The organism is Streptomyces sp. NPDC001544 (assembly GCF_042894285.1).
Classification (GTDB): Bacteria; Actinomycetota; Actinomycetes; order Streptomycetales; family Streptomycetaceae; genus Streptomyces.
Window position 1 is genome coordinate 1 of record NZ_JBIAVN010000023.1, and the last position, 109,297, is coordinate 109,297.

Below are 109,297 nucleotides of genomic sequence, written 5' to 3' on the forward strand. Positions count from 1 at the left end.
GGTGGGGGCACCGCCCGCTCGAGCGAAGCCGAGAGTGGGGGAGGGCGTGCCAAGCCCCGCGTCTGCGGCATGATCCGCCGGACAGGCCCTAGGCGAACACCACCGTGCGCCGCCCGTTCAGCAGGATCCTGCGCTCGGCATGCCACTTGACCGCCCGCGCCAGCGCCTGACACTCCACGTCCCGCCCGATGGCGACGAGTTGGTCCGGTGTCACGTCGTGGCCGACCCGCTCGACCTCCTGCTCGATGATCGGGCCCTCGTCGAGGTCCGCGGTGACGTAGTGCGCGGTCGCCCCGATCAGCTTCACGCCCCGCGCGTGCGCCTGGTGGTACGGCTTCGCGCCCTTGAAGCTCGGCAGGAAGGAGTGGTGGATGTTGATGATCCGCCCGCTGAGCTCCTTGCACATGTCGTCGGAGAGGACCTGCATGTAGCGGGCGAGCACCACCAGCTCGACGTTCTCCTCCCGCACGAGCTCCAGCAGCCGTGCCTCGGCCTGCGGCTTGGTGTCCCTCGTCACCGGAATGTGGTGGAAGGGGATGTTGTAGGACCCCACCAGCTCCTGGAACTCGGTGTGGTTGGACACCACCGCCGCGATGTCCACCGGCAGCGCACCGATCCGCGCCCGGAAGAGCAGGTCGTTCAGGCAGTGCCCGAACTTGCTGACCATGAGGACGATGCGCATCCGCTCGTCGGCCCGGTTGATCTGCCACTCCATGTGGAAGGAGTCGCCGATCGCCGCGAAGCTGGCCCGCAGCTTGTCCACCGAGACCGGGGCCTCCGCCGAGAAGTGCACCCGCATGAAGAACAGCCCCGTGTCGTGGTCACCGAACTGCTGGCTGTCCTCGATGTTGCAGCCGGTCATGAACAGGTAGCTCGACACGGCGTGCACGATGCCCTGCTTGTCCGGGCAGGAGAGGGTGAGGACGTACTGGTCGGCGGGGGCCGCCGCGGCTCGGTTGGACTGCTCGTTCATGCCCCACAGGTTCCCATACCGCCCTGTCTCCCGGGGGCGCGGTCCGCCTGCCGGGACAGCACGCCTAGGCGGTCCTGGTCATGATCCGCAGCACCTCGAGGGTCCGGGGCGGGCTGTCCGGGTCCTCGCCGTCGCTGGCCGCCATCCGGACATGCGCGTCCCGCGCCGCCCGCACCGCCTCCGGCCACCCGTGGTGCTCGAGGTAGGCGGACACCGGTGCGTCCGGCCCCACCTGGTGCATGATCCGCAGCACCCGCAGCACGGCCGTGTCGACCAGCGCCGCCTCCTGCGAGTCCCGGAAGATCGTCCCGACGTACTTCTCGGCCGACCAGTTGTCCAGCCAGGTGTCCTCGACCAGCCGGTACACGGCGTCGGTGACGTCGCCGTACCCGTCGACACCCGCCAGCCAGACGTCCCGCTGGAACACCGGATCGGAGAGCATGTGCAGCGCCGAGCGCACATTGCTGCGCCAGCGCCACCACGGCATGTCGTTCAGGGGCATACCGCCCATGGTGGACGAGCGGCGGCCGCGACGGGAAGAGTTCTCCGAACCTTGCACAGTCGTCGATCGTACGTTCCCCGCACCAGAAGCCTCACAGGCCCCCGTAATTCACCTGTAGGTCACCGCCCGTTGACCGGTGGTCACTTCCGGGTTAGCCGTGTGAGGGAATCGTGCGGGGACATGACCGGTAGGCGACGCACCCGAAGCACCCTTCTCCGCTTCCTTCCTCGGTCCGCCAGGGCGACCGCGCTGTCCGCGGGCGCCCTGGCCGCCTGTGCGTCGCTCACCGCCGGATGCGGGATCGTCCCCGGGACCGCGGGGGGCTCCGGGGACGACTCGATCAAGGTGATGACGTGGGCGCCGGACGGGACCGACGCCACCAACAAGCCGGGCATGCCCGCCATGGCCCGCGCCTACGCCCGCTGGCTCAACTCCCGCGGCGGCATCGACGGCCGCAAGCTGGAGGTCCTCACCTGCAACGACCACAACGATCCCGTGAACGCCGCGCGGTGCGCCCGGCGCGCGGCCGACGAGGACGTGGTGGCGGTCGTCGGCTCCTACAGCCAGTTCGGGGACTCCTACTTCGCCCCGCTGGAGGGCGCCGGCATCCCCTACATCGGCGGCTACGGCGTGACGAACGAGGAGCTCACCCGCGCCTACTCCTACCCGGTCAACGGCGGCCAGCCCGCACTGCTGGCCGGCCTCGGCAAGGCGCTCGCCCGGAACTGCGGCCCCGTCGCCCTGGTCCGGCCCGACAGCATCGCCGGTGACGAACTGCCGACCGTGCTGGACGCGGGCCTGAAGGCCGGCGGCCACAAGGAGGCGCACGATTTACTCGCGGCCGAGGACGCCACCGAGTACGGCACCATGGCGGACCGGGCCCTGAACGCGGCGACCGCCGACCCGTCGCAGCAGGGCTGCGTGGTGCCGGCGCTCGGGGACCGCAACGACACCTTCATGGACTCCTTCCGGCGTAGCCGGGAGGGCCGCCCGGCGGTGCGGACCGCGACCGTCATGGGCAGCGTCGACCAGACGACGATCAACGCGACGGGCGGTGCGTCGGGACCGTACGAGGGGGCGTACATCACCGGCTGGTATCCGGTGGCCTCCGACCAGCGCTGGGACCGGATGAAGAAGGTGATCAACGAGGAGGCCTTCGGCGACAACCGCATCGACCCCGCGGACGCCGGAGTGCAGACCACCTGGATCGCCTACACCGTCCTGAAGGCCGTCCTGGAGCGGATCGGCACCGGCGAGGTCACCGCCGACACCGTGCGGCGCACCCTCGACAACGGCCTCCAGGTCGGCACGGGCGGCCTCACCCCCACGCTCCGGTGGCCCCGCAACTCCACGCTCGCCGCCGTCGGCCTCACCCGGCTGGTCAACACGGACGTGAACCTCCAGGTCGTCAAGGACGGCCGGCTGGTCCCGGCCGCCAGGAACGCCGTGAACGTGACCAGCACGCTGGAGAAGGCCGACATCGGCTGAGGGTCCTTTCACCCGGCGGACCGGGCGGTGCATCAGACGCCGAAGAGGGGGAAGCGTGCATGGCGCGCACGTGCCCTTCATCCCGTGGAACTAACTCCTCTTTTGTGTGCTTGTAGGGGCGATGTAAGGGCATCCGGTGGTCAGGAGGTTGATAACGATGGTTCCCCTGCTTCTGGTTCTTCTTCTGGCCCTGATCCTCTTCGGGGCGGGCTTTGCGCTGAAGGCGCTGTGGTGGATCGCGGTGGTCGTGCTGATCGTGTGGCTGTTGGGCTTCGTGGTCCGGTCCGCGGACGGTGCGGGCGGCAAGGGCCGCTGGTACCGCTGGTAGACGCCGCACCAGCTCCCGCCCTGTGGACCGACCCCGGGGCGGGAGTTTTCCCTATCCGGCGGCGATGCCGCTGCCGTCGATCGGATCGTCGGATCGCAGCAGCCGCAGGAACGCCTTCACCCCCGTGATGATCTCCTGGTTGTCCGTGAGGCGGTTCACCGTGGACTCGAACTCACGGCCCAGCGCGGCGATGCGGCGGTCCGTTTCCTTCGCCCCGTCGTAGGTGCTCAAGGCCAGCGCGTCCACGGTGCGGCGGAGTTCGGCGAGGGCTTTGTACTGTTCCTCCGCCTTCTCCTCCAGGACCCGCGTTCCGGACTCGGCGCGGTCCAGTCGGGCACGGAGTTCCACGACGTCGTCCCGCGGGTACCTGACTTCCTTCATGAGGGTGCCCAGGCGGCGGCGGAGCCGGCCGAAGTAGGCGCCGGCCGGGCGGAAGAACGTGCTCAGGAGGAAGAACGCGGCGAACCAGTAGCCCGTGAACCCACCCGTCGCCCAGGTGACCGCCACGACGACCCCCGCCGTCAGGACATGGCCCGCTACCGCCGCCCGGAGCATCACACGGGCTATCCGCGCCGCTTCCGTGTCCCGGGCCCTGGAGATCTCCATCCCCCTCTCCCGGCTCACCGCGATCTCGGAGAGCACCGCATGCGCGCGGAAGTAGAGGTTCCAGGGCAGGGTCAGCAGGAGCATCAGCCACAGCAGGCTCAGTACGCCGGCTCCCACGGCGAACACCACGGCCGGTGGCGCGCCCGCCACGTAGGCGAAGATCAGCGCTCCGGCCGCCGCCACCACGGCCAGCAGCGCCCCCAGAAATCTGCCCATGCCCCGGCTCCCGTCCGCACGCCCCCTCGACACGGCCCATCGTTCCTGCCCAGGTGCTCCTTGGCATGAGTAGGCGTACTCAGCCCGCGGCCGGCCCCCGCGCTCAGAGCTGGGTCGGCTGGCGCTGGGTGAGGCCGTACGTCTTCGCGATCGCGTTCCACAGCGCGGCGGCCCTGACCTTCTGCGTGCTGGCGGCGCCGCTGGCGCGGTTGCCCGCCGCGGTCTGGCCGGTGCTGCGGGCCTGGCCCTTCTTGCAGCCCTTCTTGCCGGAGACCTGGTCCGCCCACGCCGCGTAGTGGCTGTCGGCCGCCGCGGAGGCCTGCCAGGCCTTGGTCAGCGCGCTGGTCAGGTCGGCGTGGTTCGGCAGCTTGTCGACGGCCAGCTTCGACAGGCTGGTGACCAGGCCGCTGCGCTGCTTGGCGGCGTCACGCAGGTCGGAGGCGGCACCGTCCAGGTTGTTGCAGGCCCGTACGTCGGCCACCGCGTTGATCACCGAGGAGCGGCTGTTGCCGCTGTCGGCGAGCAGCTTGTCCAGGGCGACGGCCTGCTGCCGGGCCGGGTCGGCGGCGGACTTGGAGTCCTCGGTGGCGGGCGCCGACGCGGCGACGTTCTTGTTGCGGTCGCCGCCGCCACCACCGCCGCCACCGCCGCCGAGCAGTGCGCCGGCGCCGATCCCGAGGACGGCGATGCCGACGCCGACGGCCGCGATCAGCGGCACCCGCGACCGGGTCCGTCCTCCACGGCCGCCGCCCTGGTCCTGCGGGGCGTACGCGGGCTGCGGCTGCCCGGGGTGGGCGCCGGGCGGCTCCTGGAAGCGCGGCATCTGCTGCGTGGCCCCGGCCGGCCCCTCGCCGCCCGGGCCGCCGCGGAAGAGGTTGTCGAACTCGGAGGGCGGCTGCCGGTCCCCGCCGAAGGCGCCGGTGTACGGCGGTATGTACTGCGTGGCCTCGGCGTCCGCGCCCGCCGCGGCGGGCTGCTGCACCGGCCCGCCCAGGTACCGCGTCTGCTCGCCCGCCTCGGGCGGCAGCGCCCCCGAGGTCACCGGAGGCATGTACTGCGTCGCGCCCTCGTCGGCCGGCGCGGGCCCGGCGGTGACCGGCGGCAGGTACTGGGTGGCGCCCTCGTCGGCGGGGGCGGCCGGGGGGACCGGCGGCAGGTACTGGGTGGCGGCCTCGGCGACGGGCGGCATCGGGGCGCCCTGCGGTCCCGGGCCGGCCTGGCCGTACGACGGCTGGGACGCGGGGGCGCCGAAACCGTACGCCGGGTTCTGCGCGGCCGGGCCGCCGGGGCCGTACCCCTGGTGGTCCGGCGTCTGCCCCCCGTACGCCGGCGCCGGGGCGCCCTCCGGGGGAAGCGGGCCCGCGCCCGCGCTGCCCGGGGTCTGGTCGGTCCAGGCGCCGGGCTGCTCCGGCGCCGACCACTGCTGGGCCTGCTGGGCGGGCGCCTCGGGCCAGGCCGGGTCGTACTGGGGCGCCTGCTGGTGCTCCGGGCCCCACTGCCGGTCCCACGCCTGGCCGCCGGACGGGCCGGCCGGGGGCTGCGGCGCCGGCTGGGGGACGGGCCCGCCCGTCATGCCCGGCAGCAGCGGCTCGCCACCGTCGGAGGGCAGCACGATGCCTTCGCGCGCGGGCCGCGCCGAGGGCTCCTCGCCCTGTCCACTCTGCGTCACCAGGACTCCTACGATCGGGGGACCTTCGAGAACGTCGGCTCACGCTACCGGGTACCCCGAGCCTGGTGCCACGCAGCCGAAGGCGTGACCTCCTGCCCTGTGACAGCCGTAACAAAACCACCCCGCGGTGCGCCGGTTCAGCCGGCTCCCGACCGCCACCGGATCGTTCGCCGTCCGTTCACACGCCCGCGGGGCATCCGTTCACGCCGCCTGCTGCAACTCCAGCCGCGCACCGAACTCCCTCACCACCGCCTCCTCCCGGTACGGCTCCAGGCGCTGCTGGAAGTCCTCCAGATACTCGGCGCCGCGGTTGGAGCGGAGTGTCTCCAGCAGCTCGACCGCCTTCATGCCGGTGCTGCAGGCCTGTTCGATCTCCCGCTGCTGCACCTGGGCCGTGGCGAGCAGCACATAGCCGATCGCGCGCCGGCGCGCCCGGGTCTCGGGGTGCCCGGCGAGGGACTCCTCCGCGCACCGGGCCGCCGCGTCCGCCTGCCCCAGGTCGCGGTGGCAGTGCGCCAGTTCGTCGGCGAGGTAGGCCTCGTCGAAGTGCGCGATCCACGGCGGGTCGTCCCCGGAGTCGGAGTCGGCCCGGTCCATGGCCGCCACCGCCCGCCCGGTCGCCACCTGGGCGGCGCGCGCGTCACCCAGCAGGGCGTGCCCGCGCGCCTCCGCCGCATGGAACATGGCCTCCGCGCGCGGGGTCACGCGACCACGCGCCCCCTCCTGCGCCGCCCGCGCCAACTGGGCGATCTCCCGGGGGTTCCCGAGCTGGGCCGCGAGGTGGCTCATGGAGGCCGCGAGGACGTAGCCGCCGTAGCCGCGGTCGCCCGCCGCCTGCGCCAGCCGCAGGGACTGGATGTAGTAGCGCTGGGCCAGCCCCGGCTGCCCGGTGTCCACGGCCATGTATCCGGCGAGCTCGGTCAGGCGGGCGACCGCGGCGAACAGGTCGCGGCCGACGGCCTCCCGGTAGGAGCCGGCGAGCAGCCCGGACACGACGCTGTTGAGGTAGTGCACGACCACGGGCCGCACGTGCCCGCTGCCGTACTGGTGGTCGAGGTCGGTCAGCGCCTGGGTCATCGCGGTCACCGCGGCCACGTCGGACTGCCCGACCCGCGGCCCGGCCGAGCGCGCCACCTGCGCGTCCGGCGCCGAGATCAGCCAGTCGCGGCTGGGCTCGACCAGCGCGGACGCGGCGACCGAGGAACCGGACAGGAAGTCCCGGCGGCCCACGTCGCTGCGCCACAACTCGCAGACCTGCTCGATGGCCCCCAGCACCGTCGGCGAGAACTGCAGACCCACGCCCGAGGCGAGGTTCTTGCCGTTGGCCATGCCGATCTCGTCGATCGTGACCGTACGGCCGAGCTTGCGTCCGATGGCCTCGGCGATGATCGCCGGTGCGCGTCCGCGGGGTTGCTGTCCGCGGAGCCAGCGGGCCACGGACGTTTTGTCGTACCGCAGGTCGAGACCGTGCTCGGCGCCGCACATGTTGACCCGGCGGGCGAGCCCGGCGTTCGAGCACCCCGCCTCCTGGATGAGCGCCTGCAACCGTTCGTTCGGCTGCCGCGCGACAAGCGGCCTGGCGGCCATGGATACCCCCTGGCGAAGCGAAAAGATCCGGCCGGGAAGATCAATGCCCAGCGGACATACCGAAAATGCCAGGCATAAGAGGATTGCCGGGACTCTTGCCCCGGTGACGACCCCACCCCTGGCTACCCCGCCGGAGCCCCTGCCCCTACCACGCGCCCCCGGACATGCACCCATGCGCCCCGGCCGGGGAAGCGGTGCTCCTCCCCCGCGCGCGAAGTCCGCCCGAGGACGGGGCCCGCCCGTAACCACGGATGGGTGCGGGAGTTGAGTGGAGCGTGGAAGAGACGATCGCGCGTACCGAAACCGTCCAGAGTGCCGGTCAGATCCCCCAGCAGCGCGGGGAATCGCTGCTGGAGACCGCCGTTCGCTATGTCGAGGAGCGCCACTGGGAAGTGGTCGCGGGCACCTGGCTGGAAGCCGTCGACGGGGTGCAGCGCTGCTCCTGCGGGGACGCCGCGTGCCCCGCGCCGGGGGCGCATCCGGCACGGCCGGACTGGGTGGCGCAGGCGACCGGCAGCACGACCGTCGCCCGCCGGATGTGGCAGAAGCAGCCGACGGCGTCGATCCTGCTGCCGACCGGGCGGACGTTCGACACACTGTCCGTCCCGGAGACCGCGGGCTTCCTGGCCCTCGCCCGGATGGAGCGGATGGAGCTCACCCTCGGTCCGGTGACCCTCGCCCCGGACCGGCGGATGCACTTCTTCGTACTGCCGGGGGCCACGGTGAAGATCCCGGAACTGGTGCGGGGGCTCGGCTGGTCGCCGGGCTCGCTGAACCTGGTGGCCCTCGGCGAGGGCGGCTACGTCGCCGCGCCTCCGACCCGCTTCGGCTCCCGGGGAGCGGTCCAGTGGGCGTGCCGGCCCACCGCGGCGAACCGGTGGCTGCCCGACGCGGAGGAGCTGGTCTCCTCCCTCGCCTACGCCTGCGGACGCGACCGCTGATCCGTTGCCCCGTAGGGTTCTGGCATGGCCGAGGATGCAGATGCAGGTGCGGTTGCCGTCCGTTCACGGGGGCTGTGGAAGCGGTTCGGGCAGCAGGTCGCCGTGGGCGGGGTCGATCTGGACCTGCCCGCCGGCAGGTTCATCGGGTTGGTCGGGCCGAACGGGGCCGGGAAGACCACGACGCTGTCCATGGTGACCGGGCTGCTGCGGCCCGACGAGGGGTCCGTCGAGGTCGTGGGGCACGACGTGTGGCGGGACCCGGTGGCCGTCAAGGCCCGGATCGGCGTGCTGCCCGAGGGACTACGGCTGTTCGAACGGCTGTCGGGAGCGGAACTGCTCGGCTACGCGGGCCGGTTGCGGGGCCTTCCCGGCGCCGAGGTGGACCGGCGGGCGGACCAGCTGCTGGACGTACTCGACCTCGCCGGAGCCCGGCACAAACTCGTCGTCGACTACTCGACCGGCATGCGCAAGAAGATAGGCCTCGCCGCGGCCCTCCTCCACAACCCCGAAGTCCTCTTCCTCGACGAGCCGTTCGAGGGCGTCGACCCGGTGTCCGCGCAGACCATCCGCGGCGTCCTGGAGCGCTACACCGCCTCCGGCGCCACCGTCGTCTTCTCCTCCCACGTCATGGAGCTCGTCGAGTCGCTGTGCGACTGGGTCGCCGTCATGGCCGCGGGCCGCATCCGGGCGCACGGCCCGCTCGCCGAGGTGCGCGGCGAACACCCCACCCTGCAGCAGGCGTTCCTCGAACTGGTCGGCGCGCAGGGGCGCGACGCCGGGTCCGGTCTGGACTGGCTGGGCGGCGCCCGATGACCGGCGTCACCTCCACCGTCGTACGGCTGAAACTGTCCCTGCTGCGCGGCGGGCTCCGGCAGTCCGGCGGCCGGCGGGCCGCGTTCGTCGCGTCGGCCGTGGTCGCCGTCCTGTTCGGCGCGTTGCAACTGCTCGGCCTGCTCGCACTGCGCGGCCACGCGCACGTCGACGCCGTGGCCGTCCTGGGCACCGCCGTACTGGCCCTGGGCTGGGCGGTCATGCCGCTGTTCTTCCCCAGCGGCGACGAGACCCTGGACCCGACCCGGCTGGTACTGCTCCCGCTGCGCCCGCGCCCGCTGGTACGGGCCCTGCTGGCCGCCTCCCTGGTCGGCATCGGGCCGCTGTTCACGCTGCTGGTGCTGGTGGGCTGCGCGCTGTCGGTCGCCGACGGACCGGCCGGCTACGGGGTCGCCGTCGTCGCCGTGGGCCTCGCGCTGCTGGTGTGCGTGGCACTGGCGCGGGCCGTCGCCGCCGCCAACGTCCGTCTGCTGACCAGCCGCAGGGGCCGCGACCTGGCCGTGCTCAGCGGACTGGTCATCGCGGTCGGCGCCCAATTGGTCAACTTCGGCGCCCAGCACCTGGGTTCGGCCGGACTGGGGCGGCTCGCCCCGGTGGCCGACGTACTGGGCTGGCTGCCGCCGGCGTCGGCGGTGGCCGCGGTGCGGGCGGCGAGCGAGGGGGCGTACGGCAGGGCGGTCGCCCAACTGCTGCTGAGCGCCGGGGCACTGGTGCTGCTGCTCGCGGGCTGGGCACGCAGTCTGACCCGGCTGATGGTGTCGCCCGACGGTTCCACCCTGCCGGCCGCCGACGCCCGGACCCGCCGTCAGCGGTCGGGGGGCGGGCTGGGACGCCTCCTGCCCGGCGGGCGTACCGGCACGGTCATGGAACGCAGCCTGCGCTATGTCTGGCGTGATCCGAAGACCAAGGCCGCCTGGGTGACCTCGCTCGCCATCGGGCTGATCGTGCCGGTGTTCAACGCGGCGCAGGGCACCGGGTCGATCTACTTCGCGTGCTTCGCCGCCGGGATGCTCGGCATCCAGATGTACAACCAGTTCGGCCAGGACACCTCCGCGTTCTGGATGGTGGCGCTGACCATCTCCGCGCCCAGGGACGCCTACGTGGAGCTGCGCGGGCGGGCCCTGGCGCTGCTGGCGATCACCCTGCCGTACGCCACCCTCGTCACCGTGCTGACCACGGCGGTCCTGGACGACTGGCCCCGGCTGCCCGAGGCGCTCGGCCTCTCCTTGGCACTGCTCGGGGCGATGCTGGCGACCGGTGCGTGGACCTCGGCCCGCTTCCCGTACTCCATCCCCCAGGAGGGCTACAAGAACGTGGCCCCCGGCCAGACGGGCCTCGCCTGGATCTCGATCTTCGGCGGCATGGTCGGCGCGGCCCTGCTGTGCGCGCCCGTCATCGGCCTGACGATCTGGCTGAACGTCACCGCGAACGGCGCCGCCTGGACCTGGCTGCTGCTCCCCCTGGGAGCGGCCTACGGCACGGGCATCACCTGGGCAGGCCTGCACCTGGCGGCCCCACGAACAGCGGCCCGCCTACCGGAGATCCTGACGGCGGTGAGCAAGGGCTGACGGCACACGTCGCCCCCGAAGGGGCGCGGGGCTGCAACCGACCGGGGGCGCGGGGAACCGCGCGACAAGCCACAACGCACCGGCACTCGCCGTACGGCAGAACCCGGCAGACGAGAACGCGCTCACACCCCGAGCACGGATTCAAGGAACGGCTCCACCGCCCCCCGCCAAGCCTCCGGCTGGTCATAGTGGACAAGGTGCCCCGCGTCCGCCACCTCCGCGTACTCGCCGCGGGGCAGCACACGGACCATCTCCTGGGCCTCCGCCCGCCCCAGCTCCCCGTCGAGGCCGCGTACGACCAGCGCGGGGCACTCGACCAGGGCGAGCTCCTCCCAGTGCGCGTCGTACACCCAGGTCTCGCGGGACTTGAGCATCTGGTCGGGCTCGAAGACGGGGCGCCAGCCGTCCGGGGTCTCCTGCATGACCTCGGCGTAGAAGGCCCCCCGGCGGGGGTTCGGGCGCTCCACCCAGGGATCGTCCTCGCCGAACCACTTGCGTACGTCGGCGAGCGTGGCGAAGGGGACGGGCCAGGACCGGAACCAGTCGGCCCACTCGCGCTGCGAGGCCGCGCCGAGCGCGGAGGCCCGCATGTCGCAGATGATCAGGCCGCGGACCAGGTCGGGGCGCTTGGCGGCGAGCTGCCAGGCGGTCAGCGCCCCCATGGCGTGGCCGATGACGACGGCGGGCGCGAGGCCGAGCTGTTCCAGTGCGGCCTCGGCGTCCTCGATGTACGCGTCCCGGGTGTAGGCGGCCTTCGGGGGCTTGTCGCTCTGGCCGTGACCCCGCTGGTCCAGCGCGACGGCGTGGTACCGCTCGGAGAGCCAGCGGGCGGTGGACGCCCAGTGCGCGGCACGGCCCATCAGACCGTGCAGTAACAGCACGCCGGCCCGCGTCCGGCCGGAACCCGCAGCGGCCGGATCGCCCTTGGGAGGGTCCGCGTACTCCCAGGCGGCGAGTCGCACGCCACCCGCCCCCGTCACATCGATGCGCCGTGCCATGGGTCAGGCCCCCCTACCTCCGGTCGGACACCCGCACACTATCGAATGGCTATTCGAAAATTCCGGATCTGCGATCAACACCCCTCGTTCGAGTGACACCCCTCAAGGAATGATCGCCGCCGCCCAGGGGATCTCTACAGCGGGGGGCGGACCGCTCGGGGAAACCGGTCCGCGGGGAATGACCCTGAGAGCTCGGGGCTCCGGGTCACACAGGGGAGGACAGGCCCCGGCGCCGGACGGCGCCGGGGCCTTCCACCTGTCCGCGGCCGGCGGCGGATCAGGGCTTCGCCACGAACACGTGGGAGGCCACGTCCGCCTCCAGCTCGGCCGCCTCGCCCCCGCTGCCGACCAGCACACCCCCCGCCGCCTCCGTCACGCTCACCACCGAACCCGGCTGCACACCGGCCCGGCGCAGCGTGTACATCAGCTGCGCGTCCGTCTGGATGGGCTCACCGATCCGGCGGACCACGACCGTCTTGCCGTCCCCCGGGTCCAGGTCGGCCAGCGACACCATGCCCTCGTCCAGGAACGGATTCGCACCGTCCTTCTCGCCCAGCTCCTCCAACCCCGGGATGGGATTGCCGTACGGCGACTCGGTCGGGTGACGCAGCAGCTCCAGCACGCGACGCTCCACGGCCTCGCTCATCACGTGCTCCCAGCGACACGCCTCCGCGTGCACCTGCTCCCACTCCAGGCCGATCACGTCGACCAGCAGACACTCCGCCAGACGGTGCTTGCGCATCACACGCGTGGCCAGCCGGCGGCCCTCGTCGGTGAGCTCCAGATGCCGGTCACTGGCCACCGACACCAGACCGTCGCGCTCCATCCGCGCCACCGTCTGGCTCACCGTCGGCCCGCTCTGGTCGAGACGCTCGGCGATGCGGGCGCGCATGGGGACCACGCCTTCCTCCTCGAGCTCGAGGATGGTGCGGAGATACATCTCCGTGGTGTCGATCAGTCCGGACATACGTGCCCCTCGATTGCTTCTGCCGGAAAGCTCGCCGCTCCCCGGCGCGTGCGCTGGCCCTGACCCAATTCTGACGCATACCACCGACAACCGTGCCGCGCCGCCGAAACCCACCCGGCGGCGAACACCCGCCCGCGGGGCCCGTCCCAGGCCACCGCCACCGTATTGACAGCACACTGGTCCAGACCGCACGGTGATCCGCGACACGGACGCTGCGGACACAGACGCCTGCGAAGGGGCAACGCATGAGCGACGGCACGCCGGCCGACCAGTTCCTCGACGCCGCCATCGGCCTGCTGCGCCGGGTCAAGGAGGAGGAGTCGCAGACCGTCACGGCCGCCGCGACACTCCTCGCCGACACCGTCGAGGCCGGCGGCCGGCTGTTCGCCTTCGGCGCCGGCCACTCCTCACTCGCCGCACAGGACGTCGTCTACCGCGCGGGCGGCCTCGCCCTGATGAACCTGCTCGCCGTCCCCGGAGCCGTCGGCGTCGACGTCGTCCCAGCCACCCTCGGCTCCGCCCTCGAACGCGTCGACGGCCTGGCCACCGCCGTCCTCGGCACCTCACCGCTCCGCGCCGGCGACACCCTCGTGATCATCTCGCTCTCCGGCCGCAACGCCCTCCCCGTCGAGATGGCGGCGGGCGCCCGCGCCCTCGGCGCGAAGGTCGTCGGCGTGACATCGGTCGCCTACGCCACCGAGACCACGTCCCGGCACTCCTCCGGAACCTTCCTCAAGGACCACTGCGACATCGTCCTCGACTCCAAGATCGCCGTCGGCGACGCCGAACTCGCCCTCGACACCGTCCCCGCGCCCTTCGCCCCCGCCTCCACGGTCGTCACCACCGCCCTCCTCCAGGCGGTCATGGCCACGGCAGCCGCCCTCCTCGCCGACCGCGGCATCGAACCCCCGCTGCTGCGCTCCGGCAACGTGGACGGCGGCCACGACTGGAACCGCCACGTCTTCGAGCAGTACCGGGACCGGATCTTCTACCAGCACTGAGCACGCCGAGCGGGCTTCAACCCTGCGCGGACGCCTCCCCGACCGCCCCCGCCAGATCCAGCGCCACCGCGATCCGCACGGCGACGTCCTCCGCGTACGCCGCGTCGAACCGCTCGAACCGGCTCCGCCCACGCCCCCGCAGGAACGTCACCACACCCAGCGTCCGCCCCCGGCTGCGCAGCACCGCGCACAGGGCATGCACGCTGTCGGCGGGCCACTGCCGTGCCAGAGCCCACTCCCGGGCCCGCTCGGCCGGCACATCACCGGCGTCCGCTCGCACGGCACCCACCCGCTCCACGCACTGCAGCGCGGGATGCCCCTGCTCGTACAACACCGGCAGACCGGCCGCCCCCGTCACCGGACTCGGCCCGGGCGCCCCGGAGGGCGTCGCCGCGATCCGCACCAGCCGCACCGGCCCGGACGCCTCCGCCACCACCGGAACGGCACCCGCCACCCGGTCGATCAGCGCATGGTCGGCGAACCCGGCCAACGCGAAGTCCAGGTGGATCGTGGCCGCCTCCGCCGGATCCTCGCACTCCGCCGCCGCCCGCGCCGCCCGGTGCAGCTGCTGGCTGCGGAAACGCAGCAGCGCCGCCTCCTGCTCCCCCTGCTTCGCCTCGGTGACGTCCTGGAACATCCAGCTCACCCCGAGCGGCACCGGCTCCTCCGCCAGCGGCGAGGCCAGCCGCAGGAACCAGCTGCGCCAGCACCGCCGCCGCTCGCCCTCCGACGTGCGCACACTCACCCACATCTCGGCCGGCGCGGGCGGCGCGCCCTCGGCCAGCACATGCGTGAGCGCGCCCTCCAGCTCCTCCACTCCCTGGGACAGCAACTCCCCGAGCGGCCGCCCGAGCCCGGACGTGCGCCCCACCCCCAACGCCCGCGCCGCGTGCGCGTTCACCACGGCGGGCCTGAGGTCGGCGTCGACGAGCACCACCCCCCACGAGGCGTCCTCGAACAACGCCTCGCTCAAAGCGATGGACCGCTCCAGATCGATCTGCGCGTGCACCTCGCTGAACGCGCAGTACACGCCCGCCGGCTTGCCGTCGGGCCCGCGCACGGCCGCGGACTGCGTCCGCACGAGAACCCGCCCGCCGTCCTTCGTCACCAACGCGAACTCGTGCACCTGCCGGCCGGGCGCGTGCATCGCGGACAGCAGCCGCTCCTCGACCTCCCCCGCGTCGGCGGTACGCACCGCCCAGCCCGCGAACCCCTTGCGCCCCACCGCCTCCGCCGCCGTCCAGCCCAGGATCCGCTCCGCCTCACGGTTCCAGTGCGTGACGACCCCGTCCGCGTCGAAGGCGCACAGAGCCGCGTCCATACCGTCGAGCAGGGCGGCGAGCAGATCGGCTCCGTCCCGCTCGGGGCCGTCGGGCCCCAGCTCATCGGTGGTCCCACTACGCCGGGAAGCACTCACCTGGACCCCCTGCAGGCTGTGTCCGCGGTTACGGCACGAAGGTTCGCTCACTCACCTTCATTCAACTCGAACGTGACGCAGCGCACACTCGGTTCCCACAAGATTGAAGGAATCGTTGTAGATCAGCCGCTACCAGTGAGAGTGCCCAGCCGGAGGTCGATCCACTCGTCGCCCTCCCCCTCCAGCACATACCGCTCGACCTCGACGAAGCCACACTTCCCGGCGAACCTCAGCCCGCTCTCGTTGACCGCCGGCACACACGTCCCGACCGCCTCCGCCCCCAGCACGCGCGCGTGGGCGAGCCCGTCCTCGTACAGCGCCCTGCCGTACCCGTGCCCCCGGTACTCGGGCAGCACCCGCGCGATCACCGTGGCAACGCCGTCCTGCGGGGGCCGCACGGTGGAACACCCGACGAGCACGTCATCCACGTACGCGTTCACCAGCCGATTGCGCCGCAACCGCCCCCGCGCGTCCTCCGACGACATGGCCGCCGGCGGCACGACCACGTGGTGCACATGCCGCCACTGCTCCAGCGCCGACTCGCCTTCCACGGGCCGGATCTCCAACCCCGGTCGCGGCTCAGCCGCGTCATGTCCCTCCGTCATGCCCCGAACGCTAGGTGACCAGCGCGAACATGCTCAACGAAAAAAGCGGTTGATCGGGCGGCGAGCGGTTCTTAGGGTGTGGAGCACACGAGAAGGGAGGTGGTTCGGCAGATGTATGACAACCGGACGCGTGAGGTGGCTGCGGGCTAGCGGCCCGTCACCACATGAAGTGCGGTGCCGGACCGGCACGTGATACGCGTGCAGCCGGCCAATCCCAAGCAGTCACCCGACCCGCGAGCTCGCCGGTACGTCCGGCCGGCTCCCCCGCCGCAAGGTGGAGGGACCCGAGCTCGCGGGTCGTCTGCGTTCTCCGGGGCGGTCGTACCGAGGGCGGACGCAGTACGCTGTGCGCATGCTTCCGATGCTCGTCCGACGCCGGCACGTGGACTACGTGCGCGTCACGAGCATGGGCTGTCGGCGTTCTGCCTGATCCAGCCCCCTGAGCCACCTTCACCCTTCACGCGGCACCGGGCCCCGCCCCACCTCGGCGGCCTCCCGTGCCCCAGTACACCCTGCGGACGCATCTCATGACGCTCAACGTGACGAGCACGGCGGCGACCCCGTCGTCCTACGCCCAGCTGCCCATCATCGACCTCTCGGCCGCCGACCGCGGCCCCCGGGCCCGTGCCCTGCTCCACGCCCAGCTGCACAGCGCCGCGCACGACGTGGGCTTCTTCCAGCTCGTCGGGCACGGAGTGACCGAGGCCGAGACCAACGCCCTGACCAGTGCCATGCGGGCCTTCTTCGCGCTGCCCGAAGCCGAGCGGCTCGCCCTGGACAACGTGCGCTCCCCGCACTTCCGGGGCTACACGCGCACCGGCGACGAGCGCACCGGCGGTGCCCGGGACTGGCGCGACCAGCTCGACATCGGGGCGGAGCGGCCCGCGCGGATCCCCGGGCCCGGCGAGCCCGCGTACTGGTGGCTCCAAGGGCCCAACCAGTGGCCCGCCGCCCTGCCCGGGCTGCGTACCGCCGCGCTCGCCTGGATGGACAGGCTGAGCGATGTCGCGCGCCGGCTGCTGCACGAGCTGCTGACCGCCATCGGCGCCCCCGCCGGGTTCTACGACCCGGTCTTCGGAGAGCACGCTCATCCGCACCTGAAGCTGGTGCGCTACCCGGGCAGCGCCGGTGACGGCGCCGACCAGGGCGTGGGCGCGCACAAGGACTACGGGTTCCTGACCCTGCTGCTCCAGGACGATGTCGGCGGGCTGCAGGTGCAGCGGGAGGACGGGCTGTTCCACGACGTGCCGCCGCTCGAGGGTGCCTTCGTCGTGAACCTCGGGGAGCTGCTGGAGGTCGCCACCAACGGCTATCTGATCGCCACCAACCACCGCGTGGTCAGCCCACCCGGCGCCACCGAGCGCTTCTCGGTCCCGTTCTTCTACAACCCGCGCCTGGACGCGCGCGTGGAGCCACTGCCCTTCCCGTACGCCTCCACTGCACCCGGCGCCACCGACGACCCGGCGAACCCCCTGTTCGCCGAGTACGGGTACAACGAGCTGAAGGGCAAGCTGCGGGCCCACCCGCTGGTCGCCGAGCGGCATCACGCGGAGCTGCTCAGCCCCGCGTGACGCCGCCCGGGCGGCCTCAGTGGGCGATGTCCCCGTAGCCCTCGATCTCCCGGGGGCTGCGGGAGCCGGGGCCCACGTAGCGGGCGGAGGGGCGGACGAGGCGGCCCGTGCGCTTCTGTTCCAGGATGTGCGCCGACCAGCCGGCCGTGCGGGCGCAGGTGAACATGGACGTGAACATGTGCGCGGGGACCTCGGCGAAGTCCAGGACGATCGCCGCCCAGAACTCCACGTTGGTGGCGAGGACGCGGTCCGGGCGCCGGTTGTGGAGCTCCTCCAGGGCCGCCTTCTCCAGGGCTTCGGCGATCTCGTAGCGGGGGGCGCCCAGCTCTCGGGCGGTACGGCGCAGGACACGCGCGCGGGGGTCCTCGGCCCGGTACACGCGGTGCCCGAAGCCCATCAGGCGCTCGCCCCGGTCGAGGGCGTGCCGGACGTACGCTTCCGCGTCCCCGGTCCGCTCGATCTCCTCGATCATGTGGAGCACGCGGGAGGGGGCGCCACCGTGCAGCGGACCGGACATGGCGCCGACGGCGCCGGAGAGGGCGGCGGCCACGTCGGCGCCGGTGGAGGCGATGACGCGGGCGGTGAAGGTGGAGGCGTTCATGCCGTGCTCGGCGGCGGAGGTCCAGTAGGCGTCGACGGCGGCGACGTGCTTGGGGTCGGGTTCGCCGCGCCAGCGGATCATGAACCGTTCGACGACGGACTGCGCCCTGTCGATCTCCCGCTGCGGCACCATCGGCAGCCCCTGGCCGCGCGCGGACTGGGCGACGTACGACAGGGCCATCACGGCGGCGCGGGCGAGGTCCTCGCGGGCCTGCTCGGCGTCGATGTCCAGGAGCGGCTTCAGCCCCCAGACCGGGGCCAGCATGGCGAGTGCGGACTGCACGTCGACGCGGATGTCCCCGGAGTGGACGGGGATCGGGAAGGGTTCGGCGGGCGGCAGGCCGGGGTTGAAGGCGCCGTCGACGAGCAGGCCCCAGACGTTGCCGAACGAGACGTGGCCGACCAGGTCCTCGATGTCGACGCCCCGGTACCGCAGGGCGCCGCCCTCCTTGTCCGGTTCGGCGATCTCCGTTTCGAACGCGACGACTCCTTCGAGCCCGGGTACGAAGTCGGACATCAGGCGGCTCCTAGCGAGGTGTGAGTGGGGTGGGCGGCGCACGAGCCGCGAAGGTCCTCGGTCCCACCGGCACGATATCCCTGAGTGCCACCTTTGGGGAGACCGTACGGCACTGAGTGCCACACAACACGGTAGGTGGATACGGCAGGATGACCGCGTGACCGACCGTGACGTGACCGACCGCGACACCTTCCGCGACCCCGCCGACATGCGCCAGCAGTACCGCACGGAGGGCCTGGACGAGCACGAGCTGGCGCCGCATCCGATGGACCAGTTCACCCGCTGGTTCGAGGACGCCGCACAGGCGACGCTCCAGGGCACGCTGCACGAGCCGAACGCCATGGTCGTCTCGACCGCGGACGCCGCCGGCCGTCCCAGCTCACGCACGGTCCTGATGAAGCAGTACGACACCGACGGCTTCGTCTTCTTCACCAACTACGACTCCCGCAAGGCCCGCGACCTCGCGGAGAACCCGCACGTGTCGCTGCTCTTCCCCTGGCATCCGATCGCCCGCCAGGTCATCGTCACCGGCACCGCCCGGCGCACGGGCAGCGACGAGACGGCCCGCTACTTCCGCACCCGTCCGCACGGCTCCCAGCTCGGTGCCTGGGCCAGCGCCCAGTCCTCGGTGATCGCCTCCCGCGCCGAGCTGGACGCGTCGTACGCCGAGCTCAGTGACCGCTATCCGGAGGGCGAGCAGGTGCCCGTTCCGTCGCACTGGGGCGGCTTCCGGGTCGCTCCGCGGTCGGTGGAGTTCTGGCAGGGGCGGGCGAACCGCCTGCACGACCGGCTGCGGTACGTGGCGGAGCCGGACGGTGGCTGGCGGGTGGAGCGGCTCAGTCCCTGAGGACGCTCAGTCCCTGAGGACCCCGTCCAGGATCAGCGCCCACTGCGCCACCACCCGCTCGCGGCGGCCCCGGTCGTCGGTGAGGAGGTTGGCGAGGCCGAGGCCCCGGGCCATGTCCAGGAGGCCCTGGACGGTCTCGCGGACGCCCGGCCGGGACTCGTCGGCGCCGAGCAGGTCCACCGCGATGCGATGGGTCTCGCGGCCGACGCGGGCCTCGAGCTCGGTGACGCGGGGCCGGAGCTGGTCCTCGTCCGAGGCGGCGACCCAGAGGTGCAGGGCGGCGCGGAAGAGGGGGCCGGTGTAGAGGTCGACGAGGGCGGAGACGACGGAGCGGCGGTCGGTGGCGCCCTCGGGGAAGAGGGCGCGCAGGGCGGTGGAGCGTTCCTCGGCGACGTATTCGACGGCCGCGGTGAAGAGGTCCTCGCGGGTGCGGAAGTGGTGCTGGGCGGCGCCGCGGGAGACGCCGGCGCGTTCGGCGACGACGGCGACCGTGGAGCCCGCCCAGCCGTGTTCGGCGAGGCAGGCCACGGCGGCCTGGAGGAGCCGCTGCCGGGTGGCCCGGCTGCGGTCCTGCTTGGGGACGCGCTCGGTCGATTGTTCGTCTGTGCTCACAGCACCCATGAAGGTTCCCGTCGTTCCAGGAAGGCCGTCATCCCCTCGCGGGCCTGCGGGGAGGCGAACAGCCGGGCCGAGAGCGCGGTGAGGTCGGCCGCGTCCCGGTCGAATGCCTCCAGCACCCTAGCCGTGAGCAGTCGTTTCGTCTCGGCCAGCCCCTGGGGGGAGGAGCGGCGCAGGCCGTCGAGGACGGGCTGCAGTACGGCGTCCACGTCGTCCCCGGCCGCCGTCAGCAAGCCGGTGCGTACCGCCTCCGCCGCGTCGAGGCGTTCCCCGGTGAGGTAGTAGCGGGCGAGCGCGCGCGGGTCCGTGCGGGGCAGGACGGGCAGGGAGATCACGGCCGGGGCCACACCGATCCGTACCTCGGTGAAGGCGAAGGTGGACTCGGTGGAGGCGGCGGCGATGTCGCAGGCGGCCAGCAGGCCGAGGCCCCCGGCCCGGACGTGTCCGGTCACCCGCGCGAGGACGGGTTTGCGCAGCTCGACGATCTGCCTGAGCAGGGCGACCAGCGCGTCGGGGAGCGGAGGGTCGCGCAGGTCGGCGCCGGCGCAGAAGGTGTTGCCGGTGTGGGTGAGGACGACGGCCCGTACGCCGGTGTCCTTCGCGCAGTCGGTGAGGGCGTCGGCGAGTTCGCCGACGAGCGCGGCGGACAGGGCGTTGCGGGTGTCCGCCGCGTCGAGGCTGAGTGTCTCGATGCCACGCGCGCGGGTACGGCCGATCGACGTCACGATCCCTCCTTGAGTTCCCTTGGTTGCCGCAGCTGCCGACGCAGGATCCGTGCCCGGTTCAGTACGACTTGGGCAGGCCCAGGGTCTGGTGGGAGACGTAGTTGAGAATCATCTCCCGGCTCACCGGGGCGATACGAGCCACGCGCGCGGCCGTTATCAGCGAGGCGAGCCCGAACTCCCGGGTGAGGCCGTTCCCGCCGAGGGTGTGCACGGCCTGGTCGACGGCCTTCACACAGGCCTCCCCGGCCGCGTACTTGGCCATGTTGGCGGCCTCGCCCGCACCGGCGTCGTCCCCGGTGTCGTAGAGGTGGGCGGCCTTCCGCATCATCAGGCGGGCCAGTTCGAGGTCGATGTGCGCCTGTGCGAGGGGGTGGGCGATGGCCTGGTGGGCGCCGATGGGGGTCTTCCAGACGGTGCGGTCGCGGGCGTACTCGACGGCGCGGGCCAGCGCGTACCGGCCCATGCCGATCGCGAAGGCCGCCGTCATGATCCGCTCGGGGTTGAGCCCGGCGAACAACTGCAGCAGCCCGGCGTCCTCTCCCCCACTGCCGAAAGCGTGGGAGGTGCCCCCACCGACGAGTGCCTCGGCGGGCAGTCGTACGTCGTCCAGGACCAGCTCGAACTGCTTCTCGGCGGCGTTCAGTTCCATGTCGATGGGCCGGCGGGTGAAGCCCTCGGCGTCGCGCGGGACGATGAACAGGCAGGGTTTGAGGCGACCGGTGCGGGCGTCTTCCGTGCGGCCGACGATCAGGACCGCGTCGGCCCTGTCGACACCGGAGATGAACACCTTGCGGCCGGTGAGCAGCCAGTCGGCGCCGTCGCGCCGGGCGGTGGTGGTGATGCGGTGGGAGTTGGATCCGGCGTCGGGTTCGGTGATGCCGAAGGCCATCACCCGGGTGCCGTCGGCGAGGCCGGGCAGCCAGGTCCGTTTCTGCTCCTCGGTGCCGAAGCGGGCGATGACGTTGCCGCAGATGGCCGGGGAGACGACGAGCATGAGCAGGGGGCAGCCGGAGGCGCCGAGTTCCTCCAGGACGATGGCGAGTTCGCTGATGCCGCCGCCTCCGCCGCCGTACTCCTCGGGGAGGTTCACGCCCAGGTAGCCGAGCTTTCCGGCCTCCGCCCAGAGTGCGTCGGGGTGGCCGCCCTCGGCGACGACGCGGGTGATGTAGTCACGGCCGTAGCGTTTGCCGAGGGCGGCGACGGCGGCGCGCAGGGCCTTGTGCTCCTCGGTTTCCGTGGTGGTGCTCAACTGTCCTGAACCTCCTGCTGAGGGGCCTGTACGACGGCGAGCAGAGCGCCTACCTCGACCTGTCGGCCGGGCACGGCGTGCAGGGCCGTGAGCGTCCCCGTGACCGGTGCCGTGATGCGGTGCTGCATCTTCATCGCCTCCAGCCAGATCAGGGGCTCTCCGGCCCGTACGGCGGTTCCCTCGGTCAGGCCCTCGGCGACGCGGACGACCGTGCCGGGCATGGGGGCGAGGAGGGAGCCGGGGGCGTGGTGGGCGGTGGGGTCGGGGAAACGGGGCAGTGCGGTGAGGGCGGTGGCGCCCACGTACACCTGGTCGCCGCCGTAGCGGGCCACCTCGAACTTCCTGCGGACGCCGTCCACTTCGAGTACGACGAGATGCTCCTCCACGTGCACGACCCGCACTCCGTCCGCGGCCAGGCCCTGCCGGGTGTGCCGGTAGCGGACCTCGTGCTCCTCGCCCGCCATCAGGTAGCGCTTGGTCTGCGGCTGGGAGGGCAGGTTGCGCCAGCCGCCGAAGCGGGAGCGGCCGTGGGCGTCGGCGAGGGCCGCGGCCAGGGGGGCGTACGGGTCGGGGGCGGGCGGGGTGAGGTCGGTGAGGTGGCGGTCGTAGAAGCCGGTGTCCATGCGGGCGGCGGTGAACTCCGGGTGCCGCAGGGAGCGGGCGAGGAGGTCGCGGTTGGTGACCGGGCCGTGGATCTCCGCCCGGTCCAGGGCGCCGGCGAGGGCACGGACCGCCTCCGCGCGCGTGGGGGCGTGGGCGACGACCTTGGCGAGCATCGGGTCGTAGTGGACGCCGATGGTGTCGCCGTCGGTGTAGCCGGTGTCGAGGCGGACGCCGTCGGGCACGGTGAGCCGGTGCAGGGTGCCGGTCTGCGGGGCCCAGTCGCGGGCGGGGTCCTCGGCGTACAGGCGGGCCTCGACCGCGTGCCCACGCGCGCGTGGGGGCTCGGCGTCCAGGGCGTGGCCCTCGGCGACGCGGATCTGCAGGGCGACGAGGTCGATGCCGAACACGGCCTCGGTGACGGGGTGTTCGACCTGGAGGCGGGTGTTCATCTCCAGGAAGTGCGCCCTGCCGTCGGCGGTGACCAGGAACTCGACGGTTCCGGCGCCGGCGTAGGAGGTGAAGCGGGCGGCGCGCACCGCCATCTCGTACAGCTCGGCGGTGAGTGCGGGTTCCAGTCCCGGCGCCGGGGCCTCCTCGATCACCTTCTGGTGGCGGCGCTGCAGGGAGCAGTCACGGGTGCCGAGCGTCCACACCATGCCGTGGGTGTCGGCGAGGATCTGCACCTCGACGTGCCGGCCGTTCTCCACGTACGGCTCGACGAAGACCTCGCCGTCCCCGAAGGCGCTCGCCGCCTCGGCGCGTGCGGCGGCCAGTTCGGCGTCCAGGTCGGCGAGCCGCCGCACGACCCGCATCCCGCGCCCGCCGCCGCCCGCCGCCGCCTTCACCAGCACGGGCAGGTCGGCCTCGGTGACCTCGCTCAGGCCCGCGATGTTCATGAGCTTCTTGGCGCGTGTCTTGGACGCCATCACCTCGATCGCCCGGGGTGGCGGGCCGATCCAGACCAGGCCCGCGTCCAGGACTGCGCGCGCGAAGTCGGCGTTCTCGGACAGGAACCCGTACCCCGGGTGCACGGCGTCGGCGCCCGCCGCGACGGCGGCCTTCACGATCAGGTCACCGCGCAGATACGTCTCCGCGGGCGCCGCGCCGGGCAGTCGTACGGCCGTGTCGGCCACGCGCGCGTGGAGGGCGTTCTCGTCGGCGTCCGAGTGCACGGCGACCGTCCGGATGCCCAGCTCGCGGCAGGTGCGGAACACCCGGCAGGCGATCTCGCCCCGGTTGGCGACCAGCACGGAAGTGATCAATGACGTCACGGGGTTCCTCACATCCGGAAGACGCCGAACCCACCGCGCGCGCCCTCGTAGGGCGCGGTGTGGATCGCGGACAGGCACAGGCCGAGGACGGTGCGGGTGTCGCGCGGGTCGATGACGCCGTCGTCGTACAGCCGCCCGGACAGGAACATCGGCAGCGACTCGGACTCGATCTGCTGCTCCACCATGGCGCGCAGCGCCGCGTCCGCGTCCTCGTCGTACGGCTGCCCCTTCGCGGCGGCCGACTGGCGGGCGACGATCGACAGCACGCCGGCGAGCTGCTGCGGGCCCATGACGGCGGACTTGGCGCTGGGCCAGGCGAACAGGAACCGCGGGTCGTAGGCGCGGCCGCACATGCCGTAGTGCCCGGCGCCGTAGGAGGCGCCCATGAGCACGGACAGGTGCGGCACCCGGGAGTTGCCGACCGCGTTGATCATCATGGCGCCGTGCTTGATGATGCCGCCCTGCTCGTACTCCCGGCCGACCATGTAACCGGTGGTGTTGTGCAGGAACAGCAGGGGGATGTCCCGCTGGTTGGCGAGCTGGATGAACTGGGCGGCCTTCTGCGACTCCTCGCTGAAGAGGACGCCTCGCGCGTTGGCCAGGATGCCGACCGGGTAGCCGTGCAGGGCCGCCCAGCCGGTCGTCAGGCTCGTCCCGTACAGCGGCTTGAACTCGTCGAAGTCGGAGGCGTCGACGAGCCGGGCGATGACCTCGCGCGGGTCGAAGGGGGTCTTCAGGTCGCCCGGGACGATGCCGAGGAGCTCTTCCGGGTCGTACTTGGGCGGCTCGGCGGGACCCGGGTCCGGGTGTGCCTTGCGGTGGTCAAGGCGGGCGACCACGCGCCGCGCCTGCCTCAGGGCGTCGGGTTCGTCGACGGCGAAGTAGTCCGCGAGCCCCGACACGCGCGCGTGCATCTCCGCGCCGCCCAGCGACTCGTCGTCGCTCTCCTCGCCGGTCGCCATCTTCACCAGCGGCGGACCGCCGAGGAACACCTTCGCCCGCTCCTTGACCATGATCACGTGGTCGGACATGCCGGGAACGTAGGCACCGCCGGCCGTGGAGTTCCCGAAGACGACGGCGACGGTCGGGATCCCGGCGGCGGACAGCCGGGTCAGGTCCCGGAAGATGGCGCCCCCGGGGATGAAGATCTCCTTCTGGGAGGGCAGGTCGGCGCCCCCCGACTCGACGAGGCTGATGCAGGGCAGCCGGTTGGTGAGCGCGATGTCGTTCGCGCGCAGCGCCTTCTTCAGGCTCCAGGGGTTGCTGGCACCGCCCCGGACGGTCGGGTCGTTGGCGGTGATCAGGCACTCCACGCCCTCGACCACCCCGATGCCGGTGACGAGGGAGGCGCCGACGGTGTACTCGCTCCCCCACGCGGCCAGCGGGGACAGCTCCAGGAACGGCGTGTCCGGGTCCAGGAGCAGCTCGATCCGCTCCCGGGCGAGCAGCTTGCCGCGCCCCCGGTGCCGCTGGACGTACTTCTCACCGCCCCCCGCGAGGGCCTTGGCGTGCTCGGCGTCCAGATCGGCGAGCTTGGCCAGCATGGCCTCGCGGTTCGCCCGGTGGTCGGGGCTCGCGGTGTCCAGGGTGGAGTGGACGACGGTCAAAGCAGGGCCTCCGGTATGTCCAGGTGCCGGGAGCGCAGCCACTCGCCGAGCGCCTTGGCCTGCGGATCGAAACGGTGCTGGGCGGCGACGCCCTCGCCGAGGATGCCCTCGACGACGAAGTTCAGCGCGCGGAGACCGGGCAGCGGGTGCCGGGTGACGGGCAGGTCGCGGCTCTCCGGGATCAGCTCCCGGAACCGGTCGACCGTGAGGGTGTGCGCGAGCCATCGCCAGGCGTCGTCCGTGCGCGCCCACACCCCGACGTTGGCGTTGCCTCCCTTGTCGCCGCTGCGGGCACCGGCGACACGGCCGAGGGGGGCGCGACGGGTGGGACCGGGCGGGAGGGGGGCCGGGAGGGGCGGTTGCGGTACGTCGCCGAGTACGAGGGTGTCATGGGGCGGGGGCACGGACACCCGGCGTCCGTCGTGGAGGACGGCCACATGGTCGACGGCACCCTGGGGGACGTACACATCCTCGAAGACCCCGTAGGGGGCGCCCTTTCCGGGGGGCGCGAGCACATGGAAGCCGGGGTAACTGGCGAGGGCGAGCTCCACGGCGGCACCGCTGAGCGCCCGCCCCACGATCTCCTGGTCAGGGTCGCGTACGACGAGCCGGAGCAACGCGCTGGCCGTCTCCTCGGTGCCGGCGTCGGGCCGGTCGGTGCGGACCAGCTCCCAGCGGACCCGGGCGGGCGGGGACTTGGCGAGCGCGGCGGTCATCTGTGCCCGCACGAGTTCGGCCTTCGCCTCGATGTCGAGCCCGGTGAGGACGAAGACGACCTCGCCCCGGAAGCCGCCGAGCCGGTTGAGGCCGACCTTGAGCGTCGGGGGCGGTGCCTCACCGCGCACACCCTCGATCCGGACCCGGTCCGGGCCCTCCTGGCTCAGCCGTACGGTGTCCAGCCGGGCGGTGACGTCGGGCCCCGCGTACCGGGCGCCGCCCGTCTCGTACAGCAACTGGGCGGTGACCGTGCCCACGTCGACGAAACCGCCGGTGCCGGGGTGCTTGGTGATGACGCTGGTGCCGTCGGCGTGGATCTCGGCGAGCGGGAAGCCGGGGTGGCGGACATCGCCGTGACCGTCGTGGAAGAAGGCGTAGTTGCCGCCGGTGGCCTGTGCCCCGCACTCCAGGACGTGCCCGGCGACGACGGCGCCCGCGAGCCGGTCGTGGTCGGCCGGCCGCCAGCCGAAGTGGGCGGCGGCCGGGCCGGTGACGAGGGCAGCGTCGGTGACCCGCCCGGTGACGACGACGTCGGCGCCCGCCCGCAGACAGGCGGCGATGCCGAAGCCGCCGAGGTAGGCGTTGGCGGTGAGGCTGTCCGGATGGGCCGCCTTCAGGTCGTCGCCCTCGACGTGGGCGACGCGGACGGGGATGCCGAGGCGATCGGCCGACTCCCGTACGGCGTCGGCGAGTCCGGCGGGATCGAGGCCGCCCGCGTTGGTGACGATCCGCACGCCGCGCTCGTGGGCGAGGCCGAGGCACTCCTCGAGCTGGCGGAGGAACGTGCGGGCGTAACCGGCGGAGGGGTCCTTGATCCGGTCCCGGCCGAGGATCAGCATGGTCAGCTCGGCGAGGTAGTCGCCGGTGAGGACGTCGAGTTCGCCGCCGGTGAGCATCTCGCGCATGGCTTCGAAGCGGTCGCCGTAGAAGCCGGAGGAGTTGCCGATGCGGAGGGGAGCCGCCGGTGCGGTCACTCCCCGGCCCCCTTCGGCGTGCGGCCGGTGCCGGGCGGGCCCGCGAAGGCCTGGGCGATGTCCAGCCAGCGGTCGGCGTCGGAGCCCTCGGCGCGCAGGGCGAGGTCGGCGCGGTGGGCGCGCTGGGTGACGAGGAGGCAGAAGTCGAGGGCCGGGCCGGTGACGCGTTCCGCGGCGTCCTCGGGGCCGTACGTCCACGGCTCGCCGTCGCTGGAGGGCGGGGTGAGCTCGATCCGGAACTCCTCGAACGGCGCGGGCAGTCCGTGCACCCCGAACGAGAAGTCACGGGTGCGCACGCCGAGACGGACGATGTGCCGGAGGCGGTCGGTGGGCGTGCGCACCACGCCCAGGGCGTCGGCGACGTCCTGCCCGTGCGCCCAGGTCTCCATCAGCCGGGCGCTCGCCATGGACGCGGCAGACATGGGCGGGCCGTACCAGGGAAACCGTGCATCGGCGGGTGCGGCGCGCAGGGCGTCCTCCAGGGCCTTGCGCCCGCCCCGCCAGTCCGCGAGCAGGTGCGCGGCCGGCTTCCCGGCCCCCTGCTCCGCCCCGTTGTCCACGAAGTTCCCCGGGGCGGCCAACGCCTTCTCGACCTCGCGGGCGAAGGCGTCCTGATCGGTCAGGGCGAGCAGGGACGAGTGGTCGGTCCAGGCGAGGTGGGCGATCTGGTGGGCGACGGTCCAGCCCGGGGCAGGGGTCTTGAGCGACCACTGCTCCGCGCTCAACTCGGCCACGATCAGATCGAGTTCCTCGCCCTCCGCACACAGGTCGTCGATGACGGGCGTCGGGTCGGCCATGGGGGGAGCATGGCAGCGGGCAGGGAAACAATCAAGCGTGCTTGCATTAATTGTCTCCCGCCGGCTCGGGCTGAGGGCTCACACCGCCTCGATCGGCGGGTAGACAGGCGCCCACGTCACCGCCCGCACGGCCGCGTCCACGTCGTCCAGGTCGGCCCGCGCGACGTCGTCCTCCGCGGCTGCCGTGGCCACCGCGGCGGCGACCGCGGCGGAGGTCTCGCGCAGGTCGTGGATGGGCGGCAGCACGGGTGCGCCCGGGTCGGTCACGTCCGTCTGCCGGGCGACCGCGTCCGCCGCCGCACGCAGCATGCGGTCGGTGACCCGCGAGGCCTGGGCGACGATCGCGCCGAGTCCGAGGCCGGGGAAGATGAGGGCGTTGTTGGCCTGCCCGATGTGATACGTCGTGCCGCCGTGCTCCACCGGGTCGAAGGGGCTGCCGGTGGCGACGAGTGCCTTGCCGTCGGTCCAGGCGATCAGATCGGCGGGCTTGGCCTCCGCCAGGTCGGTGGGATTGGACAGCGGCAGGATGATCGGGCGTTCGGTGTGCCGGGCCATTTCCCGCACGATCGGCTCGGCGAAGGCGCCGCCCTGGCCGGAGGTGCCGATGAGGATGGTCGGACGGACCCGGCGGACCACCTCGGCGAGCGGGATGCCGGGCAGGTCGTCGTCGCGTTCCCAGTCGGAGACCTCGTCGGCGGGGCGGGCGTAGGGCACCTGGAAGTCACGGAGCTTGTCGCCCTGGTCGCCGGTGAGCAGGCCGTAGCGGTCGACGCACCAGAAACGGGCGGTGGCCTCGTCGGCCGACAGGCCCTCCGACACCAGGGCGTCGCGGAGCTGCTCGGCGATGCCGATGCCGGCGCTGCCCGCGCCGAACACGACGATGCGGTGGTCACGCAGGGGCACGCCGCCGGCCTTGGCGCCCGAGAGGACCGCGGCGAGATTGACGGCGCCGGTGCCCTGGATGTCGTCGTTGAACGTGAAGACGTGGTCGCGGTAGCGGTCGAGGACGCGACGGGCGTTGGCGGGGCCGAAGTCCTCCCAGTGGAGCAGGGCGCGCGGAAAGAGCTTGGTCGCGGTGGTGACGTAGGCGTCGATGAAGGCGTCGTAGGTGTCGCGGTCGACGCGGGGGTGCTGGTTGCCGAGGTACAGGGGGTTGTCGAGGAGTTCCTTGCGGTTCGTGCCGACGTCGAGCATGACGGCGAGGGTGCGGCGCGGGTCGACACCGGCGGCGGCCGTGTAGACGGCGAGCTTGCCGACGGCGATGTCGATGCCGCCGACACCCCAGTCACCGATGCCGAGGATGCCCTCGCCGTCCGTGGCCACGATCAGGTCGACGTCGTCGGGGCCGAGGCCCGCGGCGCGCAGGGAGCGCTCGATGTCGTCGGGGGCGTCGACGGAGAGGTACACGCCTCGGGGGCGCCGGTACTCGTAGCTGTAGCGCTTGATGGCCGTGCCCACGGTGGGGGTGTAGACGATGGGGAGCATCTCCTCGAGGTGGTCTCCGACGAGCCGGTAGAACAGCACCTCGTTGCGGTCGTGCAGCGCGGTCAGATAGACGCTCTTGGCCAGGTCGCCCTGCTGCTCACGGAACTGCGCGTAGGCCCGCCTGGCCTGCTCGTCCTGCGTGAGCACACGAGGCGGTACGAGACCGACGAGATCCAGGTCCCGACGCTCCGCCTCGGTGAACGCGGTGCCGCGGTTGAGCCGGGGGTCGGCGAGAACGGCACGGCCACGGGCCGTGGTCTTCAGGGGCTTGTGGGTGGTGTCCCGCCCGGTCGTCATGGGGCCTCCTGACGGAAGGTCTGCGCCAGTAACTGCAGATATCACCTTTCCGTCCAGCTCTGTCGCAATCAGGGTGCGACGGAACTGTCGTGTCCGGGGTGGGGAGGCGGGTTGGGGTGGGAAAACCGGTGGAGCGGCGTCGCTGTGGGCCATTACCGTGCTGCCGACCAAGTCGTCTGGGTCAGGACGTGCCGTTGTACACCGTTTGAGACCTCCCGAGTGCTGATTCGTCGCGCGTCGCGCATGTGCGCCGCGCTCCTTTCTGCTGCGGATTTCTCACTGAAACCGGTGTACTCCTGTGCTCGAAAACTGGGTGGTCATGCCCACCTGCCTGCCGCTCGTTCTCCGTCGTTGCCACGCGTGCGCGTCCGAGCGCTTCCGGGCGAACGGAAAATTTCGTGTCAACGCCCACCACAAGCTCATCGACGCCTGGCTCCTCGTGCTCTGCACCGCTTGCGGGGTCACGGCGAAGCTCACGGTCCTGGAGCGGACGCATGTGCGCTCCGTACGGCCTGAGCTGCTGGAACGGCTGCATGACAACGACCCTGGCCTGGCCGCTGTGCTGCTTCAGGATCCGGTCGTGCGGCGACGTAACCGCATCGCCCTCGACTGGGACGACGCCTGGCGCCTCGACACCGGCGGACCGGATCACCTGAACCGTGAGGTGGTCGACGTCTCGGTCCGCTTCGCGGCGCGGATTCCTGTCCGGCCGGTACGGCTGATCGCTGAAGGGTTCGGTCTTCCAAGGGCCGAGGTCGAGAGACTGGTCGCTGAGGGGAAGCTCGTCTCGGCGGTCCGGCTGAGCGGCAGGCTCTCCGGCGACTTCACCTTCACGCTCAAGCGCTGAGGCCTCCTCGGGCCTGGCTGGGTCTGTTCGGCAAGGCCGTATCGGACAGACCCGGCCGAGGTGCCGAGCTCCTCCGGCGGGCCGTCCCGGAGGAGTCAGTCGCAGGGGAACTCGTCCGTCTTGAGGGTGAGGCCGACCACCGTGTCGGTGAGGTCCACGTCGTCACCGAAGTCGACCTTCGTCTCGGTGGCGTAGTCGTCGCCCTTGGGGTGGGTGTAGACGTGGCAGCGGCGCTGGTACGGGTCGGCGATGAGGTACACGGGCACCTCGGCCTTCGCGTAGGCCGCCTTCTTCGGGCCGTAGTCGTTGGCAGCGGTGCCCTTGGAGATGACCTCGGCGACGAACTCGACGTCCTCGTGACGCCAGCGGCCGTCCTCCGTCTTGGCGGCGCCCTCGGCCATCGCGGTCACGTCGGTCGCGAACCCGTTCAGGTGTCCCGGGTAGTCGATGCGCACGTCGGACTTGATGCGCTTCCGCGGGTACTTGGGCCGCAGTTGCTCGACGATGTCCAGGATGATCTCCCAGTGGGTGTCCCGCTGTGGCGACATGAAGACGGTCCCCTCGACGATCTCGACCTTGTATCCCTCGGGGACGGGCATCTTCTCGAGCCGTTCGAACATTTCGTCGAGCGTGCTCGTGTTGTCGCTCTCGGCCATCGCGATCCTGTCTTCAAGGACGGTCATCGTGGCGCTCCTCCCCGGCTGCTCCAAGGACCGATGCAGCCGCGCGGTACAACGATACGCACGGCCATCGGGTCACGTAGGAGTACGAGCCGCGCTCACGCGTACGGGTCGTACTCCCCACCCACCCCCCACTCCTCCCACATCGCCCCCGCGAACGCCCCCGCCAGCTTCCGTTCCCCGCTCTCGTTCGGGTGGGTGCCGTCGTAGGTGTCGGTGTGGATGTCGTACGACTCCGGGATCGATGCCAGCAGGAGGGAGGACGTCGGCTCGTCGAGGTCGGCGACCGCCTTCTCCAGCAGTTCGTTGAAGCGGGTCAGCTCACGGGCGAAGGTCTCGTCCGCCTCGGCCCGGATGTTCGGGATGACCGGCAGCAGCACCATCCGCACCCGGGGCCTGGCTCCCCGTGCCTCCCTGACGAACTTCCGCACGTTCTGCGTCGTCTGCTCCGCGTTGGTGTAGAAGCCCAGGTCGATCAGGCCCAGGGAGACCAGGAGCACGTCCGGCGAGTGTTCACGTACCGCGTGGCCGATCAGCGGGGTCATGTGGGCCCAGCCCTCGCCCCAGCCGGCCAGGTGCGCGCGGGGGAAGTCGGGGGCGGCGTACGCGTACGACGTCGGGGAGTCCGTCGCCTTGTCGTAGAGCGTCTCGCGCGGGCCGACGAACGTGAAGGGGCCGTCGTGCGTGGCGCACAGGTGCTGCCACAGCCGGTAACGCCACGTGTGATCGCCCGCGCTTCCGATCGTCATGGAGTCACCGACGGGCAGGAATCTGAGCATCCGCTCATGATGGACGATCAGTGGACGGTCAAGAGGACGGGGCGGGTGTGAGGCCCACCACCTCCGTCAACGGCGGCGCGGGATGGCAGGCTTGGGGCATGCGCCGATCGCTCGCCCTGCTCGCCGGGGTTCTGCTCACGGGTGTGTTCGCCGTGCCCGCCTCCGCCGCCGACGGTGACGGCGTCGGTGACCAGGGGTTCACGATCAAGGACTCGCGGATCACCGAGTCCAGCGGTCTCGCCGCCTCCCATCTGCACCCCGGGATCTACTGGACGCACAACGACAGCGACGACGGCCCGTACATCTACGCCGTGGACAGCCGGACGGGGAGGACGGTCGCCACGCTGACCCTGAAGGGCATCGGTTCCCCCCGGGACGTGGAGGCGATCTCCATCGGGCCCGGGAACGAGATCTACGTCGGGGACATCGGTGACAACCTCGGCGGCAAGTGGCCCTACGTGTGGATCTACAAGTTGCCCGAGCCGAAGGTGCTGAAGGACCAGGCCGTCCAGGCCAAGCAGTATGTCGTCAAGTACTCGGACGGGCCCCGGAACGCCGAGTCGCTCCTCGTCCACCCGAAGACCGGGCGGGTCTACATCATCGACAAGAACGAGGACGGCGGACACCTGTACGAGGGGCCGGCCACGCTCTCCTCCTCCGGCAGCAACATCTTCCGGCCCGTCGCCGCCATCGACCTGTGGGCGACGGACGCCGCCTTCTCACCGGGCGGCCGGCAACTCGCCGTACGCGGGTACTTCGGCGGCATCTACTACGACTGGAACGGCGGGAAGATCAAGCGGCAGGGGCGGCTGGACGTGCCGCTGCAGGGTCAGGGGGAGTCCGTGAGCTACTCGCCCGACGGGACCAAGCTGATGTACGGCAGCGAGGGCGCCGACAGCGCCGTCCAGGCGGAGGACGCGCCCGGTGGGGCAACCGCCGGCACATCCCCGTCGGCGAAGGGCGGCTCCTCGGCCGGCGGGGGCAGTGGGAGCGGGGGCGTCGCGTCCAGCGGCTTCAAGGTGGGTGCCCTCGCCGTCGCCGCCGGGGCCCTCGCCCTCTTCGGGCTGCGCCGGCGACGACGGACGAGCGGCGGGGGCTGAGGGCCCCCGGGCCCACCCCGGGCCCACCTCGCAGCTACGGGGATGAATCCATCCCGACACACTTCTTGACGTGGCCATGGTGGCTCAGTTTTCTGGTGGTGCGCGGTTGATGGGAGCGCTCCCATCCTGTTCCGGGGCCGCGCCTCCCCCCGAGAGGAACGAAACACATGTTCCGCAGCTTACGAAGGGCGCTGTGCGCTGCCGCGGCGGCGCTCCTCATCCCGCTGGCCGGCGCGCAGACGGCGCACGCCGACAGCGCCGCCCCCGGTGCCGGCTACTGGCACACCAGCGGCCGGCAGATCCTGGACGCGGCCGGGCAGCCGGTCCGGATCGCCGGGATCAACTGGTTCGGCTTCGAGACCGGCAACCACGTCGTGCACGGCCTCTGGTCACGCGACTACAAGAGCATGATCGACCAGATGAAGTCGCTGGGCTACAACACCATCCGGCTGCCCTACAGCGACGACATCTTCAAGGGCTCCACCGTCCCCGACAGCATCGACTTCTCCGGCGGCAAGAACGCCGACCTCCAGGGGCTCAACTCCCTGCAGGTCATGGACAAGATCGTGGCCTACGCCGGGCAGGACGGGCTGAAGGTCATCCTCGACCGGCACCGCCCGGACTCCGGCGGCCAGTCGGCGCTCTGGTACACCGCGTCCGTCCCCGAGTCCACCTGGATCGCCGATCTGAAGTCGCTCGCGGCGCGGTACAAGGGCCAGAGCACCGTCATCGGCATCGACCTGCACAACGAGCCCCATGACCCGGCCTGCTGGGGCTGCGGCGACCAGGCGACGGACTGGCGGCTCGCCGCCGAGCGCGCGGGCAACGCCGTGCTCTCCGTCAACCCCGACCTGCTGATCTTCGTCGAGGGCGTGCAGTCGTACGACGGCGCCTCCTACTGGTGGGGCGGCAACCTGATGGGAGTCGCCCAGTACCCGGTGCGGTTGAGCGTCGCGGGCCGGGTCGTGTACTCCGCCCACGACTACGCCACCAGCGTCGCCCAGCAGAGCTGGTTCAGCGATCCCACGTTCCCCGCCAACATGCCGGGCATCTGGGACAGGTACTGGGGCTACATCTTCAAGCAGAACCTGGCGCCCGTGTGGGTGGGCGAGTTCGGTACGACCCTTCAGTCGACCGTGGACCAGAAGTGGCTGTCCGCACTGGTGAATTACCTGCGGCCGACCGCCACGTACGGTGCCGACAGCTTCCAGTGGACCTTCTGGTCGTGGAATCCCGACTCCGGTGACACCGGTGGGATCCTCAAGGACGACTGGGCGACCGTGGACACGGTGAAGGACAGGTATCTGACGAGTGTGAAGGCACCGCTGTTCGCCGGTAGCGGCGGGGGCGACAACGGTGGCGGTGGCGGTACCGCGGCGTGCAGCGCCTCCTACACCGTCAGCAGCGACTGGGGCAGCGGGTTCAACGCCGAAGTGAAGGTCACCAACACCGGCACCGCGGCGATCAGCGGCTGGAAGGTGACCTGGACCTGGAACGGGGCCCAGAAGGTCAGCAACATGTGGAACGCGTCCTACACGCAGAACGGCGCGACGGTCACGGCCGTCAACGCCGCCCACAACGGAGCGGTCCCCGTGGGCGGTTCGGCGAGCTTCGGGTTCGGGGGCGCGCCGGGCGGCGGAGGAGTGCCCAGCGTGAGTTGCAGCGCGTCATGACGGACGGGCGCCCGGTGTGGCACCGGGCGCCCTTCCTGCGTTCCGTGTGGCCCGTCAGGGCCCAGAGGTCAGAAGCGGGGCGCTCCCGGGGTGAACGGCGGCGCCGGCACGAGGGGCCGGCTCAGTCCGGAGCCCGTACGGGCGGGCGCCTTGCAGGTGACGTCCGCGGCGGGAAGCCGTCCGTTGCCCAGGTAGGCGTTGACGGTGCGGTCGGCGCAGGAGTTCGGGTCATCGCCGTAGACGCCGTGGCCCTCGCCGCCCTTGACGTACACCATGCGCGAGCCCCTCAGCGCGTGGTGCATACCGAGTCCGCTGACCAGGGGCGTCTGGGAGTCCCACTGGTTCTGGACGGTGAGCAGGCCGGCGTTGGTGTCCACCTTGGTGACGGGCTCGGTCGGCTTGTCCCAGAACGCGCAGGGCGTGATGTTGGAGCCGAAGTCGCCGTAGAGCGGGTACTTCGCCTTGTCCCGGATCGCGTCACGCCGGTACTGCTCGGGGTCGCGCGGCCAGGCCGCGGTGTCACCGCAGACCACACTCCAGAAGACGGCGGTGCCGTTGTCGGCCGGCGGCTGGGCGGCGCGCGTGGTGAACCGGCTCGGGCTCGGCCGGTCGTCGGCCGCGGGGAAACGGCGGAGGGCCGCGTGGCCGTCGGCGGCCTTCTTCAGGTCGGCGACCGTCTCGGCCGCTGCCTCGGGGCTGAAGAACAGGGCGCGCACGCCGGCACGGATGTCGTCGCCGGTGACCTTCTGGTCGCCGTCCACGATGGGCGTGCGGTCGGCCCGGGCGACCAGGTCCCAGAACGTCTTCTTCACCTTGGCCGGGGTGGTGCCGAGTTTGTAGGTGCGGTCGTGCTGTGCGGTCCACTTCGTCCAGCGGGTGAACGCCGGCTCGGTGCCCTCCGCCCAGACCTGGATCATGCCGCGCCACACGCGTGCCGGATCGACCGAGCTGTCCAGCACGAAGCGGTCGGTCTGCTTCGGGAACATCTGCGCGTAGACGGCGCCCAGGTAGGTGCCGTAGGAGTAGCCCAGGTAGGAGATCTTCTTCTCGCCCAGCACGGTGCGGATGACGTCCATGTCGCGGGCGGTGTTGCGGGTGGTGACGTACCGCAGCGTGTCGCCGTTCTTCGCGCGGCACTTGTCGGCGACCCTCCGGGCCCACTTGACGTCGTTACTGAACGTCTCCGCCCTGTAGGCGTGTTCGAAGTTCTGGTCGGTCTCGTTGAGACCGCAGGTGAGGGGGCTGCTGCGGCCCACGCCCCGCGGGTCGAAGCCGACGAGGTCGTAACTCTCGCGGACCTTCCTGGGCAGCGCGTCCTTCATCATGTCCGGCATGTCGAGGCCTTCGCCGCCCGGACCGCCGGGGTTGAACAGGAGCACACCGTGCCGCTTGCCCGGGACGCTGGTCTTCATCCGGGAGATGGCCAGCTTGATCGTCTTGCCGTCGGGGCGGCTGTAGTCGAGCGGGACTTTGATCGTCGCGCACTGGAGCGCGGCGGGCATCGATGGGTCGCATCTGTGCCACGCGGGCGTCTGGTCGGTGAATCTCCCCAGCGGTTCCGCCGCTGAGGCCTGTGCCGGGGCGAGCGCGGGGACCAGTGTCGCCGTGATCCCTGCGGCGAGCACGGGCGCGAGGCGTCCTATCCGCACGATGGCCGTTCCTTTCCGTCAACTGCCTGGACGGGACGACCATTTCGTGCCGGAGCATGCGAGCGGAACCGACTACGGGTCCGTCTTGCTCCGTCTTCGGGAGGAGAGAGAAAGAGACGTGCGGAGGAGAACCGGAACGGGCTGATTTCCGTCCGCGTCGTGCCGACGGCCGCCGGCACGACGAAAGGCGCCCCGCGGTACTCCGCGGGGCGCCCCTCGACATCCGTGGACGCGACATCCGTGGACGCGTCATCCGTAGCTGCGTCAGCCGTACATGCGTGACGTGCGTACGGCCTGTCGTACGAAGATGATCAGAGCTTCTCGATCACGTAGTCGACGCACTTCGTCAGCGCCTCGACGTCCGCCGGGTCGATCGCCGGGAACATCGCGACGCGGAGCTGGTTGCGGCCGAGCTTGCGGTACGGCTCGGTGTCGACGACGCCGTTGGCGCGCAGCACCTTGGCGACGGCCGCCGCGTCGATCTCGTCGGAGAAGTCGATCGTGCCGATGACCTGGGAGCGCTTGGCCGGGTCGGAGACGAACGGGGTCGCGTACTTGGACTCCTCCGCCCAGTTGTACAGACGGGTCGAGGAGTCCTTCGTGCGGGCCGTGGACCAGGCGAGGCCGCCCTGGCCGTTGATCCACTCGAGCTGCTGGTTCAGCAGGAAGAGGGTGGCGAGGGCCGGGGTGTTGTACGTCTGGTTCTTGCGGGAGTTGTCGATCGCCGTCGGCAGGGAGAAGAACTCCGGGACGTGGCGGCCGGACGCGTGGATGCGCTCGGCGCGCTCGATCGCGGCCGGGGAGAAGACACCGATCCACAGGCCGCCGTCGGAGGCGAAGGACTTCTGCGGGGCGAAGTAGTAGACGTCCGTCTCGGCGACGTCGACGGGGAGGCCGCCCGCGCCGGAGGTGGCGTCCACCAGCACCAGCGCGCCCTCGTCGGCGCCCGCGACCCGCTTGATCGGGGCGGCGACACCGGTGGAGGTCTCGTTGTGCGTGAAGGCGTAGACGTCGACGCCCGCCTCGGCCTGCGGCTCGGGGTGGGTGCCGGGGTCGGAGCCGATCACGGTGGGCTCGGCCAGCCAGGGCGCGAGCTTCGCGGCCTTGGCGAACTTCGAGGAGAACTCGCCGAAGTTCAGGTGCTGCGACTTGTTCTCGATCAGGCCGTGCGTGGCGACGTCCCAGAACGCGGTGGAGCCGCCGTTGCCCAGGACGACCTCGTAGCCGTCGGGGAGGGAGAACAGCTCGGAGATGCCCTCGCGCACCTTGCCGACCAGGTTCTTCACCGGGGCCTGGCGGTGGGAGGTGCCCATCAGGGACGTACCGGTGGCGGCCAGCGCGTCCAGCGCTTCCGTCCGCACCTTGGAGGGGCCCGCGCCGAAACGTCCGTCGGCGGGCTTGATGTCAGCGGGAATCTGGATCTCAGCCACGAGGCGAGGTTAGCGGCTGGGGGAAACCTGGGCGAAACCTCGTCCGTCGGGTGAGACGGCGTTTCTCCCGAGGTGGACGAGGGGCTGGTTTGCTGGACGCATGAGGGATCTCGAAGCGGAGCTGCGGGCCGCCGTCCGGGGCGAGGTCGCCTTCGACGTCACCGCACGCGCCCTGGTCACCATGGACGCGTCCAACTACCGGCGGGTCCCGCTGGGGGTGGTGGCCCCCCGGGACGCCGAGGACGTGGCGGCGGTGCTGGAGGTGTGCCGGGCGCAGGGGGTGCCGGTGGTGGCCCGGGGCGGGGGCACGTCGATCGCCGGGCAGGCGACGGGCACGGGTGTGGTGCTGGACTTCACCCGGCACATGAACCGGCTGCTGGAGCTCGACCCCGGCTCCCGGACGGCGGTCGTCCAGCCGGGGCTCGTACTGGACCGGCTCCAGGAGGCCGCCGGCCCTCACGGTCTGCGGTTCGGCCCGGATCCGTCCACGCACAGCCGGTGCACGCTCGGCGGGATGATCGGCAACAACGCGTGCGGCTCGCACTCGGTGGCCTGGGGGACGACGGCGGACAGCGTCCGGGAGCTGGACGTCATCACCGCGCGCGGGCGGCGGCTGCGGCTCGGCAAGGGCTGGTCCGGTGCCCCGGACGGTCTGCGCGTGCTGGTGGAGGGCGAGCTGGCCCGGCTGCGCACCGGCTTCCCGGAGCTGCCCCGCCGTATCTCCGGGTACGCGCTGGACGCCCTGCTCCCCGAGAAGGGCGCCGACGTCGCCCGTGCCTTCTGCGGCTCCGAGGGGACGCTGGGCGTGCTGACGGAGGCGGTCGTGGGACTGGTCGAGGCGCCACGCGCGCGTGCCCTGGCCGTGCTGGGTTACGCCGACGAGAGCGCGGCCGCCGATGCCGCCGCCGGGCTGCTCCCGTACAGCCCGCTCACCGTGGAGGGCATGGCGGCCGACCTGGTGCGCTCCCCGGCCGGGCTGCCCAGGGGTGCCGCGTGGCTGTTCGTGGAGACCGGCGGGGACACGGAGGCCGAGGCACGCGCGCGTGCGGAGGCGATCGTGCGGGCGGCCGACGTCGTGGGCGCCTCCGTGGTCGCCGACCCGGGTGAGCAGCGCGCCCTGTGGCGCATCCGCGAGGACGCCTCCGGCACGGCGACCCGGATGCCCGACGGTTGTGAGGCCTGGCCCGGCTGGGAGGACTGCGCGGTGCCGCCCGCCCGGCTCGGCGCCTACCTGCGCGACTTCCGGGCGCTGCTGTCCTCCCACGGCCTGCGCGGTACCCCGTACGGCCACTTCGGGGACGGCTGCATCCACGTCCGCATCGACTTCGACCTGCTCACCGAGGCGGGCGTCGGCCGCTTCCGCCGCTTCTCCGAGGACCTCGCCGACCTGGTCGTGGCCCACGGCGGCTCGCTGTCCGGGGAGCACGGCGACGGACAGGCCCGCGCCGAACTGCTGCCCCGGATGTACGGCGACGAACTGGTGGCCCTGTTCGCACGCGCCAAGGCCGTGTGGGACCCGGACGACCTGCTCAACCCGGGCATGCTGGTCCGCCCGGCCCCGCTGGACGTCGGCCTCCGCTTCTCCGTGCTGCCGCGCGAACCCGTCGACGTGGCCTTCGGCTACCCGGCCGACGGCGGCGACTTCCGGGCCGCCGTGCGCCGGTGCGTCGGGGTGGCGAAGTGCCGTACGACGGTGTCGGCGGGCCCCGCCGTCATGTGCCCGTCGTTCCGGGCGACCGGCGAGGAGGAGCATTCCACGCGCGGGCGGGCCCGGCTGCTGCACGAGATGCTCGCGGGCGGGCTGGTCACCGACGGCTGGCGCTCCACCGAGGTCCGGGACGCGCTGGACCTGTGCCTGTCCTGCAAGGGCTGCCGCTCCGACTGCCCGGTCGGGGTCGACATGGCCACGTACAAGGCGGAGTTCCTGCACCACCACTACCGGGGGCGGCGCCGCCCGGCCGCCCACTACGCGATGGGCCGGCTGCCGCTGTGGCTGCGCTGGGTCGCCCGCACCCGCACCGCGCGGCTGCTGGGCGCCCTCGCGCGCGTACGGCCCCTCGCCGGGGTGGCCCGGCGGCTGGGCGGGATCGCGGCCGAGCGGGAGATTCCGCGGGTGGCGGAGGAGACGTTCAGCCGGTGGTGGCGACGGCAGGGGGGCACGGCCGAGGGGAGGCGGCCCCTCGTCGCCCTCTGGCCGGACACCTTCACCGAGCACCTCTCGCCCTCCGTGGGCCGGGCGGCCGTCCGGGTGCTGGAGGCGGCCGGGCTCGGTGTCGCGGTGCCCGCGGGCGGGGTCTGCTGCGGGCTGACGTACGTCTCCACGGGCCAGCTCGACCACGCCCGCAAGGTGATGCGCCGCACCCTCGACCTGATGGACCCGGTCCTGGAGGCGGCGACCCCGGTGGTCGTCCTGGAGCCGAGCTGCGCCGCCGCGCTGCGCACCGACCTCCCGGAGCTGCTGCACGACGACCCGCGCGCGGCACGGCTGGCGGCGGCGGTGGTCACCTTCGCGGAGGCGCTCCAGCGGTACGCCCCCGACTGGACCCCGCCGCCCGTGAACCGGCCCGCCGTCGGCCAGACCCACTGCCACCAGCACGCCGTCCTCGGTGACGACCCCGACCGCCGGCTGCGCGCGGCGGCGGGCCTGACCGGCGAGCTGAGCGGCGGCTGCTGCGGGCTGGCGGGCAACTTCGGCTTCGAGCGGGGCCACTTCGAGGTGTCGCGGGCCTGCGCGGAGGAACAGCTGCTGCCCTCGGTCCGGGCGGCACCGCGGGGGGCGGTGGTCCTGGCGGACGGGTTCTCCTGCCGTACGCAGCTGGAGCAGCTCGGCGGGGTGCGGGGGCGGCATCTGGCGGAGGTGCTGGCGGATGCCCTTGGTCAGCCGCCTGGGGCGTGATCAGCTCATGATCAGCCACCCTGCGAAAGGAGCCACTCCCATGCCCGTGCCCCTGACCCTCCGGCCCATCACCCGTGCGGAGCATCTGGCGTTCGTCGCCGCCCGCCCCTCGGTGAGCCATATGCAACTGCCGTCCTGGGGGGACGTGAAGCCCGACTGGCGGGCGGAGAGCCTGGGCTGGTTCGACGGGGGTGGGCGGCTCGTCGGGGCGGGGCTGGTGCTGCTGAGACCGCTGCCCAAGCTGAAGCGGTACCTGGCGTACCTGCCGGAGGGCCCGGCCATCGACTGGCACGCTCCCGACCTGGAGCGCTGGCTGGACCCGCTGCCGGCGTACCTGAAGGGGCGCGGCGCCTTCTCCGTGAAGATGGGGCCGCCCGTCGTCGTACGCCGCTGGAGCGCGGAGGCGGTGAAGGCGGCCATCGCCGACCCGGGCGCGCGGCGGCTGCTTGACGCGGAGGCGACGACGGTCGAGCCGGCCGCCTTCGAACTCGCCGACCGGCTGCGGCGCATGGGCTGGCAGCGGACCGAGCCGGGCGGCGAGGACGGCTTCGCCGCCGGACAACCCCGCTACGTGTGCCAGGTCCCCTACGCGGGACGCTCCTTGGCGGACATCCACCAGGGCCTCAACCAGCAGTGGCGGCGCAACATCAAGAAGGCCGACAAGGCGGGCGTGAAGGTCGTGCGCGGCGGCCACGAGGACCTGCCCGCCTTCTACACGCTGTACACGGAGACCGCCGAACGCGACCGTTTCATGCCGCGCCCGCTGCCCTACTTCCAGCGCATGTGGACCGCGCTCACCGCCGAACACCCCGACCGTATGCGGCTGTACCTCGCCCACCACGAGGGTGACGTGCTCGCCGCCGCCACGATGATCACCGTGGGCAAACACGTCTGGTACTCCTACGGTGCCTCCACCAGCCGCAAGCGCGAGGTGCAGCCCAACAACGCCATGCAGTGGCGCATGATGGCCGACGCCCACGAACTCGGCGCCGCCGTCTACGACTTCCGGGGCATCACCGACACCCTGGAGGAGTCCGACCACCTCCTCGGCCTGCTCCGCTTCAAGGTCGGCGCGGGCGGTGAGGCCGTCGAGTACCTCGGCGAGTGGGACTTCCCGCTGAACCGGCTGCTGCACAAGGCGCTGGACGTCTACATGGCCCGGCGCTGAGGCCGCGTTCTCAGGTTTCTCAAAGAAACCCCCGCCTCGCAAAGGAACCACCCAGCTCCCCAAGCAACTCCCAGGTAATGACAGGGAGTTCACAGCGCTCCTTTGCCATTTTTGCCGTTCGAGAGCAGGGGAAGTGTGTAAGTTTCCTGGTGTCGGAATCCGGAAACGGAATTCCGCGGACCATGGAACTTCGAAACACCAGGAGTCGGTAATGAGCTTCAAGAAGCTTGCCCCGCTGCCCCCGAAGCCCAAGTCGAAGCAGCTCCCCCCGCCGCCGAAGCCGAAGCCGAAGAAGCACGCCCACAAGCCGCTTCCCAAGCCGCTGCCCGGCCAGGACCACTGATCCGACGCTGAGCAAAAGGGGGTCGATGGTGCACCGTCGACCCCCTTTGCGCATTCCTGAATTCCATATGCCCGGGGGACGGAAAGCGGAGGGAGTCTGAAATGGATATGGACGACGGCGAGGGCGGCGAGCTCGAACACGAGGACACGCCCACCATTCCCGCCCGCACCGCGTTCCGTCGTTTCTGGCCGCTGACCAAAGGACTGCGCCGCTGGCTCCTGGCCGTCTGGATCTGCACCGTGCTCGCCGCACTGGCCGAGACCGAGGCCATCCTGCTGTTCGGCGACCTCACCGACAACGCCCTGGAGAAGGGCTCCCTCGGCGCGTTCTGGTCTCCCGCGGTCAAGTGGCTGGGCGTCGCAGTGGTCGGCGCGGCCGTCGCGTACGCGGGCAACTCGCTGGCCGCCTGGGCGACCGAACGCTTCGTGATGCGGCTGCGCGAGCACGTCTTCGACCATGTGCAACAACTGCCGCCGCACTTCTTCCAGCGCCACCGTCAGGGCGACCTGCTCTCACGTCTGACCGGTGACGTCGAGGCGATCGAGACGATGGTCGTGTCGGGGCTCGTGGGAGCGGCGTCCGCCGCCTTCAGCGCGCTGTTCTACGCGGCCGCCGCGTTCTGGCTGCGCTGGGACCTGGCCGCCGCCACCTTCGTCCTCGCCCCCCTGTTCTGGCTGGCGGCCCGCCGCTTCTCCGGCGCCATCAAGGACGTCTCCCGCGAGGGCCGGGTCGCCGACGGTGCGATCACCTCGGTCGTCGAGGAGTCCCTCGGCAACATCGTGCTCACCCAGGCCTACGACCGCCGGGACGCGGAGCGGCGCCGCCTGAACGAGGAGGCGACCGCCTGGTTCCGCGCCTCGGTGCGCTCGACCCGCCTGAACGAGGCGTACGAGCAACTGGTGCAGGTCATCGAGACGGTCTGTGTCCTCGCCGTGATCGGCATCGGCGCCTGGGAGATCTCCACCGGCCGTATGAGCCTCGGCCAGCTCCTCGCCTTCGCCGCCTTCCTCGGCTACCTCTACCCGCCCGTACGCGGCCTGGCCCAGCTCGGTCTCACGGTCACGGCGGCCACCGCGGGCGCCGAGCGGCTCATCGAGATCCTGGACGTGCGGCCCTCGGTCACCGACCCCGACCGCGGCGGCACGCAGACCGGCCGTCCCGACGGCACGGTGGAGGTGCGGAACGTGTACTTCGGCTACCCCGGCACGCAGAAGCCCGCGCTCAAGGACCTCTCCTTCACGGTGAGCCCCGGCGAGCTCGTGATCGTCACCGGCCCGAGCGGCGCGGGCAAGTCCACGGTCTCCAAGCTCCTCCTGCGCTTCTACGACCCGGACGCGGGCGACCTGCTCCTCGACGGCGTGCCCCTGCGGGACTTCCCCCTGGCCCGCCTGCGCGAGTACATCACCCTGCTCCCCCAGGAGACCCTGGTCCTGCACGACACCGTCCGCGCGAACATCGCCTGCGGCCGGCCCGGCGCCAGCGACCAGGCGATCGAGGAGGCAGCGCGGGCGGCCGACGCCCACGACTTCATCGTCCGGCTCCCCGACGGCTACGACACCAAGGTCGACCCGGGCTCGGCCCGCCTGTCCGGCGGCCAGCTCCAGCGCCTGGCGATCGCCCGCGCGATCCTGCGCGACGCGCCGGTCCTGGTGCTGGACGAGCCCACGACGGGCCTCGACGCGATGGCCGCCCGCCGTGTCGTCAAGCCCCTGCGCCGTCTGATGAGCGGCCGCGCGACCATCATGATCACCCATGATCTGAACCTCGCCCCCGACGCCGACCGCATCCTGGTCGTGGACCGGGGCCGCATCGTGGAGACGGGCCGCCACGAGGAGCTCCTCGCACACGGCGGGGCGTACGCACGACTGCACCGCTCGCAGAACAGCGCCGGCGCCGTGATGGACACCGGCGAGCTACGGCTGCCGCTGTCGTTCGAGACCGGGCAGGGGATGTACGTCCAGGCCGAGGGGGACGCGCGGGTGGTGCAGGGGTACGGGCAGGCGCACGACGACGGAAACGGGTACGGAGGGTACGGCGGCTACGCCCACTCCCCCGGGGGCTGGCCCGATCCCGCCGCCCAGACCTACGGCCCCGGCGTCCCGAGCCACTCCCACTACGACGGCCGCCCCCTGTTCCGCGACGAAACGGTTTATTACACTGGACCGGGAAGTGCATCGTGATGCACGATTGCTGACCCACCAGCCCCCAGCATCAGGACCGCCCCGTGAGCCCCTCCCCCACCGCCCCGCCCTCGTCCCCGCCCCTCGCCTCCGGTGACGGTGGCCGCGCGCCCCGCCGGTTCGGTTCGCTCGGGCCGGTGGGGCTGGTGTTCGCCGGCGGTGTCTCGGTGCAGTTCGGCGGTGCCCTCGCCGTGACCCTGATGCCCCGGGCCGGCGCGCTCGGGGTGGTGACGCTGCGGCTGCTGGCGGCGGCGCTGGTCCTGCTGGCCGTCTGCCGCCCCCGGCTGCGCGGCCACTCGCGCACCGACTGGGGCACGGTGGTCGTCTTCGGCATCACGATGGGCGCGATGAACGGCCTCTTCTACGAGGCGGTGGCCCGCATCCCCCTGGGAGCGGCGGTCACCCTGGAGGTCCTGGGCCCCCTCTCCCTCTCGGTGCTGGCCTCCCGCCGCGCGGTCAACGCGCTGTGGGCGGGGCTGGCCCTCCTCGGCGTCTTCCTGCTGGGCGGCGGGGGGTTCGGCGACCTCGACCTGCCGGGCACGGCCTTCGCACTGGGCGCGGGGGCCATGTGGGCGGCCTACATCGTCTTCAGCGCCCGTACGGGCCGCCGCTTCCCGCAGGCGGACGGGCTGGCACTGGCGATGGCGGTGGCGGCGGTGCTGTTCCTTCCCCTGGGCATCGCGGGGTCGGGCGGCAGGCTCCTCGACCCGGTGACGATCGCCCTGGGCTCGGCAGTGGCGCTGCTGTCCTCCGTCCTGCCCTACACGCTCGAACTGCTCGCCCTCCGCCGCCTGCCCGCCCCCACCTTCGCCATCCTCATGAGCCTGGAGCCGGCCATCGCGGCGACGGCCGGTTTCCTGATCCTCGGCCAGACCCTCTCCCTCCTGCAGACCCTCGCCGTCGCCCTGGTGATCGCGGCCAGCATGGGGGCGGTGCGGACGCAGGTGGGGCGGTGACGGTACGTGCGCGTTCATGTGGTCCCTTGCGTAGAGCGCACTCCAAGCCGTTGGCTTGTGCCTCATGGAGTACACGCAGCTCGGACGTACCGGACTCAAGGTCAGCCGACTCGTCCTCGGTACCATGAACTTCGGCCCGCAGACCGATGAGGCCGACAGTCACTCGATCATGGACGCGGCGCTGGACGCGGGTATCAACTTCTTCGACACCGCCAACGTGTACGGGTGGGGTGAGAACAAGGGCCGTACCGAGACGATCATCGGTAACTGGTTCGCCAAGGGCGGCGACCGCCGTGACAGGGTCGTCCTCGCCACGAAGGTCTACGGCAACATGGGCGCCGACGGCCCGGCCTGGCCCAACCACGACAAGCTCTCCGCGCTGAACATCCGCCGGGCGGTGGACGCCAGCCTGAAGCGGCTGCAGACCGACCACATCGACGTCTACCAGTTCCACCACGTCGACCGGAACACGCCGTTCGAGGAGATCTGGCAGGCGATCGACGTCCTGGTCCAGCAGGGCAAGGTGCTGTACGTCGGTTCCTCCAACTTCCCCGGCTACAAGATCGCCCAGGCCAACGAGGTCGCCGCCCGGCGCGGCGGGACGATCGGGCTGGTCAGCGAGCAGTGCCTGTACAACCTCGCGGAGCGCCGTGCCGAGATGGAGGTGATCCCGGCCGCGCAGGACTACGGGCTCGGGGTGATCCCGTGGTCGCCGCTGCACGGCGGGCTGCTGGGCGGGGTCCTCAAGAAGGAGGTGGAGGGCGGGCGCCGGGCCGGCGGGCGGGCCGCGGACTCCCTGGCCAACGCCGCTGTCCGCGACCAGATCCAGGCTTACGAGGATCTGCTCGACAAGCACGGGCTCGCGCCCGGTGAGGTCGCGCTCGCGTGGCTGCTCACCCGGCCCGGGGTGACCGGTCCGATCGTGGGCCCGCGCACGGCCGAGCAGCTCGCGTCCGCGGTGCGGGCCGTGGAGCTGGAGCTGTCGGAGGAGGTCCTGACCGGGCTGGACGAGATCTTCCCGGGTCCGGGACCGTCGCCGGAGGCCTTCGCCTGGTAGCGGGCGAGGCGGCGGCGGTCTACTTTCCGACCGCCGCCGCCACCGCCACCGCCACGAACATCAGCACGAGCGCAACGGCCATGATCCGGTTCCGGGTTTTCGGGTCCACGCGTCCGAGCCTAACCGGCCCCGCCGGCGACGGTTCCGAGTGGCCAGCGGTCGACGGCCTCGTACCGCGGTTGTTCCCCGGGCACCCCTGACCGCGGCAGGTGGCTGCGCACCAGCACCAGCTCCCGTACCGTCCAGGTGCTGCCGGTGAATCCGGTGAGGGAGTCGACGTACGGGCGTACGTCCACGGCGTCCCGGCTCCTGGCCACCGTCAGGTGGGCCTTGTACCGGCGGTGCTCCCCCATCGGCACGCCCGCCTTCCGCGCCGCCGCCTCCGCGCGTTCGGCCAGCAGCCGCAGGGCTGGCAGGTCGCCCTCGGCCCCCGTCCACAGGGCGCGGCCGTGACCGAACTGGCCGCCGCCGCGCAGGGCCAGCGGGAAGGGCGGGGTACGGGCGGCCGCGCGCCGCAGACGGGCGGACAGGTCGGGTACGAGCTCCTCGCCGACCTCGCCGTAGAAGGCGAGGGTGAAGTGCCAGCCGGGGCGGCCGGTCCAGCGCAGCGCGTCCGCACCGGGGAGCTTCTTCAACTGGGCCACTTCGGCGGCGAGTTGCTCGGTGACGTCCGGCGGGGGCAGCACGGCGGCGAAGAGTCTCATGGGCACCAGGGTGTCATCGGGGGGCTGCCATGATGAGGTGATGGAGATCAGAGTCAGAGAAGGCGGCCCCAACGACGTCCCCTTGATACTCGGCATGCTCGACAGCTCGGTGGAGTGGCTCGTCGCACAGGGGCGGACCCGGCAGTGGGGGACCGAGCCCTGGTCGGAGAATCCCCGGGCGGTGGACATGGTCCACCGGTACGTCGCGGAAGGCTCGCCCTTCATCGCCGAACTCGACGGCGTTCCGGCGGCCACCCTCACACTCGGCAAGGCGCCCGGCCCGTACCTGGAGCCCGCCGACGAGCCCGAACGGTACATCCACCTGCTCGCCTCGGACCGCCGCTTCAAGGGCCACGGCGCCGGCGCCGCGCTGCTGGCCCACGCCGTCGAGGAGACCCGCCGGGCGGGGGTGTCGCTGCTGCGCGTGGACTGCTACGCGGGCGACGACCGCAAGCTGGTCGCCTACTACGAGAGCAACGGCTTCACGCCGACGGAGGCCTTCACCTACGGCGAGGACGAGTGGCCGGGGCAGGTGCTGGCCCGGAGGGTGTAGCCCCCCCGGGCCCGGGCTGCCCTCAGGCCGCGGTCGCCAGCTGCTCGCGCTCGCGCGGCACGAACCGGACCGTCGGGTGGCCGTGGTACCAGCCCACCGACAGGCGCAGGCCGCCGATGCGGGCCAGGACCAGGCCGATGGTGACGGCGGCGGCGGCCGAGACGACACCGCCGAGGGCGAAGCCGACGCGGGGGCCGTAGGTGTCGGTGATCCAGCCGACGACCGGCGCGCCCAGCGGCGTACCACCCATGAAGACCATCATGAACAGGGCCATCACCCGGCCGCGCATGGCCGGGTCGGTGGCCATCTGCACGGCGGTGTTCGCGGTGACGTTGACCGTCAGACCGGCGATCCCGATCGGGGTCATGAGCAGCGCGAACAGCCAGTACGACGGTGCCAGCGCGGCCACGATCTCCAGGGTGCCGAAGACCGCGGCGGCCGCGATCAGCAGGCGCAGCCGGGCCGTGCCGCGCCGGGCGGCGAGCAGGGCGCCGACCAGGGAGCCGACCGCCATGAGGGTGTTGAAGAGGCTGTAGGCGCCGGCGCCCGCGTGGAAGACGTCGTCGGCGTAGGCGGACAGCCACACCGGGAAGTTGAAGCCGAAGGTGCCGATGAAGCCGACGAGGACGATCGGCCAGATGAGGTCCGGGCGGCCGGCGACGTAGCGCAGACCCTCGCGGAGCTGGCCCTTGCCCCTCGGCGCCCGCTGGGCGACGTGCAGCTCGCGGGCGCGCATCAGCAGCAGGCCGCCGATGGGCGCGACGAAGGACAGGCCGTTGAAGAGGAACGCCCAGCCGGTGCCGACGCCGGTGATCATGACGCCCGCGACGGCGGGGCCGACCAGGCGGGCGGACTGGAAGTTGGCCGAGTTGAGGCTGACCGCGTTCTGGAGCTGCTCGGGGCCGACCATCTCGGAGACGAAGGACTGGCGGGCCGGGTTGTCGACGACCGTGGCGAGACCGACGGCGAAGGCGGCGACGTAGACGTGCCAGACCTGGACGTGTCCGGTGAGGGTGAGCGCGGCGAGCGCGAGGCCGGTCACGGCCATCGCGGACTGGGTGACCAGCAGCGTGGGGCGCTTGGGCAGCCGGTCGACGAGGACACCGCCGTACAGGCCGAACAGCAGCATCGGCAGGAACTGCAGGGCCGTGGTGATGCCGACGGCGGCGGAGGAGCCGGTGAGGCTGAGGACGAGCCAGTCCTGGGCGATGCGCTGCATCCAGGTGCCGGTGTTGGAGACGACCTGGCCGATGAAGAAGAGGCGGTAGTTCCGGATCTTCAGGGAGCTGAACATCGAGGACTTGCGCCCGGGGGCGGGTGGGGAGTCGTGGGTGGTCGGCGCGGGGGCGGAAGCTGCTCCGGGTCCCGAACTCAAAAGGGTTCGCCTCCTTGCGATGGCACGCGGGTGCTTAGAGGTGTGCGAGTTTTTCCAGCACGGGAGCGGCGGCGCGCAGTTTCGCCCACTCGTCCTCGTCGAGGCCCTCGACCAGGCCGGCCAGGAACGCGTTGCGTTTGCGGCGGCTCTCCTCGAGCATCGCCTCGGCCTGCTCGGTCTGGGTGACGACCTTCTGGCGCCGGTCCTCGGGGTGCGGTTCCAGACGGACCAGTCCCTTGGCCTCGAGCAGCGCCACGATGCGGGTCATCGACGGCGGCTGCACGTGCTCCTTGCGGGCGAGTTCGCCCGGGGTCGCGCTGCCGCAACGGGACAGGGTGCCCAGCACCGACATCTCGGTGGGACTCAGCGACTCGTCGACGCGCTGGTGCTTGAGGCGACGGGACAGTCGCATCACGGCGGAGCGCAGTGAGTTCACGGCGGCAGCGTTGTCGCCATGGGTAAGGTCCGACATGTTCTTTAGCGTAACTCATTACTCTCGCTAAAGAACACCGAGGGGACGCCAGTTGGCCGTGACCCTGGCCACTGGGGCGCAATATCACTCTTTTGGGTGATCCCTGTGCGGAACGTGACGCAGGGCACCGAAGAGTGCCGCGACCCTCGTACGCATGGGGACCAGCGTGCTCAGCCTGCGCATGGACCGCGAGCTGCTCGAACGGCTCCGCCACCATGCCGCCAAAAGAGGAATGAGCGTCCAGGACTACGTGGTCCGGACGCTCATTCGCGACGACTTCGACGAGCGGTTCCAGGCCGCCGTCGAGGAGACGGAGAGGTTCTACGGGGTCACGTGAGTCCCAGGGCCGGCATCAGGTAGTAGAAGGCGAACACCGCGGAGACGACGTACATCGGTACGGGGATCTCCTTGGCGCGGCCGGCCGCCAGGCGCAGCACCACGAAGGTGATGAAGCCCATGCCGATGCCGTTGGTGATCGAGTAGGTGAACGGCATCATCACCATCGTCACGAAGGCCGGCATGGCGAGGGTGGGGTCGGTCCAGTCGATCTCCTTGACGGAGCCGGCCAGGATCAGGAAGCCGACCGCGATCAGCGCGGGGGTGGCCGCCTGGGAGGGGACCATCGTGGCGACCGGGGTCAGGAACAGGGCGAGGGCGAACAGCGTGCCGGTGACGACGTTGGCGAAGCCGGTGCGGGCGCCCTCGCCGACTCCGGCGGTGGACTCCACGAAGCAGGTGGTGGCCGAGGAGGAGCTGGCACCACCGGCGGCGACGGCGATGCCGTCCACGAAGAGGACCTTGTTGATGCCGGGCATCTGCCCCTGGGCGTCGGTGAGCTTGGCCTCGTCGCTGACGCCCATGATCGTGCCCATGGCGTCGAAGAAGCAGGACAGCAGCACGGTGAAGACGAAGAGGATGCCGGTCAGGGCACCGACCTTGCCGAAGCCGCCGAAGAGGCTGACCTGACCGATGAGCCCGAAGTCCGGAGGGGCGACCGGGTTGCCGGGCCACTTCGGGGTGGTGAGGCCCCAGCTGGGTACGTGCGTGACCGCGTTGATGACCAGGCTCAGCACGGTCATCGACACGATCGAGATCAGGATCGCCCCGGAGACCTTGCGCACGATCAGCGCGAGGGTGAGCAGGGTGCCGAGGACGAAGACCAGCACCGGCCAGCCGGTGAGGTGGCCGTCGCCGCCGAGCTGCAGCGGGACGGTGGTCTGGGCGACGTCCGGGATACGGGTGACGAAGCCGGAGTCGACCAGGCCGATCAGCATGATGAACAGGCCGATGCCGATGGAGATGGCCTTGCGCAGGCTGTAGGGCACCGCGTTCATGACGCGCTCCCGGAGCCCCGTGGCGACGAGCAGCATCACGACGAACCCGGCGAGCACGACCATGCCCATCGCGTCCGGCCAGGACATACGGGGCGCGAGCTGCAGCGCGACGACGGAGTTGACGCCGAGGCCGGCCGCGAGCGCGATCGGCACGTTGCCGATGACGCCCATCAGCAGCGTGGTGAACGCGGCGGTCAGGGCGGTGGCCGTGACCAGCTGGCCGTGGTCGAGCTGGTGCCCATACATGTCCTTGGCGCTGCCGAGGATGATCGGGTTCAGCACGATGATGTACGCCATCGCGAAGAAGGTGGCGAAACCGCCGCGGATCTCGCGCGGCAGCGTGCTGCCCCGCTCGGAGATCCGGAAGAAGCGGTCGAGCGCGCCGTGCCCGGTTCCCTTGCCCGGCTGCTGCGGGACGGGAACCTTGGCGGGGGCCGAGGTGGACATGCGGGACCTTTCATCACCAGTGGGCATTCCCCCAGCCCGTTTGGTGTTTCCTACGAACAGAAGCGGCCAAAGACAAACGGATTCAGTATGAACATATAACGTTCAGATCGCTATCTCCGCGCGTAGACCTGATCGCCTCGTAAGCTGTCCGCATGACGAAGTGGACCCCCACGCACGAGGCGCCGGAGCCCCTGGAAGGCCCGGTGGTCGCCACCATCACCGGCGGCACGATCCTCTGGTTCGTCCTCTTCCTCGCCCAGCTCCCCTTCTACGGCTGGTACGCCGACCACGGCCACACCTGGTGGATCTGGACCTGCCTCGCCGGGGGTGGGCTCGGCCTCATCGGCGTGTGGTACGTCCGCCGACGGGACGCTGCGCTGAAGCGGGCGGCGGGTGTTCGGCCGGGGCCGGCCGAATAGTCCCGCGCGCTGCAGCCGGGCCCTGTCGGGGGACTTCTCAGCCGACCGTCACCGGTGGGTGGGTGGGTGGGTGGGAAACGGGGTCCAGGGGCGCGGCCCCTGGCGGGGTCTGGGGCGGAGCCCCAGGGGGCGGAAAGGGCAAGGCCCCCCGGGAAAGCTCCCGGGGGACCTTTAGTCGCTGCCGCCGGCGTTACTGCACGTCGACGTAGTCACCCGTCGCACTGACCGCCGGGGTGGTCGTGGTCCCCGCGAAGGAGAAACGCCAGTAACCGTCGTACTGCGCGGTGGCCGTGGCCTTCACGTTGCCCGACGAGTCCGAGGTCACCGTCTTGACGGTGGTGTACGTGGTGGTGCCCGCCTTGCGGAACTGCAGCTTGACCGGCTGGCCGGTGTAGCCGTGGTACAGGTGGTCCTCCCAGTTGGCGCGGGAGAGCTTGCCCGTGGTGGTGAGCGTCGCGCCCTTCTTCACCGGCTCCGGGCCCGCGTCGGCCGTGAGCTTGGAGTAGCGCTGCACGTTGGTGGTGGCGAGGCTTCCCTGGTCCTTGAAGCCGACCTTGCTCAGGTCGGGGTTGTTCGGGTCCTGGCCGTTGAAGGCGGTGGCCTCGGCGGCGACCGACCAGCTGCCGGCGTCGGCGTTCGTCAGGTCGCCGTCACCCGGGTAGATGTCGACGGTGCCCGTGCAGGTCTCGGTGGTGGACGAGACGACCGTGCAGGTGGCGAAGTCGTCGCCCTCCAGCGTCTTGGTCTGGTCGTCCATGGTGCCGCGGTAGAGATAGGCGTCGCTGTAGAAGTCGGACGCGGTGACGTCCACGTCCGCGCCGTGCGTCAGCGTGTACGAGTACGTGGTGCTGACCTTGTTGGTGGTGCCGACCTTGATCGCGGAGGCGATCTTGAGGTTGGAGAAGCCGACGTTCATCGTGTACGGCGTACCGCTGGACCCGGTGGCGTGCGCGGCCGGCACGGCGAGGGCGGAGAGGGCCAGGGCGCCGGAGACGGCGGCCACGGTGGCTCGTATGCGCATTGCGTTCCCCATGTGGGAGAAGTGATCGGTGAGTCTCTTGACTCGGCAGCTCTGATCATTGGCACATGCAACTGGTTGTACACCCAAAGCCGGATCCGGCCATTCTTTGTGTGGTCATTACCATCCGATGGCCGGAAGGAGAGGAAGGGGAAACGTTTCGACCCCAGGAGGCCGGCTGCGTCCTGGGGCCGAGAGAGTCCTGCCTGTTACCTACTGCACGTCGACGAAGTCACCCGTGGCGTTGACCGCCGGGGTGGTCGTGGTGCCCGCGAAGGAGTAGCGGAAGTAACCGTCGCCCGTCGCGGTGGTCGTGGTCTTCAGGTCACCGGTGGAGTTCGACTTGATGGTCTTCAGCGTGGTGTAGGTGCTGGAGCCCTTCTTGCGGAACTGCAGCTTGACGGACTGGTTGGTGTAGCCCGCGTACTTGTGCGTCTCCCAGTTGGCGCGGGACAGCTTGCCCGTGACCGTGATGGTCTTGCCCTTCTTCACCGGCTCCGGCGAGGCGTTGACCGTCAGCTTGGAGTAGCGCTGGACCAGGGTCGAGCCGAGGCCGTCGACCTGGAGCGCGGTCTCGTCGGTGTCGATGTCCATGGCGATGGCCGCGCCGTGCCAGGTGCCGGCCTGGGAGTTGAGCAGCTTCAGGTCCGGGTCGGTCTCGGTCGGGTAGATGTCGATCGCGCCGTAGCAGTTGGCAGTGGTCGCCGACGTCTCGACGCAGGTCGCCGGCAGGTCGGGGCCCTGGGCGTTGTCCGGCGTGGTGGACGAGCCGTGGTAGATGAGCGGGATGGTGACGAACGAGTCCGAGTTGATGTCGACATCGGCGCCGTGGGTCAACGTGTAGGTGACCGCGGTGCCGACATGGTTGGTCGTACCGACCTTGATCGCCTTGGCGATCCTGAAGTCGGAGAAGGTGACGTCCAGGTCGCCTTCCGTCGCCGGGGTGGCACGGATGCCGGCCTTGCCGGAGGCGTGCTGTGCGAAGACCTTCGCGATCTCGGCACGGTAGGACGAACCCCCGTCGGCGGCGTGAGCGGCCGGCGCGACGAAGGCGGAGAGGGCCAGGGCGCCGGAGACGGCGGCCACGGTGGCACGAATGCGCATGCGTTCCCCTGATGGAGAAGGGTGGGCACAGGGCCCAGGTGATCTTGGAGCCTGTTGGCTCGGATGATCAGATCCGTGGCCGCCGGGAATGGTTGTACGGGAGTTGAAGGAAAAGTGAGGGACTTGGGAACCTCGGGGCCGACTTCGCCCTCTTGGTCAGTCGAACCAGCGGTCCCGGGCCAGTTCCTCCGTCCGCGACGGGTCCTCCAGCAGTGCCGCCACCTCGAACCGACGGGGCCACTGGCCCGCCGCCCAGGCCAGCCCCGCGGCGACGCCTTCGAGGGTGGCGGCGTGCAGGACGCCGTCGTCGGTCAGGCGCCAGTCGATCTCCACGCCGTCGACCACGAGTTCGTCGTGCTCGACGTAGGTGTCGGGGGTGCGCGGGCCCAGCAGCACGTGCACCGGCTCCGGTACGTCGTGTTCGGCGCCCTCCGAGTCCACCGTCCCCGTCACGGACTCGCTCAGCCGCCGCACCTGGAACAGCTCGGCCAACTCCGCGGCCCGGGCGGGGCGCACCGGCAGCAGCGGCACCCCGGAGGTGAACGGCAGCAGGTCGGGTGAGTCGACGACGACGGCTTCCGCGGCGTCCACCACCGTCACCCGCCCGTCCACGACGGCCCTCAGCTCGTCCGGCAGGGTCACCTGCTCGGGGTCGAGGTCGGCCAGCGCGCTGTACAGGCCGTGCAGTTGGGCCGGCGTGACCGGGCGCTCCGGGTCGGCGAGGCGGTCGAGGAGTTCGGCGGCGCCGCCCGGTTCGTCGAGCAGGGCGGCGACGGAGGTGCGCACCCCGAGGGCCTTGAGGACCTGCTCGTCCTCGAAGCCGGTGGCGTCGGCCTGGTCGTACAGGCCGTGCAGGAGCGGGTCGCCGCCGGCGGCGAGGAGACCCGCCGGGCGACGGCCGTCGAGGACCGGGTGTCCGCGCAGCCACCACGCGGTGTACGGCCGTACGACCTCGTGGGTGCCGTCCGGAAGCAGGATGCGCACCGGCTGGGTGAGCGCGTCGCGCAGCGGCGGGCGGGCCAGCAGGGCGAGGGCCTGCGGCCAGTGGTCGTCGTCGACGAGGTCGAGGTCGCGGACGGCGACGAGTTCGGTGGCGACCGGGGGCACGGGGGTGTCGGGGAAGCGGTCGAGGATGTCCTCGCACCACACGTCGACGGCGTCCAGCAGTCCCGCGTCGTCCGGTTCGGCGAAGTCGCCCTCGCGGGGCTCGAGTTCGTCCGGGTCGAGGACGACGTCCGCGGCCCGTACGAGGGCGAAGTCGGCGAGCACGCCACAGGCGGCCAGCGGCTGCTCGCCCCACTTCTCGGCCAACTCGGCTGTCACAGCGGGGAGTTCGTCCTCGCGGATGACCTGGGCGAAGGGGCTGCCGGGGAAGACGAGCTCCCCTGCGGGCGCGAGTTCGCCGTCCTCGTCGGGCAGGGCGAGGGCGCCCAGCCAGGGCTCGTCCCCCGGTTCGAGGCCCGCGTCGCGGACCAGGGCGAGGACGGTGTCGGCGAGTTCCTCGGCGTCGAGGGCGTCCTCCTCCCAGGCCACGGCGCCGTCGTCGTCCAGGGAGGCGGCGACGGCGGCCCGCACCTGCGGGGTGGTCAAGACGGCACGCGGGGTCGCGGGCAGGGCGCCGAGCTTCTCCAGGAGCGGGTGCGCGGCGTCCGGGTGGGCGACCTTCAGGCCGAGCCGGGCGAGCACCTCCGGGTCGATGGCGGCGGCGTCCGGGGTGGGCAGCAGGACCTGGCGGGGGCCGATGGTCGTCCGGCCGTCGGCCAGGGGGACCGGCAGCCCGGAGAGCCGGTCGGGGTCGACGCCGGCGAGGCTGTCGTAGAGCCGCCACCACCAGTCGGGGCTCTTCTCCAGACCGGCCAGCCGGTCGACGGCGTCGGCGAGCGGCAGCCGGGCCACGCCGAGCGTGCGCAGCTCCACACGGCGTTCCAGGCCGGCGGGCAGCAGCGTGGGCAGGACCTCGGCGAGGACCCGGACGGTGTCGGCGCCGGCACCCTCGGCGATCTCCGCGTCGCGGGGACGCAGGACCTCGGGCAGGTCGCCGGCTTCGGGGATCTCCTCGTCCGCCTGGGGCTTCGGGGGGACGGCCGGGGGCAGGAAGGCCGTACGCGGGAGACGGGCCAGGATCGCCTGGCGCAGGGCACCGTCGAGTTCGCCCTTGCCGAGCGGGCCGGGCACGAGGTCGATGATGCCCTCGGTCACCGGCCGCCAGTCGGCGAGGAGTCCGGCGTAGGCGTCCGCCGCGCGCTGCACCAGGAAGTCGGTGAGCGGGCCGGGGGCCGCGTGCCGGCGGGTGGTGTCCAGCGGGAAGGAGGCGATGAGCAGGGCGGGGACGCCGAGGGGCTCGTCACTGGGGGTGGGGGCGTGCACGACGGGGGTGGTGCGGGGGCGGGCGGGGGTGCCGTCGGGGTCGGGCACGGCCCAGGTGACCGACCAGTGCGGGCGCAGCCGCTCCTCGACCGGGCGGTCCGCGAGCAGGTCCGGGGTGAGCGGACCGTGCGCGGAGACCGTGCGCCAGCGGGTCGTGCCGTCGCGGGAGTCGGTGATGACCGTGTGGGCGCCCTCGGTGCGGCGGCGCAGGGTGCGGGGCGCGTCGTCATTGACCTCGACGACGACTTCCTCCAGGCCGGGCAGGGCGAGGAGGAGAGCGTCGTCGACGGCGTGCAGGAGGCGTTCGGCGAGGTCGGTGGCGGCCGTGTCGCGCAGCGGGAGGATGACGACCGTGTCGTACGGGTCCGGGGCGGAGCCCTCGGCGGGGAACGGCAGGCGCAGCAGCGGTACGTGTCCGTCGCGGCGGCGGATCTCGTCGCCCAGGCCGGGGCTGTGCCGGGCGGTGTCGGCGGCGAGTTCCCGGGCCTCGGGGAGGGACCAGCGGATGCCGCCGTGCCGGCCCACGACCGCGGGTTCGTCGGTGACGGCCAGTACGGCGGCGAAGCCCACACCGAAGCGGCCGACGGTGGCCCGGCCCTCGTCGCCCTCGCGTTTGGCGGAGGCACGGAGGGTGGAGAGCGACTCGACGCCGGCCGCGTCCAGGGGGGCGCCGGTGTTCGCGGCGACCAGGACACCGTCGCGGAGGGTGAGACGGAGACGGCCGGGCACGTGGGCGCGGGCGGCGGCGTCGGCGGCGTTCTGCGCCAGCTCGACGACGAGACGGTCCCGGTACCCGCCGAGGACCAGGTCCTCCTCGGCGTTGGCGTCCTCCCGGAACCGGGCGGGACTGGTGGCCCAGGCGTCGATGACCCCGCGCCGGAGACGGGCGGTACCGAAGGGGTCGGCGCCCTCGGTCGCGGGCCGGACGAACATGCTCACGTTCACCTCTTCATCGTCGCCGTGGTGACGAAGGTACCGCTCGCCGGGGGTGGCGTGCTCTGTACCCCCCTCGCGGCCCGCAGCGGGCGCGCGACAGCGCGTGCACATCCGTGGTGCGCCTGGTCACCGGCCGTGTTTCCGCGTCGGGCACTCTCGGCTCACGCGTAAACGGTCCCCTGGCCCGTGCGCGCGAGGCTGTTCGCGCGCAGTACGGCCATGGCCCGCCGGTTGACGAAGCGGTCGCCGGTCGCGCCCCCGCAGTACGTCGGTGTGGCCTAGGTCATGGCGTGTGTTCGAGTCAACTTCCCCTGACGTCAACAAAGTTCGGGTAATTCGAATATAGGTTCCCCTGTGACCACTCTTGACTGTTCCTAGGGGGAACCTTGTCGCGTTCACGCGCGAGACTCCTGGCCCTGGCATGCGCCGGAGCGGCCACACTCACCGTTGTCGGTGTCGCCCCGCCCGCCAGTGCCAACCCGCCCAGCGACGTGTGCAGCATCCTGTACAGCGCCCGCATCACCTTCTGGGCGATGACCTGCAGCGAGCCGGGCCAACCGATGATCGGCGGCTTCGCCACCTGGCGGAACGTGCCGATCACCTTCGATCAAACGGACACCGGCTCCGCAACCGTGCAGGCGGCCAACTACCTGCGAGTAACTCCGAACACCTCGGACAGCCCAGTGGCGCCCAACATCGAGATCGGGCTGTACGCCAAGAAGACCGGGAGGACCACCCACAGCTACGGGCCGCGCTGGTCGGAGCTGACCACCAGTGGCGGCCACACGAAGGTCATCACGGCCGGGGTCAACCCGAGCAAGCCGGACAAGCGCAATCACACCTACATGACGGTGCGCCAGGACCACGGCAACCAGTGGGACGTTCTGTACGACTTCAACAAGGTCGGTTCCACCACCAGCCAGCTCAAGGTGATCGGCGGTGCCACCAACCGCATCGACGTCGGGCTCGAGGTGACCGGCCCCAAGTACGTCGACGTTCCGCCGGTCGCGGACCGCATGCAGTACATGACCGGCAACCAGGTCTGGGAAAAGGTGGCCACACGCAACGTGGCCAAGTCCGTCACGCTCCCCGCGTGCAGCACCAGGGACAAGCCTCCGAACTGCTTCACCACCAAGCTCGCCGACAGTACGACCTTCACCCAGTGGACGGTGAGCAAACCCCGTCGGCAGACCGCCGCCCTTCCTTCACCGGCCGTCGCGAGCACCGACCGGCCCGGCACGTTCAACGGAGTGGACCAGCAGGCCCTGCAAGCCTGCATGGACAACGACCCCGACACCTGTCTGACCAGCGTGCCCGGCCTGGCCGAGTGCGTCACCACCGTGCGGGTCTGCAACGCAGCCGCTCTGCCTGCCGACGGCAACACCGACGACAGCACGACCGACGCGGAGGTGTCGGCCGCCGACATCCGCGATCAAGCGGCTGCCGCCTTCGACGTCCCCGCCGACGCACTTGCCGTCGATCCTCCGGCCTTGCCGACCGGGCGACCGATCAACCGCCCGGTTGCCGGTGGCAGCAGTGCGGCCGTATGGACGGTGACCTCCACCCACTCCACTCCCGGGCTGCAGCCGACCGACCAGCGCTTCGACGGCTTCACCGCCCGCTACTCCGCACGCACCGGCGAACTCCTGGAGGCCTGCTGGGGCGACCTGTGCGACGCCTCATGAACGCCGCCACCCGCATCTGCGGACGCCCCCTCGCCCTCGCTCGCACGCAAGGAGCCTCCCGGTGAACACCCGTAGCACTCTGGCCCGTCTGACCCGCGGTGCCATCACAGCCACCGCCCTGGCCCTGCTCACCACAGTCACCACAGCAGCCCACCCAGCCCCGACCGCAAATGAAGCGGGCAAGGGCTCGGTCATGTTCGTCGACGCCGCTTCCGTTCCCGCAGAGCAGCTCCGCGGGTTCGACCAGCCCATGCCGTTCGCCGACTACCTGCGCGCACACGGCTCGAGCACGGGGCCGACCCAGTTCGTCACAGCCGCCTCTGTTCCCGCAGAGCAGCTGCGTGGGTTCGACCAGCCCATCCCGTTCGCCGACTACCTGCGCAAGCACGGCTCGAGCAGCACTCCCCGGCCGACGGCCGGCAATCCGACTCCCCCCGACCAGGACCTCAGGCAACAGTGCGCCAGCCACGCGGCCCAGGCCAAGACAGTCGCCGGCTGGACCAAATCCCGCTTCGAAAGCTGCCAGAAACGCCCCTACGACCTGATCCTGCGCGACACCCGAGGCACGACCTCCATCGGCCGTCTCTGGTTCGACCAGTGGATCCTCGGCTTCTCCTACGACGGCAGCCGCCGCGTCGACTACGTCGCCAGCGTCGAAAACATACGCGTCCAGCCCCTGCCCACCGAAGACGCCACCAAATGGCGCATCGGCCAGCATTTCCGCTCCGACATCGACGTATCCAGCAGCGACCCGGACCCCCAGGTGACCGAGCCGCAGACCAAGGAACGCGACGAGCTGCTCGGCGAGTGGGACCGCACGCCGCAGTGGTCGCTCACCTACACCTCTCCGGACAAGGGCCCCCTGTTCGATCAGGGCAACCAGCAGCGTGTGCAGTCCACCGTGGTCATGGACCTGACCGTCAGCTCTCCCAACGCCGCCCCATTCACCGGAGGGGTCGACAACTACCACTCCAACGTCCGCTACGACTACGCCGGAAAGCCGGCAGGCAAGCACAAGGGCACCGTCTTCACCACCGCCAGGGTCGAACTCGTCATGAGCCAGAAGGATCCAGCCGTGAACGAGAGTGCCCTGCACATCTATGACGCCCTCAACCGGCCCGAGCGCACCTTCCCCTCCTGGGCCGGGAAGTCTGTGCCGGGAGCGAAGGAACCTCTGCACCGGCTGATCGACAAGGAAAAGCAGAAGAAGAACCGCGACCGCTCGATCAAGGAATGCGAAAAGGTATGGGGCGACTACAAGGGCACCGACCTTCAGTGTGACGAGTACCCGTTCGCCTCCACCAAAGAAGGGTCCACCAAGGGAGACAACCGGTTCTCCGTCCGCCTGATCGAGGGCGACGACAATGAGGCTGGCGGCCGCAAGCTCGACCAGATGTATACCCTCAACCGGATCCTGGACGGCGACGCCTTCTACGTGAAGATCACCAACTAGCAGGAAGGCACTCCCACCATGGCGCTCCTTGCCGAGTACACCTGCGAGGCCACCCCGGGCCGCCGCGTCGTAGAGGTCTATGACGCAGACGCGTACCTCGGCGACGACGACGCCATGGCAGCCGCCCGTAGGCAGGTGGTAGCTGGCAACGGCTACCACCTGTACCTGCGCAGCCTCCAGCCGGACATCGACGTCGAGGTGACCATCCGCATCTGGGACAACCCGCCCACTCCGCCCGCCGACGCCGAAGGCCACATTGACATCGCCATCGAATCCGAGACCGGCATCCTCGTCGTCAACCAACTAGGCCTCGGCCCTGCAGGCGAGATGACCCTGCCGCGCCCCGGCGTCTACGAAGGCCACGCCTGGTGGGCCAACCGACAGGCTGTCTCCGACTACTACGACAGCACCCTCGACGGGATCACCGATGATGCCCCCGAGGGCTCGTTGATTGAGGCTTGGGACAACTGCCCCGTCACCGAACGCTACGTTCTGGATCTCGCCTACAACCGAGAACCCACCCCTGTCGATGACGAAGACATCTGGGCATAGGCGTGGATAAGGTCTCGTGCCCTGAACACCAGCCGGGGCGGGACCAGCCCGGACGAGCATCACATGAGCGCTTCGATAACCCTTTGATCGGGAAGCGATGGGCCAACTAGATTCTTCGAGCCGTCCGCGTCGTCCCGGCCGGTTCTGTCGACGAGGAGGTGTGGAGCACATGCGCAGGAGTGCCGAGCAGTCGAGCCCGCGTACTGACCTTCGCCGCCTCCTCACGACGGAGACATCTTGTCGCTTCACATCACCTCACTGACCGACCCCGCTCACGGACCGCACAGCCGGCGCCTCGCATGGCTGGCGTCCGACGCCGATTCCATTCCTCTCGGGTCGGCCTTTCTGCGGCTGTTCACCGATCATGGACAGGATCACCTGGCCGAACTGACCCTCGGCGTCCATCCCGCGGAGCGACGCAAGCTCGTCGGCTCCCGGCTCCTGGACGCCGCCGTTACCGCCGCCCGGGACCATGCCCGACGCTGCGTCATCGCCCAGGCAGAGGCCGCGTCGCCCGGCGATCACTTCCTGGCGGCTCGCGGTTTCCGCAAGGTCCTCACCCTGAGGTACGCCCGCTTGGCCCTGCCCGATGTGGACACCAGCCTCCTCGCCGAGATCATCGAGCGTCCGCACCCCGGCTACCGGCTGGCGTCATGGCGGGGAACCGTTCCCGACGACCTCGCCGAGACCTTCGCCGCCTCACGGCGCGCCATGGACGACATGCCCATGGACGACACCGACTACGGCACCGTCACCTGGGACGTGAACCGCGTGCGGGCCGCGGCGAAGGCCGTCGAACAGCGCGGCGACCACTTGCACACCGTCGCCGCCGTCGACGCCTCCACCGGCTCGATCGCCGGGTTCACCGAACTCGTCGTCCCCGGCGACGGCACGGGCGACGGCCAGCACTACGGCACGGGCGTGCTGCCCGAGCACCGTGGACGCGGCCTCGGCCGATGGATGAAGGCCGAGTCGATCAGACATGCCCATGGGCGCTATCCGGACCTCGGTGGCCTCCTGACCGACATCGCCGAGAGCAACACCCACATGAGGCGGATCAACGACAGCCTCGGCTACACCCCCACGCACACGACCCACCAGCACCAGCTCGACCTCTAGCCGCGAAGGGACGGGCCAGACCTGGACACCACCTCGTCGGGCCCGTCGACGCTTCCGTACACGTCCCTGCGATCAGTCCTCGGAGACGTACGGCACGAAGCGCGCCCACGTGTCCTGGGTGAACGCGAGCCGGGGGCCTGCGGTGTTCTTGGAGTCGCGGACGTGGACGGTGCCGGGGGTGACGGCAAGCTCGACGCAGGAGTTGCCGTCTGTGCCGCTGCTGTAGCTGCTCTTGAACCATGCCAGCTCGGAGGCGTCTCCGGCAGAGGCCTTGCGGATCATGTTTCCCCCAGCAGTTACTCGATAAAGGTCAGCGACTCCCTGGCCAGTCAGGCGAGTGCGATCAGTTCTCGGACGCGTACGGGACGAAGCGCGTCCAAGTGTCCGGGGTGAACGCGAGCCGGGGGCCTGCGGTGTTCTTGGAGTCGCGGACGTGGATGGTGCCGGGGGTGACGGCAAGCTCGACGCAGGAGTTGCCGTCTGTTCCGCTGCTGTAGCTGCTCTTGAACCATGCCAGCTCGGAGGCGTCTCCGGCAGAGGCCTTGCGGATCATGTTTCCCCCAGCAGTTGTTCGATAAAGGCCAGTGACTCCCTCGGTGGGAGAGCCTGCGCCCGGATCGTGCCATACCGCAGCTCAAGGATGCGAAGGTACTTCGGATCGGCGACAGGCCGCCCGTTGAACGCTCCGTCGGAGCGCCCCACTGCCGTACCGTCCGGGAACTTCAGCAACTCGATCTTGCCGTCGACTCCTGGGTGGGCATCAGTGTTCGTCGGCATGACCTGCAAGTTGACGCTGTTCAATTGCCCCACCTCCAGCAGGCGTTCGAGCTGCCGTCGCCAGACCATTGTGCCGCCGACCCGTCGGCGCAGCGGTGCTTCTTCCAGCACGAAGTGGATCGACGGGGCGGGGTCACGTTCGAAGACCGACTGTCGCGCGAGACGAGCGGCCACCATACGTTCCACGTCATCCGGGGAGTACGGCGGTTGCGCCGCCTCCATCAAGGCGCGGGCGTGCTCCGGTGTCTGCAACAGCCCATGGACACTGTTGCACTCGTACACCCCGATCTCGACCGCCTTGGCCTCCAGCTTCCCCAGTTCCCGGACCTTCTTCGGGTACCGGACCTTCTTCACGTCCTCCCACGTCGCCGCGATGAGCCCGCCGGCTCGCAGCACCTCGTCTGCCGTGTTCAGGTAGTCCTCGCGGGGGATCCGCTTCCCGCCCTCGATCTTGTAGACCATGTCCTCGCCATAGCCCACGGCCTTGCCGAACTCGGCGGCCCGCATCCCCACGGCCTCGCGCCGCAGTTTCAACTGCCGCCCCACCGTGGTGATGACGGCGACACCCCACTCGTCGTCGGGGTCCACCTCCCACCCCGGCTCGTCCGCCTCGTCCCTGAGCCGTACCGCCTCGCCGTCCACCGACATCCGCGCGCCCCTCCGTCGTACCGTGCCGTCCTGCTCGTACCAACCGTGCGTACAGGCAAGACAGCACCGGACAAGCTCCGGACAGTCACCGTACGCAACCGTCCCGTCACCCACCACGGTAGGCGTGACCGGCCACTCTGAGTGACGTGAATCAGAAAACCACCGCGAACTTCAGCGTGCTGCTGTCGTCCACGCCGCGAGGCGCCCGTCTGGCTCGTCTGCTCGCCGACGAGCAACTGCGCCGCTGGGGGCTGCCGACGGAGAGCGCGAGCCTCATCGTGGCCGAGCTGGCGGCCAACGCGGCGACGCACGGCCGTGTGCCTGGGCGGGACTTCCGCCTGTCGCTGTGCGTGGTCGGCGGCGACATCATCCGTATCGAGGTGACGGACACCCGCGGTGAGCGACTCCCCGAGGTGCAACCGCCCTCCGCCGACGCCGAGTCCGGCCGGGGGCTGCTCCTCGTGGACGCGCTCGCGGACCGCTGGGGAGTGGTCGAAGAGTACTTCCCGCGCAAGACCGTCTGGGCCGAACTGCGCTGCTCACGGCCGGAGCCCGCCCGTTCGGGCTGCGGTGCCGCAGGCGGTCCCCAGTCAAAGAACTCGAGGGAGAAAGAACCCGTCCAAGCCCCACCCCTCCCGCCCGCCGCGCAAACTCACTCCCGCGGGTGAACATCGCCAACTCGGCTGGATTCCGGACCGGTTCCCTGTCCTACGCTCAGCGCGACACGGCACGACGCACAACCGCAGACATGCGACGGCCCCCGCCGGGACTAGCGATCCCAGTGCGAGGGCCTGACCACCGAGGAAGTAGGAGCTTCCCGATGGGTACCCAGAACCCTAGCGCGCCCCCGCACGCCCAGTCCCGGGTTGGCGGCAACAAACACCCGAACCGGCGGTCCGGGCACCACTCCGGTGGACTGATCCACGACCACACCCGCCACACCACCCGGTTCACGGTGATCGGCAACCACCTCGCCCAGCACCCGGAGCTCTCGGGGCTCGCCATCGGGCTCGGCGTGCACATCCAGTCGCTCCCGGCCGGCGCCCGCGTGGACATCAGGACTCTCGCCGAGCGCTTCCCGGAAGGGCGCGAGCGGATCGCCTCCGCGCTGCGCGAGCTGGAGACCCACGGCTACCTGCGCCGCGTCCGTGAGCGCGTCCCCGGCGGCCGTATCGTCACCCGGACGATCTCCTGCAACCAGCCCGGACGGCGTCGCGAGGGTGAGGGCGCGTGTCCGGAGTCCGAGCGCCCGGCTGCCGCCCCGAAGAAGCGGACGCCCCGCAAGCCCCTCCCGCCCGTCCCGAGTCCGGCCTTCCCGGCGCCCGCGCTCCTCCAGGCCGCCGTCGACCTCCTCGCGGACCTCCGCACCCACGACTCCCGGCTGCTCCTCTCCGCCTGCGACACGGCCCACCTGGCCCCGGGTGTCGCCGCCTGGCTGGAGCGCGACGTCAGCCCCGGCGTCGTACGCCGCGCCCTGACCGCCGACCTGCCGCCCGAGGGGGTACGCCGCCCGGCCGCCCTCCTGGCGCACCGGCTCGCCGCCCAGTTGCCCCCACCGCCCCCGTTCCGCGCTCCGGAGCCGCCGCCGACCGTCCGGTACCCCATGGAGAACTGCGACGGCTGCGACCGCGGCTTCCGCTCCCCAACGCCCGGCGGTCGCTGCCGTGACTGCCGATCCGATTCCTCGGGGGCCGCCTAGCATGAACGTGACGATCCTTGCCCCGGGGCACGTACGACGAGGAGCGAGCGCCATGACCATCGCATCGGACCACGTCTACCGGGCCATGCGGGACCTCGTTCAGTCCATGGACGACACCATTCCGGGCAAATTCGAGATCACCAAGAAAGGGATCGTCCACGACATGATGGCGCCGATCGGCCCGCATGAGCTGACCACTCTGCACCTGCGGAAACGGCTCGAGAAGATCATGCCGGAAGAGATCGTGGCCCACACGGGGGAACCCGACGTCGAGGACGAGGCAGAAGGCATCATGCGCCGCCCCGACGTGATGGTGATCGCCCTGGCGGACATGGATGTTCCCGGTTCCTTCGATCCCCGTACGGTGATCGCCGCCGTCGAGGTCGTCTCACGGTCCAACCCGGAGAACGACTGGGAGGACAAGATGCGCGACTACCCGCTCATCGGCATCCCCGTCTACGCGGTCTTCGATCCCCGCACCGGCACCGGCGCCGTCCTCACCGACATCCACTCCACTCCTGACGGGCCGCGGTACGCCACGCGCAAGGATTTCGTGTACGGCGAGGACGTCACCATCGCCGACTGGACGATCTCGACGGAGAACCTGCCGCTCTACAAGACCACGGGCACGAGCTGATCCCCCGGCCGGAGCTCACCCCCGAGGCTCTCCGGGCCGCCCTCGCCGTCGTCGCCCCGGGTCGCCTGGACGAAATGCAGGCCAAGAAAGACGAAGCCTTTGCCAAGGCGGTCGAGTGGCAGTCTCTGAGCCCGGTACAGAGCTGGGTCCTGATCTGGGCCAGGGACATCGAGATCGCCCGTCGGCCCGATCTGTCCGCCCGCTACACCCGGGCGAAGAACGATCTGGAACACCCGGATCCGGCTGTCGCCCAGGAAGCTCTGCGCAGCCTCAGCACCGTCCTGGACGAAGCCATGAAGACAGTTCGCGAGTGAGCAGGAGCCGCCCGCACGCGCAGGCGGCCCGCCGCGGTCGGCGGCGCTAAGAGTGCCCCAGTTCCGCCGTCTCCTCGTCCCCCAGCACCGGTACCGACCCGGAGTCCGCCGCCGGGCGGAGCGGGAACGGGTCGACCTTCGTCTCGTCGATGACCGGCGGTGCCGGCTGCGGCGGCTTGGGCATGACCGCGGCCTCGGAGTGGCCGCCGCAGCCGTAGGAGAGGGAGACGACGCGGCCGTCGGCCGGGGAGAACTCGTTGGCGCAGACACCGAAGGCCTGGCCGAGGGAGCCACCCATGGGAACCAGGAAGCCGCAGCTCGCGCAGGAGGCGGGGGCCGCCTGGGCCATGGGGGTCTGGGCGCCGAAGGCCTCGTCCCAGCGGTCGGCGGCGATGTGGAGGCCGTAGCGGGACAGGACGCGGGCGCGGCGCATCCCGAGTTCCTCCGCCACCGCGGCGATCGTGCCGCGGGCGGGGGTCACCGGCTGCGCTGCGGGGGCGCCGGGGGTGACCTCGGCGTCCTCGGCTTCCGCCAGTTCCGCCATCTCCTCGGAGACCGGGGAGTTCACCGGCGGTTCTTCCACGCCGGCGTAGCCGGGTTCGAGGCGGAGGTCCTCGGCGTCGGTGGGCAGCAGGTCGCCGGGGCCCATGTCGCCGGGGCGGAGGCGTTCGCTCCACGGCACCCACTCGGGGGCGAGGAGGGCGTCGGGGCCGGGGAGGAGGACGACCTCGTCCAGCGTCACGATCTTGGCGCGGGACGCGCGGGCCACCGTGGCGGCCCAGCGCCAGCCTCGGTAGCCGAGTTCCTTGCACTCGAAGAAGTGCGTGACGACGCGGTCGCCCTCGGCGATCATGCCCGCGTGCTCGCCGACGACGCCTGGCGCGGCGGCCTCCTCGGCTGCGGCGCGGGCGAGGTCGACGGCCTCGGCGCACAGGCGGTCGGGGGTGCGGCTTCGCGTGGTCGCTGCGCTCACAGGTATCGCTTCTCTCCTACGCCGTCTCACGGGTGCGCGGGCCTGAAGGCGGTGGAACGGACGGAGCGGACCTGTGGGCCGCATCGACGTCCGCGTCCGATCGCACTCGGGCGCACCTCTGCCATCCATTCTGCGGGATGGCTGAGATAGGCACGCTACCCGGTCACCGGCTCTGGGCCTACACCGACGGACGGTATCGGGTGCGCGACCTGTGTTTCCCACCGTCCCGCTCGACCGTTTCCCACCGTCCGGCTCGACCGTTCCTGCCGTCCCGCTCGACCGTGTCCGACGGTCCCACTCGACTCGCTTGGCTGCAAACCGCACTATCAGCGCCTGTCTCGGGGCACTATGAACGTCGTGGCGACCACGAGGCCGCCCCAGGGTGTCACCGGGACCGGTGGAACCGGGGGAAGCAGTCGAGGTGGCGGTGCGGGTCCGGTGCGCGGGGCCGCCCGCGCGGTCGGTCGTGCCCTGCACTTCCCCGTCACGAAAACCGCCCGCGGCATCCGCAGGGCGACGCACGCGCACGGGGCAGGGGAGTCCGGGCTCGGCAAGCTGATCGAGCTGCACGCGGTCAATGGCGCGGGCGATGTCATGATCACCGTGGCGCTCGCCTCCACGGTGTTCTTCTCGGTGCCCACCGACGAGGCCCGGGGGCGGGTCGCGCTCTACCTCGCCATCACGATGGCCCCGTTCACGGTTCTCGCGCCGGTGATCGGCCCGCTCCTCGACAAGCTGCCGCACGGCCGCCGGGCCGCCATGGCCGGGACCATGCTCGCCCGTGCCCTGCTCGCGCTGATCATCTCCGGGGCCGCGGCCAGCGGCAGCCTGGAGCTGTATCCGGCGGCGCTGGGGGTGCTGGTCGCCTCGAAGGCCTACGGGGTCGTCAGAAGCGCCGTGGTGCCCCGGCTGCTGCCGCCGGCGTTCTCGCTGGTGAAGGCGAACTCGCGGGTGACCCTGGGCGGGCTGCTGGCCACCGGGATCGCCGCGCCGATCGGGGCGGGGCTGCAGGCGATCGGGTCCCCGTGGCCGCTCTACGGCGCCTTCGTGATCTTCACGGCGGGAACGTTCCTGTCCTTCTCGCTGCCCGCCAAGGTCGACTCGGCCAAGGGCGAGGACATCGCGCTGCTCGCCTCCGACGAACGGCATCTGCACGGATCGCGCCGCAAGGAGCCGTCGAAGCAGCAGGAGCAGTCGAAACGGCCGGGGCTGCGCACGGTCGGCCCGGCCGTCACGAACGCGCTCGGCGCCAACGCCTCGCTGCGCTGTCTGTCCGGCTTCCTGATCTTCTTCCTGGCCTTCCTGCTGCGGGAGCATCCGCTGACCGGCGAGAGCGCCGCGGTGTCGATGGGGATAGTGGGCGTGTCGGCCGGGGTGGGCAACGCACTGGGTACGGCGGTCGGGGCGTGGCTGAGGTCCCGGGCGCCGGAGATGCTCATCGTGACCGTGGTGGCCGTGGTGGCGGGGACGGCCGTGGTCGCCGCGGTGTTCTTCGGGGCGTTCCTGGTGGCGTGCCTGGCCGCGGTGGCCGGGTTCGGGCAGGCGCTGGGCAAGCTGTCGCTGGACGCGCTGATCCAGCGGGACGTGCCGGAGCTGGTGCGTACGTCGGCGTTCGCCCGGTCGGAGACGCTGCTGCAGATGGCCTGGGTGTTCGGCGGCGCGGTCGGCATCGTCATGCCGCTCAACGGCACGCTGGGCCTGGCGGTGGGCGCCGCCTTCGTCGCCGCGGGCTGGCTGGGCACGGCACGCGGGCTGCTGGCCTCGGCCCGGCACGGCGGACGGACGCGGCCGCGGGTGGCGTAGGCGGATTCGGCGTGGGCGGTGAATGACGTGGACCGCCGGCGCCTGTCCGGCGGATCATGCAGCAGACGCGGGGCTTGGCACGCCCCGCTCACCGGCGCCGATGAGGCACCGCCCGCTCCCTGCGACCTGATCCGCCGGACAGGCCCTGGTGGCGTAACGAACCGGGCACGCCGCACCCCGCGTGGGGAGGGGCCGGGACACGCCAGATAGCCTTCGGGCATGACCACGCTGCCCCGCGGCGAAGCCGCTGATGTACAACGCGTTGTTGTGCGACGCCGCCGCGCCGTCGCCGCCGCCTGCGCCGTTTCCGCCGGACTGCTTCTGTTGTCGGCCTGCGACAAGCCGACGCCGATGTCGACGGTCACCGTCGGCACGAGCTCGGTCAACTCCGAGGCCACCTGCTACAACGACGGCAACGCCCTGGACACGGCGTCGCTGACGAAGTGCCTGAAGAACACCGACATCAAGTCCATCAAGGTGGACCCGGACGAGACCGTGCGCTTCGGTGTCGACCCGGAGATCGCGGACAACGGCTGGACGATCATGCTGAACGGTCAGCCGCTGACCGACTCCAGCAAGAAGACGTACCGCACCATCCCGGGCAGCGTGTTCTTCAACGAGCAGTACGGTGGGTCGGCCAGCGGAAGCCTGGTGTCCATCAAGGAGGGCGACAAGACGGCCAAGGGTCTGTGGTCCTTCAAGCTGAAGAAGGACTCCTGACCACGTCGTCCGTGCCTGACCTGCGGGTCCTGGTGGCCACCGCGGTACCCGCAGAACGGGACGCGGTGGCTCGGGCGTTTCCCGGCGCGGATGTCGTCGCCGCCGGGGTGGGTCCCGCGCTCGCCGCCGCCTCCACCGCGACCGCCCTCACCACCGCCGCCCTGCGCGGCGCCCCCTACGGCCTGGTCGTGTCGGCCGGGATCGGCGGGGGCTTCCTGCCCGGGGCGCCCCTCGGCTCCCTCGTCGTCGCCGACGAGATCACCGTCGCCGACCTGGGCGCCGACACACCGGCAGGGTTCGTCCCGGTCACCGAGCTGGGCTTCGGGACCGTCACCCACCGTCCGCCGGAATCACTCGTACGAGAGGTGACCGCGGCGACGGGTGCGCCCGCCGGAACCGTCCTCACCGTCTCGACCGTGACCGGAACCGCCGCCCGCGCCGCCGAGCTGCGCGCCCGCCACCCCCGTGCCCTGGCCGAGGCCATGGAGGGCTTCGGGGTCGCCGAGGCGGCCGCCGCGCACGGCACGCCCGTGCTGGAGATCCGCGCGGTCTCCAACCCCGTCGGCCCGCGCGACCGCGCCGCCTGGCGCATCGGCGAGGCCCTCGCGGCCCTGGCCGAGGGGTTCGGGAAGCTGGCGCCCGTACTGGAGAGTTGGAAACAGGTATGACTGACCGTCGTGGATCCGGGTCGCTGCGGATCGCTTACTCGCCCTGCCCCAACGACACCTTCGTCTTCGACGCCCTCGCCCACGGCCGCGTCCCCGGCGCGCCCGCGCTCGACGTCACCTTCGCGGACATCGACGTCACCAACGGCATGGCCGAGCGCGGCGAGTTCGACGTGCTGAAGGTGTCGTACGCCGTGCTGCCGTACGTCCTCGACGAGTACGCGCTGCTGCCCTGCGGGGGCGCGCTGGGCCGGGGCTGCGGGCCGCTGGTGCTGACCCGGGAGGCGGGAGCCGACCTGACGGGCCGTACTGTCGCCGTGCCGAGCGAGAAGTCGACCGCCTATCTGCTGTTCCGGCTCTGGGCGGCGGACACGCTGCCCGGCGGGGTCGGCGAGATCGTGGTCATGCCGTTCCACGAGATCATGCCGGCCGTGCGGGACGGGAAGGTCGACGCCGGGCTCGTCATCCACGAGGCGCGCTTCACGTACCAGAACTACGGGCTGCACAAGCTCGCCGACATGGGCGAGCACTGGGAGGACACCACCGGGCTGCCGATCCCGCTGGGCGCGATCATCGCGAAGCGGTCGCTGGGCGGGGACACGCTGCGGCTGCTCGCCGAGTCGATCCGTACGTCCGTGCACGCGGCCTGGGACGACCCCGAGGCCTCCCGCCCGTACGTCATGGAACACGCCCAGGAGATGGACCCGTCCGTCGCCGACCAGCACATCGGGCTGTACGTCAACGAGTTCACGTCGGAGCTCGGGGTGGACGGATATGCCGCGGTACGGGGGCTGCTCACCCGCGCGGCGGCCGAGGGGCTGGTGCCGGCCCTCGGGCCCGATGCTCTGTCGTTCCCCTGAACCGGCGTGCGCCGAAGCCGGCCGCCGGACGGAGTCCGGCACAGCCGTCCGCAGCCCGCGAAGCGGCGCGAGGACGGCAGAAGGAGGCGCCCCGCGCGGCGGCCGAGGGGCTGGTGCCACCCCTCGGGCCCAACGCGCTGGGGTTTCCCTGACCGGGCCGGGTCACACGTCCAGCTGGTCGGCGACCGCCCGCAGCAGACCGGCGATCTTCTTGCCGGAGGCCTTCTCGGGGTAACGGCCCTTCTCGAGCATCGGGGTGATGTTCTCCAGGAGGGTCGTCAGATCCTGCACGATGGAGGCCAGCTCGTCCGGCTTCTTGCGGGTGGCGGCCGCGACCGAGGGGGTGGGGTCCAGCAGGACCACGGAAAGTGCCTGGTCACCGCGCTGACCGGCGACAACGCCGAACTCCACGCGCTGCCCCGGCTTGAGTGCGTCGACTCCGGCGGGGAGGACCGAGGAATGGACGAAGACGTCACCGCCGTCGTCGCGGGAGAGAAAGCCGAAGCCCTTCTCACCGTTGAACCACTTGACCTTGCCGGTAGGCACCTTTGTCCTCGTCCTCGTACTCGTCGGAAAACTGCTTCGGAAAACAGCCTGGAACGGCTCTTGATAGCACTGGGGCGGGTCGACCATGACCCGCCGCTACCAAGGCTAATGGTCTTGGAGCGGCTGACAAGACGTCGCCCGGTTGTTCCTTCGCGCTGGGAACTACCCTGGTCGGGTGCGTGACAAAACCCAAACGAATTCCGCCGCACCCGGTGACGGACTGATCCGTGCCGGTGCCGTCGTGTTCTTCATCGGTGCCGTGGCCACTCTCGTCACCGTGGCCCCGCTGTTCCTCGGCACGAAGCCATTTCCGGCGTTCATGTACGGCCTGTGCATGCTGATGGGCGTCGGCTTCCTCGTCGCGGGCGCGGGGGTGCTGCGGTCGGTCGCGGCGGGGCGGCGGCAGGGGCGGGAAGCGGCCTCGCGTTAGGCGCGGTCCCGGGCCCGGCCCGGGTGGCCGGGTCTCAGGCGCCGGTTCGGGCGGCCTCGTCTCAGGCGGCCGGGTCTCAGGCGGCCCGGCGGTACTCCGTGAGCCAGGCCGGGAGTTGCGTCAGGTCGGTGAGGACCACGTCCGCGCCCGCCGTGCGCAGTTCCTCCGCGCTGCACGGGCCGGTCGCCACGGCCACGGACAGGGCGCCGGCCGCGCGTGCCCCGCGTACATCACCCACATGGTCGCCGACATAGACGCCCGCGCCGTGCTCGCGCAGCGCCCGCGCCTTCTGTTCGGCCCACAGGTCGCCGACGACCGCGTCGGGTTCGATGCCCAGGTGGCTGAGGTGCAGCTTGGCGTTCGGCTCGTACTTGGCGGTGACGACGACCGTCCGTCCGCCGGTCTCCCGTACCGCGTCGATCGCCTCGCGGGCGCCCGGCAGCGCGGGCGTCGCGGTGATGGCGATCGTCGGGTACATCTCCCGGTACAGCTCGCTCATCGGCGCCACCTGCTCGGCCGGGAACCAGTTGACCAGCTCATCGGCCAGCGGCGGCCCCAGCCGGGTGACCGCCAGGTCGGCGTCGATGTACGTCCCCGTCCGCTCCGACAGCGCCCGGTAGCAGGCGCGGATGCCGGGGCGGGAGTCGATCAGGGTCATGTCGAGGTCGAAGCCGACGGTCAGCGGGCGCGAGGTCATATCGGCCATTGTGCCCAGGCGGTACGGCACCCAGGCCCGCCGGGTCTGTGATCCGGGCGACCCGTCGACCCGTCACCGTCTCTGCGAGCGCCACACCAGGAACAGCGCCGAGGCCACGGCCGCGCCGCGCACCATCCACGGCCAGGTCTCGGCGAAGGCGTCGTTCATATGGCCCTGCGCGATGGGCGTGCCCCAGCGGCCCTCGCTGCGTCCCCAGATCCACAGCACCCCGGCCGCCACCGCCAGGCCGGGCATGCCCATGACCGCCCATTTGGACTCCGTGGGGGTGAGCCGACGCGAGCCGTACGCGATGACCCAGCCGAGGACCAGCGCGAACCAGTTGCCCATGACCGCGCCGGCGACCAGCGCGGCGGCGGCCAGCAGCAGGAGGGGGTTGGTCCAGCCGGCGGCGGGGCGGGGCAACGGGAAGCCGCGGCGCCGGGCGGGAGCGGCCGGGTCCGCGACGGCCGCGGCGTCACCCGCGTCCCCGGCTTCCGCCACGACGGGCACGGTCTCCTGCGCCGGTGTCTTCTCCAGCTTCGGCGGCTGCCTGAGCAGCTCGGGGATCTCCACGCCGCCGACGAACCCGGGCACGCTGTCGCCCGCCCCGAAGGGGCCGCTGTCCACCCGCCACCAGTCCGGCTGCAGGGCGCTGTCACCGAGTTCGTCCGTCCCCGCCAGGTGCGGCGGGGACGGGGCGCGGGAGGGCGGAGCGGGGTCCGGCTCGGCCGGACGCGGGCGCGGTACGACCCGGCGCAGTCCCTTCGGCCGGGTGTTCCCCTCGCCGCCCGGCTGCTCGGGCACCACGGCGGGCGGGACCTGAGGGGCCGCGGCGGTGCCGCCCGCCGCCGCGACGACCTCGTCCGGGGTGCCGAGGCGGTCCAGGATGCGGCGGACCGCGGCGGGACTGTCCACCGGTGTCCTCGCCCGGTGCCGGTCGATCTCGTTGCGCAGCTCCGTGACGAGGCGCATCCGCGTGGACGACGGCAACTGGTGCTGCTGGGCCACGTCGCCGACGCGGCTCAGGTATTCGTAGACGACCTGGTCGCTCTCGATCCCCACGAAGTCCCTCCGGGGGTTTGGCCGTTATTTCCCCGGGTCGACCGTACCGCTTGTCGGAGGGTGCCGGTGCCGGTGTGGCCGCCCGCTGGGGGCTGCCGCCCCCAGACCCCCGCTTCGGCCTGAACGGCCTCGTCCTCGAACTCCCCCGGAGGGGGCACCCCCAGACGGGCTGAGTGAAGCGGACCGGGGTCACCGTCATACCCACCCGCTAACGTGGGGCAGATGAGCACCGAGGACCGCCCGGCGCCGCGCTCGCTCGCGGAAGCGCTTCGCGTACGTGACGAGGCGTCCCTTGGCGCGCTGCTGCGCGCCCGTCCGGATCTCGTCACGCCGGTGCCCACCGACCTGACGCAGTTGGCGACGCGTGCGGGGACCCGGGCCTCGGTGCTGCGGGCGCTGGAGCGGCTGGACCGGTTCGCGTTGCAGACGGCGGAGGCGCTGGCCGTGGCGGGGGATCCGGCGACGTACGACGAGGTGCTGGGGCTGATGGCCGGGGACGCCGGTGATCCGGCGGTCTCGGCGGCGCTGCCCCGCGCCGTGGCCACCCTGCGCGAGCAGGCGCTGGTGTGGGGCGGCGACGACCGGCTGCGGCTGGTCCGCACCGCCCGCGAGCTGCTCGCGCCGTCGCCGCAGCACCCGTCGCCGACGGGACTGGGGCCGACCGTGCAGGAGGCGACGGCGGGGATGTCGCCGGGGCGGATCCAGGAGATCGTCACCACCGCCGGGCTGCCGTCCACCCATGACTCGGTGTCCGCCATGACCGCGCTGACCGCCCTGTTCACGAACCGGAAGCGGATGGCGGCACTGCTGCGTCAGGCGCCCGGGGAGTCGCTGGAGGTGCTCGAACGGCTGGTCTGGGGGCCGCCGTACGGGCAGGTCACCGCCGATCCGGCGCCCCGGCTGCGCTGGCTGCTCGACCGTGGCCTGCTGCTGCCCACGGCGCCCGGCACGGTCGTGCTGCCCCGGGAGGTCGCCCTGCATCTGCGCGCGGGCCGCGCCCACCGGAAGCCGGAGCCGGTGCCGCCCGCGGTGGAGCCGGCCTCGGCGCACCGGCCGGAGCTGGTGGACTCGACGGCCGCGGGGCAGGCGTACACGGCGCTGGCCACCGTCGAGGAGCTGCTGAAGGACTGGGACGGGGGCGGGCCCGCGGTGCTGCGGGCCGGTGGGCTGAGCGTGCGGGACCTGAAGCGGACGGCCGTCGCCCTCGATGTGGCCGAGCCGGTCGCCGCGTTCTGGGTGGAGCTGGCCTACGCGGCCGGGCTGCTGGCCTCCGACGGCGAGGCGGACGAGCGGTACGCGCCCACGCCCGCCTACGACGAGTGGCTGGAGCAGCCCGCCGCCGAGCGCTGGGCGCGGCTGGCCGGGGCGTGGCTGGCGGCCACCCGGACGCCGGGGCTGGTCGGCGGGCGGGACGCGAAGGAGCGTACGTTGTCGGCGCTCGGGCCGGGGCTGGACCGGTCCGCCGCGCCGGAGGTGCGCCACCGGGTGCTCGTCCTGCTGGCCGGGCTGCCCGCGGGCGGTGCCCCGGCCGCCGATTCCGTGCTGGCGCGGCTGCGCTGGGAGCGTCCGCTGCGCGGGCCCCAGCAGGACGACGACCTGCGCTCGCGGCTCGCCCGGTGGACCCTGTCGGAGGCGGAGCTGCTGGGGGTGACCGGCCGGGGCGCGTTGTCCGCGCACGGGCGTGCCCTGCTCGGGGCGCCGGCACCGCGGCCGGCCGAGGAGGCGCCCGCCGGGCCGGGTGACAAGCTGCCGGTGCATCACCGGCACCACGAGCCCGCCGTCCGGGAGTCCCTGTCGTCCGCCGAGCAGGCCGCCGCCACGGCCGCCGCCGCCCGGCTGCTCGCCCCGCTGCTTCCCGAGCCGCTGGACCACGTGCTGCTCCAGGCCGATCTGACGGCGGTGGCCCCGGGTCCGCTGGAGCGGCCGCTCGCCGACATGCTGGGCGTGCTCGCGGACGTGGAGTCCAAGGGGGGTGCCACGGTCTACCGGTTCACGCCCGGCTCCGTACGCCGTGCCCTGGACTCCGGGCGGGCCGCCTCCGATCTGCACGCCTTCCTGGCGGCGCACTCGCGTACGCCGGTGCCGCAGCCGCTCGCGTACCTGATCGACGACGTGGCCCGTAAGCACGGCCGGCTGCGGGTGGGGGCCGCGTCGGCGTATGTGCGCTGCGACGACGACGCGATGCTGAACGAGATCCTCGCCGACCGGCGGGCGGCGGCCCTGCGGCTGCGCCGGCTGGCGCCGACCGTGCTGGCGGCCCAGGCCGACCCGGCCGCGCTCCTGGAGGGCCTGCGCGGCATGGGGTACGCCCCGGCCGCCGAGTCCGCCGAGGGCGACGTGCTGATCACCCGCGCCCATGCCCACCGCACCCCGCCGCGTACCGCGCCCGAACCGGTCCCGGACGGCCCGCCGCCGCCCGACGCCACTTTGCTGTCGGCCGCGATCCGGGCCATCCGGGCGGGCGACCTCGCCGCCACCGCCCCGCGCAAGCCCGCCGCGGGCGGCGGCCCGGTGCCGGACGGGGACCTGCCGCGCACCAGCTCCGCCGAGACCCTCGCCACCATGCAGGCCGCCGTCCTCACCGGCGAGACCCTGTGGATCGGCTACGTCAACGCCGAGGGCACCGCCAGCCAGCGCGTCATCGCCCCGATCCGCGTCGAGGGCGGCTTCGTGACGGCGTACGACCACACGGCGGACGAGGTCCGGACGTATCCGCTGCACCGGGTGACGGGCGTGGCGGAGCTGGCGGACGACGAGGGCTGATCGGTCCGCTCGCCGAGCGTCGATCTGCGATCGTTTTCGGCCGAGTTGACCGTGCCCCGGGCCGTGGCCGCCGCCTGTCCGGATACTCTTGAATCACTACCGCCGACCGGCCCTGGGCGCAAGATCCGCCTGTGGACATTCGGGCCCGGCGACTTCCCGCTCGCCGCCGTACGTTGGCCGCATGAGCGCCCAGATCGTGATCCTCGCCGTCCTGCTACCGGTCCTGATCGCCGTCCTCATTGCCTGCCTCAGCCCCAATCCCCGGCAGCGCGCGGACGCCTACCGTGTGTTCGCCCGGTTGTGCAGCGCCGTGGAACGTGTCGTCCGCCGATGAGACCGGACCCGGCTGCGCCTGCCGACCACCGGCGGCCCCCGCGATCGTCGGCGAATAGGGCACACTGGACGTTTGGCCGTATGGAATGGCCGTGTGGAAAGGGTGTGCCGCGCGTGAATGGTCCGCTGATCGTCCAGTCCGACAAGACCCTGCTCCTGGAAGTCGACCACGAGCGGGCCGACGACTGCCGTCGGGCCATCGCGCCGTTCGCGGAACTGGAGCGGGCGCCGGAACACATCCACACCTACCGGGTGACACCGCTGGGCCTGTGGAACGCGCGGGCCGCGGGGCACGACGCCGAGCAGGTCGTGGACGCGCTCGTCCAGTACAGCCGCTACCCGGTGCCGCACGCGCTGCTCGTCGACGTCGCAGAGACGATGGACCGGTACGGGCGGCTGACCCTCACCAAGCACCCGGCGCACGGCCTCGTCCTCAGCACCACCGACCGGCCGGTGCTGGAGGAGGTTCTGAAGTCCAAGCGGATCGCTCCCCTCGTCGGCGCACGGATCGACCCGGACACCGTCGTCGTGCACCCCTCCGAGCGGGGGCAGATCAAGCAGACGCTGCTGAAGCTGGGCTGGCCGGCCGAGGACCTCGCGGGATACGTGGACGGCGAGGCGCACCCGATCGAGCTGGCCGAGGACGGCTGGGCGCTCAGGCCCTACCAGAAGCAGGCGGTGGAGAACTTCTGGCACGGCGGCAGTGGTGTGGTCGTCCTGCCCTGTGGTGCGGGGAAGACGCTGGTCGGGGCCGGGGCGATGGCCGAGGCCAAGTCGACGACGCTGATCCTGGTCACGAACACCGTCTCCGCCCGGCAGTGGAAGCACGAGCTGGTGAAGCGGACCTCGCTGACCGAGGAGGAGATCGGCGAGTACAGCGGTACGCGCAAGGAGATCCGGCCGGTCACCATCGCCACCTACCAGGTGCTGACCACCAGGCGGAAGGGCGTCTACCCGCACCTTGAGCTGTTCGACTCCCGGGACTGGGGGCTGATCGTCTACGACGAGGTGCACCTGCTGCCCGCCCCCGTCTTCAAGTTCACCGCAGATCTGCAGGCGCGGCGGCGGCTCGGACTGACGGCGACGCTGGTGCGCGAGGACGGCCGGGAGTCGGACGTGTTCTCCCTGATCGGGCCCAAGCGGTTCGACGCGCCGTGGAAGGAGATCGAGGCGCAGGGCTACATCGCGCCCGCCGACTGCGTCGAGGTCCGGGTCAACCTGACGGACTCCGAGCGGCTGGCGTACGCGACCGCCGAGACGGAGGAGAAGTACCGCTTCTGCGCCACCACCGCGACCAAGCGGAAGGTGACGGAGGCGCTCGTACGGCGGTTCGCCGGGCAGCAGATCCTGGTCATCGGCCAGTACATCGACCAGCTCGACGAGCTGGGCGAGCACCTGGACGCCCCGGTGATCAAGGGTGAGACGTCGAACGCCCAGCGGGAGAAGCTGTTCGACGCCTTCCGGGAGGGCGAGATCAGCGTGCTGGTCGTGTCGAAGGTGGCGAACTTCTCCATCGACCTGCCGGAGGCGACCGTCGCCATCCAGGTGTCGGGAACGTTCGGGTCGCGGCAGGAGGAGGCCCAGCGGCTGGGGCGCGTCCTGCGTCCGAAGGCCGACGGCCACCAGGCCCACTTCTACTCCGTCGTCGCCCGCGACACCATCGACCAGGACTTCGCCGCCCACCGCCAGCGGTTCCTGGCGGAGCAGGGATACGCGTACCGGATCGTCGACGCGGACGAGATCCTGGCCGGAGGCTGAGCGGACGAGCTGAGCGGACGAGGGGAACCGAGGCGGGCGCGGTCGGCGCCTACTTGCGGCGTATGCCCGCTTCCTCGCCGTACTCGCCGAGGACGGCGACGCTGATCGCGGCCTCCGCGAAGACCTTGACGGCACGCAGGGCGTCGCCCAGCCAGTGATGGTGGTTGCCCTGGAAGGCCGTGGCGCCGGCCGGCCGGGCAGGAGACGGAGGGATGGTTGCTGCGCTCATGACTCCATCGTCACTCTCGCAAGACATGGTCGGCATCGGTCTGCAGAGCCAACCTCCTCACCCTCCACGTACCCCTCTGGAGGGACCGCGTCCCCTACGCCGGTCGGCTTCCGTCCCCTAGGGGGTGGCTTGTGGATCACGCCGGGGTCGCGGGGTCTGGCACGCACATCTGCGGCGTTGTCGTCGGTCCCCGACGCTCCGCGTCGACTCCCTCCTCCGCCTTGCAGCTGCACGCACCAGACCCCGCTCGGGTCGGCTGGAAGGCGCCGTCGGTCTCAACCGGCCTGATCCACGAGACACCCCCTAGGGGGCGGCTCGCGGACGGGTGAAAACCGTTGGCTTCCGCTCGCGCTCCCTCACTACAATCTCCGCTCTTGCCCGCCTCCCTCCGGGAGAGCCGCCGACCGGACGGAAACCGGTCGGCACCCGCAGCCGCCCCTCCCGCAGGCCTTCCGGAGGCATCCCCTTGTCCACGCCCACCGACGACCCACTCACCCGGGAACGCTCCCACCTCGCCGCCTCCCGTGCCGCGCTGCGCGCCATGCGCGAGGACGTGGAGTCGCTCGACATCAAAGACGTCACCGCGAACTGGGTGAACGCCGAGGTGCTGGCCCGTCAGATCGACGAGCGCATCAAGGCCCTGGCCGACCTCAGCGACACCCCGCTGTTCTTCGGCCGCCTCGACTACCTGCACGCCCCCGGCGCCGAACAGGCGGAAGGCGCCGAGGAATCAAAGGGGCGCGCAGCGCCTTCCTCGGAAGGGCGGCGGTGGGAGACGGGTGGGCGCTTCTACATCGGGCGGCGGCATGTGCACGACGCCGACGGCGACCCGATGGTCATCGACTGGCGGGCGCCGGTCTCTCAGCCGTTCTACCGGGCGTCGAAGAAGGACCCGATGGACGTCGGGCTGCGCCGCCGCTTCGGCTACACCGGCGGCGCTCTGACCGCCTACGAGGACGAGCACCTCTCCGACCCCGCCGATCCGTCGGGGGCTGCGACCACCAGCAAGCTGCTGCAGCAGGAGATCGAGCGTCCGCGCGTGGGTCCGATGCGTGACATCGTCGCCACGATCCAGCCGGAGCAGGACGAGATCGTCCGCAGCGGGCTGGGCGGCACGGTCTGTGTGCAGGGCGGCCCGGGCACCGGGAAGACGGCCGTGGGCCTGCACCGGGTCGCCTATCTCCTCTACGCCCACCGTGAGCGGCTGGCCCGTACCGGCACCCTGGTCATCGGGCCGAACCGGTCCTTCCTGCACTACATCGAGCAGGTGCTGCCCGCGCTGGGCGAGTTGACCGTCCGGCAGGCGACCGTCGACGACCTCGTGGGCCACGTCGAGGTGCGCGGCACCGACGACGCGGCGGCCGCGATCGTCAAGGGCGACGCGCGGATGGCCCAGGTGCTGCGCAGGGCCCTGTACTCGCACGTCACGATGCCCACGGAGCCCGTGGTCGTGGTGCGCGGATCACGGCGCTGGCGTGTCCCGGCGTACGAAGTCGAGGACATCGTCCGCCAGTTGCTGGACCGGGACATCCGCTACGGCGCCGCCCGCGAGGCCCTGCCGCAGCGCATCGCGCACGCGGTGCTGGTGCAGATGGAGCGCTCCGGCGAGGCCCCGGACGACCGGGTGCAGGACGCCGTGGCCCGGGGCAGCGCGGTGAAGGCGGCGGTGAAGCAGGTCTGGCCGGTCGTCGACCCGGCGAAACTCGTCCTGCGCCTGCTGACCGACGCCGACTTCCTCGCCGAACACGCCGAGGGGATCCTCGACGAGGACGAGCAGAAGACGATCCTGTGGGCGAAGCCGGCACGCAGCGTGAAGTCGGCCAGATGGTCGGCGGCGGACGCGGTGCTGGTCGACGAGGCCACCGACCTGATCCAGCGCACGCACTCGCTCGGGCACGTCGTCCTCGACGAGGCGCAGGACCTCTCCCCCATGCAGTACCGGGCCGTCGGCCGCCGCTGCACGACCGGCTCCGCGACCGTCCTCGGCGACCTGGCGCAGGGCACCACGCCCTGGGCCACCAGGAGTTGGGACGAGGCGCTGACCCACCTCGGGAAGACGGACGGGGTGGTGGAGGAGCTCACCGCCGGTTTCCGCGTGCCCACGGACGTCATCACCTACGCCTCACGGCTGCTGCCGCACATCGCACCGGGCCTGACCCCGGTCGCGTCGGTCCGCGAGAACCCGGGCTTCTTCGAGGTACGCACCGTCGACGACACCGCGGAAGTCGTCGCCGCGTGCGAGGAGCTGCTGCGCAACGAGGGGTCCACCGGCCTGATCGCCGCGGACGCCCGCATCCCGGCGCTGGCTGAGGTACTCACCGCGGCCGGGATCACCTACCTGTCCCCCGGCGAGGAGACCACCGAGGCGACCCGGCTGACCCTGGTCCCGGCCTCGCTCGCCAAGGGCCTGGAGTACGACTACGTGGTCCTCGACGAGCCGCAGGCCGTGGTCGACGGGGAGCCCGACGAGCGGACCGGGTTGCGACGGTTGTACGTGGCCCTGACCCGGGCCGTCTCCGGCCTGATCATCACCCACGCGGCGCCGCTGCCGCCGCAGCTGGCCTAGCCCGGCAGGGCTTGGAGGATCGCGTCCAGGAGGCCGGGGAATCTCGCGTCCAGGTCGGGGCGGCGCAGCTGTACGTAGCGGTTGCGGCCGACCACCCGGGTCGAGGTGATCCCGGCCTCTCGCATGATCTTCATGTGGTGGGAGACGGTCGACTTGTGCAGGTGGCCGACGCCGAGCGCGTCGGGTGCGCAGCTGACCTGCTCCCCCGTCGCATACCTCTTCAGCAGCTGCAGCCGCACCGGGTCCCCGAGTGCGTGCAGCACCCTGACCAGCTCGATGTCCTCCGTGCCGGGCTGTGGCAGCCACTCACCCTCGTCGTCGTTCACGGGCACTCCCCCTCACCCCTCCTCCTGATCGTTTGACAATCATCCAACAGTCTCTATTGTTTGACCAACGTCAAACCGTCATGCGCGCTCTCGCATCGGACGCACCTGGGGGACCCGTGCGCCTACGTCTGCTCCTGCTCGCCCTCGGTACCTTCGCCGTCGGAACCGACGGCATGGTGACGGCCGGCATCCTGCCGCTCGTCGCCCGCGATCTGGACGTCTCCATCTCGGTCGCGGGCCAGATGGTCACCGTCTTCGCCCTCGCGTACGGCGTACTCGCGCCGTTACTGGCCACGGCCACCGCCCGCTGGCCCCGCCGCCGGGCCCTGCTCACCGCGCTCGCCGTCTTCAGCGCCGCCAACGCGCTGACGGCGCTCGCACCGTCGTACGGCACCCTGCTCGCCACCCGGGTGCTCGCCGCCGTGGGCGCCGCCCTGTACACGCCCACCGCCAACGCCGTCGCCACCTCGCTCGTCCCACCGGAGCGGCGCGGGCGGGCGATCGCCGTGGTGATGGGCGGCCTCACCGTCGCCACCGCGCTCGGCGTGCCGCTGGGCACCTGGATCGGCCGCACGGACTGGCGGCTGACGATGTGGCTGGTGACCGGGCTGGGTGTCGCCGCCCTGGCGGGTCTCTCCCTGCTGCTGCGCGAACTGCCGGGGCAGACCACCGCACCGAGCCTGCGCGACCGACTGGCGCCGCTCGCCCAGCCGCGCGTGCTCGGTGCCGCGCTCACGACCTTCCTGGTCTTCCTCGCCTTCCAGACGACATTGATCTACTTCAGCGTCGCCACCCGGCCGGCGACGGGTGGCTCCCAGGACCGGCTCACCCTGCTGCTCCTGGTGAGCGGCATCGCCTCGGTCGCCGGCTCCTCGGCGGGTGGACGCCTGGTCGACAAGTGGGGCCCGCGGGCGGTGATCGTGTCGGCGAGCGCGGCCTACACCGTGATCGCGGCGGCCGCGCCCTGGACCCTGCGCACCATGCCGACCGCCCTGGCCGCCTCCGCCCTCACCCCCGTGGTCGGCTGGTCCCTCGCCGTCGCCCTCCTCACCCGCGTCGCCTCACTGGGCCCCGCGAACGCTCCGGTCCTCGTCTCCCTCAACAGCAGCGCGATCTACCTCGGCATGGCGGCGGCAGGCGGTACGGGCAGCCTGGCCCTCGCTCTGTTCGGGGACCGGTGGTTCCTGCTGGTGGGGGCGGGAGTGGCGCTGGTCGCCACCGGGGTGGCGGCGGTGACGACACGGGAGCAGCGCGTCGCCCCGGAACCGGAGCACACGCCGCACCCGGCTCACGCGCCGTCCAGCGCCGCCCGCCACTGAGCCACGGCCGCCGCCGACACGGGCTCGTCCCAGCCCCCGGGCCTCGCCGCCCCGCCGATGTGAAACCCGTCGACGCCCGCCGCGCGCAGCGTCGGCACATGGTCGAGGCGGAGTCCGCCGCCGACCAGCAGGCGCTGCGCGTAACCGGGTTCGCCGCGCCGCCGGGCCTCGGCGAGCAGCGTGGGCAGGCCGTCGTCCACGCCGGCGGCCGAGCCGGCGGTGAGGTAGGTGTCCAGGCCGGGCAGGTCGGCCAGCTGTTTGCGCAGGGCGTCGCGGTCGGCGGCCCGGTCGATCGCCCGGTGGAAGGTCCAGCGGCAGCCGTCCAGTTCGGCGGCGACCCGCTCCACGGCGTCGAGGTCCGCCCCGCCGTCCGGGCCGAGGAAGCCGAGCACGAACTGGTCGGCCCCCGCGGCCCGCAGTTCCTCCGCGACCCGTACCAGGCCGTCCACGTCGCCCGCCGCGAAGCCGTCCGCGAGCCGCAGCATCACGCGCAGGTCGAGGTCGACGGCGGCGCGGACACCGGCGAAGGTGCGGGGCGACGGGGTGAGCCCGTCGGCCGCCATGTCGGTGACCAGCTCCAGGCGGTCCGCGCCTCCGGCCTGGGCGGCGACCGCGTCCTCGGGGTCGAGGGCGATCACCTCCAGGACAGCACGCGTGCTGATACTCATCGGGCCCCTTCCGTCGGCGCACCCTGAGCGACTACAGGTCTAGTCCAATCTCAGAGTACGTCGGAAAGGGGCCGCCCCGCGAGACGGCCCCCAGCGTGCCGCCTTGAGGGCGTTGGGGAGACCCCCACACTTAGGGCGATGACCAGGCGCCACGGGCACCCCCGGCGCGGGACAATGAAGGGCATGCCCGACCTCGAAGCCCTGCGTGCCCGTTTCGTCCGTGCCCTGGAGGGAGCCCGCGGCCCCGGTGGCGGCCCCGACCCGGTGCCGTACGCCGAGAACCTGCTGGCCCGCTGGCAGGAGCCGCAGCGGCACTACCACACCCTCACGCACCTCACCGCGGTCCTCGACCACGTCGACGCGCTGGAGGAGTACGCCGGCGACCCGGACGTCGTACGCCTGGCCGCCTGGTTCCACGACGCCGTCTACCTGCCCGAGCGGTCGGAGAACGAGGAACGGTCGGCGCGGCTCGCCGAGCGGGCGCTGGCCGAGGCCGGGGTCCCGGAGGCGAGGACCGCCGAGGTCGCCCGGCTGGTCCGGCTGACCGTCACGCACGACCCCGCCGACGACGACCGCGACGGCCAGGTGCTGTGCGACGCCGACCTGGCGATCCTCGCCGCGCCGCCGTCCGCGTACGCCGCCTACACCGCCGCCGTCCGCGAGGAGTACCACTTCGTGCCGAACGACGCCTTCCGCTCCGGGCGGGCCGCGGTCCTGCGCCAACTCATCGGGCTTCCCCGGCTGTTCAGGACCCCCTACGGGCAGGAGAAGTGGGAGGCGACGGCCCGCTACAACCTCGCCGGCGAGCTGGAAATGCTGTCGACCTGAGTGCCCCCGCCCGCCTAGTCTGCGACCCATGCGTGCCATGGGTGGGGATCAGGTGGAAGAGGCCGTCGCGGGCTGCGTGGCGGCGCTGCGGCCGGCCGTGGAACGGGACTGGAAAGGGGTGAAGGCCCAAGGGTTGGAGTGGAGTTGCCACGAGACGGCGTTCCACGTCGCCGAGGACCTGATCGCGTACGCCGGCCAGCTCGCGGGCCGCGCCCAGGACGCCTACGTCCCCTTCGAGATCACCCTCGAGGACGGCACGGACAACGCGGGCCTGCTGCACGTCATCACGACGACCGGCGCCCTGCTCGCCGCCGCCGTCCGCACCGCCCCCCGCGACGCCCGCGGCTTCCACCCCTACCCCTTCCGCAGCGCCGACCGTGAGGGCTTCGCCGCGATGGGCATCGCGGAGGTGCTGCTGCACACGCATGACATCGCGCAGGCGCTGGGACTCGCGTACGAGCCGTCCGAGGAGCTCGCCGACGCCGTGCTGACCTGGCTGTTCCCGCACGTCCAGCCCGGTCCGGCCGCCTGGCCGACGCTGCTGTGGGCCACCGGCCGCGGCGAACTGCCCGGCCGCGCCCCGGTCACCGAGTGGCGCTGGCGCAACAACCTGGTCATCCCCACCGAACGCCTCACCCTGGTCGGTGTCCGCCCGGCCGCCGCCCGCGACCTGCGCCTCGGCGGTGACGGCGGCTTCGAGTGGATCGACGGCGGGCCGTTCGAGGGCACGCGGGACGCCGCCGGGATGGTGGTGAAGGCGTACGAGGAGGGCGTGCACCGGCCGGAGTTCGGGCTGTTCGTGCTGGTCCGCCGGGAGGACGGCCTCGCGGTCGGCGGCATGGGCTTCCACGGCGCACCGGACGAGGAGGGCCGCGCCGAGGTGGGGTACGACCTCGTCGAGGGCGCCCGCGGCCAGGGCTACGCCACCGAGGCCCTGCGGACGCTGTCGGAGTGGGCCCTCGCCCGGGACGACGTACAGGTCCTGATGGCCGCCGTCGACCGGGAGAACCTGCCGTCGCAGGGCGTGGTGACCCGGTCCGGCTACATCAGGGCGACCGTGGAGGAGGAACGGACGGCCCACGAGGAGCACGACATGGACGGCGTGCTCCAGCTCTACCTCCGCCGGGCCTGACCGCCCTTTCGTCTGCGCAGCCCCGCCTGGTGCAGCAGCCGCACCACCTCGCGGCTGCTGACCTCCACCGCTCCGGACCGTACGACATCCGCGTAACGGTGCGACGGGATGTCGTAGTGGTCGCGTTCGAAGGCCCGCCGCGGCACGCCCAGTTCCGCGGCGAAGGCGTGCAGTTCGTCGTACGAGACGTCGCTCACCAGGTGCGACCACAGCGTTCCGTGCCCGGGCCAGGCCGGCGGGTCGATGTAGACCGTCACGGGCGCCTCACGAGGCGGGCTCCCCGCCCGTCGCCGACCCCAGCGCCCCCACCGCCGCGACCCTCACGCCCGCCTTGTGGCACACCCACTGCGGGTCGGGACCGAGCGCCGGCTCGACGTCCAGGGCGTGCGGGTCGCCGGAGCCGCACACCGGGCACAGCGGCCAGCGCCCGTACCGCTCCAGCAGCGCGTCCTGCACGTCCTGCGCGACCAGCCCGGCGACGTAGCTCGCCCCCTCCGGCCACTGCTCCACCCACCACCGCCGCTGCACGACGGACTCCTCGACCAGCGAGACGACGTCCGCCTCGGCGACGTCTCCCGCGACGAGATCGGCCAGCACGAGGGCGCGGGCGGCGTGCAGAACCTGCTCCAGGGGGCTGATGGGGTCCATGCACCCATTGTGCGCACTCTTGACCGGGACACCGAACCGAAAATACCTTTCAGAGGTGACGCGGGATGTGAAGGAAATTTTCGGCGGTGCCCTGGCCGCCAAGGTCCGCACGCTCGCCCCGTCGATGACCCGCTCCATGCAGCGTGTCGCGGAGGCCGTCGCGAGCGACCCGGCGGGCTGCGCGGCCCTCACCGTCACCGGCCTCGCCGCGCGCACCGGCACCAGTGAGGCGACCGTCGTGCGCACGGCCCGGCTGCTCGGCTACCCCGGCTACCGGGACCTGCGTCTCGCCCTCGCCGGTCTCGCCGCCCAGCAGCAGTCCGGGCGCGCGCCCGCCATCACCACCGACATAGCGGTGGACGACCCCATCGCCGACGTCGTCGCCAAGCTCGCCTACGACGAGCAGCAGACCCTCGCCGACACCGCCGCGGGCCTCGACACCGCGCAACTGGACGCCGCCGTCGCCGCGCTCGCCGGGGCCCGGCGGACCGACGTGTACGGGATAGGGGCCTCGGGCCTGGTCGCGCAGGACCTCACCCAGAAGCTGCTGCGCATCGGGCTGATAGCCCACGCGCACAGCGATCCGCACCTCGCCGTGACGAACGCCGTGCAGCTGCGCACGGGTGACGTGGCGATCGCGATCACCCACTCCGGGGCGACGGGCGACGTGATAGAGCCGCTGCGGGTCGCCTTCGAACGCGGGGCGACGACAGTGGCGGTCACGGGGCGGCCGGACAGCGCGGTCACCCAGTACGCCGACCACGTCCTGACCACGTCGACCGCGCGGGAGAGCGAGCTGCGGCCGGCCGCCATGTCCTCCCGCACGAGTCAACTGCTGGTGGTGGACTGCCTGTTCGTCGGAGTCGCCCAGCGGACCTATGAGACGGCGGCGCCGGCGCTGGCCGCTTCTTACGAGGCGTTGGCGCATCGGCATCGGAGCGGTTCGCGGTAGACCTGGGTATGGCTGCGTCTGCTGACCGAAAACGGACCGACGGACCCCGGAAAGAGCTGCCCCGATGACCTCCCCGTCCGACTCGCGCGCCCTCGACGCCCACTTGGCGACCCTGACCACCGAGGCCTTCCGGCCGGAGCTCGCCGGGATCGACCGGCTGCCCACGCTGGAGATCGCCCGGCTGATGAACGGCGAGGACAGCGCCGTACCCGCCGCCGTCGCCGAGCAGCTGCCCCGGATCGCGGCCGCGATCGACGCCGTCGCCGAGCGCATGCGGCGCGGCGGCCGGCTGGTGTACGCGGGCGCGGGCACCGCCGGACGGCTCGGTGTGCTGGACGCCTCCGAGTGCCCGCCGACCTTCAACACCGACCCCGAGCAGGTCGTCGGCCTGATCGCGGGCGGCCCGGACGCCCTGGTCACGTCCGTGGAGGGCGCGGAGGACTCCGAGGAGCTGGCGCACCGGGACCTGGACGCGCTGAAACTGACCCCCGAGGACACGGTGGTGGGTGTCTCCGCCTCCGGCCGCACCCCCTACGCGATCGGCGCGGTCGAACACGCGCGCGCCCAAGGGGCCCTGACCATCGGTCTGTCCTGCAACAGGGACAGCGCGCTCGCGGCGGCCGCCGACCACGGCATCGAGGTCGTCGTCGGCCCGGAGCTGCTCACCGGGTCCACCCGGCTGAAGGCGGGCACCGCGCAGAAGCTGGTCCTGAACATGCTGTCGACGATCACGATGATCCGGCTGGGCAAGACGTACGGGAACCTGATGGTCGACGTGCGGGCCTCCAACGACAAGCTGCGGGCCCGTTCCCGCCGTATCGTCGCGCTGGCCACGGGGGCGGGGGACGAGGAGATCGAGAAGGCGCTCGCCCAGACCGGTGGTGAGGTGAAGAACGCGATCCTGGTCGTCCTGGCCGGCGTCGACGGCCCGACGGCCGCCCGCCTTCTGGAGGAGTCCGGCGGCCATCTGCGCGCCGCGCTGGCGGCGGCGGCCGGCTGACCGCACGCTCGGGGTGTGCAGACCTCGAACGACACCGCCGCCGCCCTGCTCCCGCTGGTCGGCGGCCCCGCGAACGTCACCTCCGTCGCCCACTGCGTGACCCGGCTGCGGCTCGGGCTGGCCGACCGGTCGCTCGTGGACGCTCAGGCGCTGCGGGCCCTGCCCGGCGTCCTCGGCGTGGTCGACGACGACACGTACCAGATCGTGCTGGGCCCGGGGGTGGTGGGAGAGGTCGCGGCGCGGGTGGAGGCACTGCTGGCGCCCCGCAGCGCCGCGGAGGAACTGGCGTCGCTGGGTACCGAGTTGCGGGAGCGGCGGCGGCAGCGCAACGCCACTCCGGTGAAGAACGCCCTGCGCCGGATCGCGAACGTCTTCGTGCCGCTCATTCCCGCGCTGATCGGCTGCGGTGTCCTCGCGGGTCTGGGCGGGCTGCTGGTGAACGCCGGCTGGCTGCCGGGCCTGACCCCCGCCCTGGCCGCCGTGTCCTCCGGCTTCATGGCGCTCATGGCGGTGTTCGTCGGGTACCAGACGGCGAAGGAGTTCGGGGGCACACCGGTGCTCGGCGGGGCGGTGGCGGCCGTGGTCGTGTATCCGGGCGTGGCGAAGGTGACCGCGTTCGGTGTGCACCTGGCCCCCGGTCAGGGCGGGGTGCTCGGCGCGCTGGCGGCGGCGCTGCTGGGGACGTACGTGGAGCGGTGGTGCCGGGGCCGGCTGCCGGGCGCCCTCGACGTCCTGCTGACCCCGGCGGTGACCGTGCTGGTCGCCGGGATGGTGACGCTGTACGGCCTGATGTACGCGGCCGGGGCGGTGTCGTCGGCGATCGGCACGGCGGCCGACTGGTTGCTGACGACGACCGGCGCCTTCGCCGGGCTGGTCCTCGGCGGCCTGTTCCTGCCGCTGGTGATGCTGGGCCTGCACCAGGCGCTGATCCCCATCCACACCACGCTGATCGAACAGCAGGGCTACACGGTGCTGCTCCCCGTCCTCGCCATGGCGGGCGCCGGCCAGGTGGGCGCGGCCCTCGCGGTGTACGTCCGCCTCCGCCACGACACCTCGCTGCGTACGACGATCAGGTCGGCGCTGCCCGCGGGACTGCTCGGGGTGGGCGAGCCCCTCATCTACGGCGTCTCCCTCCCGCTGGGCCGGCCGTTCCTGACCGCCTGTACGGGCGGCGCGGCGGGCGGGGCCTTCGTCGGGTTCTTCGCGATGCTGGGCGACCGGGTCGGGGCGACGGCGATCGGACCGTCGGGCTGGGCCCTGTTCCCGCTGCTGGCGGGGAACAGGAGCCCGGCCCTGACGGCGGCGATCTACGCGGGGGGTCTGCTGACCGGGTACGGGGTGGGTTTCCTGGCGACGTACGTGATCCTCAGGCCCGGGGCCTCGGACCTCGGCCCCGTGGGCGCTGCCCGGCCGTCCCGGGGCACCATGGAGGGCGCAAGTGACAGCGCGCCGCGGAAGGACCACGTGGAAAGATCATGAACCACGCCCAACTCACCGCCCTGGGCCGTGCCCTGCGCGTCCTCGGCGAGCACGGCGAGGCACTCACCGCCGACACACCGGATGCGAAGCTGCACGAGGTCAAGGCCGATCTGCGGCGGGCGCTGGACCTGCTGGACGAGAGCGTCACGGGGGCGGCCACGACCACCCGGTGCGCCGAGCACCCGACCGGGCCCGTCGACAAGAGCGCCCCGGACCTGTGTCTGCTGTGCGAGACCCGCCGCCGGGCGGCCCGGCGTGCCGAGTACGGCGGCGGCCGGCCGCCGGCCGAGCCCGTCCCCTCCGCCCCCTCCCGTTACGGGGTCCGGGGCGACCGCCCCCAGCCCCAGCAGCGCTGGCTGCCGGAGCTGTGGAACGGCCGGGAGTGGCAGTTGTGCGGGACGCCGAGGCGGGACCGCCGCGAGGCCGAGCTCTACCTCGCCGCCCAGCGACGCGGCTCGCGGCCCGCCATGGCGTACCGGCTGGTGCACGAGTTCACCGACTACGAGGTGCTGCGGGTGTGGGGCACGCCGGTGCAGGCGGACATCGAGCCCCTGGGCAACCTGTAGGGGGCAGCCGGACGGCGGACGGTCGTCAGCTGAGGGTCTTCAGCGAAGCGGCGTCGTACGGCTTCAGCTCGTCGAAGCGGCCCGCCAGGACCTTCGCGGCCCACTCCGGGTCCTGCAGCACGGCACGGCCGACGGCGACCAGGTCGAACTCGTCGGACTCCAGGCGGTCGAGGAGGTCGTCGATGCTCTTCACCGGGGAGCCCTCGCCCTGGAAGGCCTTGAGGAACTCGCCGTCGAGGCCGACCGAGCCGACGCTGATGGCGGGCTTGCCGGTGAGCTTCTTCGTCCAGCCCGCCAGGTTGAGGTCCGAGCCCTCGAACTCCGGGAGCCAGTAGCGGCGGGTGGAGGCGTGGAAGGCGTCGACACCGGCCGCGGCGAGCGGGGTGAGGATGGCCTCCAGCTCCTCGGGGGTCTCGGCGAGGCGGGCGGTGAAGTCCTGCTGCTTCCACTGCGAGTAGCGGAAGATGACGGGGAACTCGGCGGAGACCTTCTCGCGGACCGCGGCGACGATCTCGGCGGCGAACTTGGTGCGGGCGACCGGGTCGCCGCCGTAGGCGTCGGTGCGGCGGTTGGTGCCGGCCCACAGGAACTGGTCGATGAGGTAGCCGTGGGCGCCGTGGATCTCCACGCCGTCGAAGCCGAGCCGCTCGGCGTCCGCGGCGGCCTGGGCGAACGCGCCGATCACCGCGTCGATGTCGGCCTGGGTCATGGCCTTGCCGGTGACCTCGGCGCCGGCGGTGCGCAGCCCGGAGGGGCCGACGGCCGGGGCCTCGGGGAACGGCGGCTGGCCCTGCTCGCGCACCATGCCGATGTGCCAGAGCTGCGGCACGATGGTGCCGCCGGCCGCGTGCACCGCCTCGACGACCTTCGACCAGCCCGCGAGCTGCTCCTCGCCGTGGAACCGCGGGACGCGGTCGCTGTACCCGGCGGACTCGTGCCCGACGTACGTACCCTCGGTCACGATCAGCCCGACACCGGCGGCCGCGCGGCGGGCGTAGTACGAGACCACGTCCTCGCCGGGGATCCCGCCCGGGGAGAACTCACGGGTCATCGGCGCCATCGCGATGCGGTTCGGAACGGTCAGTCCGTTGATCGTCGTCGGCCGGGAGAGGATCTGGGCCGCGCGGGAGGCGGGGGGCGTGACGGTCACGTGGGGCTCCTCATGCATGTACGGGGTTAACCGGCAGGTATGTGCACGCGCATTGTTGCAGCTGCTTAAGGGAACTCCCCGAGCCGTGTCACGCATTCCTGCCCCTGGGCCCGCCACCGTGTGATCCGGACCACTGTGGCCCTCGGCCTTCGTCGCACAGCGAAAAGCCCGAGGGCGGCACCCCCTGTCAACAAGACAGGGGGTGCCGCCCTCGGTAAGGACGCGGATCAACCGGAACCGGTCGATCAGAAGTCCATGTCACCGCCCGGCATGCCGCCGCCGGCGGGCGCGGCGGCCTTCTCCGGCTTGTCGGCGATGACGGCCTCGGTGGTGAGGAACAGCGCGGCGATGGAGGCGGCGTTCTGCAGCGCGGAACGGGTCACCTTCGCCGGGTCGATGATGCCCTCGGCGATCATGTCGACGTACTCGCCGGTCGCGGCGTTCAGGCCGTGGCCGACCGTCAGGTTGCGCACCTTCTCGACCACGACGCCGCCCTCGAGACCACCGTTGACGGCGATCTGCTTGAGCGGGGCCTCCAGGGCGAGCTTCACGGCGTTGGCGCCGGTCGCCTCGTCACCCTCGAGCTCCAGCTTCTCGAAGACCTGGGAGGCCTGCAGCAGGGCCACGCCACCACCGGCGACGATGCCCTCCTCGACGGCCGCCTTGGCGTTGCGGACGGCGTCCTCGATGCGGTGCTTGCGCTCCTTGAGCTCGACCTCGGTGGCGGCACCGGCCTTGATGACGGCCACGCCGCCCGCGAGCTTGGCCAGGCGCTCCTGGAGCTTCTCGCGGTCGTAGTCGGAGTCGCTGTTCTCGATCTCGGCGCGGATCTGGTTCACCCGGCCGTTGACCTGGTCGGAGGAGCCGGCACCGTCGACGATGGTGGTCTCGTCCTTGGTGATGACCACCTTGCGGGCCTTGCCCAGCAGGTCGAGGGTGGCGTTCTCCAGCTTGAGGCCGACCTCCTCGGAGATGACCTCGCCGCCCGTGAGGATGGCGATGTCGCCGAGCATGGCCTTGCGGCGGTCGCCGAAGCCCGGGGCCTTGACGGCGACGGACTTGAAGGTGCCGCGGATCTTGTTGACGACCAGGGTCGACAGGGCCTCGCCCTCGACGTCCTCGGCGATGATCAGCAGCGGCTTGCCCGACTGCATGACCTTCTCCAGCAGCGGGAGCAGGTCCTTGACCGCGGAGATCTTGGAGTTGGCGATCAGGATGTACGGGTCGTCGAGGACGGCCTCCATACGCTCCATGTCGGTGGCGAAGTACGCCGAGATGTAGCCCTTGTCGAAGCGCATACCCTCGGTGAGCTCCAGCTCCAGACCGAAGGTCTGGGACTCCTCGACGGTGATGACGCCTTCCTTGCCGACCTTGTCCATGGCCTCGGCGATGAGCTCGCCGATCTGGGTGTCGGCGGCGGAGATGGAGGCCGTGGAGGCGATCTGCTCCTTGGTCTCGACGTCCTTCGCCTGCTCCAGCAGGGCGGCGGAGACGGCCTCGACGGCCTTCTCGATACCGCGCTTCAGGGCCATCGGGTTGGCACCGGCGGCCACGTTGCGCAGACCCTCGCGGACCAGCGCCTGGGCCAGGACGGTCGCCGTGGTCGTACCGTCACCGGCGACGTCGTCCGTCTTCTTGGCGACTTCCTTGACCAGCTCGGCGCCGATCTTCTCGTACGGGTCCTCGAGCTCGATCTCCTTGGCGATGGAGACACCGTCGTTGGTGATCGTGGGCGCGCCCCACTTCTTCTCGAGGACGACGTTGCGGCCCTTGGGGCCGAGCGTCACCTTCACGGCGTCCGCGAGCTGGTTCATGCCGCGCTCGAGGCCGCGCCGCGCCTCCTCGTCGAACGCGATGATCTTGGCCATGTGAAGTGGTCCCTCCAGGACTGGGGGTGATTCCTTCGGACCGCGCCCGCGCCCGCGACGGACGGCTCGCGGGCCGCGTGGTTCCTTGCCCCACTTGGCCTGCGGGCCTCACCGACCCGGTCCTTCGTTGTCACTCTCACCTTCAGAGTGCTAACGCCAATGATTAGCACTCGCCCATGCCGAGTGCAAGCGGCTCGAGCGGATAGGCAGGTGAACAGCGGGCTCCGCGGGTGTCCGGGCAGGCCGAAGGGCCCGCACCCCGGGGGGTGCGGGCCCTTCGAAGATGTACAGAAGAACGTCGTGCGGGTCGGCGCGTGCTTCAGCTGGTCGCGAGCCGAACCATGTCCGCCTGCGGCCCCTTCTGGCCCTGCGAGATCTCGAAATCGACCCGCTGACCCTCTTCCAGGGTGCGGTAACCGTCCATCTGGATCGCGCTGTAGTGGACGAAAACATCCGCACCACCGTCGACCGCGATGAAGCCGTACCCCTTCTCCGCGTTGAACCACTTGACGGTGCCCTGAGCCATGCCTAACTCCCCTATTACTGGCCCTTGCACAGATCCACACTTCGCGGATCCGGGTCAGACCTCACCCCCCATGGATTGGGGGCGTGCGCCGGAACGCGTCGACCGCGGCTGAATGTATCTGTCCAACTGCCGTCTGCAACAGGTCAATCGGACGAGAAATCTGGACGACGCCGGTCGGGAATCTGCCAAAAATTCGGCTGAATCCGGGGCAAGTCGGGCCCCACAAAGGGCACATAAGGCGCAAAACGTTCGCACACTTTGGCTACTTCTTGTCGGATGTGCGGCACGATTCCAGGGCCCCCGGCCCGCGTTCCGGGAGCGCGTTCCCCAACTCTACCGCGCTCAACCACACAGAATTGCCCCCTCCGTTTCTCTCACGGCGGGGGCAATTCGATGAACTCTCGGTAACCACTGTTACCGACGGTAATGATCAGTCATTCGGTCAGCCGCCGGCGACGGCCGGAATGATGGAGACGCCCGCGCCGTCCGGAGTCGTGGTCTCCAGCCCCTGCTCGAAGCGCACGTCGTCGTCGTTGACGTACACGTTGACGAACCGGCGCAGCTTGCCCTGGTCGTCCAGGACGCGGGCGGCGATCCCGGTGTGGTTCTTCTCCAGGTCGGCGATGACCTCGCCGAGGGTCGCGCCCTCGGCCTGGACCTCTGCCTGGCCGCCCGTGTAGGTGCGCAGGATGGTGGGGATGCGGACGGTCACGCTCATGCCAGGCCAGCCTCTCGGAACGAGTCGAGGTTCGGTCGGATCGTGGCGGTCAGGCCGGTGCCCGCCACCGCGTCCAGGGTCTTCAGGCCGTCGCCCGTGTTGAGGACGACGGTCGTCTTGGTCGGGTCGAGGACGCCGTTCTCCAGCAGCTTGCGCGTGACGCCCACCGTCACACCGCCCGCCGTCTCCGCGAAGATGCCCTCCGTGCGGGCGAGCAGCTTGATCGCGTCGACCACCTGCTCGTCGGTCACGTCCTCCACCGCCCCGCCGGTGCGGCGCGCGATGTCGAGGACGTACGGCCCGTCCGCCGGGTTGCCGATGGCGAGGGACTTGGCGATGGTGTCGGGCTTCTGCGGGCGCACCACGTCGTGGCCCGCCTTGAAGGCGGTCGACACCGGCGAGCAGCCCTTGGCCTGGGCGCCGAAGATCTTGTACGGCCGGTCCTCGACGAGACCGAGCTTGATCAGCTCCTGCAGCCCCTTGTCGATCTTGGTGAGCTGGGAGCCGGAGGCGATCGGGACGACGATCTGGTCCGGGAGCCGCCAGCCGAGCTGCTCGCAGATCTCGTACGCCAGCGTCTTGGACCCCTCCGCGTAGTACGGCCGCAGGTTGACGTTGACGAAGCCCCAGCCCTCGCCGGCCGGGTCGCCGATCAGCTCGGAGCAGAAGCGGTTCACGTCGTCGTAGTTGCCCTCGATGCCGACGAGCTCGCCGCCGTAGACCGCGGCCATGACGACCTTGCCCTGCTCCAGGTCGTGCGGGATGAACACGCAGGAACGGAAGCCGGCCCGGGCCGCCGCGGCGCCCACCGCGCCGGCCAGGTTGCCGGTGGAGGAGCAGGAGAGGGTGGTGAACCCGAAGGCGCGCGCCGCCTCCAGTGCCTGCGCGACCACACGGTCCTTGAAGGAGTGCGTCGGGTTGCCGGAGTCGTCCTTCACATACAGGCGCGACGCCTCGATGCCGAGCTCACGGGCGAGGTTGTCGGCCTGGACGAGCTGGGTCCAGCCGGGGTTGATGTTGGGCTTCGTCGCCACGTCCGCCGGGACGGGCAGCAGGGGTGCGTAGCGCCAGATGTTCGCGGGTCCCGCCTCGATCCGCTTCCTGAGCTCCTCGGTTTCGTAGGCCGAGAAGTCGTAGGCGATCTCCAGCGGGCCGAAACACTCCTCACAGGCGAAGACCGGTCCGAGCGGCACCCGGTGGCCGCACTCGCGGCAGCTCAGAGCGGCGGCGGGCCCGAGGTCTACGGTGGAGTCGGTGGTGCTTGCAGCAGTCTGCACAGCCATGGAGGCGAGGCCCTTTCTCCTCATCTTCCTCACGACGCATCTCGCCGTGAGACGGATTTGGCACCTTCCCTAGCCGGGAGCCTCGCGGAGCGATCAGGACTGATCCAACTGATCCGACTGATCTACGAGAACCGACTGGAGGGTTGCCGGGGCTTCATCGGGCCGTGTCCCTCTGCCCCTCTGGATGAGCGGTATGCGGTTGTGTGTGCGGTTGTGAACAGCGGTGGCCTCGGACATGCGATGGTCATCCGCGTTGTTCAAGACTGTAACCGAAGGCCGGGACAGTTGAGATAGTCGTCCGAACCGCGAGACAAACAGTGAGGAGCCGCCCACCGTGCTGGAAGAAGTCGAGCGCTGGCTGAGCACCCGCTCCTGGTCCGTGACCGATCGCCCGCTCCACCAGATCCTGGCCGCGAAGCAGCGCACGGGCCAGTCGGTCAGTGTCGTGCTGCCCGCGCTGAACGAGGAGGAGACGGTCGGCGACATCGTCGCGATCATCCGCCACGACCTGATGCAGCAGGTCCCGCTCGTCGACGAGATCGTGGTCGTCGACTCGGGGTCCACCGACCGCACCTCCGAGGTGGCCGCCGCGGCGGGGGCCCGGGTCGTCCACCGCGACGACGTCCTGCCCCGGATACCGGCCGTGCCCGGCAAGGGCGAGGTGCTGTGGCGCTCCCTCCTCGTCACCGAGGGGGACATCGTCTGCTTCATCGACGCCGACCTGAAGGAATTCTCCTCCGACTTCGTCTCGGGGATCGTCGGCCCGCTGCTGACCGACCCGGACGTGGACCTGGTCAAGGGCATGTACGACCGTCCGCTCGCCGGGGCCTCCGGCCAGGGCGGCCGGGTCACCGAGCTGATGGCCCGCCCGCTGCTCAACATGCACTGGCCGCAGCTCGCGGGGTTCGTGCAGCCGCTCGGCGGTGAGTACGCGGCCCGCCGCTCGCTCCTGGAGCAGCTGCCCTTCCCCGTCGGGTACGGGGTGGAGCTGGGCATGCTGGTCGACGCCCTGCACCTGGTGGGCCTGGACGCCCTGGCCCAGGTGGACGTCGGGGTGCGCAAGCACCGCCACCAGGACGGGCAGGCGCTCGGCCGGATGGCCGCCGCCATCTACCGCACCGCCCAGCTCCGCCTGGCCCGCGGCCACCTCGTCCGGCCCTCGCTCACCCAGTTCGAGCGGGGCGAGGAGGGCTTCGAGCCGCGCACCTACTCCGTGGACACGGAGGAACGGCCGCCGATGGCGGAGATCGCGGAGTACGCCGCGCGCCGGGTGGCCTGAGCCCGGCCGTGTCACACCACCGGGGAGGGAACGTACGTTTGAGCGTTTCCGGGCCGGGCTAGGTTGAGACTCATGGCTTCCACGCACGGTGCTGAGGTGCTGGTCGCGTCCAATCGCGGCCCGGTTTCGTACGAACTCCGCGAGGACGGTTCGCTGCACGCCAAGCGGGGTGGCGGCGGACTGGTGTCCGGGCTGTCGGCCATCGGGCCGGACGCGAACGCGCTCTGGGTGTGCGCCGCGCTGAGCGACGCCGACCGGGAGGCGGTGCGCCGCGGCGGCCGGCGGCTGTCCGAGGACGCGACCGGCGGTCAGCAGGTCCGGATGATCGACATCGACGCGACGGTGTTCTCCGACGCGTACAACGGCATCGCCAACTCGGTGCTGTGGTTCGTCCACCACATGCTGTACCAGACCCCGCTGGAGCCCGTCCTGGACGCGGAGTTCCGGCGCCAGTGGGCGTCCTACGAGGCCTACAACCGGGCGTTCGCCGAAGCCCTGGCCGAGGAGGCGGCGCAGGGCGCGGCGGTGGTCGTCCAGGACTACCACCTGGCGCTGGCTCCCCGGATGCTCCGGGAACTCCGCCCCGACCTGCGCATCGGCCACTTCTCGCACACCCCGTGGGCGCCGCCGGACTACTTCCGGCTGCTCCCCGACGACATCGCGGCCGAGCTCCTCGGCGGGATCCTGGGCGCCGACCGGGCGGGCTTCCTCACCCAGCGCTGGGCGGACGCGTTCACCGCCTGCTGCGAAGCCGTCCTCGGGGCCGACGCCGTGTCCGGCACCCGGATCGGGGTGCACGGTCTGGGCGCGGACGCGGACTTCCTGCGGCAGCGGGCGCACCGGCCGGACGTGGACGAGCGGATGACGGCGCTGCGGACGGAGATCGGTACGGCGCCGGACGGCAAGGCCCGCAGGACGATCGTCCGGGTCGACCGCACGGAGCTGTCGAAGAACATCGTGCGCGGGCTGCTGGCCTACCGTCAGCTCCTCGACGACCACCCGGAGTGGCGCGAGCGGGTGGTGCACGTGGCGTTCGCCTACCCCTCCCGGCAGGACCTCGCGGTGTACCGCGACTACACCGCCGAGGTGCAACGGGTCGCGCAGGAGATCAACTCCGCGTACGGCACCCCGGGCTGGACCCCGGTCGTCCTCCACGTCAAGGACGACTTCGCCCGCTCCCTGGCCGCGTACCGGCTGGCCGACGTCGCCCTGGTCAACCCCATCCGGGACGGCATGAACCTGGTCGCCAAGGAGGTCCCCGTCGTCTCCGACGAGGGCTGCGCCCTGGTGCTGTCCCGGGAGGCCGGCGCGTACGAGGAGCTGGGCGAGGACGCGGTGACGGTGAACCCGTACGACATCACCGGCACGGCGCACGCCCTCCACCAGGCACTCACCCTGCCCGCCGGCGAACGCGCCGAGCGCACCAAGCGCCTCACGGCGGCGGCCACGGCCTTGCCTCCGGCCCAGTGGTTCCTGGACCAGCTGCACGCCCTGGAGGACTGACCCCACCCCACCACCGGCGACGACCCGTCGGCGCCAGGACCCCGCGGACGCCCGTCGCCGGGCGGCTGAGACCCGTGCACCAGCGGCTGAAGCCCGTCGCCAGGCGGCTCAGACCCATGAACCGGCGGCTGAAGCCCGTCGCCGGACGGCGGAGACCCGTCAGTCAGGCGCTGAGGCCCGCGGGGCGGCAGAAGCCCCTGGCCGGGCGGCAGGTACCCGTCGCCAGGCGGCAGAGACCCGTGAACCGGCGGATGACCCATCACCAGCGGCTGAAGCCCAGTCGCCGGGCGGCTTCAGGATCGTCATCCAGCCGCTGAAGCCCGCGGCCGGGCGGCAGAGACCCGTCAACCGGCGGCTGAAGCCCGCCGCCAGGCGGCTGAGGCCCATCAAGCCGCGGATGAGCCGTCACCAGCAGATGAAGCCCGGTCGCCAGGCGGCTCAGGCCCGTCAACCAGCCGCTGAAGCCCGCGGCCGGGCGGCAGAAGCCCGTGGACCGGGCAGCAGAAGCCCGTGGACCGGGCAGCAGAAGCCCGTGGACCGGGCAGCAGGGGCACGTGAACCGGCGGCAGGGGCACGTGAACCGGCGGCTGCGGCCCATGAACCGGTGGCGGGGGCCCGTCAACCGGCGGCTGAAGTCCGCCGCCGGGCGGCCGGCCCGCCGTGTCAGTGTCCGCCGAAGCGGGGCGGCGAACGGCAGCGGGACGTCGACGGTCGGCGGGTGGCCGGCGCAACCGGTCGCCCCGACGTCCGCTCAGGCCAGCGCCGCGGCGAGCCCGCGTAGCAGGGACACGACGCCCTCGGGGCCGTTCACCACCAGGTCCGCGCGTTCCGCGAGTTCCGTCACCTCTGTGCTGCCGCTGCAGACGAGGAGACCGGGGACGCCGTCGGAGCGGAGTTTGTCGACGGCGGCGAAGGCGGGGAGGTCACCCAGGTCGTCGCCCGCGTAGAGGACGGCCTCGGCGCCGGCCTCGCGGACGTACTCCAGCAGGGCGACGCCCTTGTCCATGCCGGGCGGGCGGAGTTCGAGGACCATGCGGCCGGGCTCGACGATCAGGCCGTTGCGGGCGGCGAGGTCGGTGAGGGGTTCGCGCAGGGCCTCGAAGGCGGCCTGCGGGTCGTCCGCGCGGCGGGTGTGCACGGCGACGGCCCGGCCCTTCTCCTCGATCCAGGTGCCGCGCCAGGCGCCGATGCGGTCGAGGAAGCCGGGCAGCTCGGCGCGGACGGCGGTGACGCCGGGGTGCGGGGCGGGGGCGTTGACGGTGCCGGTGACGGCGTCCCAGCGTTCGGCGCCGTAGTGGCCGAGGACGACGAGGTGCTCCAGTCCGGGTACGCCCGCGAAGCCGCCGTAGCGCACCGCGACCCCGGCCGGGCGGCCGGTGACCACGGCGACGGCGGCCACCTTGGGGGCGAGGGCGGCGAGCGCCGGGACCGCCTGCGCGTGGGCGCGGGCCTGGTCGGGGTCCGCGACGATCGGCGCCAGCGTCCCGTCGAAGTCGAGCCCGACCACCGCGGAGCGGGGCCTGGCGAGCAGCGCGTTCAGCCCGTCCCGCCCGGCCTGGGTGACGGGGGTCGGCAGCGGGTCCGTGGAGTCCGTCGTGTGGGTGCCCATGGATCGACCCTATCCACGCAACCGCGGATGCACTCCTGGGAGCTTCCCCGCTCCCGCGAGGGGCGCGGGGGACGGAGTCCCCGCCGGGGTCTGGGGCGGAGCCCCGGGGTGGGGGACTTTCCAGCCGACCGTCACGGGTGGGTGGGTGGGAAACGCCGGGGTCCGGGGCGGAGCCCCAGGGCAGGGCAAGCCTCCGGGGCACCGAACCCCGGCCGAGCCCCGCGCAGCGGCTACCGCTCGGCCCGCCGGGACTCCCGGACCCGGCGCAGGCGGTTGACCGTGACCGGGTCGTGGGCCAGGGCCCGCTCGTCGTCGAGGAGGGCGTTGAGGAGCTGGTAGTAGCGGACCGGGGCCAGGCCGAGTTCCTCGCGTATCGCGCGCTCCTTGGCGCCCGGGCCGGTGAAGCCCCGGCGCTCCAGCGCGAGGATGCCCTGTTCGCGTCGGCCGAGCTCGTCCCGTTCCATGTCCGAAACGGTAACGCGGGGCACTGACAGCGCGCTCAGTTCGAGGCGCTGCTGTCCGCGGCGTCGGCCGTCGCCTCGAGGCGGCTGAGGACGCCGAGAGGGCTGCCGTCGGGGGTGACCGCCTGGCCGATGGTCTTCTTCAGGCCCGCGCTGACCGACGCCCAGGACGTCTTGCCGACGGGGTACAGCTCGGAGGTGGGGAGTTCCTGCAGGAAGGGCCGCAGGGGCTTGTCCCGGGCGGAGTCGCTCATGACGTCGGACGCGGAGGTGGTGACCGGCAGCAGCCCGTAGCGGCGGGAGAAGTCGAGGACGTTCTTCTGGCTGTAGACGAAGTCGAGGAAGTCGCCGACCTGTTCGGCGTGGCCGTTCTGCCTGAACGCCATCATCCAGTCCGCGACGCCCATGGACGCCCTGGACTGGGCCGTCCGCCCGGGCATCGGCACCGTGCCGAACTTCACGCCCTTCTTCTTCGCCTGCTGGATCAGCGTCGGGTGCCCGTTGAGCATGCCCACCTGCCCGTCGGTGAAGGCGGCGAACGCCTGGGCCCGGTTGAGCCTGCCCGGGGCGACGGGGCCCGTGAGCCCCTTGCCGACGAGGTTGTCCTTGAGCCAGGTGAGGGTGTCGACGTTCTGCCTGGAGGCGAGTTCGTAACCGCCGATCTGGTCGGTGTAGCCGCCGCCTCCGCTGAGCAGCCACTGCATGGTCTCCGCCTGCGCCTCCTCCGGGCCGAGGGGCAGCGCGTAGGGGTACTTCACGCCCATGGCCTTCAGTTTCTCGGCGTCGCCGGCGAGTTCGCTCCAGGTGGTGGGCGGGGTGAGGGATGCCTTGGCGAAGAGGGTCTTGTTGTAGAAGAGCACCCGGGTGGAGGCCGCGAAGGGCATGCCGTACTGGGTGTGGTTCCACTGGCCGGCCTCGGCGAGCTGGGAGACGAAGTCCGCTTGGACGGGGATGGACAGCAGGTCGGAGACGTCGTACAGCTTGCCCTCGGCGGCGTAGTCGGCGTACGCGCCGATCTGCGCCATGTCGGGCGCCTTGCCGGCGGCGACCATGTCCTTCACCTTGCGGTCGACGTCGTTCCAGGAGTAGACGGTGACGTCGATCTTGACGCCGGAGTGCTTGGCCTCGTACTCCTTGACCAGCTCGTCCCAGTACTTCTTCGAGCTGTTGGCCGCCGAGTCGCCGTAGTCGGCCGCGACCAGTCTCAGGGTCACGTCGGACGATCCGGTGCTCCCGCAGCCCCCGAGGACCGCGGTCATACCCAGTGCGGCGACCGCCGCGATCGTTCCTGCCGTACGACGCCCCACTGTTATTGCCCCAAACCCTACTGACTCGTCATTCGATATGTGCACCATAAGGTCTACACCATCTAGTGGACTAGACCTCTTGCGGGTTCGCGGGCCACACTGTTCCCGTGAGACATGTCATCGCCATCGACGTGGGCGGCACCGGGACGAAGGCCGCCCTGATCGGGCCGGACGGCGAGCTGCTGCACCAGGACCGCCGGGCCACGGGCCGCGAGCGCGGGCCCGACGCGGTGGTCGAGGACATCCTCGGCCTCGCGGCCGCCCTGTACGCCCACGGCGCGGAGCACTTCGGCGAACCGGCCGCCGCGGCCGGACTCGCCGTCCCCGGCATCGTGGACGAGGACCGCGGGGTCGCCGTCTACGCGGCCAACCTGGGCTGGCGTGACGTCCCCCTGCGCGACCTGCTCGCCGAGCGGCTCGGCATCCCGGTCGCCCTCGGCCACGACGTGCGCACCGGCGGGCTCGCCGAGGGCCGCACCGGCGCGGGCAAGGGCACCGACCGGTTCCTGTTCGTGGCGCTGGGCACCGGGATCGCCGGCGCCATCGGCCTGGACGGCCGGGTGGAGGCGGGCGCGCACGGCTTCGCGGGCGAGATCGGTCACATCGTCGTCCGCCCCGGCGGCATCGCCTGCCCCTGCGGGCAGCGCGGCTGCCTGGAGCGGTACGCGTCCGCGGCGGCGGTCGGCGAGGCGTGGGCGGCCGTCTCCGGCAGCCCGGGCGCGGACGCCGCCGACTGCGCGAAGGCCGTCGTGTCCGGCGACCCGAACGCCGTCCGGGTCTGGCAGGAGGCGGTGGACGCGCTGGCCGACGGCCTGGTCACCGCCCTCACCCTGCTGGACCCGCGCACGCTGATCATCGGCGGCGGGCTCGCCGAGGCGGGGGAAACCCTGTTCACCCCGCTCAGGGTGGCCGTCCGGCGGCGCGTCACCTTCCAGAAGCTGCCGTCCGTCGTCCCCGCCGCCCTCGGGGACGCCGCCGGGTGCCTGGGGGCGGGGCTGCTCGCCCGGGATCTCCTCGAAACCACTGACCCCTCGGAGGTAACCGCCTGATGCCCCCCACCAAGGTTCTCGCCGGCGCTTCTGTGGTGCTGCCCTCCGGGACCGTGCCCGACGGGCGTGTGATCGTCGAGGGCACGAGGATCGCGGCCACCGCACGCCCGGACGCGGAACGCATCGACGTCAGCGGCCACTGGCTGGTCCCCGGCTTCGTCGACCTGCACAACCACGGCGGCGGCGGAGCCTCCTTCGCCGGCCCGGTGGACGACGTGCTGAAGGCCGTCGACACCCACCGCCGGCACGGCACGACCACCCTGGTCGCCTCCACCGTCACCGACGAGACGGACGTCCTGGCCCGGCAGGCGGGCCTGCTCAGCGAGCTGGCCGAACAGGGCGACATCGCGGGCATCCACTTCGAGGGCCCGTTCATCTCCCCGTGCCGCAAGGGCGCGCACTCCGTGGAACTGCTGCGCGACCCGGACCCGGCCGAGGTCCGCAAGCTCCTCGACGCGGCGCGCGGTCGGGCGAGGATGGTCACCCTCGCCACCGAGCTGCCGGGCGGCCTCGACTCCGTACGGCTGCTGGCCGAGCACGGCGTGATCGCGGCGGTCGGGCACACGGACGCGACGTACGAGCAGACGGTCGAGGCGATCGACGCGGGCGCCACGGTCGCCACCCACCTCTTCAACGCCATGCCCGCCCTCGGACACCGCGCGCCCGGCCCGGTCGCCGCCCTGCTGGAGGACGAACGGGTCACGGTCGAGCTGATCAACGACGGCACGCACCTGCACCCGGCCGCGCTCGAACTGGCGTTCAACCGTGCGGGTGCCGCGCGGGTGGCGTTCATCACGGACGCGATGGACGCGGCCGGCATCGGCGACGGCCGCTACCTGCTGGGCCCGCTCGAGGTCGAGGTCAACGACGGCGTGGCCCGGCTGGTGGAGGGCGGCTCCATCGCGGGCTCGACGCTCACCCTGGACCGCGCCTTCAAACGGGCGGTGACCGTCGACCGGCTGCCGGTGGAGGACGTGGTGGCCGCCCTGTCCGCCAACCCGGCCCGGCTGCTGGGCCTGGACGACCGCATCGGCTCCCTGGAGCCCGGCAAGGACGCCGACCTGGTGCTCCTCGACGCGGACTTCGCGCTCAAGGGCGTGATGCGCCGGGGTGAATGGGTGGTCGATCCCCAACTGGGCTGATCCGTCCCCGAGTCGGGAGTCGGTGGCCGATTCCGTGGACTGGGCCGGTCGCCCTCTCTTTGGCATGATCTGGCTTCCGGAACCGAAGAAGCCGCATGTCACGCCCGAGGGGAGGCCGGCCCGAGTGATCCTCACGGTCACACTGAACACCGCTCTCGACATCACCTATCGCGTACGGTCCCTGCGCCCGCACGCCTCCCACCGCGTGCGGGAGGTCGTCGAACGGCCGGGCGGCAAGGGCGTGAACGTCGCCCGGGTGCTCGCGGCCCTCGGGCACGAGGTGACGGCCACCGGGTTCGCCGGCGGCGCCACGGGGCGCGTGGTCCGGGAGCGGCTGGCGGACACCCCCGGCGTGGTGGACGCACTGGTGCCGGTCGGCGGGGCGACCCGGCGCACCATCGCCGTCGTCGACGAGCTGGGCGGCGACACCACCCAGCTGAACGAGCCCGGCCCGCAGATCACCCACGCCGAGTGGGCCGCCTTCCAGGACGCGTACGGGCGGCTGCTCGGCTCGGCGTCCGCGGTCGCCCTGTGCGGCAGCCTCCCGCCGGGAGTACCGGTGGGTGCGTACGCGGGACTGATACGCACCGCCCGGGCCGCGGGCGTCCCCGTCCTGCTGGACACCAGCGGCGAACCCCTGCGCCGCGGGGTGGCGGCCCGCCCGGACGTCGTCAAGCCGAACGCCGAGGAACTCGCCGAGCTGACCGGCTCCCACGACCCGCTGCGAGCCACCCAGGACGCCCGCCGCCGGGGCGCCCACGCGGTCGTCGCCTCCCTCGGCGCGGAGGGTCTGCTGGCCGTCACCCCGGAGGGCCGCTGGCGCGCCGCCCCACCCACCCGCCTCCACGGCAACCCGACCGGCGCCGGCGACTCGACGGTCGCGGGCCTGCTGTCGGGCCTGGTGGAGGGCCTGCCCTGGCCGGACCGGCTGACCCGCGCGGTCGCCCTGTCGGCGGCGAGCGTAGTGGCGCCGGTGGCGGGGGAGTTCGACCGGGCCGCTTACGAGGAGCTGGTGGGGCGGGTGGCGGTGACGGGGGAGGTCACCGCGGCGTGACTACGAGTTCTTCCACCCCGGCTCCAACCAGAGCTGGTCGAAGTTGGCGTCGCACTGGTTGCTCTGCTCACAGGAGAGCTTGATGGTGTTGGGGCCCTTGTTGAGGATGATGTTCCCGAAGGTGTTGGTCCAGCCCTTTTGGTAGTCGCCCGCCGGGGCGTGGGCGAAGTTCGCCAGGTTGAACGGGCGGGTCTGGGGGGTGCCGTTCACCGTGAGTGTGGCGTTGGCGTCCTTGCCGGGCACGCCGTAGGTGACGTGCAGCGTGTACTTGCCCGCCTTGGGGATGTCGCTCAGGTTCCAGGTGAGGGACGAGCCGACCTGGTTGAAGTTCGTGACGTAGGTGCCGCCGTCGGCTTTCGCGCCCTTGACGTCCGACGCCGTGCCCGCTCCCCCACCCAGCGTCAGCGTCTTCGCGTCGGCCTTGGGCAGTTCCCCCGACGCCGCCGAGCTGCTGCCGGACGGCGTCGGCGAGGCCTTCTGGGACTGGGCCGGGGCGCCGGAGGCCTGGTTGTCGGTCTTCTTGTCGTCGTCGCCGTTCATCATGGCCACGCCGATGCCGACGACGACCGCGGCGACCACCGCGACGGCGCCGATCAGCAGGCCCTTGGTGTTCGGGCCGCGCCCCCTGCCGCCACCGCCGCCGCTGCCGGGCATCGGCTGCTGGGTGGTCGGCGCGCCGCCCGGGAAGGTCTCCGGCGCCTGGTAGGCGGCGTTCGGCTGGCCGTAGGCGGCACCCTGCTGCTGGACGGTCTGGCCGTACTGCGCCTGCTGACCGCCGTACGTGCGCTCGCCGACCGCCCGCACCCTGTTGACCGAGCCCGGGTAGCCGTAACCGCCGGACGGCGGCTGGGCGCCCCTGGCCTGACCGTCTGCGTACAGATAGCCGAACGGGTCGTCGTCCTCGGGCGTGCTCGGGCCGTTTTCGCCGGGGCTCATCCCTAGGTACTCCTCAACAGGTGCGGGTGGATGCGGTAGTGGTGAGAATGGCGAGCCTACCCGCTTCGTGTGGCCCAAACGGGTGACTCCCGTCGCATCGACCCGCTGACCTGGAGATCAACCGGCCCGTCGGTGCTGTTTGGGACGAGATCGTTTCTCTACGTACATGCGTTCGTCAGCGGACTTCAACACTTCGTCCGCAGTCATTCCACAGTGTGCCCACCCGATACCGAAGCTGGCGCCCACCCGCACGGCCCGGCCCTCGGCCCGGATCGGCTGGATGATCTCGTTGCGCAGGCGTACGGCGAGGTCCTGGGCGTCGGCCTTGCCGAGGCCGTCGGCGAGGATCACGAACTCGTCGCCGCCGAGCCGGGCCACCGTGTCGCCGTCCCGCACACCGTTGCTGAGCCGCCGGGCGACCTCGATGAGGACGGCGTCGCCCGCGTTGTGGCCGAACCGGTCGTTGATCGACTTGAAGCCGTCGAGGTCGCAGAAGAGGACCGCGAGACCCTTGGTGCCGTCGTCCCGCTCCCCCTCGGGGGCGATGGTGTGCACATGGTGGTCGTAGCCCTCGAACGGCTGAGCGCCCGGCGGCGTGAAGTCGAAGTCGTGGCCGGGCGGGTCGAAGGCGGGGTGGCCGTAGGCCGCGTCCAGCGACTCCAGCGCGCCGGACTGGGTGGGCCGCTGACAGAGCCGGGACGACAGGCGCGAGCGCAGCTCGGCGGAGTTCGGCAGCCCGGTGAGGGAGTCGTGGGAGGCGCGGTGGGCGAGCTGGAGCTCGCGACGCTTGCGCTCCTCGATGTCCTCGACGTGGGTGAGCAGGAAACGGGGTCCGTCGGCGGCGTCCGCGACGACGCTGTTGCGCAGCGACACCCATACGTACGTACCGTCCCGGCGGCCGAGCCGGAGCTCCGCGCGTCCGCCTTCCGCGGAGGTGCGCAGCAGGGTGCCTATGTCCTCGGGGTGGACCAGGTCGGAGAAGGAGTAGCGGCGCATCGCGGAGGCGGGCCGGCCCAGCAGCCGGCACAGGGCGTCGTTGGTGCGCAGGATCCGGCCGTGCTGGTCGCCGCCCATCTCGGCGATCGCCATGCCCGAGGGGGCGTACTCGAAGGCCTGCCGGAAGCTTTCCTCACTGGCCCGCAGGGCCTGCTGCTCCCGCTCCAGGCGGACCAGGGCGCGCTGCATGTTGGCACGTAGACGCGCGTTGCTGATCGCGATCGCGGCCTGGAACGCGTACATCTGCAGCGCCTCGCGGCCCCAGGCGCCGGGCCGGCGGCCGTTGCGCGGCCGGTCCACGGAGATCACACCGAGCAGCTCGCCGCTGGACCCGGCCGGCCCGCCGGGCGTGTACATCGGCGCGAAGAGCCGGTCGGAGGGGTGCCACTCGTCCTCGAAGCGGGGGTCGGGGCCGTCGGTGAACCACTGGGGGACGTCGTCGTCGTCGAGCACCCAGCCCTCGGTGTGGGGTATGAAACGCAGGTCGCCCCAGTCCTCGCCCATGCTCAGACGGCGGTCCCAGGACGCACGGGAGCCGACGCGGCCGGTGATGAGGGCCTCCGCGGCCGAGTTGCCGGAGAAGGCGGCGACCACGAGATCGCCGTCGGGCCGTACCAGGTTCACGGCCGCCATCTCGTAGCCGAGGGCGTTCACGACCCCGTCCGCGACGGTCTGCAGTGTGTCCGCCAGGCTGCGCGCCGTGTTCATGTCGGCCATGACCTGGTGCAGCTGCCGCAGGGACGCAAGGCGGACATACGGCTCCGACTCGGTCTCCATGCTCGCCCTCCCCCCGAGACCTCGTAGCGAATCAAGGGTTGTCGTCGGCGTTTCTTTTCCGGTGGTGCCCTTGTGGTGCTCTTACAGGTTCCCCGCCACTGAATCACAGCGCGCTGCCCACTCGGTACACAGGGTCAACAATTCCCGCCCCTTGTGACTCAAGTCACAGGAGAACGTGAACAATTGAGTGGAGTTTCTGCGTTTTCCCTGTGTGTTTACCGAACGCAGTCTTTGCGAGTGTGCGGACATGATGCACGAAGAGCCGGACTCGGGGTCGTAGGACCTTGTCCCGGGGGCCTCTCGGCCGGAGGCCCGATGCGACTCGCGCCGGGCGGAGATTAGCGTTTCCGGTGTGCCGAACAATCCCTCTGCCCTCACTGTGCCCATCGCCCCCACCGCCTCCGGGCATGCTGTGGGGGTGAGTAACGACGAGTTCCGGGCCGCGATGTCCCGGCTGGCCGCGGGCGTGGTCCTGGTGACCGCGCAGGAGCCGCCGCTCGACCCGGACGACCCCGGGGCGCCGCCCGGCGAGGACGTCGGCATGACCGCCACCGCCTTCATGTCGGTCTCCCTCGAACCGCCGCTGGTCCTGGTCAGCCTGCGCGAGGGGTCCCGCATGGACGACCTGCTCGCCGAGCAGCCGCTGTGGGCCGTATCCGTCCTCGCCGACCACCAGCGCCAGACCGCCGGCCGCTTCGCCATGAAGGGCCGGGTCAGCGACCGCCTGCTCTTCGCCGACCTCCCCGTCACCCGCGGCGAGGTCACCGGTGCGCCGCTGGTCGGTGGCGCCCTGGCGGCATTGGAGTGCCGCACCGAGCAGCGGGTGGCGGCCGGGGACCACACCCTGGTGATCGGCCGGGTGCTGACCGCCCGGCTGCCGGGCACGGAGGGCGGCCCGCTCCTCTATTTCCGGGGCAGGTACCGGCAGTTGGGGTAATCGCCGCCGGGGAATGAATTCGTGGTGGTTTTGTGAACTGCCGCTCTACCGTGCCGGTATGACGCCCCGTTGGAAGAAGTGACCCCGAGGAATTTCGACGCCGCGACCGGCATTCGCGTCCGCCCGGACCAGGAGGACGCGGTGTCACCGGTGATGCAGTCGCCGGCCGAGGCTTACGTCCATCCGGCCAGGGTCGCCTGGCCCCGTCTGATCCTCGACGAGGACCGCCCGGTCGGCTTTCTGATGGCCTTCCTCGACATCGACTGGCACGGCGACGGCACGGTGTTTCCGCTCCGGCCTGTGGCGTCTCAACATCGCCGCCGGGGAACAGGGCCGCGGCCAGGGCCTGTCCGGCGGATCAGGTCGCAGGGCACGGGCGGTGCCTCATCGGCGCTGGTGAGCGGGGCGAATGGGGGTGCCCCCGCGCGAGCTC

101 protein-coding genes, 1 pseudogene and 1 riboswitch are annotated in these 109,297 nt (G+C 71.7%); of the genes and pseudogenes, 51 read left to right on the forward strand and 51 right to left on the reverse strand.

The window, feature by feature from the left end; genetic code table 11:
- Positions 1 to 88 precede the first annotated feature (88 nt).
- Positions 89 to 973 (reverse strand): formyltetrahydrofolate deformylase, encoded by an 885-nt coding sequence (purU, locus tag ACFY0F_RS35585; RefSeq protein WP_388804040.1) that lies wholly within the window; start codon positions 971 to 973, stop codon positions 89 to 91.
- A gap of 64 nt (positions 974 to 1,037) precedes the next feature.
- Positions 1,038 to 1,484, reverse strand: a complete 447-nt coding sequence (locus tag ACFY0F_RS35590) for a hypothetical protein (protein WP_388804301.1) — start codon at positions 1,482 to 1,484, stop codon at positions 1,038 to 1,040.
- A 171-nt stretch (positions 1,485 to 1,655) separates the two neighbouring features.
- On the opposite strand from ACFY0F_RS35590, the gene ACFY0F_RS35595 reads away from it, so the two are divergent.
- Both ACFY0F_RS35595 and ACFY0F_RS35600 read left to right on the forward strand, forming a co-directional pair.
- Positions 1,656 to 2,963: an ABC transporter substrate-binding protein gene (locus tag ACFY0F_RS35595; RefSeq protein WP_388804043.1), complete on the forward strand. Its 1,308-nt coding sequence runs from the start codon at positions 1,656 to 1,658 to the stop codon at positions 2,961 to 2,963.
- A 157-nt stretch (positions 2,964 to 3,120) separates the two neighbouring features.
- On the forward strand, positions 3,121 to 3,291 hold the full coding sequence (locus tag ACFY0F_RS35600; protein ID WP_190177074.1) for a hydrophobic protein: 171 nt from the start codon (positions 3,121 to 3,123) through the stop codon (positions 3,289 to 3,291).
- Between the two features lie 51 nt (positions 3,292 to 3,342).
- On the opposite strand, the gene ACFY0F_RS35605 is transcribed toward ACFY0F_RS35600, so the two are convergent.
- The 3 genes from ACFY0F_RS35605 to ACFY0F_RS35615 form a co-directional block, all read right to left on the reverse strand.
- Entirely contained in the window at positions 3,343 to 4,113 is a 771-nt protein-coding gene (locus ACFY0F_RS35605; RefSeq protein ID WP_388804046.1) for a hypothetical protein, read from the reverse strand.
- 103 nt (positions 4,114 to 4,216) lie between these two features.
- Positions 4,217 to 5,782, reverse strand: a complete 1,566-nt coding sequence (locus ACFY0F_RS35610; RefSeq protein WP_388804049.1) for a hypothetical protein — start codon at positions 5,780 to 5,782, stop codon at positions 4,217 to 4,219.
- Between the two features lie 201 nt (positions 5,783 to 5,983).
- On the reverse strand, positions 5,984 to 7,369 hold the full coding sequence (locus ACFY0F_RS35615; protein WP_388804052.1) for a transcriptional regulator: 1,386 nt from the start codon (positions 7,367 to 7,369) through the stop codon (positions 5,984 to 5,986).
- 275 nt (positions 7,370 to 7,644) lie between these two features.
- On the opposite strand from ACFY0F_RS35615, the gene ACFY0F_RS35620 reads away from it, so the two are divergent.
- From ACFY0F_RS35620 to ACFY0F_RS35630, 3 genes are read left to right on the forward strand one after another with little or no spacing between them, the layout of a single operon-like run.
- The gene (locus ACFY0F_RS35620; RefSeq protein WP_388804055.1) at positions 7,645 to 8,310 is read left to right on the forward strand and encodes a bifunctional DNA primase/polymerase; all 666 of its coding nucleotides are present in this window, start codon (positions 7,645 to 7,647) and stop codon (positions 8,308 to 8,310) included.
- Between the two features lie 24 nt (positions 8,311 to 8,334).
- Positions 8,335 to 9,123 carry an ABC transporter ATP-binding protein gene (locus tag ACFY0F_RS35625; protein ID WP_388804058.1) on the forward strand — a complete coding sequence of 263 codons (789 nt, stop codon included), beginning with the start codon at positions 8,335 to 8,337 and terminating at the stop codon, positions 9,121 to 9,123.
- On the forward strand, positions 9,120 to 10,709 hold the full coding sequence (locus tag ACFY0F_RS35630; protein ID WP_388804061.1) for a transporter: 1,590 nt from the start codon (positions 9,120 to 9,122) through the stop codon (positions 10,707 to 10,709). Before ACFY0F_RS35625 ends, ACFY0F_RS35630 begins: the two co-directional genes overlap by 4 nt.
- A 122-nt stretch (positions 10,710 to 10,831) precedes the next feature.
- Here ACFY0F_RS35630 and ACFY0F_RS35635 read toward each other — a convergent pair whose 3' ends face one another.
- Together ACFY0F_RS35635 and ACFY0F_RS35640 are read right to left on the reverse strand one after the other, a co-directional pair.
- On the reverse strand, positions 10,832 to 11,707 hold the full coding sequence (locus tag ACFY0F_RS35635) for an alpha/beta fold hydrolase (RefSeq protein ID WP_388804064.1): 876 nt from the start codon (positions 11,705 to 11,707) through the stop codon (positions 10,832 to 10,834).
- Positions 11,708 to 11,984: 277 nt separating this feature from the next.
- Positions 11,985 to 12,674: a metal-dependent transcriptional regulator gene (locus ACFY0F_RS35640; RefSeq protein WP_388804067.1), complete on the reverse strand. Its 690-nt coding sequence runs from the start codon at positions 12,672 to 12,674 to the stop codon at positions 11,985 to 11,987.
- Between the two features lie 245 nt (positions 12,675 to 12,919).
- On the opposite strand from ACFY0F_RS35640, the gene ACFY0F_RS35645 reads away from it, so the two are divergent.
- Entirely contained in the window at positions 12,920 to 13,675 is a 756-nt protein-coding gene (locus ACFY0F_RS35645; RefSeq protein ID WP_388804070.1) for an SIS domain-containing protein, read from the forward strand.
- A gap of 16 nt (positions 13,676 to 13,691) precedes the next feature.
- Here ACFY0F_RS35645 and ACFY0F_RS35650 read toward each other — a convergent pair whose 3' ends face one another.
- Positions 13,692 to 15,092: a PAS domain-containing protein gene (locus ACFY0F_RS35650; protein ID WP_388804073.1), complete on the reverse strand. Its 1,401-nt coding sequence runs from the start codon at positions 15,090 to 15,092 to the stop codon at positions 13,692 to 13,694.
- Between the two features lie 122 nt (positions 15,093 to 15,214).
- The gene (locus ACFY0F_RS35655; RefSeq protein ID WP_388804076.1) at positions 15,215 to 15,697 is read right to left on the reverse strand and encodes a GNAT family N-acetyltransferase; all 483 of its coding nucleotides are present in this window, start codon (positions 15,695 to 15,697) and stop codon (positions 15,215 to 15,217) included.
- Positions 15,698 to 16,224: 527 nt separating this feature from the next.
- On the opposite strand from ACFY0F_RS35655, the gene ACFY0F_RS35660 reads away from it, so the two are divergent.
- Positions 16,225 to 17,268 carry an isopenicillin N synthase family dioxygenase gene (locus ACFY0F_RS35660; RefSeq protein ID WP_388804079.1) on the forward strand — a complete coding sequence of 348 codons (1,044 nt, stop codon included), beginning with the start codon at positions 16,225 to 16,227 and terminating at the stop codon, positions 17,266 to 17,268.
- Between the two features lie 16 nt (positions 17,269 to 17,284).
- Here ACFY0F_RS35660 and ACFY0F_RS35665 read toward each other — a convergent pair whose 3' ends face one another.
- Entirely contained in the window at positions 17,285 to 18,385 is a 1,101-nt protein-coding gene (locus ACFY0F_RS35665) for a citrate synthase 2 (RefSeq protein WP_388804082.1), read from the reverse strand.
- 157 nt (positions 18,386 to 18,542) lie between these two features.
- On the opposite strand from ACFY0F_RS35665, the gene pdxH reads away from it, so the two are divergent.
- Positions 18,543 to 19,232: a pyridoxamine 5'-phosphate oxidase gene (gene pdxH / locus ACFY0F_RS35670; RefSeq protein WP_388804085.1), complete on the forward strand. Its 690-nt coding sequence runs from the start codon at positions 18,543 to 18,545 to the stop codon at positions 19,230 to 19,232.
- Between the two features lie 6 nt (positions 19,233 to 19,238).
- Here pdxH and ACFY0F_RS35675 read toward each other — a convergent pair whose 3' ends face one another.
- The 8 genes from ACFY0F_RS35675 to ACFY0F_RS35710 all read right to left on the reverse strand — a co-directional run bounded on the left by ACFY0F_RS35675 (position 19,239) and on the right by ACFY0F_RS35710 (position 29,575).
- A complete protein-coding gene (locus ACFY0F_RS35675; RefSeq protein WP_388804088.1) occupies positions 19,239 to 19,853 on the reverse strand; it encodes a TetR/AcrR family transcriptional regulator in 615 nt (204 codons plus the stop codon).
- Positions 19,841 to 20,575, reverse strand: a complete 735-nt coding sequence (locus ACFY0F_RS35680) for an enoyl-CoA hydratase family protein (RefSeq protein WP_388804091.1) — start codon at positions 20,573 to 20,575, stop codon at positions 19,841 to 19,843. Before ACFY0F_RS35680 ends, ACFY0F_RS35675 begins: the two co-directional genes overlap by 13 nt.
- Positions 20,576 to 20,633: 58 nt before the next feature.
- Entirely contained in the window at positions 20,634 to 21,824 is a 1,191-nt protein-coding gene (locus ACFY0F_RS35685; protein ID WP_388804093.1) for an acyl-CoA dehydrogenase family protein, read from the reverse strand.
- Entirely contained in the window at positions 21,821 to 23,689 is a 1,869-nt protein-coding gene (locus tag ACFY0F_RS35690; protein ID WP_388804304.1) for an acetyl/propionyl/methylcrotonyl-CoA carboxylase subunit alpha, read from the reverse strand. Before ACFY0F_RS35690 ends, ACFY0F_RS35685 begins: the two co-directional genes overlap by 4 nt.
- 17 nt (positions 23,690 to 23,706) lie before the next feature.
- Positions 23,707 to 25,305 (reverse strand): acyl-CoA carboxylase subunit beta, encoded by a 1,599-nt coding sequence (locus tag ACFY0F_RS35695; RefSeq protein WP_388804096.1) that lies wholly within the window; start codon positions 25,303 to 25,305, stop codon positions 23,707 to 23,709.
- Positions 25,302 to 26,927: an acyclic terpene utilization AtuA family protein gene (locus ACFY0F_RS35700; protein ID WP_388804307.1), complete on the reverse strand. Its 1,626-nt coding sequence runs from the start codon at positions 26,925 to 26,927 to the stop codon at positions 25,302 to 25,304. The genes ACFY0F_RS35695 and ACFY0F_RS35700 overlap by 4 nt, the downstream gene beginning before the upstream one ends.
- A 65-nt stretch (positions 26,928 to 26,992) precedes the next feature.
- Positions 26,993 to 27,793 (reverse strand): TIGR03084 family metal-binding protein, encoded by an 801-nt coding sequence (locus ACFY0F_RS35705; protein ID WP_388804099.1) that lies wholly within the window; start codon positions 27,791 to 27,793, stop codon positions 26,993 to 26,995.
- A gap of 78 nt (positions 27,794 to 27,871) precedes the next feature.
- A complete protein-coding gene (locus tag ACFY0F_RS35710; RefSeq protein WP_388804103.1) occupies positions 27,872 to 29,575 on the reverse strand; it encodes an NAD-dependent malic enzyme in 1,704 nt (567 codons plus the stop codon).
- 298 nt (positions 29,576 to 29,873) lie between these two features.
- Here ACFY0F_RS35710 and ACFY0F_RS35715 point away from each other — a divergent pair, with 298 nt between their 5' ends.
- A complete protein-coding gene (locus tag ACFY0F_RS35715) occupies positions 29,874 to 30,422 on the forward strand; it encodes a DUF1062 domain-containing protein (protein WP_388804106.1) in 549 nt (182 codons plus the stop codon).
- 95 nt (positions 30,423 to 30,517) lie between these two features.
- Here ACFY0F_RS35715 and ACFY0F_RS35720 read toward each other — a convergent pair whose 3' ends face one another.
- Together ACFY0F_RS35720 and ACFY0F_RS35725 are read right to left on the reverse strand one after the other, a co-directional pair.
- Positions 30,518 to 31,105 carry a Uma2 family endonuclease gene (locus ACFY0F_RS35720; RefSeq protein ID WP_388804109.1) on the reverse strand — a complete coding sequence of 196 codons (588 nt, stop codon included), beginning with the start codon at positions 31,103 to 31,105 and terminating at the stop codon, positions 30,518 to 30,520.
- A 95-nt stretch (positions 31,106 to 31,200) separates the two neighbouring features.
- Complete coding sequence (locus ACFY0F_RS35725) at positions 31,201 to 31,881, reverse strand: GDSL-type esterase/lipase family protein (protein ID WP_388804112.1); 681 nt, start codon at positions 31,879 to 31,881, stop codon at positions 31,201 to 31,203.
- A gap of 98 nt (positions 31,882 to 31,979) precedes the next feature.
- On the opposite strand from ACFY0F_RS35725, the gene ACFY0F_RS35730 reads away from it, so the two are divergent.
- Positions 31,980 to 32,981, forward strand: coding sequence for a WD40 repeat domain-containing protein (locus tag ACFY0F_RS35730; RefSeq protein WP_388804115.1), 1,002 nt, complete (start codon positions 31,980 to 31,982; stop codon positions 32,979 to 32,981).
- A gap of 167 nt (positions 32,982 to 33,148) precedes the next feature.
- Entirely contained in the window at positions 33,149 to 34,654 is a 1,506-nt protein-coding gene (locus ACFY0F_RS35735) for a cellulase family glycosylhydrolase (RefSeq protein ID WP_388804118.1), read from the forward strand.
- Between the two features lie 68 nt (positions 34,655 to 34,722).
- Here ACFY0F_RS35735 and ACFY0F_RS35740 read toward each other — a convergent pair whose 3' ends face one another.
- A complete protein-coding gene (locus ACFY0F_RS35740; protein WP_388804121.1) occupies positions 34,723 to 36,303 on the reverse strand; it encodes an alpha/beta hydrolase in 1,581 nt (526 codons plus the stop codon).
- 311 nt (positions 36,304 to 36,614) lie between these two features.
- Entirely contained in the window at positions 36,615 to 37,733 is a 1,119-nt protein-coding gene (serC, locus tag ACFY0F_RS35745) for a phosphoserine transaminase (RefSeq protein ID WP_388804124.1), read from the reverse strand.
- Positions 37,734 to 37,833: 100 nt separating this feature from the next.
- Here serC and ACFY0F_RS35750 point away from each other — a divergent pair, with 100 nt between their 5' ends.
- The 6 genes from ACFY0F_RS35750 to ACFY0F_RS35775 all read left to right on the forward strand — a co-directional run bounded on the left by ACFY0F_RS35750 (position 37,834) and on the right by ACFY0F_RS35775 (position 46,333).
- Complete coding sequence (locus ACFY0F_RS35750) at positions 37,834 to 40,629, forward strand: FAD-binding and (Fe-S)-binding domain-containing protein (protein ID WP_388804126.1); 2,796 nt, start codon at positions 37,834 to 37,836, stop codon at positions 40,627 to 40,629.
- A 40-nt stretch (positions 40,630 to 40,669) separates the two neighbouring features.
- Positions 40,670 to 41,797, forward strand: a complete 1,128-nt coding sequence (locus ACFY0F_RS35755; protein WP_388804129.1) for a lipid II:glycine glycyltransferase FemX — start codon at positions 40,670 to 40,672, stop codon at positions 41,795 to 41,797.
- 211 nt (positions 41,798 to 42,008) lie between these two features.
- Positions 42,009 to 42,140 (forward strand): hypothetical protein, encoded by a 132-nt coding sequence (locus ACFY0F_RS35760; RefSeq protein ID WP_388804132.1) that lies wholly within the window; start codon positions 42,009 to 42,011, stop codon positions 42,138 to 42,140.
- A gap of 107 nt (positions 42,141 to 42,247) precedes the next feature.
- Positions 42,248 to 44,320, forward strand: coding sequence for an ABC transporter ATP-binding protein (locus ACFY0F_RS35765; RefSeq protein ID WP_388804309.1), 2,073 nt, complete (start codon positions 42,248 to 42,250; stop codon positions 44,318 to 44,320).
- Positions 44,321 to 44,364: 44 nt separating this feature from the next.
- Positions 44,365 to 45,276 (forward strand): DMT family transporter, encoded by a 912-nt coding sequence (locus ACFY0F_RS35770; RefSeq protein ID WP_388804135.1) that lies wholly within the window; start codon positions 44,365 to 44,367, stop codon positions 45,274 to 45,276.
- 64 nt (positions 45,277 to 45,340) lie between these two features.
- The gene (locus tag ACFY0F_RS35775) at positions 45,341 to 46,333 is read left to right on the forward strand and encodes an aldo/keto reductase (protein ID WP_388804138.1); all 993 of its coding nucleotides are present in this window, start codon (positions 45,341 to 45,343) and stop codon (positions 46,331 to 46,333) included.
- Between the two features lie 119 nt (positions 46,334 to 46,452).
- Here the strand turns inward: ACFY0F_RS35775 and thpR are convergent, their stop codons facing one another.
- Positions 46,453 to 47,037 (reverse strand): RNA 2',3'-cyclic phosphodiesterase, encoded by a 585-nt coding sequence (thpR, locus tag ACFY0F_RS35780; RefSeq protein WP_388804141.1) that lies wholly within the window; start codon positions 47,035 to 47,037, stop codon positions 46,453 to 46,455.
- A gap of 40 nt (positions 47,038 to 47,077) precedes the next feature.
- On the opposite strand from thpR, the gene ACFY0F_RS35785 reads away from it, so the two are divergent.
- Complete coding sequence (locus ACFY0F_RS35785) at positions 47,078 to 47,590, forward strand: GNAT family N-acetyltransferase (RefSeq protein WP_388804144.1); 513 nt, start codon at positions 47,078 to 47,080, stop codon at positions 47,588 to 47,590.
- A 22-nt stretch (positions 47,591 to 47,612) separates the two neighbouring features.
- On the opposite strand, the gene ACFY0F_RS35790 is transcribed toward ACFY0F_RS35785, so the two are convergent.
- Positions 47,613 to 48,965, reverse strand: a complete 1,353-nt coding sequence (locus ACFY0F_RS35790) for an MFS transporter (RefSeq protein WP_388804147.1) — start codon at positions 48,963 to 48,965, stop codon at positions 47,613 to 47,615.
- A gap of 34 nt (positions 48,966 to 48,999) precedes the next feature.
- Positions 49,000 to 49,437, reverse strand: coding sequence for a MarR family winged helix-turn-helix transcriptional regulator (locus tag ACFY0F_RS35795; RefSeq protein WP_388804150.1), 438 nt, complete (start codon positions 49,435 to 49,437; stop codon positions 49,000 to 49,002).
- Between the two features lie 154 nt (positions 49,438 to 49,591).
- On the opposite strand from ACFY0F_RS35795, the gene ACFY0F_RS35800 reads away from it, so the two are divergent.
- Positions 49,592 to 49,774 carry a ribbon-helix-helix protein, CopG family gene (locus ACFY0F_RS35800; protein ID WP_388804153.1) on the forward strand — a complete coding sequence of 61 codons (183 nt, stop codon included), beginning with the start codon at positions 49,592 to 49,594 and terminating at the stop codon, positions 49,772 to 49,774.
- Here the strand turns inward: ACFY0F_RS35800 and ACFY0F_RS35805 are convergent.
- Complete coding sequence (locus ACFY0F_RS35805; RefSeq protein WP_388804156.1) at positions 49,767 to 51,218, reverse strand: NCS2 family permease; 1,452 nt, start codon at positions 51,216 to 51,218, stop codon at positions 49,767 to 49,769. The two genes, ACFY0F_RS35800 and ACFY0F_RS35805, sit on opposite strands and share 8 nt — an antisense overlap.
- Before the next feature lie 152 nt (positions 51,219 to 51,370).
- On the opposite strand from ACFY0F_RS35805, the gene ACFY0F_RS35810 reads away from it, so the two are divergent.
- Positions 51,371 to 51,637 (forward strand): DUF2530 domain-containing protein, encoded by a 267-nt coding sequence (locus ACFY0F_RS35810; RefSeq protein ID WP_388804159.1) that lies wholly within the window; start codon positions 51,371 to 51,373, stop codon positions 51,635 to 51,637.
- A gap of 190 nt (positions 51,638 to 51,827) precedes the next feature.
- Here the strand turns inward: ACFY0F_RS35810 and ACFY0F_RS35815 are convergent, their stop codons facing one another.
- The 3 genes from ACFY0F_RS35815 to ACFY0F_RS35825 form a co-directional block, all read right to left on the reverse strand.
- Positions 51,828 to 52,658 carry a hypothetical protein gene (locus tag ACFY0F_RS35815; protein WP_388804162.1) on the reverse strand — a complete coding sequence of 277 codons (831 nt, stop codon included), beginning with the start codon at positions 52,656 to 52,658 and terminating at the stop codon, positions 51,828 to 51,830.
- Positions 52,659 to 52,868: 210 nt separating this feature from the next.
- On the reverse strand, positions 52,869 to 53,759 hold the full coding sequence (locus ACFY0F_RS35820) for a hypothetical protein (protein ID WP_388804165.1): 891 nt from the start codon (positions 53,757 to 53,759) through the stop codon (positions 52,869 to 52,871).
- Positions 53,760 to 53,915: 156 nt separating this feature from the next.
- Entirely contained in the window at positions 53,916 to 57,065 is a 3,150-nt protein-coding gene (locus ACFY0F_RS35825) for a sacsin N-terminal ATP-binding-like domain-containing protein (protein WP_388804168.1), read from the reverse strand.
- Between the two features lie 383 nt (positions 57,066 to 57,448).
- Between ACFY0F_RS35825 and ACFY0F_RS35830 the strand changes: the two genes are divergently transcribed.
- The 4 genes from ACFY0F_RS35830 to ACFY0F_RS35845 all read left to right on the forward strand — a co-directional run bounded on the left by ACFY0F_RS35830 (position 57,449) and on the right by ACFY0F_RS35845 (position 61,871).
- Complete coding sequence (locus tag ACFY0F_RS35830) at positions 57,449 to 58,747, forward strand: hypothetical protein (protein WP_388804171.1); 1,299 nt, start codon at positions 57,449 to 57,451, stop codon at positions 58,745 to 58,747.
- A gap of 61 nt (positions 58,748 to 58,808) precedes the next feature.
- Positions 58,809 to 60,200: a NucA/NucB deoxyribonuclease domain-containing protein gene (locus ACFY0F_RS35835; RefSeq protein WP_388804174.1), complete on the forward strand. Its 1,392-nt coding sequence runs from the start codon at positions 58,809 to 58,811 to the stop codon at positions 60,198 to 60,200.
- An 18-nt stretch (positions 60,201 to 60,218) separates the two neighbouring features.
- Positions 60,219 to 60,752 (forward strand): hypothetical protein, encoded by a 534-nt coding sequence (locus ACFY0F_RS35840; RefSeq protein WP_388804177.1) that lies wholly within the window; start codon positions 60,219 to 60,221, stop codon positions 60,750 to 60,752.
- Between the two features lie 237 nt (positions 60,753 to 60,989).
- Positions 60,990 to 61,871: a GNAT family N-acetyltransferase gene (locus ACFY0F_RS35845; RefSeq protein ID WP_388804180.1), complete on the forward strand. Its 882-nt coding sequence runs from the start codon at positions 60,990 to 60,992 to the stop codon at positions 61,869 to 61,871.
- A 72-nt stretch (positions 61,872 to 61,943) separates the two neighbouring features.
- Here the strand turns inward: ACFY0F_RS35845 and ACFY0F_RS35850 are convergent, their stop codons facing one another.
- From ACFY0F_RS35850 to ACFY0F_RS35860, 3 genes are all read right to left on the reverse strand, one after another.
- On the reverse strand, positions 61,944 to 62,153 hold the full coding sequence (locus tag ACFY0F_RS35850) for a DUF397 domain-containing protein (protein ID WP_388804183.1): 210 nt from the start codon (positions 62,151 to 62,153) through the stop codon (positions 61,944 to 61,946).
- 61 nt (positions 62,154 to 62,214) lie between these two features.
- A complete protein-coding gene (locus ACFY0F_RS35855; protein WP_388804185.1) occupies positions 62,215 to 62,424 on the reverse strand; it encodes a DUF397 domain-containing protein in 210 nt (69 codons plus the stop codon).
- Positions 62,421 to 63,296 carry a helix-turn-helix domain-containing protein gene (locus ACFY0F_RS35860; protein ID WP_388804188.1) on the reverse strand — a complete coding sequence of 292 codons (876 nt, stop codon included), beginning with the start codon at positions 63,294 to 63,296 and terminating at the stop codon, positions 62,421 to 62,423. The genes ACFY0F_RS35855 and ACFY0F_RS35860 overlap by 4 nt, the downstream gene beginning before the upstream one ends.
- Positions 63,297 to 63,442: 146 nt before the next feature.
- Between ACFY0F_RS35860 and ACFY0F_RS35865 the strand changes: the two genes are divergently transcribed.
- The 4 genes from ACFY0F_RS35865 to ACFY0F_RS35880 all read left to right on the forward strand — a co-directional run bounded on the left by ACFY0F_RS35865 (position 63,443) and on the right by ACFY0F_RS35880 (position 65,946).
- Entirely contained in the window at positions 63,443 to 63,964 is a 522-nt protein-coding gene (locus ACFY0F_RS35865; RefSeq protein ID WP_388804191.1) for an ATP-binding protein, read from the forward strand.
- A 152-nt stretch (positions 63,965 to 64,116) separates the two neighbouring features.
- A complete protein-coding gene (locus ACFY0F_RS35870; RefSeq protein WP_388804194.1) occupies positions 64,117 to 64,995 on the forward strand; it encodes a helix-turn-helix domain-containing protein in 879 nt (292 codons plus the stop codon).
- Positions 64,996 to 65,047: 52 nt separating this feature from the next.
- Entirely contained in the window at positions 65,048 to 65,632 is a 585-nt protein-coding gene (locus tag ACFY0F_RS35875; RefSeq protein ID WP_388804197.1) for a Uma2 family endonuclease, read from the forward strand.
- Positions 65,633 to 65,706: 74 nt separating this feature from the next.
- Positions 65,707 to 65,946, forward strand: coding sequence for a hypothetical protein (locus ACFY0F_RS35880; RefSeq protein WP_388804200.1), 240 nt, complete (start codon positions 65,707 to 65,709; stop codon positions 65,944 to 65,946).
- A gap of 46 nt (positions 65,947 to 65,992) precedes the next feature.
- Here ACFY0F_RS35880 and ACFY0F_RS35885 read toward each other — a convergent pair whose 3' ends face one another.
- Positions 65,993 to 66,919: a DUF3027 domain-containing protein gene (locus ACFY0F_RS35885; RefSeq protein ID WP_388804202.1), complete on the reverse strand. Its 927-nt coding sequence runs from the start codon at positions 66,917 to 66,919 to the stop codon at positions 65,993 to 65,995.
- 357 nt (positions 66,920 to 67,276) lie between these two features.
- On the opposite strand from ACFY0F_RS35885, the gene ACFY0F_RS35890 reads away from it, so the two are divergent.
- From ACFY0F_RS35890 to ACFY0F_RS35905, 4 genes are all read left to right on the forward strand, one after another.
- Positions 67,277 to 68,722, forward strand: a complete 1,446-nt coding sequence (locus ACFY0F_RS35890; protein ID WP_388804205.1) for an MFS transporter — start codon at positions 67,277 to 67,279, stop codon at positions 68,720 to 68,722.
- A 219-nt stretch (positions 68,723 to 68,941) separates the two neighbouring features.
- On the forward strand, positions 68,942 to 69,442 hold the full coding sequence (locus ACFY0F_RS35895; protein WP_388804206.1) for a DUF2771 domain-containing protein: 501 nt from the start codon (positions 68,942 to 68,944) through the stop codon (positions 69,440 to 69,442).
- Between the two features lie 20 nt (positions 69,443 to 69,462).
- Positions 69,463 to 70,110 (forward strand): futalosine hydrolase, encoded by a 648-nt coding sequence (locus ACFY0F_RS35900; RefSeq protein WP_388804312.1) that lies wholly within the window; start codon positions 69,463 to 69,465, stop codon positions 70,108 to 70,110.
- Positions 70,107 to 70,967 carry a 1,4-dihydroxy-6-naphthoate synthase gene (locus tag ACFY0F_RS35905; protein WP_388804209.1) on the forward strand — a complete coding sequence of 287 codons (861 nt, stop codon included), beginning with the start codon at positions 70,107 to 70,109 and terminating at the stop codon, positions 70,965 to 70,967. Before ACFY0F_RS35900 ends, ACFY0F_RS35905 begins: the two co-directional genes overlap by 4 nt.
- A 162-nt stretch (positions 70,968 to 71,129) precedes the next feature.
- Here the strand turns inward: ACFY0F_RS35905 and ACFY0F_RS35910 are convergent, their stop codons facing one another.
- A complete protein-coding gene (locus ACFY0F_RS35910) occupies positions 71,130 to 71,513 on the reverse strand; it encodes a cold-shock protein (protein ID WP_388804212.1) in 384 nt (127 codons plus the stop codon).
- A 175-nt stretch (positions 71,514 to 71,688) separates the two neighbouring features.
- Between ACFY0F_RS35910 and ACFY0F_RS35915 the strand changes: the two genes are divergently transcribed.
- Positions 71,689 to 71,943 (forward strand): hypothetical protein, encoded by a 255-nt coding sequence (locus ACFY0F_RS35915; RefSeq protein WP_388804215.1) that lies wholly within the window; start codon positions 71,689 to 71,691, stop codon positions 71,941 to 71,943.
- 76 nt (positions 71,944 to 72,019) lie between these two features.
- Here the strand turns inward: ACFY0F_RS35915 and ACFY0F_RS35920 are convergent, their stop codons facing one another.
- Positions 72,020 to 72,649: an HAD family hydrolase gene (locus tag ACFY0F_RS35920; protein WP_388804217.1), complete on the reverse strand. Its 630-nt coding sequence runs from the start codon at positions 72,647 to 72,649 to the stop codon at positions 72,020 to 72,022.
- Positions 72,650 to 72,712: 63 nt separating this feature from the next.
- Positions 72,713 to 73,702, reverse strand: a complete 990-nt coding sequence (locus tag ACFY0F_RS35925) for a hypothetical protein (protein ID WP_388804220.1) — start codon at positions 73,700 to 73,702, stop codon at positions 72,713 to 72,715.
- A 222-nt stretch (positions 73,703 to 73,924) separates the two neighbouring features.
- Between ACFY0F_RS35925 and ACFY0F_RS35930 the strand changes: the two genes are divergently transcribed.
- From ACFY0F_RS35930 to ACFY0F_RS35940, 3 genes are all read left to right on the forward strand, one after another.
- Entirely contained in the window at positions 73,925 to 76,465 is a 2,541-nt protein-coding gene (locus ACFY0F_RS35930) for a helicase-associated domain-containing protein (RefSeq protein ID WP_388804223.1), read from the forward strand.
- Positions 76,466 to 76,646: 181 nt separating this feature from the next.
- Entirely contained in the window at positions 76,647 to 76,799 is a 153-nt protein-coding gene (locus ACFY0F_RS35935) for a hypothetical protein (protein ID WP_388804225.1), read from the forward strand.
- Positions 76,800 to 76,912: 113 nt separating this feature from the next.
- On the forward strand, positions 76,913 to 78,556 hold the full coding sequence (locus ACFY0F_RS35940; protein WP_388804228.1) for a DNA repair helicase XPB: 1,644 nt from the start codon (positions 76,913 to 76,915) through the stop codon (positions 78,554 to 78,556).
- A gap of 49 nt (positions 78,557 to 78,605) precedes the next feature.
- Here the strand turns inward: ACFY0F_RS35940 and ACFY0F_RS35945 are convergent, their stop codons facing one another.
- A complete protein-coding gene (locus ACFY0F_RS35945; RefSeq protein ID WP_388804231.1) occupies positions 78,606 to 78,785 on the reverse strand; it encodes a hypothetical protein in 180 nt (59 codons plus the stop codon).
- A 466-nt stretch (positions 78,786 to 79,251) separates the two neighbouring features.
- On the opposite strand from ACFY0F_RS35945, the gene ACFY0F_RS35950 reads away from it, so the two are divergent.
- Complete coding sequence (locus ACFY0F_RS35950) at positions 79,252 to 81,351, forward strand: HelD family protein (protein WP_388804234.1); 2,100 nt, start codon at positions 79,252 to 79,254, stop codon at positions 81,349 to 81,351.
- On the opposite strand, the gene ACFY0F_RS35955 is transcribed toward ACFY0F_RS35950, so the two are convergent.
- Entirely contained in the window at positions 81,348 to 81,677 is a 330-nt protein-coding gene (locus ACFY0F_RS35955; RefSeq protein ID WP_388804237.1) for an ArsR/SmtB family transcription factor, read from the reverse strand. The two genes, ACFY0F_RS35950 and ACFY0F_RS35955, sit on opposite strands and share 4 nt — an antisense overlap.
- Before the next feature lie 116 nt (positions 81,678 to 81,793).
- Between ACFY0F_RS35955 and ACFY0F_RS35960 the strand changes: the two genes are divergently transcribed.
- The gene (locus ACFY0F_RS35960) at positions 81,794 to 82,996 is read left to right on the forward strand and encodes an MFS transporter (protein ID WP_388804240.1); all 1,203 of its coding nucleotides are present in this window, start codon (positions 81,794 to 81,796) and stop codon (positions 82,994 to 82,996) included.
- On the opposite strand, the gene ACFY0F_RS35965 is transcribed toward ACFY0F_RS35960, so the two are convergent.
- Positions 82,966 to 83,658: a copper homeostasis protein CutC gene (locus ACFY0F_RS35965; protein WP_388804315.1), complete on the reverse strand. Its 693-nt coding sequence runs from the start codon at positions 83,656 to 83,658 to the stop codon at positions 82,966 to 82,968. The genes ACFY0F_RS35960 and ACFY0F_RS35965 overlap by 31 nt on opposite strands.
- A gap of 189 nt (positions 83,659 to 83,847) precedes the next feature.
- On the opposite strand from ACFY0F_RS35965, the gene ACFY0F_RS35970 reads away from it, so the two are divergent.
- On the forward strand, positions 83,848 to 84,492 hold the full coding sequence (locus ACFY0F_RS35970; protein WP_388804243.1) for a hypothetical protein: 645 nt from the start codon (positions 83,848 to 83,850) through the stop codon (positions 84,490 to 84,492).
- A gap of 37 nt (positions 84,493 to 84,529) precedes the next feature.
- Entirely contained in the window at positions 84,530 to 85,624 is a 1,095-nt protein-coding gene (locus tag ACFY0F_RS35975; protein WP_388804317.1) for a GNAT family N-acetyltransferase, read from the forward strand.
- Here the strand turns inward: ACFY0F_RS35975 and ACFY0F_RS35980 are convergent.
- Positions 85,606 to 85,881 (reverse strand): DUF4031 domain-containing protein, encoded by a 276-nt coding sequence (locus tag ACFY0F_RS35980; RefSeq protein WP_388804246.1) that lies wholly within the window; start codon positions 85,879 to 85,881, stop codon positions 85,606 to 85,608. The two genes, ACFY0F_RS35975 and ACFY0F_RS35980, sit on opposite strands and share 19 nt — an antisense overlap.
- A gap of 7 nt (positions 85,882 to 85,888) precedes the next feature.
- Positions 85,889 to 86,272, reverse strand: a complete 384-nt coding sequence (locus tag ACFY0F_RS35985) for a hypothetical protein (protein WP_388804249.1) — start codon at positions 86,270 to 86,272, stop codon at positions 85,889 to 85,891.
- 55 nt (positions 86,273 to 86,327) lie between these two features.
- On the opposite strand from ACFY0F_RS35985, the gene ACFY0F_RS35990 reads away from it, so the two are divergent.
- From ACFY0F_RS35990 to ACFY0F_RS36005, 4 genes are all read left to right on the forward strand, one after another.
- Complete coding sequence (locus tag ACFY0F_RS35990) at positions 86,328 to 87,224, forward strand: MurR/RpiR family transcriptional regulator (protein WP_388804252.1); 897 nt, start codon at positions 86,328 to 86,330, stop codon at positions 87,222 to 87,224.
- 64 nt (positions 87,225 to 87,288) lie between these two features.
- Positions 87,289 to 88,224, forward strand: coding sequence for an N-acetylmuramic acid 6-phosphate etherase (murQ, locus tag ACFY0F_RS35995; protein ID WP_388804254.1), 936 nt, complete (start codon positions 87,289 to 87,291; stop codon positions 88,222 to 88,224).
- A gap of 15 nt (positions 88,225 to 88,239) precedes the next feature.
- On the forward strand, positions 88,240 to 89,703 hold the full coding sequence (locus ACFY0F_RS36000; protein ID WP_388804257.1) for a PTS transporter subunit EIIC: 1,464 nt from the start codon (positions 88,240 to 88,242) through the stop codon (positions 89,701 to 89,703).
- Positions 89,700 to 90,269: a hypothetical protein gene (locus ACFY0F_RS36005; RefSeq protein ID WP_388804260.1), complete on the forward strand. Its 570-nt coding sequence runs from the start codon at positions 89,700 to 89,702 to the stop codon at positions 90,267 to 90,269. The genes ACFY0F_RS36000 and ACFY0F_RS36005 overlap by 4 nt, the downstream gene beginning before the upstream one ends.
- A 25-nt stretch (positions 90,270 to 90,294) precedes the next feature.
- Here ACFY0F_RS36005 and ACFY0F_RS36010 read toward each other — a convergent pair whose 3' ends face one another.
- The 5 genes from ACFY0F_RS36010 to thrC form a co-directional block, all read right to left on the reverse strand.
- Positions 90,295 to 91,419 (reverse strand): NADH:flavin oxidoreductase, encoded by a 1,125-nt coding sequence (locus ACFY0F_RS36010; protein ID WP_388804263.1) that lies wholly within the window; start codon positions 91,417 to 91,419, stop codon positions 90,295 to 90,297.
- A gap of 245 nt (positions 91,420 to 91,664) precedes the next feature.
- Entirely contained in the window at positions 91,665 to 93,287 is a 1,623-nt protein-coding gene (gene groL / locus ACFY0F_RS36015) for a chaperonin GroEL (protein WP_388804265.1), read from the reverse strand.
- A gap of 319 nt (positions 93,288 to 93,606) precedes the next feature.
- Positions 93,607 to 93,813, reverse strand: a complete 207-nt coding sequence (locus ACFY0F_RS36020) for a cold-shock protein (RefSeq protein ID WP_019057200.1) — start codon at positions 93,811 to 93,813, stop codon at positions 93,607 to 93,609.
- A gap of 442 nt (positions 93,814 to 94,255) precedes the next feature.
- Entirely contained in the window at positions 94,256 to 94,531 is a 276-nt protein-coding gene (locus tag ACFY0F_RS36025; RefSeq protein WP_388804268.1) for a ubiquitin-like small modifier protein 1, read from the reverse strand.
- Positions 94,528 to 95,814 carry a threonine synthase gene (gene thrC / locus ACFY0F_RS36030; protein WP_388804271.1) on the reverse strand — a complete coding sequence of 429 codons (1,287 nt, stop codon included), beginning with the start codon at positions 95,812 to 95,814 and terminating at the stop codon, positions 94,528 to 94,530. Before thrC ends, ACFY0F_RS36025 begins: the two co-directional genes overlap by 4 nt.
- Before the next feature lie 17 nt (positions 95,815 to 95,831).
- Positions 95,832 to 96,005: riboswitch (SAM riboswitch) on the reverse strand.
- Positions 96,006 to 96,148: 143 nt separating this feature from the next.
- On the opposite strand from thrC, the gene ACFY0F_RS36035 reads away from it, so the two are divergent.
- Positions 96,149 to 97,093, forward strand: coding sequence for a glucosyl-3-phosphoglycerate synthase (locus ACFY0F_RS36035; RefSeq protein ID WP_388804274.1), 945 nt, complete (start codon positions 96,149 to 96,151; stop codon positions 97,091 to 97,093).
- A 72-nt stretch (positions 97,094 to 97,165) separates the two neighbouring features.
- Positions 97,166 to 98,596, forward strand: a complete 1,431-nt coding sequence (locus tag ACFY0F_RS36040) for a trehalose-6-phosphate synthase (protein ID WP_388804277.1) — start codon at positions 97,166 to 97,168, stop codon at positions 98,594 to 98,596.
- Between the two features lie 751 nt (positions 98,597 to 99,347).
- Here ACFY0F_RS36040 and otsB read toward each other — a convergent pair.
- The 3 genes from otsB to ACFY0F_RS36055 all read right to left on the reverse strand — a co-directional run bounded on the left by otsB (position 99,348) and on the right by ACFY0F_RS36055 (position 101,925).
- The gene (gene otsB / locus ACFY0F_RS36045) at positions 99,348 to 100,205 is read right to left on the reverse strand and encodes a trehalose-phosphatase (RefSeq protein ID WP_388804280.1); all 858 of its coding nucleotides are present in this window, start codon (positions 100,203 to 100,205) and stop codon (positions 99,348 to 99,350) included.
- 230 nt (positions 100,206 to 100,435) lie between these two features.
- On the reverse strand, positions 100,436 to 100,669 hold the full coding sequence (locus ACFY0F_RS36050; protein ID WP_388804283.1) for a DUF3263 domain-containing protein: 234 nt from the start codon (positions 100,667 to 100,669) through the stop codon (positions 100,436 to 100,438).
- A 35-nt stretch (positions 100,670 to 100,704) separates the two neighbouring features.
- Positions 100,705 to 101,925, reverse strand: a complete 1,221-nt coding sequence (locus tag ACFY0F_RS36055; protein ID WP_388804320.1) for an ABC transporter substrate-binding protein — start codon at positions 101,923 to 101,925, stop codon at positions 100,705 to 100,707.
- Positions 101,926 to 102,080: 155 nt separating this feature from the next.
- On the opposite strand from ACFY0F_RS36055, the gene ACFY0F_RS36060 reads away from it, so the two are divergent.
- From ACFY0F_RS36060 to ACFY0F_RS36070, 3 genes are all read left to right on the forward strand, one after another.
- Entirely contained in the window at positions 102,081 to 103,022 is a 942-nt protein-coding gene (locus ACFY0F_RS36060; RefSeq protein WP_388804286.1) for an ROK family protein, read from the forward strand.
- Positions 103,022 to 104,164 carry an N-acetylglucosamine-6-phosphate deacetylase gene (nagA, locus tag ACFY0F_RS36065; RefSeq protein WP_388804289.1) on the forward strand — a complete coding sequence of 381 codons (1,143 nt, stop codon included), beginning with the start codon at positions 103,022 to 103,024 and terminating at the stop codon, positions 104,162 to 104,164. The genes ACFY0F_RS36060 and nagA overlap by 1 nt, the downstream gene beginning before the upstream one ends.
- Before the next feature lie 124 nt (positions 104,165 to 104,288).
- Positions 104,289 to 105,218, forward strand: coding sequence for a 1-phosphofructokinase family hexose kinase (locus ACFY0F_RS36070; RefSeq protein ID WP_388804292.1), 930 nt, complete (start codon positions 104,289 to 104,291; stop codon positions 105,216 to 105,218).
- On the opposite strand, the gene ACFY0F_RS36075 is transcribed toward ACFY0F_RS36070, so the two are convergent.
- Both ACFY0F_RS36075 and cdgB read right to left on the reverse strand, forming a co-directional pair.
- Complete coding sequence (locus ACFY0F_RS36075) at positions 105,219 to 106,154, reverse strand: CBM35 domain-containing protein (protein WP_388804295.1); 936 nt, start codon at positions 106,152 to 106,154, stop codon at positions 105,219 to 105,221.
- 117 nt (positions 106,155 to 106,271) lie between these two features.
- A complete protein-coding gene (cdgB, locus tag ACFY0F_RS36080; RefSeq protein WP_388804298.1) occupies positions 106,272 to 107,927 on the reverse strand; it encodes a diguanylate cyclase CdgB in 1,656 nt (551 codons plus the stop codon).
- A 445-nt stretch (positions 107,928 to 108,372) separates the two neighbouring features.
- On the opposite strand from cdgB, the gene ACFY0F_RS36085 reads away from it, so the two are divergent.
- Together ACFY0F_RS36085 and ACFY0F_RS36090 are read left to right on the forward strand one after the other, a co-directional pair.
- Entirely contained in the window at positions 108,373 to 108,864 is a 492-nt protein-coding gene (locus ACFY0F_RS36085) for a flavin reductase family protein (RefSeq protein ID WP_388804323.1), read from the forward strand.
- A gap of 69 nt (positions 108,865 to 108,933) precedes the next feature.
- Positions 108,934 to 109,210, forward strand: a pseudogene (locus ACFY0F_RS36090) (GNAT family N-acetyltransferase); the annotation flags it as partial.
- Positions 109,211 to 109,297 lie beyond the last annotated feature (87 nt).

Excerpts from the sequence above, each read along its gene's own strand:
- ACFY0F_RS35985 (WP_388804249.1), bottom strand. The coding sequence starts at position 86,272 with ATGGACCCCATCAGCCCCCTGGAGCAGGTTCTGCACGCCGCCCGCGCC.
- groL (WP_388804265.1), bottom strand. The coding sequence starts at position 93,287 with ATGGCCAAGATCATCGCGTTCGACGAGGAGGCGCGGCGCGGCCTCGAG.
- ACFY0F_RS35595 (WP_388804043.1), top strand. The coding sequence starts at position 1,656 with ATGACCGGTAGGCGACGCACCCGAAGCACCCTTCTCCGCTTCCTTCCT.
- ACFY0F_RS35855 (WP_388804185.1), bottom strand. The coding sequence starts at position 62,424 with ATGATCCGCAAGGCCTCTGCCGGAGACGCCTCCGAGCTGGCATGGTTC.
- ACFY0F_RS35665 (WP_388804082.1), bottom strand. The coding sequence starts at position 18,385 with ATGTCCGACTTCGTACCCGGGCTCGAAGGAGTCGTCGCGTTCGAAACG.
- ACFY0F_RS35805 (WP_388804156.1), bottom strand. The coding sequence starts at position 51,218 with ATGTCCACCTCGGCCCCCGCCAAGGTTCCCGTCCCGCAGCAGCCGGGC.
- ACFY0F_RS35975 (WP_388804317.1), top strand. The coding sequence starts at position 84,530 with ATGGGTGGGGATCAGGTGGAAGAGGCCGTCGCGGGCTGCGTGGCGGCG.
- ACFY0F_RS35840 (WP_388804177.1), top strand. The coding sequence starts at position 60,219 with ATGGCGCTCCTTGCCGAGTACACCTGCGAGGCCACCCCGGGCCGCCGC.
- ACFY0F_RS35630 (WP_388804061.1), top strand. The coding sequence starts at position 9,120 with ATGACCGGCGTCACCTCCACCGTCGTACGGCTGAAACTGTCCCTGCTG.
- ACFY0F_RS35615 (WP_388804052.1), bottom strand. The coding sequence starts at position 7,369 with ATGGCCGCCAGGCCGCTTGTCGCGCGGCAGCCGAACGAACGGTTGCAG.
- ACFY0F_RS35945 (WP_388804231.1), bottom strand. The coding sequence starts at position 78,785 with ATGAGCGCAGCAACCATCCCTCCGTCTCCTGCCCGGCCGGCCGGCGCC.
- ACFY0F_RS35755 (WP_388804129.1), top strand. The coding sequence starts at position 40,670 with ATGCCCGTGCCCCTGACCCTCCGGCCCATCACCCGTGCGGAGCATCTG.
- ACFY0F_RS35625 (WP_388804058.1), top strand. The coding sequence starts at position 8,335 with ATGGCCGAGGATGCAGATGCAGGTGCGGTTGCCGTCCGTTCACGGGGG.
- ACFY0F_RS36040 (WP_388804277.1), top strand. The coding sequence starts at position 97,166 with ATGGCTTCCACGCACGGTGCTGAGGTGCTGGTCGCGTCCAATCGCGGC.
- ACFY0F_RS35820 (WP_388804165.1), bottom strand. The coding sequence starts at position 53,759 with ATGCGCATTCGTGCCACCGTGGCCGCCGTCTCCGGCGCCCTGGCCCTC.
- ACFY0F_RS36025 (WP_388804268.1), bottom strand. The coding sequence starts at position 94,531 with ATGAGCGTGACCGTCCGCATCCCCACCATCCTGCGCACCTACACGGGC.
- ACFY0F_RS35635 (WP_388804064.1), bottom strand. The coding sequence starts at position 11,707 with ATGGCACGGCGCATCGATGTGACGGGGGCGGGTGGCGTGCGACTCGCC.
- ACFY0F_RS36055 (WP_388804320.1), bottom strand. The coding sequence starts at position 101,925 with ATGACCGCGGTCCTCGGGGGCTGCGGGAGCACCGGATCGTCCGACGTG.
- cdgB (WP_388804298.1), bottom strand. The coding sequence starts at position 107,927 with ATGGAGACCGAGTCGGAGCCGTATGTCCGCCTTGCGTCCCTGCGGCAG.
- ACFY0F_RS35785 (WP_388804144.1), top strand. The coding sequence starts at position 47,078 with ATGGAGATCAGAGTCAGAGAAGGCGGCCCCAACGACGTCCCCTTGATA.
- ACFY0F_RS35850 (WP_388804183.1), bottom strand. The coding sequence starts at position 62,153 with ATGATCCGCAAGGCCTCTGCCGGAGACGCCTCCGAGCTGGCATGGTTC.
- ACFY0F_RS35640 (WP_388804067.1), bottom strand. The coding sequence starts at position 12,674 with ATGTCCGGACTGATCGACACCACGGAGATGTATCTCCGCACCATCCTC.
- ACFY0F_RS35810 (WP_388804159.1), top strand. The coding sequence starts at position 51,371 with ATGACGAAGTGGACCCCCACGCACGAGGCGCCGGAGCCCCTGGAAGGC.
- ACFY0F_RS35930 (WP_388804223.1), top strand. The coding sequence starts at position 73,925 with ATGAGCACCGAGGACCGCCCGGCGCCGCGCTCGCTCGCGGAAGCGCTT.
- ACFY0F_RS35750 (WP_388804126.1), top strand. The coding sequence starts at position 37,834 with ATGAGGGATCTCGAAGCGGAGCTGCGGGCCGCCGTCCGGGGCGAGGTC.
- ACFY0F_RS35725 (WP_388804112.1), bottom strand. The coding sequence starts at position 31,881 with ATGCTCAGATTCCTGCCCGTCGGTGACTCCATGACGATCGGAAGCGCG.
- ACFY0F_RS35815 (WP_388804162.1), bottom strand. The coding sequence starts at position 52,658 with ATGCGCATACGAGCCACCGTGGCCGCCGTCTCCGGCGCCCTGGCCCTC.
- ACFY0F_RS35860 (WP_388804188.1), bottom strand. The coding sequence starts at position 63,296 with ATGTCGGTGGACGGCGAGGCGGTACGGCTCAGGGACGAGGCGGACGAG.
- ACFY0F_RS35735 (WP_388804118.1), top strand. The coding sequence starts at position 33,149 with ATGTTCCGCAGCTTACGAAGGGCGCTGTGCGCTGCCGCGGCGGCGCTC.
- thrC (WP_388804271.1), bottom strand. The coding sequence starts at position 95,814 with ATGGCTGTGCAGACTGCTGCAAGCACCACCGACTCCACCGTAGACCTC.
- ACFY0F_RS35905 (WP_388804209.1), top strand. The coding sequence starts at position 70,107 with ATGACTGACCGTCGTGGATCCGGGTCGCTGCGGATCGCTTACTCGCCC.
- ACFY0F_RS36085 (WP_388804323.1), top strand. The coding sequence starts at position 108,373 with ATGTCCCGGCTGGCCGCGGGCGTGGTCCTGGTGACCGCGCAGGAGCCG.
- ACFY0F_RS35730 (WP_388804115.1), top strand. The coding sequence starts at position 31,980 with ATGCGCCGATCGCTCGCCCTGCTCGCCGGGGTTCTGCTCACGGGTGTG.
- otsB (WP_388804280.1), bottom strand. The coding sequence starts at position 100,205 with ATGGGCACCCACACGACGGACTCCACGGACCCGCTGCCGACCCCCGTC.
- ACFY0F_RS36050 (WP_388804283.1), bottom strand. The coding sequence starts at position 100,669 with ATGGAACGGGACGAGCTCGGCCGACGCGAACAGGGCATCCTCGCGCTG.
- ACFY0F_RS35660 (WP_388804079.1), top strand. The coding sequence starts at position 16,225 with ATGACGCTCAACGTGACGAGCACGGCGGCGACCCCGTCGTCCTACGCC.
- ACFY0F_RS35655 (WP_388804076.1), bottom strand. The coding sequence starts at position 15,697 with ATGACGGAGGGACATGACGCGGCTGAGCCGCGACCGGGGTTGGAGATC.
- ACFY0F_RS35605 (WP_388804046.1), bottom strand. The coding sequence starts at position 4,113 with ATGGGCAGATTTCTGGGGGCGCTGCTGGCCGTGGTGGCGGCGGCCGGA.
- ACFY0F_RS35590 (WP_388804301.1), bottom strand. The coding sequence starts at position 1,484 with ATGGGCGGTATGCCCCTGAACGACATGCCGTGGTGGCGCTGGCGCAGC.
- ACFY0F_RS35935 (WP_388804225.1), top strand. The coding sequence starts at position 76,647 with ATGAGCGCCCAGATCGTGATCCTCGCCGTCCTGCTACCGGTCCTGATC.
- ACFY0F_RS35705 (WP_388804099.1), bottom strand. The coding sequence starts at position 27,793 with ATGGCCGACCCGACGCCCGTCATCGACGACCTGTGTGCGGAGGGCGAG.
- ACFY0F_RS35800 (WP_388804153.1), top strand. The coding sequence starts at position 49,592 with ATGGGGACCAGCGTGCTCAGCCTGCGCATGGACCGCGAGCTGCTCGAA.
- murQ (WP_388804254.1), top strand. The coding sequence starts at position 87,289 with ATGACCTCCCCGTCCGACTCGCGCGCCCTCGACGCCCACTTGGCGACC.
- ACFY0F_RS35895 (WP_388804206.1), top strand. The coding sequence starts at position 68,942 with ATGACCACGCTGCCCCGCGGCGAAGCCGCTGATGTACAACGCGTTGTT.
- ACFY0F_RS35775 (WP_388804138.1), top strand. The coding sequence starts at position 45,341 with ATGGAGTACACGCAGCTCGGACGTACCGGACTCAAGGTCAGCCGACTC.
- ACFY0F_RS35700 (WP_388804307.1), bottom strand. The coding sequence starts at position 26,927 with ATGCGCGAGATGCTCACCGGCGGCGAACTCGACGTCCTCACCGGCGAC.
- nagA (WP_388804289.1), top strand. The coding sequence starts at position 103,022 with ATGCCCCCCACCAAGGTTCTCGCCGGCGCTTCTGTGGTGCTGCCCTCC.
- ACFY0F_RS35710 (WP_388804103.1), bottom strand. The coding sequence starts at position 29,575 with ATGACGACCGGGCGGGACACCACCCACAAGCCCCTGAAGACCACGGCC.
- ACFY0F_RS35645 (WP_388804070.1), top strand. The coding sequence starts at position 12,920 with ATGAGCGACGGCACGCCGGCCGACCAGTTCCTCGACGCCGCCATCGGC.
- thpR (WP_388804141.1), bottom strand. The coding sequence starts at position 47,037 with ATGAGACTCTTCGCCGCCGTGCTGCCCCCGCCGGACGTCACCGAGCAA.
- ACFY0F_RS35970 (WP_388804243.1), top strand. The coding sequence starts at position 83,848 with ATGCCCGACCTCGAAGCCCTGCGTGCCCGTTTCGTCCGTGCCCTGGAG.
- ACFY0F_RS35870 (WP_388804194.1), top strand. The coding sequence starts at position 64,117 with ATGGGTACCCAGAACCCTAGCGCGCCCCCGCACGCCCAGTCCCGGGTT.
- ACFY0F_RS35880 (WP_388804200.1), top strand. The coding sequence starts at position 65,707 with ATGCAGGCCAAGAAAGACGAAGCCTTTGCCAAGGCGGTCGAGTGGCAG.
- ACFY0F_RS35875 (WP_388804197.1), top strand. The coding sequence starts at position 65,048 with ATGACCATCGCATCGGACCACGTCTACCGGGCCATGCGGGACCTCGTT.
- ACFY0F_RS35760 (WP_388804132.1), top strand. The coding sequence starts at position 42,009 with ATGAGCTTCAAGAAGCTTGCCCCGCTGCCCCCGAAGCCCAAGTCGAAG.
- ACFY0F_RS36020 (WP_019057200.1), bottom strand. The coding sequence starts at position 93,813 with ATGGCTCAGGGCACCGTCAAGTGGTTCAACGCGGAGAAGGGGTACGGC.
- ACFY0F_RS35795 (WP_388804150.1), bottom strand. The coding sequence starts at position 49,437 with ATGTCGGACCTTACCCATGGCGACAACGCTGCCGCCGTGAACTCACTG.
- ACFY0F_RS35920 (WP_388804217.1), bottom strand. The coding sequence starts at position 72,649 with ATGGCCGATATGACCTCGCGCCCGCTGACCGTCGGCTTCGACCTCGAC.
- purU (WP_388804040.1), bottom strand. The coding sequence starts at position 973 with ATGAACGAGCAGTCCAACCGAGCCGCGGCGGCCCCCGCCGACCAGTAC.
- ACFY0F_RS36005 (WP_388804260.1), top strand. The coding sequence starts at position 89,700 with ATGAACCACGCCCAACTCACCGCCCTGGGCCGTGCCCTGCGCGTCCTC.
- ACFY0F_RS36075 (WP_388804295.1), bottom strand. The coding sequence starts at position 106,154 with ATGAGCCCCGGCGAAAACGGCCCGAGCACGCCCGAGGACGACGACCCG.
- ACFY0F_RS35675 (WP_388804088.1), bottom strand. The coding sequence starts at position 19,853 with ATGGGTGCTGTGAGCACAGACGAACAATCGACCGAGCGCGTCCCCAAG.
- ACFY0F_RS35720 (WP_388804109.1), bottom strand. The coding sequence starts at position 31,105 with ATGACCGTCCTTGAAGACAGGATCGCGATGGCCGAGAGCGACAACACG.
- ACFY0F_RS35600 (WP_190177074.1), top strand. The coding sequence starts at position 3,121 with ATGGTTCCCCTGCTTCTGGTTCTTCTTCTGGCCCTGATCCTCTTCGGG.
- ACFY0F_RS35765 (WP_388804309.1), top strand. The coding sequence starts at position 42,248 with ATGGACGACGGCGAGGGCGGCGAGCTCGAACACGAGGACACGCCCACC.